The following is a 113,413-nucleotide window of genomic DNA, read 5'->3' as shown; positions in this document are numbered from 1 at the left end:
GACGGCGGTCCGAGCGGCGTGGCCGACCAGTCCATGCTGCGGATCAGTTCGCCCATCTCGCCCCCACCGGCGAGCCAGTTCAGGTCGTCATTGGCGAACGTGGCGATGGGCTGTACGACGGGCATGGGGCTGGACCTTACGGGGGAAAAGGAAGTGCGGCGTGGCGTCGCGTGAAGGCACACGACGATTGCACATGCTGCCCAACGGCGAAGTGCATGGCAAAAGATCCGCTATTAGACCATAACCCGTCGTCCGCTGGTTGCCGAGGTGCTATTTTACAACCCCGATAAACGACTGCGAGTTACCCAATAAAAAACACGGCCAGTCAATATTGGCCGTGTCCGGAAAATCCGGCAAGGCGCTTGCGGCGCCCTGCCCTGTTGACTCAGACCGGCGCCACCTTGGCGCGCCCGCGCCCTGTCGCGAACCGCACGAGGCGCATGATCAGCCGGTACACCAGGCGCACCAGCGTCAGCGCCAGGATGGCTTCGATGAAGGTCATCAGGAACGCCACCAGCGCGTTGCGGTGCCCGGCGCGGCGGCCGTACTTGGCCACCATGCGGTCGCGGGCGATCTCGATGCTGTCATAGAAGGTCGGCACCACCAGCAGCGTCAGGATCGTCGACGTGATCGTGCCGCCAATGATCGCGATTGCCAGCGGCTGGTAGAACTCGCCCGAGTCACCCAGGGCCAGCGCCACCGGCAGCATGCCGGCGATCAGCGCGAAGGTGGTCATCAGGATCGGCCGCAGGCGCTTGCGCCCGGCCGCCATCAGCGCGTCTTCGCGGTCCATGCCTTCGTGCTCGAGCGCCCTGGCGGCGTCGAGCAGCAGGATCGCGTTCTTGGCGACCAGGCCCATCAGCATCAGGATGCCGATCATGCTCATCAGGTTGAGCGTGTTGCCGGTCATGATCAGGGCCAGCACGACGCCGATCAGCGACAGCGGCAACGACAGCATCACGCCGATCGGCGCCGTGAACGAGCCGAACTGCATCACGAGGATCAGGTACATCAGCGCAATGCCCGAGAACAGCGCAATGACCATCTCCTTGAACAGTTCCTGCTGGTCTTCACCCGAGCCGCCCAGCGCCAGGCCGTAACCCGGCGGGAAGTCGAAGGTGCGCGCCAGTTTCATCGCGTCGGTCGTGACCTCACCGGCCGAACGGCCCTGCGCATTGGCCGATACGGTGATCATGCGCTCGCCGTTCTTGTGACGGATCGCCGACGGGCCCTTGCCCATCGTGATCGACGCGATCTGCTCGAGCGGCACCATCATGCCGGTACCGGTGACCGGGATCGGCAGGCGCTCGATGCTGTCGGTATTGACGCGGTCGTCCGGATGCAGGCGCACGGCGACGTCGCGGGTTTCGCTGGTCGGATCGACCCAGTCGCCCACTTCGATGCCGGCAAACGCCACGCGCAGCGACTGCGCCGCATCGCCCACCGAAATGCCCAGGGCATTGGCAAGACCCCGGTCGAGCACGATCTGCAGCTCGTTCTTCGGATCCTGCTCGGACAGCGCGACGTCCACCGCACCGGGCACTTGACGCAGCTTTTCCATGTAGGCGGTGGTCAGCTCCATGAGTTTGCGCGAATCGGGACCGGTAAATTCCACCTGCACCGGCTTGCCGCCGCCGGACAGGTCATCGATGACCGTGTATTCGGCGCCCACCAGGGTGGCGATCTTGGCGCGCAGTTCGATGGCGACTTCGGACGCAGTGCGCTTGCGCTCGCTGCGCTTGCCGATGTCGACGTAGATCGAGCCGCCGCTGGTCTTGACGTTGCTGTTCGTGTCCTTCGTTTCAGGCAGGGTGCGGGCCAGCACGGCTGCTGCTTCCAGCTTGCGGCGCGCATACTCGATCGACGACGAGGCCGGCGTGCGCACCTCGATCTGCAGGTTGCCCGAGTCCTGCTTGGGCAGGAAGCTCGACCCGCCGAAGTAATGGTGCATGACCAGCGCACCGACCAGGCTGGCCACTGCCAGGAATGCCATCGCGCGGCGGTGATGCAGCGCCCAGGCAATCACGCGGCCATAACGATCGGCCTGGTGATCGAACCAGTGATTGAAGCGGTCGAGCACGGCGCCGATGCCGGTCTTCGGGCGGCTGTGGTGATCCGGTGGGTCACCCCAGTAGGCCGACATCATCGGGTCGAGCGTGAACGAGATGAACAGCGACACGATCACCGAGCAGGTCACGGTCAGTGCAAACGGCCGGAACCATTCGCCCGACACGCCCGGCATGAACGCCACCGGCACGAACACGGCCATGATGGAGAACGTGGTTGCAGCCACTGCCATGCCGATCTCGGCGGTGCCTTCGAGCGCCGCCGTGCGACGGTCGGACCCCATTTCCATATGGCGCACGATGTTCTCGCGCACCACGATCGCATCGTCGATCAGCACGCCGATGGCCAGCGACAGGCCCAGCAGCGTCATGAAGTTCAGCGTGAAGCCGCACAGCCAGACCGCGATGAACGCGGCCAGTACCGACGTCGGCAGCGCCAGCGCGGTGATCAGCGTCGAGCGCCATGAATTGAGAAACGCGTAGACGACGAACACGGTCAGCACGGCGCCCAGCACCAGCGCCTCGATCACGTTGTTCAGGCTCGACTGCGCATCCTTGCCGCCGTCAATCACGACCTCGAGTTTGGTACCGGCCGGCAGCAGTTTGCTCTGCGCTGCCACCACTTCGTGGACGCGCTTGGCCAGCGATACGGTGGAGGCATCACGCGAGCGCGAAATCTGCAGACCCACATTCGGCCTGCCGCTGCGCACCGACAGCGTGTTCACGTCGGCGAAGCCATCGCGGATCTCGGCCACCTGGTTCAGGCGCACGATCTGGTCGCCATTGCGCTTGACGACGATCTGCGAAAAATCTTCGGGTCGCTCGATGCGCCCGACCAGGCGAATTCCCTTTTCGTCGAGTTCGCTACGCAGCTTGCCCACCGGCGCATTGGTATTGCCGTTACGCAGCGCGTTGGTGACGTCGGACGCCGAGACATTGAATTCGCTCAGCTTCTCGGCCCGCAGCAGCACCGACAGCTCGCGCCGCAGCGCGCCGTTGACGACCACAGTGGACACGCCATCGATGCCGCGGAATTCGTCGGCCAGCACGTCTTCGGCGTAGCGCGAGATTTCGGCGTGGCTCTGGGTGCTGGACGACAGTGCCAGCGACATGATCGGCTGGGCCGACGGATCGATCCGGCGCAGCACCGGCTCGCGCATCTCGATCGGCAGCTTGTAGCGCACGGCGGCAATCGCGTTGCGCACGTCGTCCGACGCTTCGATCAGGTCGCGGTTGAAGTCGAACTCCATCCAGATCGAGGCACCGCCTTCGTAGGAGTTGGAATTGACATCCTTGACGCCCTGGATCGCCTGCATCTGCTTTTCGAGGCGGTTGGTGATCTCGCGCTCGGCGGTCTCGGGCGATGCGCCCGGATAGGGGATGTCGACGACGATGATCGGAATCTCGACATCCGGGTTCTGGTTGACCTTCAGTTTGGACAGGGCCAGCAGGCCGATGGCCATCATCGCGACGATGATGACGATCGTCGCGACCGGTTTCTTGACACTAAAATTGGACAGGAACATGGTGGGTTTTCCTTTGGTGTTCCTGGGCTTACTTGCCCTGGACCGCGCCTGCGCCCGCACCAGCGCCATTCGCGCTGGCCACACGGGCGTTCGGCATGTCGACCTTCTGGCCGTCCTTCAGGTTCGACGTCGGCGCACGCAGCACGATGTCGCCGGCCGCGAGACCCTGCTTGATCTCGACATTGCCGGTACGGGCGTCGCGCGCGCCGACCACCAGCTTGACCTTCGACAGCGTCTTGTCCTTGATGCGCCAGGTGTGGCTGGCGTCGCCCACGCGCACCAGCGCGCTCTCGGGCAGCATCAGCGCGTCGGTCGCGGCAGCGTCGACACGCCCTTCGGCGTACAGGCCGGCCACGCGCGGCTGCGCATTGTCGACAAAGCCCACCAGCACCTCGACCTGGCGCGTCACCGGATTGGCGGCAGGGTCGATGCGCCTGACCACGCCGGCAAACGTCTGGTCCGCGTAGCCATTCACGCGGAAATTGACCTTCTGGCCAATTTTGACGGTGCTGACCGAGTCGGCCGACACCGCGCCTTCGAAGCGCATGCTGGTCGGATCGATGACCTTGACGAGTTCCTTGCCGATGGTGGCGGTGTCGCCATTGGACACCTTGCGCTCGGAAACGATGCCGTCGAATGGCGCGCGCACGGTGGTGCGGGCCAGTTGCTGGCGGGCGGTGGCCACGCGGCTGCGCGAGCTCGACAGTTCACTCATCGCATTGTTGCGCGCCATCTCGGCGTCGTCGAGCGCCTTGGCCGAGGTCATGCCCGACGCGGTCAGGGTTTTCAGGCGCTCGAGCTGGCGGTTGGCCTGGTCGACGGCCAGCGAGGCGGCGCGCTGCATGTCTTCGGCCGACATCAGGGTGTCGCGGATCGAGGTTTCGTCGAGGCGCACCAGCACGTCGCCGCGCTTGACCGGCTCGCCGTTTTCCTTGAGCACCTGCAGCACGATGGCCGAGACTTCGGCGCGCAGGTCGGCGCGGCGCTCGGGTTCGATCGAGCCGGTGATCACCGGGCCCGACGACACCGACGCGCTCTGGATCGTCAGGACATCCTCTTGCGCCACAGTCAGCTGGGTCGGCTTGTTGTCCTTGCCCTCGGGGGCTTTGGAATCCTTGCCGCAAGCGACTAAGCTTGATGCGATGGCTAGAACGAGGAGTGTTTTGCGCAGCATGGTGGTTCTCCGGAAATGGACTCGGTGTTTTTATAAAAATAAGGTCTGATACATCCAGCGCGCAGTATTCAGGAGGTCTCCAGCAGCGTCAATTGACGAACCTGTGTACTGCCGGATTCGATGGATGAAGTGCGGAATCTGGCGATGAGCTGCATTCCGTCCGGGATGAAATGCAGTGAAAAACGGACAACCAACGGACAACGACGGACGCCCGGACGTCCGCCGGGATGCGCGACGCGCGCATCCCGTACCACCACTAGAACCCGCCCAGCAGCGTGTAGATCAGAAAGCCCATGCCGATGCCGGTCAGGATGCCGCCGGCGATCTCGACGCGCGTGTGGCCCATGCGCTCGCGCAGGATCACATGGTCCGCTTTGCCCTCGTGCAGGCGGTTCAGCGTGACAGCATGGCGACCAACGTGCTGGCGCAGGCTGTTGGCGTCAATCATGACGATGAAGGCGAGCGTGACGGCCACGCCGAACGCCGGATGGCCCATGCCTTCGCGCAGGGCGATCAGCGTGGCCATGCTGGACACGACGGCGCTATGGTTGCTGGGAAAGCCGCCATTGCCGACCAGGTCGAAGGCCCAGCGCCGGTAGCGCACGCTGGAAATAAAAAACTTGATCGGGCCGACCACCATCCAGGTCAGTACCGGTGTGACGAGATAAATGAGTTCCATGGTTTCTTAGAGTGAAAAATGCTGGGCAGAATTATCTCAGAAGCAAGGCTCGGCAGGCGACTTTCGGTACGGTCGATTTTGGCAAGGACACGGTAATATTGTCCCAACGGGTACCTGCACACAAGAGGCGCATATGCGGCATTTCCGGTGGTCCTTCGTCGTAACGGCATTGCTCATGGTGCTCGCTGGCTGGTGGGGCTATGCGCACCGGGGCTGGCCCGGGCTGCTGCAGGCTCTGTGGATCACCGCCATCCTTGGTGTACTGGAAGTGTCGCTTTCTTTCGACAATGCAGTGGTCAATGCATCGGTGCTCAAGCACTGGAACGAATTCTGGCGCAAGTTGTTCCTCACCGTCGGCATCCTGGTGGCCGTATTCGGGATGCGCCTGCTGTTTCCCCTCGTGATCGTGGCGGCTGCGACCGGGCTGGGGTTGCCGGCCGTCTGGCACATGGCGCTCGACAATCCGGCCGAGTATTCGCGCAACCTCACCGCGCACCACGCCGAAGTGGCAGCCTTTGGCGGCGCCTTCCTGATGCTGGTGTTCCTGAACTTTATGTTCGATGAAGAAAAAGAACTGCACTGGTTCGACTGGCTGGAGGCAAAAGTCGGCAAGTACGGCACCGAAGGCCTGGCCGTGCTGCTCACCTTGCTGTGCGTGATTCTCGCCATGCGCCTGATGCCGGAGGCGCGCAAGCTGGCGGTGCTGACCGCAGGCGTCACGGGCGTGCTGATCTATATAGCGGTGAAGTGGCTCAGCAACCTGCTCGAAGCGAAGGAGCACGATCCGGCCGTGGGCGCGATGATCTCGCAAGGCAGCATCGGGGGCTTCCTGTACCTCGAAGTGCTCGATGCGTCGTTCAGCTTCGATGGCGTGATCGGTGCATTCGCCATCACCAACGATGTCGTCATCATCATGCTGGGACTGGCCATCGGCGCCATGTTCGTGCGCTCGATGACCGTGTTTCTGGTCTACAAGGGCACGTTGCAGGAATTCGTGTACCTGGAACACGGCGCGCACTATGCCATTGGCATCCTGGCGCTGATCATGTTCGCCAGCGTCCACTATCACATCCCGGAATGGTTCACCGGGCTGTCGGGGCTGGCGTTCATTCTCGTGTCGCTGTGGTCGTCGATCCGGTATCGCCGGCGGCTGGCGCAAGGGGCGCTGGCCGACCCCGGACATGGCTGACCCGGCCAGTCGCCGGAATCCCGGTTTGCGATTGGGGCAAGGCGTGGCAGAATGGGCGCGCACCGCGTTTGCGCTGCACGTTTGACAACCCCGACCACTTTCCTGATCGACCAGCCCCAACCATGCCGACCACCATGCCAAAACGCACTTCCGCCATTCTGCTCATCCTCATCGCCGTCGTCGCTGTCCTGGCTGCAGGCTATACCTGGTTCACGCTGACCTGGTCGTACTCCGAAGGCGAACGTGCCGGCTACCTGCAGAAATTCTCCAAGCGCGGCTGGCTGTGCAAGACGTGGGAAGGCGAGATCCTGCTGTCGAGCATGCCAGGGGCGATTCCCGAGCGCTTCGTGTTCACGGTGCGTGACGAGACCGTCGTACCAGCCCTGCTGGCCAGCATGGGCAAGCGCGTGCAACTGACGTATGACCAGCACAAGGGTGTGCCAACCACCTGCTTCGGCGAAACCGAGTATTTCGTGTCGAAAGTGGCCGGCGGCCCGGATAACCCGCTGTCACCAAGCCAGGCACCAGCAGTTGCGCAACCGGCCGCCGCACAGTAAGTACACCACCGTCGTTCCAGGCACACCACCGTCGTTCCCGCGCAGGCGGGAACCCAATTTTGTGCGCCGTACCTGTAACGTCAAACACTGCCGGTACGCGACGAGCTTGGGTTCCCGCCTTCGCGGGAACGACGTGTTGATAGCGTTGGGGGCAGATGCTTGCCCTCCCCGATCAGTCCGGATCGCCCTTGCGGTGCCCGTCCAGCTCGCGCTGCGTCGCGATCACTTCGGCCAGCCTGGCTGCCGCCTGCGCGGCCGATGTATCGCCGGCCCGCGCCTGCGATTGCTTGAAGCGGCCCAGTACCTCGCGCGTCAGGTCGGCCGAGACTGAACGCTGGCCCGCTTCGACCTTGCGCTCGCCAATGGCGCGCTGCGTTGCCGCCAGTTCAACCGCGTCGTCATCCTGACGCCGGCTTTCCAGATTCACGAGCTGCTTGCGCGCGTCGGCCATCTGCTGCGTCGCGTGCGCTGCCTTGCGCTGCATTTCGGCGTGCTCTTGCGCGTGTTCGAGCAGCGCCCGCTGTGCTTCGCGTTTTTCCAGCGCCGCCTGCACCGCTGCCAGCTCGGCCAGCTCGCGCTGACGCGCCAGTTCGGCCTGGGCCTGTTCGGCGTCGGCGCGCGACACGGCGGCCTGCGCCGCAGCCTGTTCGGATGCCAGGCGCGCTGCCTGCGCTTCGTTGGCGCGGGTGTCGGCGGCGGCCTGCTCGCGCTGCGCCGCCAGCTTGCGCTCGACCAGCGACAACGCTTCGCGTGCGGCCCGGGTCGCATCGCGTTCGGCGGCAAGGGCCGCCTCGGTCAGCGCCACCTGCTGCTGCTCGACCTCGGCGCGTTCGGTCTGGGCCTGGGCCAGCTCGGCCGCGCGGCGCGCATGCGCCTGCTGGGCGGCAGCTGCCGCCTCGGCCTGCGAGGCTTCTTCGATCGCTGCGTCGGCCTGCGCCTGCTGCGCTTCCCAGGCAGCGCGCTGCGCGTCTTCGGTGCGCCGCTCGGCCTCGACCTTGGCCTGCAGGGCCGCGGTAGCCGCCGCTTCGGCCTCGCTGCGTGCCTGCGCCGCCAGCGTCAGTTCATGCTCGGCCGCGAGTTTTTGTTCCAGTGCGGCCAGCGCCTGCGCCTCGGCCGCGGCGCGTTCCTGCTCGGCCTGCACGAGGCGTTCGGCCTGTTCGCGGCGCTGCGTCGCCAGCTGGGCTGCCTCTTGCTGCAACTGCACCTGCGATGCTTCGAGCGCCAGCGCTGCAGCCTCGGCATCATTCAATGCCGCCTGCGCGGCGGCAGCCGCCTGCGCCAGTCCAGCGCGCTCGTCGGCCAGTGCGGCCTCGCGCTGGTGTTCTTCAGCCTCGCGCTGCGCCGCGGCCGTGGCCGCTTCGTCGGCGGCCGTGCGCGCACGCGCGTCGAGCGCAGCCTGCGCTTCGGCTTCCAGGCGTGCCTGCACCTGCTCGCCCGCTTCTTCTTCGGCGCGGGCGCGGTCTTCGGCCACCAGACGCAGCTTGCGGTCGGCTTCGATGCGCGCTTCGGTCGCGGCCAGGATGCGCGTCTCGGCATCGCGCCGCGCGGCGGCGCTCGAGGCCGCCATCTGTTCTTGCCGCTCGCGGTGCACGGCGGCATCGCGGATGTCTTTTTCGGTCTGCAGGCGCATGCGCAGCGACTGACCGGCCACCCGTTCGGATTCGGCCTGGGCCAGCGCAATGGCTTCGCGCTCCTGCTCGATGTGGGCGTAGGCGCGCGCTTCTTCGAGGGCGCGCGCTTCCGCCGCGGCGCGCGCGAAGGCCGATGTGAGCGCGATCTGGTCGGCGCGCTCGCGCTGCTGGGTCAGTTCGAGGGCTTCGGCTTCGGCGTCGGCCAGTTTCTCGGCGGTCTGGCGCGCGGAGCGTTCGGCCCGCTCGCGCTCGCGCGCCAGGATGGCGATGCGGGCGTCGGCGCTGGCGTTGTGCTGCACTTCTTCACGCGCCGCCTCCACGGCGGCCATGCGTTCGACCGCCTGCAGGCGCGCCTGCTCGGTATGCACGACCAGTTCATCGGCCGCGCGGGCGGCCTTGGCGGCCAGTTCGGCCTCGGCTTCGATCTGGGCCGTCGCGCGGCGGCGCGCTTCTTCTTCGAGGCGCGCACGCGCTTCGGTGGCGACCCGCACTTCGGTATCGCTTTTTACGCGCGCGCGCAGCTCGGCAGTCTCCTGGCGGATCGCCTCCAGGCGTTCGCTCGAGGCCTGGGCGGCAGCGCGCAGCGAGTCGAGGCGTTCGCGGTTGGCGGCGATGGCGTCTTCGGATGCCTGGGAATTGGCTTGCGCCGCGGCGGCCGCGGCGGCGTCGATGGACGCGCGCTCGTCGGCCAGCGAGCGGGCGCGCGCTTCGGCGTGGTGGCGGCTCTCGGCCGCCATGTTCGCCTTGGCTTCGGCTTCGACGCGCGCGATCGCTTCCTGGATCTCGCGCATTTCAAGTGGTTTGCGACCTGGACCGGCAAATTCGGCAGGTTCCACCGCAGCCGGCATCGCCGGCAAAACCGGCAAGACCGGAACGACCGGCTGCGTGAACGCGGCAGCCGGCACCGGCCGCGCGTCGGTCGGCGCCAACGCTTCGGCGGCCGGCGACAGGTCGATCGTGAAGTCGTGGTCGTCTTGTGGGACTGGGTTCGGTTCCATGCGGGTCTCTGTGGCGGCAGTCTGGTGGATTATCCGGCAAAACCGGTTCGCGTGCCATGCCGAACTGGATGGCAATCGTGCATCAGCTTGGGGCTTTGCCTACAGTTGCCACAGCGGCGGCTCGTCCATCAGCGCAACCTGCTCGCGCAGTTCGAGGATACGATCCTGCCAGTACCGCTGCGTATTGAACCAGGGGAAAGCGGCCGGGAATGCCGGATCGGTCCAGCGCATCGCCAGCCACGCCGAGTAATGGATCAGGCGCAGTGTCCGCAGCGCTTCCACCAGATACAGCTGGCGCGGATGGAAATCACAGAAATCCTCGTAGCCGGCCAGTACATCGGCCATCTGGCCCACCATCTCCTGCCGCTCGCCCGACAGCAGCATCCACAGGTCCTGCACCGCCGGCCCCATGCGGCTATCGTCGAAATCGACGAAGTGCGGCCCGTCGGGCGTCCACAGCACGTTGCCGCCGTGGCAATCGCCATGCAGGCGCACGAGCGGCAGCTCACCGGCCCGCTCGTAGCAGCGCGCCACGCCTTCAAGCGCCTGTTCCATCACGCTCGACCAGGCCGGCATCAGCTCGGGGGGCACGAAATCATGGCCGCGCAGCCAGTCGTATGGCTCGCGGCCGAAGGTGACCGGGTCGAGCGCCGGGCGCAGCAGGAATGGCTTGACGGCGCCCTGGGCGTGGATGCGGCCGATGAAGCGGCCAATCCACTCCAGCACGGCCGGGTCACCCAGCTCGGGCGCGCGCCCGCCGCGGCTCTCGAACACCGAAAAGCGGAAGCCGTCGAACGTGTGCAGCGTGCGCCCGTCAATCGCGATGGCGGGGATGACGGGGATCTCTTTCTCGACCAGCTCGGCAACGAAGCCGTGTTCTTCCAGGATGGCCTCATCGCTCCAGCGTTCAGGCCGGTAAAACTTGACCACGACCGGTTCGCCCTCTTCGCGGCCGACACGGTACACGCGGTTCTCATAGCTGTTGAGCGCCAGCAGGCGCCCGTCGCCATGCAGGCCGACGCTGTCGAGCGCGTCGAGCACCGTTGCAGGATCCAGACGCGCGTAGGGATGGTCGGGCGTTTCGTTGTCGAGATTCAAGGTATCCATGCCCCCATTGTACGGCGGCGCACGTGCCAGTGGTGATTGCGAACATTTCACTACTGTTGTGTTCGTTTTCGCACAGAGCGTGACAATGTAACAAGGTGTCATGTCATGTATGTATCCGCGCACCGTGCTGCGGACAAATAACTGAATAGGACTGACCATGAAAAAACTGACGTTGACCGTCATCGCTCTCGCCGCTGGCCTGCTGGCCGGTACTGCCATCGCACAAACCGCTGCCCAGCCGGCAAAAGCCGAGCCGAACATGCAGAAAGTGCTGGACGCGATGGCGGCCCTGAAGCCAAAGCCGATCGAAACCCTGACCCCGGAAGAAGCGCGCAAGCAGCCGACCCCGACCGACGCCGTCAAGAAGGTGTTGACTGACGCCGGCAAGAGCACGGCACCGGAACCAGGCGTGACGATGAAGACGCAATCGATCCAGGGCAAGGGCGGCAGCTTCCCGATCCACATCTTCACGCCTGAGGGCGCGGGTCCGTTCCCGGTCGTCGTGTACTTCCACGGCGGCGGCTTCGTGATTGCCGACACCAAGGTGTATGAAGCGTCGGTGCGCGGCCTGGCCAAGAAGGCCAAGGCGATCGTGATCTCGGCCGACTACCGTCTGGCGCCAGAGCACAAGTTCCCGACCCAGACCGAAGACGCCTTCGCGGCCTACCAGTGGGCGCTGGCCAATGCCAAGAGCATCAATGGCGACCCGATGCGCGTGGCAGTGGCCGGTGAATCGGCCGGCGGCAACCTGGCGACCGTGGTGTCGATGATGGCGATGGAAAAGAAAATCCAGATGCCGGTGCACCAGCTGCTGGTCTACCCTGTCGTCAACGACGACATGAACAACGAGTCGTACAAGAAGAACGCCAACGCCAAGCCGCTGAACAAGGCGATGATGACGTGGTTCTTCAAGCACTACGGCGCCGATCCGAAGAACCCGCACGCACTGCCGATGAAGGCCGCCTCGCTCAAGGGCCTGCCACCGGCGACCGTGATCACCGCGGAAATCGATCCGTTGATGACCGAGGGTAAGGCCTATGCCGACCGCCTCAAGAAGGAAGGCGTGACCGTCAACTATCGCCACTTTACCGGCGTGACCCACGAGTTCTTCGGCATGGACGCCGTGGTGCCAAAGGCCAAGGAAGCCCAGCAGTTCGCTGCGGATGAGCTGACAAAGGCATTCAACGCCAAGCGTTGATCCGTCTGCACTGAAGTAAACGTTGCAAGCAGCGCCTCGCCGGCAGGTTTTTCGTGCCCGGCGACGGCGCAGGCGTTACACTGGCGCCTTTGACGCAACAGGCGCGCCCGCGCCACAGACCACCTACCCCATGCACCTCGAACAGCCCCTCTCCGAAAAAGAATTCGACGAACTCGACCAGTTCCTGCTCTCCGACCGTTGTTCCGACGACGCGATGACGATGGACACCCTGCACGGCTACCTGACCGCCATCGCGATCGGCCCGGAATCGATCATGCCGGCCGAATGGCTGCCGATGGTCTGGGGCGAAGACGAGGCCGCGGCGCCGAAATGGAAGAACAAGCGCGACGAAGAACGCATCGTCAACCTGATCATGCGCTTCATGAACGAAGTGCTGATCACGTTCGAGGTCGCGCCAAAGGATTTCGAGCCGCTGTTCTGCGAGCACGAGGTCGACGGCAAGGTGCTGATCGATCCGGAAGCCTGGTGCTGGGGCTTCTGGGAAGGCGTCGAACTGCGCGCCGGCTCGTGGGATGCGATCTGGGACAGCGACGTCGCTGAACTGATCCGCCCGATCTATCTGCTGGGCGCGGACGAAATCGAAGAAGCCGAACTGGCCGAGGTCGACGATCCGGTCAAGGTGCATGCCCTGGCGCTCCAGATCGAAGCCAACGTGCCGGCCATCTACCGCCACTGGCTGCCACTGCGCAAGCCAGCCGTGGAAACGATCGTGCGCGACGAGCCGAAGGTCGGCCGCAACGACGATTGCACCTGCGGCAGCGGCAAGAAGTTCAAGAAGTGCTGCGGCGCTGAATAAACACCCCGGGGATTGACAGCCTGGCCGTCAATCCTGCCCGACCCGCTCGCCGGCCTGCTGCGCCATCCTGGCCGCAACCCCGGCCAGCACCTCCAGCAATACCTCCACATCGAGCGGCTTGACCAGGTGATGCGCAAAGCCGGCCGCCAGCGCCGCGTCGCGATCCTGCGGCTGTCCATAGCCCGTCACGGCAACCAGCACGGAACCGGCCATCCCGGGATCCTGCTGCAGGCGCCGCGCCAGTTCGTGCCCGTCGATGTCGGGCAACCCGATATCGAGCAGGCACACATCGGGCTGCATGCTGCGGGCCCGTGCCAGCGCGCCCAGGGCCCCGTGCTCGATCGCCACGTCATGCCCCTGCGCCGCCAGCAGCAGCCCGAGCATCTCGGCCGCATCCGTGTTGTCATCCACCACCAGCACTTTCAGGCGCGCGATGGCGGCGGGTGCATCGGCTTCCGGCGCCGCCATGGCGGGCGCTTCATCAAGCAGCAGCGGCAGCGTGATGACGAATGTGCTGCCCTTGCCCAGCCCCGGACTGGAACAGCCCACCGTGCCGCCGTGCAGCTCGACCAGGTGCTTGACCAGCGCCAGCCCGAGCCCCAGGCCGCCCTGGGCCCGGTCCGACGAGCGCTCGGCCTGGGTGAACAGGTCAAACACGCGCCCGGTCAGTTCGAGGTCCATGCCGATGCCTTCGTCGCGCACGCTCAGCACGAGGCGCGTGCCGTGCACGTCAGCGCGCAGATCGATGCCGCGCCCCGCCGGCGTGTACTTGGCCGCATTGGCCAGCACATTGGCCACCACCTGCACCAGGCGCGCCTTGTCGCCGCGCACGGCCACGCCGGCCGACGGCAGGCGCACGGTGAGCGTCTGCGCGCGCGTGTCGATGGTGGGGCGCACCTGCTCGATCGCCTCTTCGATGACGGTGCGCGCCGCCACGCACGCCTGGTCCAGCGTGATCAGGCCGCGCGTGACGCGCGAGACGTCGAGCAGGTCGTCCACCAGCCGCGTCATGTGGCGCACCTGGCGGCTGATGATGGTGCTGCTCTGGTGCACCCGGCGCGCGTCGACGTTGCCGAGCCGGAGCAGTTCGGCCGCCGCACTGATCGGCGCGAGCGGGTTACGCAGCTCGTGCGCGAGCATCGCCAGGAATTCGTCCTTGCGGCGGTCGCCCTCCACCAGCTTTTCTTCGGCCAGCTTGCGGTCGGTGATGTCGCGGAAAAACGTGGCGATGCCGCCGTCCTGCGTCGGGTAGGCGCGGATATCGGTCCAGACACGGCGGCCATCGGGAAACACGTGGCACTGCTCGGCGTTGCCGGCCTTGCGGGTGGTCATCACGCTGCGATACATGCGCCCGGCCTCACAATCGACCATGGCCGGAAACACGGCCCAGTGATTGCGCCCGATGACCTCGTCGCTCGTGACATCGCAGATGCGCAGGCCTTCGGCGTTCATGCGCTGCATCACCCAGTTGCGGTCGAACAGGGCGAAGCCTTCGGAGATATTGGCGAAGATGTCGCGGCCCCGGTCGCGCTCCTCGCGCAGCAGCGCGTGTGCACGCGCCGTGCCCGCCGCCGTCCAGGTGCGCTCGGCCACGTCGCGCGCCAGCCGGATATCGTGGTCGGTCCACGAGCGCGGCGTCGGCGCATCCACGCGCAGGCACGCGGCCAGGCGGCCCGCCGACATCAACGGCACGACCAGCATGGCGCCCACGCGCGGGTGGAACGGTGACTGCAGCGCGCGCGGATCGTTGGCGGCGTCGTGGATGCACACCACGGCGCCCTGCTGCAGCGTCGCCATCAGGGCCGGACCGAGGCGTTCCGGCTGCGCGTTCGGCGCAGCACGATCCTGCGGCCACACACTTGGCGCGGCCAGCGCCCCGCTGAGCGGATCGGCTTCAGCGTACAGCACGCGGGCTGCGCCCAGTTTTGTCCCCAGCAGTGCGCTGGCAGTGGCAATCACGTCACCCGCGTCGTCCAGCGGTGCAAGGGCGTCGGACAGCGTGAGCCGGAACGCCGCGCGGCGCTCGCCCAGCACGCGGGCCGTCGTTTCCATCGCGGTACAGAACAGGCCGCCGACGCTGCCGTCAGCGTCATGCAGCGGCGCATACGAGAAGGTGAACCAGGTGCGCTCGGGGTAGCCGTTACGCAGCAGGCACAGCGGATAATCTTCGAAAAAGACCGGTTTGCCGGCCATGACGTGCTCGACCTGCGGCTGCAGCTCGGGCCAGACCTCGGGCCACAGGGCCGCGAACGATTGCCCGAGCGCGCCGGCATGGCGCTCGCCGAGGATCGGGATGTAGGCGTCGTTGTACAGGATGATGTGCTGTGCCCCCCACGCAACGGACATCGGGAACGCGGAATGCAGCATCATGTCGACCGCCGTCCGGAGGGACGGCGGCCAGGTGTCGGGCGCACCGAGTGGAGAATGCTGCCAGTCGTGGCTGCGCATCTGCGCAGCCATCGCACTGTCACCCGAAAAAGCGGTAGCGGAAAGCGAGGCCATGGCCAGGATTGTCGCATACCTTGTTGGCCGGATTGCAGCTTTTTCCGGTTTTACAGCGACTCTTGCGCAACTTTACATCGCGCGTTTTACCGCTTGCGCTTTACAGCTTGATGAAGTGCTCGCGGTAGTAGCGCAGCTCTTCGATCGACTCGACGATGTCGGCCAGCGCCGTGTGCTTCTGGTGTTTCTTGAAGCCGGATGCCAGCTCGGGCTTCCAGCGGCGGCACAGTTCCTTCAGCGTCGACACATCCAGGTTGCGGTAATGGAAGAACGCTTCGAGCTTCGGCATGCCGCGCGCCATGAAGCGGCGGTCCTGGCAGATCGAATTGCCGCACATCGGCGACTTGTTCTTCGGCACGTACTGCTTGAGAAATTCGATCAGCTCGACTTCGGCCTGGGCCTCGGTCACGGTCGACGCCTTCACGCGGTCGATCAGGCCCGACTTGCCGTGGGTGCCCTTGTTCCAGTTGTCCATCTTGTCCAGCGTTTCATCCGACTGGTGGATCGCGAACACCGGGCCTTCGGCGATGATGTTCAGGTCGGGATCGGTGACGACGACGGCAACTTCGATGATGCGGTCGTTGTCCGGGTCGAGCCCCGTCATTTCCATGTCGAGCCAGACGAGGTTGAATTCATTGGGACGCTGGGCCGTGCCCGGCACTTCGGAAGGTGTCGCTTGTGACATAATTCTCTCTTTGCCTAATCAATCCTGCATTTTCTCACAGGCACAGAATGTCTTCATTCGCGTTTTCGGTTTTGTTCGTCGTTTTTCTGCTGCTCACGCTGTCGTTGCGCACCTGGCTGGCCGCGCGCCATATCCGGCACATCGCGCGCCACCGCGCCAGTGTGCCAGCCGAGTTTGCGCCGAAAGTGCCGCTCGCGGCGCACCAGAAAGCGGCTGATTACACCGTCGCCAAGACCCGGCTCGGCCTGATCGGCACGCTGTGGGGCGCCATCGTCCTGATCGGTTTCACGCTGATGGGCGGCCTGCAACTGCTGTCGCTGGCGGTCCTGCCGTTCACCGGCCCCGGCCTGATGCACCAGCTGGTACTGGTCGTTGCCTTCGCCGTGATCGCCAGCGTGCTCGACCTGCCGCTCGACTGGTACCGCCAGTTTGTCCTCGAGCAGCGTTTCGGCTTCAACAAGATGACACCCGGCCTGTGGTGGGGCGACCTGCTCAAGAGCACGTTCGTGGGCGCGCTGATCGGTCTGCCACTGCTGTGGGTCGTGCTCAAGCTGATGCAAGCCAGCGGTTCGTTGTGGTGGCTGTACACGTGGTTCGTCTGGAGCGGCTTCCAGCTGTTGATGATCGCGTTCTACCCGACCGTGATCGCGCCGCTGTTCAACAAATTCACGCCGCTGGCCGATGTCAGCCTCAAACAGCGCATCGATGGCCTGATGTCGCGGGTGGGCTTTGCCTCGCGCGGCCTGTTCGTCATGGATGGCAGCAAGCGCAGCGCCCATGGCAATGCGTATTTCTCGGGCTTCGGCCGGGCCAAGCGCATCGTGTTCTTCGACACGCTGCTGTCGCGCCTCGAGCCACAGGAAATCGAAGCCGTGCTGGCGCACGAACTGGGCCACTTCAAGCTGCGCCACATCGTCAAGCGCGTCATCACGATGTTCGCGATCTCGCTGGCCTTCCTGGCGCTGCTGGGCTACCTGAAAGGCCAGGCCTGGTTCTACACGGGCCTGGGCGTGCTGCCGTTCATGAACGCGTCGAACGACGGCATGGCGCTGATCCTGTTCATGCTCGTGCTGCCGGTGTTCACGTTCGTGCTAGCGCCGCTGGGCTCGATCACGTCGCGCAAGCATGAATTCGAGGCCGATGCCTTCGCTGCGCAGCACACCGATCACCGCGACCTGGTGTCGGCGCTGGTCAAGATGTACGAAGACAATGCGTCGACGCTGACGCCTGATCCGCTGCACTCGGCCTTCTACGATTCGCACCCGCCGGCATCGGTCCGGGTCAGGCGCCTGACGATGGCGGCCGCATGAACCTGACGCCGCCACTCACGTCGCGCCATTGCACGCGCAAGGCGGCCGCGCTCGACGCGGCGGCCATCGCCACGCTGCTGCACGAGGTGCCTGGCTGGAGCGTGACCGACAACGTCCTGGCGCGCACCTTCACGCTGCCCGACTACCGCGCCACGATCGCGTTCGTCAACGCAGTGGCAACGCTGGCCGAGCACGAAGACCACCACCCCGACATGACGGTCGGCTACAGCACCTGCCGCGTCAGCTGGACCACCCATTCCGCGGGCAGCGCGCTGTCCGACAACGACTTTATCTGCGCCGCGAAAGCCAATGCGCTATACCTCAACCAGGAAAACGCATGAGCGCCTCCCCTACTGAACTGACCGGCACCATCATCGCGGCCCACGGCCGCCACTACCTGGCCGACATCGACGGCGAAAAACTGCAGTGCGTCACGCGCGGCAAGAAGACCAACGTGGCCGTGGGCGATGTCGTCCATGTGGTCCGGACGTCCGAGAACCAGGCCGTGATCGAGCGCATTGGCGAGCGCACCACGCTGCTGTACCGCTCCGACCAGTATAAATCCAAGCTGCTGGCAGCCAACATCTCGCGCCTGTTCGTCGTGATCGCCACCGAGCCCGGCTTTGCCGACGACCTGGTGTCGCGCTCGCTGGTGGCGTGCGAAGCGGCCGGCATCGAGGCGCACCTGATCCTCAACAAGACCGACGTCACCGACCTGCTGCCCCGCGCACGCGAACGCGCTGCGCAGTATTCGCGCCTCGGCTACCCGGTGCACGAGGTCTCGGCCCAGGCGCATCCTGAAGAAACCGTGGCGATCCTCAAGCCGCTGCTGGCCGGCCAGTCGTCGATCTTCATCGGCCAGTCGGGCATGGGCAAGTCGTCGCTGATCAATCTGTTGATCCCGGACGCCGATATCGCCGTGCGCGAAATCTCGGCTGCGCTGGATACCGGCAAGCACACGACCACGTTCACGCGCCTGTACTGGCTGCCCGAAGTCGATGGCAAGGCCGGCGCGATCATCGATTCGCCGGGCTTCCAGGAATTTGGCCTGTACCACCTGAGCGAAGGCATGCTGGAGCGCGCCTTCGTCGAGTTCAAGCCGTACCTGGGTGGCTGCAAGTACTACAACTGCCGCCACCTGGCCGAGCCATTCTGCGCCATTCTCGACGCCGTGGCAGCGGGCAAGATCTGGAAGCACCGCCATGAACTGTACGGGCAATTGCTGCACGAATCGGCGCAGACCCTGTACTAAGGCCCTGACTACTTTCCCTAACGGAAAGAAATTCCCCTTATAATTCAAGGGACAAACATCGCAGCAGACACGAGCAGACTTATGATGACGAGCACCCCACCGATCAAGCACTTCCTGCAGTTTTCCGACTTCACGCGCGACGAGTTCGAATACGTCATCAAGCGCGCGGCGATCATCAAGCGCAAGTTCAAGGCCTACGAGGTGTACCACCCGCTGGTCGACCGCACGCTGGTGATGGTGTTCGAAAAAAGCTCGACGCGCACGCGCCTGTCGTTCGAAGCCGGCATGCACCAGCTGGGCGGCGCCGCCATCTACCTGAACACGCGCGACAGCCAGCTCGGCCGCGGCGAACCGGTGGAAGACGCCGGCCAGGTGATCAGCCGCATGTGCGACATCATCATGATCCGCACCTTTGGCCAGGACATCATCGACCGCTTCGCCGCCAACTCGCGCGTGCCGGTCATCAATGGCCTGACCAATGAACACCACCCGTGCCAGGTGCTGGCGGACGTGTTCACGTTCCACGAGCACCGCGGCTCCATCGCCGGCAAGACCGTTGCATGGATTGGCGACGCCAACAATATGCTGTACTCGTGGCTGCAGGCGGCCGAAGTGTTCGGCTTCCACCTGAACGTCGCCACGCCGACAGGCTACGAGATGGACCCGAGTTTGGTCTCGACCACGCGCTACACGCTGTTCGACAACCCGTCGGACGCCTGCGAAGGCGCGCACCTGGTCAATACCGACGTCTGGACCAGCATGGGCTACGAGAAGGAAAACGCCGAACGCATGAAAGCGTTTGACGGCTTCATCGTCGACGAGGCCAAGATGGCCCGCGCCGCGAGCGACGCGCTGTTCATGCACTGCCTGCCGGCGCACCGCGGCGAAGAAGTGGCCGCCGAGGTCATCGACGGCCCGCAATCGGTCGTCTGGGACGAAGCCGAAAACCGCCTGCACGTGCAAAAAGCCCTGATCGAGTACCTGCTGCTCGGCCGTATTGAAGATTGATTTTTACCCCTGAAGCTTGATCGTTGGCCGTCCATCCCGGCGCTTGCCGGGCTGGATTTGCGAGCCAGCTGACCATTACTCCTCTACCATCCCTCCATCACTGGAACTCCCATGAGCGACATCAAGAAAGTAGTACTGGCCTATTCTGGCGGCCTCGACACCTCCGTCATCCTGAAATGGCTGCAAGACAATTACGGCTGCGAAATCGTCACCTTCACCGCCGACCTCGGCCAGGGTGAAGAACTGGAACCGGCACGCGCCAAGGCCATCAAGTTCGGCATCAAGCCAGAGAACATCTATATCGACGACGTGCGCGAAGAATTCGTGCGCGACTTCGTCTACCCGATGTTCCGCGCGAACACCGTGTATGAAGGCGAATACCTGCTGGGCACGTCGATCGCGCGTCCGCTGATCGCCAAGCGCCTGATCGAGATCGCCAACGAAACCGGCGCCGACGCCGTCTCGCACGGCGCGACCGGCAAGGGCAACGACCAGGTGCGTTTCGAGCTGGGCGCGTACGCGCTCAAGCCGGACGTCAAGATCATCGCCCCATGGCGTGAATGGGACCTGCTGTCGCGCGAAAAACTGCTGAAGTACGCGGAAGACGCGGGCATCGCGGTGGACATGAAGCACAAGAACGGCGGGGCGCCGTACTCGATGGACGCCAACCTGCTGCACATCAGCTTTGAAGGCCGCCACCTGGAAAACCCGAGCGCCGAAGCCGAGGAATCGATGTGGCGCTGGACCGTCTCGCCAGAAGCGGCGCCGGACGAAGCGGAATACCTGGACGTCGAATTCGAGCGCGGCGACATCGTCGGCCTGAACGGCAAGCGCCTGTCGCCAGCCGCCGTCCTGACTGAGCTGAACCGCCTGGGCGGCAAGCACGGCATCGGCCGCCTGGACCTGGTGGAAAACCGCTACGTCGGCATGAAGTCGCGCGGCTGCTACGAAACCCCGGGCGGCACGATCATGCTGCGCGCGCACCGCGCCATTGAATCGATCACGCTCGACCGCGAAGTGGCGCACCTGAAGGACGACCTGATGCCACGCTACGCGTCGCTGATCTATAACGGCTACTGGTGGGCACCGGAACGCGTCGCACTGCAGACGCTGATCGACCACACGCAGGCCACCGTCAACGGCTGGGTTCGTATCAAGCTGTACAAGGGCAATGTGATCGTCGTGTCGCGCGATTCGAAGACCGATTCGCTGTTCGACATGAACATCGCGACGTTCGATGAAGATGGTGGTGCGTACAACCAGGCTGACGCTGGCGGCTTCATCAAGCTCAATGCGCTACGCATGCGGATTGCAGCGAAGGCACGCGCCAAGCGCGGGCAGTAAGCCGGTTCGTGAATGACAAAGCCGCCCTCGGGCGGCTTTTTTTTGCGGTTGCGGTGTGCTTGCGGACTTGGGTTCCCGCCTTCGCGGGAACGACGTGCTGATGTTGCAGGGAGAAAACCGTCGTTCCCGCGCAGGCGGGAACCCAAGCTACATTGCGCCGCCACAAGCGCAAACAGCACCGCAGACGCACAGTAGACGCCATGGACAAACCCTCCTACGTCTACATCCTGGCCAGCCGCCCCTACGGCACCCTCTACGTCGGCGTCACCTCTGACCTGATCAAACGCATCTGGCAACACCGCGAGGCAGCAGTCGCCAGCTTTACAAAAAGGCACAGCGTCAACCGCCTGGTCTGGTACGAAATCCACACCGATATCCGCGAAGCCATTACACGCGAAAAACGCCTCAAATCCTGGAACCGCAACTGGAAAATCAACCTGATCCAGTCCGCCAATCCACTGTGGCGCGACCTGTACCACGACATCGTCTAGAACACGTGGCGCAAACCCAGCGCAATGCTGTTGCCGCCATCAAACCCCGTCTGCTTGTCGCGCATATAGATCGCATACACGTCGGTGCGCTTTGACAGGAAATGGTCATAGCCGAACGAGGCGGTCCGGCGCAGATTGACCGGCACCACCGCGCGCGTGCGCTCCGAGCGCGCAAATTCTGCCAGCACGGCGCCCTGCGCAGTGACCGGCACCTTCAGGCCCAGATCCCAGGTCCGCGTTTCATTGACCGTGCCGTCGGCCGACGAGCGCACCATCGCGCCATGCAGCTTGGCCACCTTGAAGTCGTAGGCGGCGCCAAGCAGATACCCTTTCTGCTGCGTCAGTGGCGCCGTGACCGGCACCCGGAAGCGCTGCGCCGACGCCACGGCCGTGAACGCGCCCTTGACGTAATTGGCATGCAGGCCCACGTTCGCGGTGCCGGTGCTGCCGGCGGTTTCGCCGGCGCCGATGATCACGTTGGCCAGCAGGCCGTTCGTGCGCGGCGTCGTGTACTGGAGCGCATTGTTCCAGACCGTGTCGCCGATCAGCGCGCCGTTATAGCTCGCCACGAACGAATGCAGCACCAGCGGCGAAAACACCACCGAAATGCCGAACGGGCTGACCATCCCCATATTCATGTAGGTGGGATTGGTCTGGCGCCCCACCGTGAACTTGCCGAAACCGCCTTCGATGCCAACATACGCATTGCGCGAGAACAGCGGGTCGTTCACGCTGCGGCCCTGGGCGCCGGTATCGGTCTGGAAGAAGCTCTCCAGCGCGAAGATCACCTTGTAGCCGCCGCCCAGGTTCTCCGAGCCGCGCACGCCGATGTACGAGGTTGTCAAGCCGCCATGGCCCAGCATCGTCACGGCTTTCGGGTCGCCGCTGCGTTCGAGCTTGGCGCCGTAAGCGCCGATCAGTCCGTACATCTGGATCGACGCGGTGTCCTGGGCGAGTGCCGGGAACGAAATGCCGGCCGCAAGAAGGCCTGCGCCGAAGCGCATGCAATATAACTGTTTCATGGTGTTGTATCTCTGTTGAGAATGTGGGGCACGCGTGGCGTGCCGCTACCGGGCGTCCGCGGACGCCTCGGGTGCAGGGTGAAACCGGGTTACTGCTTTTCGATGCCGGCCTTGACGATGACGGCGCCCCATTTGGCGATGTCACTCGTCAGCAGCGTGGTCGTTGCAGCGGGCGTGCTTCCCTGCGCCACGATGCCCAGACCGAGCAGGCGCGTCTTCACGTCGGGGATGGCAACGGCGGCATTGATTTCGCGGTTCAGGCGATCGATGATCGGCTGTGGCGTTTTGGCAGGCGCGGCCAGCCCGTTCCAGCTCGTCGCCTGGTAATTCGGCAAACCGCTTTCGGCCACGGTCGGCACGTTCGGCAAGCCGGCAAAGCGCTTGGTCGAGGTTACGGCGAGCGCCTTGAGCGTGCCGGCCTTGATCAGCGGCATGGCCGGGCTGAGAATTTCGAAGGCCACGTCGAGCTCACCCGTCGTGGTAGCGGTCAGCACTTCCGGCGAGCCTTTGTACGGCACGACCAGGGCGTCCACACCAGCCATGGACACGAACAGTTCGGCCGCCAGATTCTGCGTGCTGCCACGGTTGATGGACCCGACATTGAGCTTGCCCGGATTGGCCTTGGCGTAGGCGATGAGTTCAGCGACCGATTTGACCGGCAGCTTCTGGTTCGCCACCAGCGCCAGGTCGAAGTAACCCAGCGTCGAGATCGGCGCGAAGTCCTTTTGCGTGTCGTAAGGCAGCTTCTTGAACAAATTGGCGCTGACGGCCGTGCCGTTGCTGATCAACAGCAGCGTGTAGCCATCAGGGCGGGCCTTGGCCACGGTGCTGGCAGCGACCACGCCGCCGGCGCCGGGCCGGTTCTCGACAATGATGGGCTGCTTCATCGATACCGCCATTTTCTGCGCGACCATGCGCACTGTCAGGTCGGCGACGCCGCCCGGACCGAACGGCACCACGATGGTGATGGCTTTCTTTGGATAGTCCTGGGCGCTCGCGCCCGGGGCCAGACTCAGCGCGACTGCGGCAAGGCCGCCAGCCAGCCACTGTTTATGTTGCAGGTTCATAGATTGTCTCGGGTAATGGAGCGACGCTTTTTGCTGCGCCTCGTGAATGGAGTAGATCTGTACCGCACCAGCGAGCGTTGGCAGTGAATGCCTGCCAGCGCTGTGACGTACGGTCATTATTGGATCCAGCCCATTACTCAACAACCCTTCCGACCACCTATCAGCTATTGCATTCCGGCATAACTCAGGTCGGCGGGTGCGGGCGCTGCAGGGATTCGCGCGCGATGCGCTCGAGGATATCGAGGGTCGCCTGCTGCGTGCCGGTGGCCGGACGCACCGCGCTGGTGGCAAGCGACAGCAATGGGAACAGGCCCGGCTTGACGATCCGGCGCAAGGCGAAGCGCTCCGGCCCTGCGGCAGTAAGCACGGCCTGGCGCGGCAGGATGGCACTGCCGATGCCTTCGGCAACCAGGTCGAGAATGGTGGACACGCTGTTGACTTCCATGGCGATGCACGGCTGGACGCCGATACCGAGCAGCGCCGTTTCCACATGCATGCGCAAGGCGTTCGGCCGGCCGGGAATGATCAGGGGATGCTGGGCGACGTCGGCCAGCTCGATCGGCGCGGCCGCCTCTGGCACGCTGCGAGAACCCTGTACCAGCAGCAGTTCATCGTGCACCAGCGCGCGCAGCTCGATGCCGGGCGCGGGCAAGGCATTGTAGACCATGGCGATATCGAGTTCGCCCGTCAGCACGGATTCCTGCATGGTCTTCGACAGCCCGTCGACGATGGCCAGCGTGGCGTCGGGCATCAGCTCGTTGAAGGCCCGCGTGAGCGGCACCGCCAGGATCCGCCCCAGCGTCGGCGGCAATCCCACCGCCACGCGCCCTGCCAGCGAGCCGCGCACGCGCGAGAGCTCTTCACGCAGGCGCTCCATCTGGTGCAGCACGCCCCGGCTGTGTTCAAGCAATACCTTGCCCGCTTCGGTCAGCGTGATGCCGCGGCCATTGCGTATCAGCAGGTTCTGCCGGATCTCCACCTCGAGCAGCCGCACCTGACGGCTCAGTGCTGGCTGGGCGATGTCGAGAACGATCGAGGCGCGCGTGAAGCTGCCCATTTCCGCGACCCGGACAAAATACGAAAGCTGCTTGATATCCATTGCCTGTCTCCAATTTTTTTGGTTTAGGCCGATGATATAGCAAGTTGATATAGCTGATAGCGTTCGGGCCTCCTTTATCGCGCTCTCAACCGGAGGCACAATCAATCGCATGCAAACCCCTATCGATACGTTGTTCATGCGCGGCGGCACCTCGCGCGGCCCCTTCTTCCTCGAGACCGACCTGCCCGCCGATGTGGCGACCCGCGACCGTGTGCTGCTGGCCGTGCTCGGCTCGCCCGACGCGCGCCAGATCGACGGCCTGGGCGGCGCCCATCCGCTGACGTCGAAGGCTGGCATCGTGCGCCGGAGCACGACGCCCGGCGTCGATCTCGACTTCCTGTTCGTCCAGGTGCAACCGGCCGGCGACACGGTCGACAGCACTGCCAACTGCGGCAACATGCTTGCCGCCGTCGCGCCGTTCGCGCTGGAAACAGGCCTGGCTGCTGCGCAGGGCGAAACCACCACGCTGCGCGTGCTGACGCTCAATACCGGCATGCAGTGCGACATGACCGTGCAGACACCGGGCGGCAGGGTCGCCTACGAGGGCACGGCGCGGATCGACGGCGTGCCCGGCAGCGCCGCTCCGGTCGAGATCGCCTTTCTCGACACGGCCGGATCGGTCTGCGCCAGCATGCTCCCGACCGGCAACGTGCGCGACACGATCGACGGCATCGAGGTGACCTGCATCGACAACGGCATGCCGCTGGTGATCCTGCGCGCCGACGCCGTCGGGCGCAGCGGCTATGAAAGCGTAGCCGACCTCAATGCCGACGCGGCGCTGCGCGCGCGACTCGAGTCGCTCCGGCTGGCCTGCGGTCACGCGATGGGCCTGGGCGACGTGAGCGCCAGGAATTATCCGAAAATGACCATGATCGCCGCGCCGCGCCAGGGCGGCAGCATCAGCACCCGCAGCTTCATCCCGCACGTATGCCATGACGCGATTGGCGTGCTGGCGGCCGTCACGGTCGCCACCGCCTGCATGCTCGACGGTTCTGTGGCCGATGACGTGGCGGTCGCCCCGCAGGACGGTGACCCCATGTCGGTCGAGCATCCGGGCGGAGAATTTTCGGTCGAACTGGACATCGACCCCGCCAACCCGCAGAACGTTACCCGCGCCGCCCTGCTGCGCACCGCACGCCTCATCATGCGCGGTCAAGTCATGGTGCCCCACTCGATCTGGCATAAAGGACTTACCACATGATTATCGATATCCACGGCCACTACACCACCGCGCCCCCGGCGCTCGAAGCATGGCGCAAGCGCCAGATCGCCGGCCTGGCCGACGGTTCGACGCCATCGGCGGGCGAGCTGCACATCAGCGACGACGAGCTGCGCGAAAGCATCATCACGAACCAGCTCGGCAAGATGCAGGAACGCGGCATCGACCTGACGATCTTCTCGCCGCGCGCCAGCTTCATGGCCCACCACATCGGCAATGCGCAGACCAGCGCCACCTGGGCGGCCATCAACAACGAGCTGTGCCATCGCGTGAGCGAGCTGTTCCCGGACAGCTTCATCGGCGCGGCCATGCTGCCGCAGTCCCCCGGCGTCGATCCTGCCGGCTGCATCCCCGAGCTGGAACGCTGCGTGAAGGAATACGGCTTTGTCGCCATCAACCTGAACCCGGACCCGTCGGGCGGCCACTGGACCAGTCCCCCCCTGACCGACCGCCATTGGTATCCGGTCTACGAAAAGATGGTCGAGTACGACATCCCGGCGATGGTGCATGTGTCGACCTCGTGCAATGCGTGCTTTCATACGACGGGCGCGCACTATATCAATGCCGACACCACCGCCTTCATGCAGCTGCTCAGCGGCGACCTGTTCGCCGACTTTCCGACCCTGAAATTCGTGATCCCGCACGGCGGCGGCGCGGCGCCCTACCACTGGGGCCGCTACCGGGGCCTGGCGCAGGAAATGAAAAAACCGCTGCTGCAGGATCACCTGCTCAACAATGTGTTTTTTGACACCTGCGTCTACCACCAGCCGGGCATCGACCTGCTCACCAAAGTCATTCCGGTCGCGAACGTGCTGTTTGCCTCAGAAATGATCGGCGCCGTGCGCGGCATCGATCCCGAGACCGGCTACTACTACGACGATACCCGGCGCTATATCGACGCGGCCGCCCTGAGCGCACCCCAGCGCCACCAGATTTACGAAGGCAATGCCCGCCGCGTTTACCCGCGCCTGGACGCCATGCTTGCCGCCAAAGGACGCTGATATGAACTCCCCGAATTCTTCTGCGCCGCTGCACACGCAGCTGGGCGTCGTCAAACGCCATATCGTGCGCGCCGACGCGGCCGCAGTCGACCAGCTCGGTCGCCTCGGCAGCGCCACCGTGCACGAGGCAATGGGCCGCATGGGCCTGATGAAGCCGTATATGCGCCCGATCTATCCGGGCCAGGTCGCGGGTACCGCGGTGACGGTGCTGCTGCAACCGGGCGACAACTGGATGATGCACGTCGCCGCCGAACAGATCCAGCCGGGCGACATCGTCGTCGCCGCCGTGACCGCCGAATGCACGGACGGCTATTTCGGCGACCTGCTGGCAACCAGTTTCATGGCCCGCGGCGCACGTGGCCTGGTGATCGACGCCGGGGTGCGCGACGTGCGCGAACTGACCGCCATGGGCTTTCCCGTGTGGAGCCGTGCGATCAGTGCCAAGGGCACGATCAAGGCCACGCTCGGCTCGGTCAATGTGCCGGTGGTGTGCGCCGGCGCCATTGTCTGTCCCGGTGATGCGATTGTCGCCGACGACGATGGCGTGGTCGTCGTGCCGGCCGCCGACGTGGTGCGCGTGGCCGCTGCCGCCGTCAAGCGCGAGGCGCTGGAAGCCGACAAGCGCACGAAGCTGGCCGCCGGCGTGCTGGGCCTGGACATGTACGACATGCGCGGCGCACTGGAACAAGCTGGACTCATCTACATCGACTAGGCCATGACCATGCAGACCACCACCCCGGGCTGGCTCGAGCCGCACCCTGCCCCTGCAACTCCGCGCTTCATCCTGCCGCAGGGCGCCGTCGACGCCCACTGCCACGTATTCGGCCCGGCCGCCGTGTTCCCGTTCGCGCCGGAGCGCAAGTACACGCCGGGCGACGCCGGCAAGGAAGCGCTGTTCGCGCTGCGTGACCAGCTGGGCTTCGCCCGCAACGTGATCGTCCAGGCCACCTGCCATGGCGCCGACAACCGCGCGCTGGTCGATGCCTGCCAGGCGGCCGGCGGCCGGGCGCGCGGCGTGGCCACCGTGCGGCGCGATATCAGCGATGATGACCTCACCCGCCTGCATGACGCCGGCGTGCGCGGCGTACGCTTCAACTTCGTCAAGCGCCTGGTCGACGTGACGCCGGCCGACGAGCTGCTCGAGATTGCCACCCGGGTCGCCCGCTTCGGCTGGCACGTGGTCGTGTATTTCGAAGCGCAGGACCTGCCCGACCTGCGCGACCTGTTCGCGGCGCTGCCGACGATCGTCGTGGTCGATCACATGGGCCGCCCGGACGTCAGCAAACCCGTCGACGGGCCTGAGTTCGGCATGTTCCTGGACTTCATGCGCCGTCACCCGAACGTGTGGTCGAAGGTCAGCTGCCCGGAACGGTTGTCGGTCACGGGGCCACCCGCGCTCGACGGCGAAGCGCATCCGTATCGCGATGTCGTGCCGTTCGCGCGCCGCATCGTGCAGGAGTTTCCCGAGCGCGTACTATGGGGCACCGACTGGCCGCATCCGAACCTGAAGGACCACATGCCCGACGACGGCCTGCTGGTCGATTTTATTCCCCACATCGCGCCGACGCCCGAACTGCAGCGCCAGTTGCTGGTCGACAATCCGATGCGTCTGTACTGGCCCGAACAGCGCTGATTACAGCAGGCCGAGCGACTGCAGCGCAGCCCTGGCCAGCGCCACCCGCTTGTCGGGCGCGCCTTCGGGAATATCGCTGTTCAGCGCGAACGTGTACAGCTTGCCGTCCTTCCTGACCCAGCCGACCCACCAGCCGATATCGGGCTGGCCGGGCCGCTTGCCCCAGCCGGTTTTGGCATACAGCTCGGCTGGCCCGTCCTGGCGCGCAATCGCGCGCACCGCTTCCATGTGCACGTTTTCGAACGGCAGCTGGCCCTGCGCGAGCCTGGCCAGGAACACCGTCTGCTCGATCGCGCTGATCTCCAGCGGACCATCGAGCCAGAAGCGGTCGACGACCTTGCCGGTGTCCATATTCCCGTAATTCATCCGCACCAGCGCGCCACGCATGCGCTCCATCCCGATGCGCCGCGCCAGCGTCTGGTACACGGGCACGTTCGATACCTTGATCGCTTCACGCAAGTCCATGTCCTTTGCCCATTCGGCGCGGTAGACCGGCTTGCCGTCATACGGCACGATCTCATCGACCGACGCGATCGCGCCGGTGCTCAGTGCGATCAGCGAGTTCGGAATCTTGAAGGTCGACGCCGGGATGAACCGTCTGGCGGCGCGCTGGCGGTTGTGGCCCGTGTCGGTGTCCAGCGCCACATCGTGCACGACGAACGTTCCCGTCACGCCCTCTTTCTTGAACAGCTGCGTGATGGCCGGGCTGTCGCGCCATTCGGTGGCCTGGGCGACGGCGCCACACGCCATCAGGAAGAGTGCAGCAAGGCGCTTGATCATTGGTCTGTTTCCTTGCTCAGTTGCGTGGCAAGACGCGCTCTGGCCTTGTCGGCATACGTGCGGCAGGCGGTGGTGTCGATGAAGGCGGCGTTGCCCCGCGCAGCGCGCCTGGCGTAGCGCTGCCACAGGTCGCTGCCTTCCGGATGCGCCGAGACCAGCACATCGCACGGCAGGCCGGCCACTGTCGCAATCGAGCGTTCAAGGTCCGCGCGCGCCGTTGGATAGGCCGGATGGCCGCGGTAGCGGAATGGCCCCGCGGCGAGCGCGTTCAAACTGTCGGCGTACACCATGTGCGCCGTCCGGCCGCCTTCAACAGCGTTCCATGTCCAGCTTGCGCCGCCCTGTGTGTGGCCGGGCGTGGCATGCATGGTGACTGCCAGCGGGCCGAGCTTGACGACGTCGCCGTCGGCCACGGCCCGCACGCGGGCAGTTGGCGCCATCGGCTGAAGGTCGGTGTATTGCGGGTCACCCTTGTCGGCCTGGCCGCTCGCCAGCACCGGTACGGCAGCGCTGCCGGCCAGGACCTCGGCGCCCGACAGGCGCTGCAGCTCGGCGATGCCGCCTGCATGATCAAAGTGTGCGTGCGAGTTCAGGATGAAGCGGATATCTTCGACCCTGAAGCCGAGCTGGCGCATATTGCGCACGATCTGCGGGGCCGATTTCTCGCTGCCGCCGTCGATCAGAATGTGGCCCTGTGGCGATGTGATCAGAACGGCCGACAGGCCATGCGTGCCCACATAGTAGGTGTTGCCATACAGCGCAAACGGTTCCTGCGGCGTGTTCCAGTCGTTGGCTGCGGCGGGCTGCAGACACGTAACGAGGCCAGCCGCAGCAAGTGCCAGGCGTGTGTGTTTCATCATGACGATTCCTTATGTGGACGGTAACAGCGTTGCGAGTCTTCCCGGCAGCGTACGCAGGAAGCGTTCTTTCAGGAGCGGCCCGGCAGCGCGGTCCGGGTCGCGCGGGCCAAATGTCTGGCGTGCGAAGACGACGGTGCGCCCGTCCTTCGTGGCCCAGCCCACGAACCAGCCCAGCGCACGGCCCTTGTCCCCGGCACCATCGCTAGAGGCGGTGCCGGTCTTGCCGTACACCTGCCAGCCATCCGCCAGCAAGGGCAAGCGCAGCAGCTGCGCCGTCATGTCGAATGCGTGCGCGCTGACGGGCAGTTCGCGGTTCGCGACCTTGCGCAGAAATGCGGCCTGTTCACGTGGCGAGACCTGCAGCGATGAGGCGATCCAGGCGATGTCGACGCCGCCGGTCAGGTCCTGGTTGCCGTAGTCGAAGCGCCCCACGTAATCCTGCACGCGGCGTTCGCCCAGCCGGCTGGTGACCTGCTGCGCGTACCAGACCGTCGAATTGCGGATCCAGCTCGTCGGATCGGTGGCGGCGCGCCACGACGGCTGCCAGTCGACGTAGCCTGCCTTGAACGGCAGCGCCGGTGTATGCGCGTCCTGCAGGATGCCGGCGTCGAAACCCATCAGACTCACGGCAACATTGAAGATCGACGCGGGCGTGGTGCGCACGTCGCAGCGCCCCTCTTCGACCAGCACCGCCCCCGTGGCGGCATCGAGCATCAGGGTGCAGTCAAGCGCCTGCGGCGCAGCGTCCCAGGCCAGCGCCGGCTGCAGCGCGAGGTTGGCGCCAAACACCAGCGCCAGCGCGCCGAGGCCGGCGCAGCGGGCACGGGTCGCGTGCCGGTCGGACCCTGGCGTGCGGATCAGCGCGACGCGCGCGGCCAGCGTGTCCGGTGCGACGCCACCAAACGCCAGCGCATTCGCAGGCGCGGCCTGGTACTGGAAGCGCAGCTGCGCGACCAGCGCGGCAGCGTAGGCCTTGCGCTGGATCTGCGGCCGGCCACGCAATACGTCGCGGTCGCAGCCCAGCTCCTGGGCCCAGACCAGACGCGCACGCAGCAGGCGCATCGCGGGATTGAACCAGCACATTGCCTGGAGCAACGCGCAGGCGGCGAGCCACCACAGATCGCCCCGGCGCCAGTGCGTCAGTTCGTGTGCAATGATCAGGTCGCGCTGCAGCGGATCGATCGTGCGCAGGGCCAGCGGCAACAGCAGGCGCGGCCGGAACGGGCCGATCAGCATCGGGGAAATGGGGGCGTCGACTTCGATCATGACAGGCAGTGCTGCGCCCGAGGGCAGGTGCGCACCGGCGCGCAGCAGCCGCGCCAGCGCGCGCTGGCCATGGAACAGGCGCGCAAGCATTCATAGCAGGCCGCCCGTGTAGGCCAGCATCCATGACCATGCGGTCCAGGCCAGCCACGAGCGGGCTTCTGCCAACGTGCCGGTGGGCCCGACAGTCTGGGTAGACATCGCCACCGCGCTGGCGATCGCGGGCGACAGGTCGACCTCGAACACGGGCAGCATGTGAAGCTGCTGCGCCTGTGGCAGCATCAGGACGATGAAGGTGGCCGCAAGCGCGACCTGCCCCAGCATCCACGGGGCGCGCTGCATGGCAAGCGCCGGCAGGTACCGCCGCACCAGGACCAGCACACCCCATACCGCCATGCCTGCCGCCAGACAACCGAGGCTGGCAAACAGGAAGCGGATGGCCAGTGCGTCGGGCGCTGTCATGGCGCCACATCCTTATCGAGCGGCCAGTCGTTGAGCAATTGCTCAAGGCGGACCAGCTCGTCTTCATCGACCAGTTTGCTGCCGGTGAACATATTGACGGGCAGCGGTGTATCGATTTCCATGACGCGCTTGCCGAAATCGTGGGCGAAGGCAGCCAGGGTATCGACCTTGTCGCTGAGCGCCGCATACACCTGCACACCGTGGCGAAGCTGTTGGTGCACCATGCCTTTGTCGAGCATGCGCTCGAGCGTCTTGCGGGTGGACGAGTAGGACCAGCCAAGGTCCGCCTCGACCGCGTCGTGAATTTCACGCGCGCTCAGCGGTTGCTGGCGCCACAGGGCCTTGAGCAGACTCAGTTCAGAGATGGAAGGGACAGCCATAAAAATGCCTCGATGCGACGAATGACGCAATCATGCGACACATGTCGCATTGCTGTCAAGCCGGCATCGCATCCCTCCACCCTGCCAATATTGGCCAGGCTGGCCCGTTCCACAATGGTGATTGCGTTCTATCAGCTAGAGGAATTTTACATACCAGCAAAATTCCTCCTGCCTTCGCGCTGCCATCCGGTTCTGCAAATGGCATGCCGCAGCGCCACGATCGTGTCATCCCCCCTCTGATACAGGCGCAACGCGCCGGATATGCCACGTGGCCATCCGGCGCCACGCCAGTCCGAACTTTCCCGCTGAAATAGTTTCCATGCGTTGCAGACAGGATGCAGGGCGCCAGATCATTAGTTTCTAATCGGAAATATTTCCATATACTATTTTTGGTAGTCCGCAAACATCGTCTCATCGTTATAAGTGAACAGCATGAAAAATCTGAATATTGGTAACAAAATCGCTGTCGTGTTCGGCATCGTCCTGATCGTGGCGACGGCGATCACGATCGTCGGCCTGTGGCAGCTCGACACGGTCATGAAGTCGAACCAGGAACTGATGGCCACGCCGCTGGCCAAGGAACGCCTGGTCAGCGACTGGTACAGGACCATCTACGGTGGCTCACGCCGCACCATTGCGATCGCGAAGAGCTCGGACAGCTCGCTCGTTGCATTCTTCGCCGCGGACTCGGCGCAAGGCACGCGCGAAGTCGAAGAACTGATGGCCAAGGTCCAGCCATTGCTGACCTCACCCGAAGAAAAACAGCTGGTCCAGGAGATTGCGCTTGCCCGCACCGCGAACAACGCCACGCGCGCTGCTGTGGCGGTTGCCCGCGCTGCCAACGACCATGAAACGGCCAACCGCCTGATCGATGAGAAATACCTGCCCGCGACCGCGATCTACCAGGCGAAATTGCGCGACATGGTGCAGATGCAGCGTCTCGCCATCGACGCCCAGGCTGCCAGGATCGCGGCAGCCGGTGCCATGAGCCTGCGTCTGCAGGGTGGCCTGAGCGCCTTCCTGGCGCTGCTGGTCATCGGCGGTGGTTTTTTGCTTCGCAACAACATCGTGCGTCCGTTGCAGGTGGCAATCGGGATCGCGCGCCGCGTCGCCAAGGGCGATCTGACGGCCGAGATCGTCGTCACCAGCCGCGACGAAGCCGGCCAGCTGCTCGAAGCCTTGCGCGACATGAACCATGAACTGCGCCGCCTGGTCACGCAGGTTCTGCATGGCGCGACCCAGATCGCCGGCGCGTCGGACGAAATTGCATCGGGCAATATGGAATTGTCGGCGCGCACCGAAGAGCAAGCCAGTTCGCTGGAACAGACCGCCGCATCGATGGAAGAGCTGACCTCCACGGTCAAGCAGACGGCGGACAATGCCCTGCAGGCCAACGGATTGGCTGGCTCGGCCAGCGACGTGGCAGCCAGGGGCGGCCTGGTCGTGCGCCAGGTGATCGATACGATGGGCCTGATCGATGTCTCGTCGAGAAAAATCGTCGACATCATCAGCGTCATCGACAGCATCGCTTTCCAGACCAATATCCTGGCGTTGAATGCAGCGGTGGAAGCGGCGCGTGCCGGTGAACAGGGCCGCGGGTTTGCCGTCGTGGCCAGCGAGGTGCGCAGCCTGGCGCACCGTTCTGCCGAAGCGGCAAAAGAAATCAAGGCCCTGATCGGCGCGTCTGTCGCCAATGTCGAAGAAGGCAGCGCGCTGGTCGATCAGGCTGGCTCAACGATGGACGAGATCGTTGCCAGCGTGCGCCGCGTGGCGGACATCATGGGCGAGATCAGTGCTGCGACCCGCGAGCAGACGCTCGGCATTGAACAGATCAATATGGCAGTGAGCCAGATGGACCAGACCACCCAGCAAAATGCATCGCTGGTCGAAGAAGCCGCAGCCGCCTCGGAATCCCTGCAGCATCAGGCAGCTGCGCTGAGCAATGCAGTGCGCGTCTTCTCCCTCGACGACGCGCCGCCCGCGGCCGCCCCCGAGCGCACGCTGCGGCAGCCCACGCCGCGCTACCGGGCGCCACTCAAGGCCTTGAGCTGAGCATGACCGCGCGCATCAGTGTGAAGCCAGAACCAGCTGGCGATGCTGTATCGCGTAGTAAGTATCGTCCAGCAGAAACGCCTCCTGTTCGAGGCCGAACAGGACGAAGCCGAACGCATCGTACAGGCGTTCGGCACGCCTGTTCCCATCGGTCAGGCTGAGCGTCAACTGGCGCAGACCCGCTGCCCGGGCCTGATCGATCAGATGGGCGAGAAGCGCCCGGCCGATGCCCTGCCGCTGTCGTTGCGGATCGACGACCAGCGCCTTCAGTTCAGCAGAGTGCGCAATCTTTTTGCCCGCGTGCCTGCGCAGGCAAACGGCGCCCACCAGGTCGCCGCCATCGAAGGCGCCAAAGAATGTGTCGCCCGGCGTGCTCAAGCGCTGCGCAGCCCAGGACAGCGGTTGCAGACATGCCTCGCCGTAGTCGGGCTGGAACGCCAGCGGACAAGCATGGATGCCGGCCAGACGAAGGGCGCGATATGCGCGGGCATCGCGCTGGTCGAGGATACGCAACGTGATACCAGGTGTCGCCGTCATGGTGCCCCTCGGTTGCGGTGGGCCGGTCCTGACCGGTTCAGCCGCGCAAGTCGTCTACTGGCTGGTCGCCAAAGCCAGGTGCGAGCAGATAGTCGGCCAGCTTGCGCGCGCAGTCTTCGGGCGAGGTCAGGCCGCCGCTGTCCTTCAGTTCGACGAAACGTTCGCGCAGCGGGAAGTTGGCGTCGGGCGTCGCGCGGATCGCGGCCTGCATGTCGGTGTCGATGACGCCCGGCGCCAGGCTCACCGCCAGCACGCGCGCGTCGCCGTCGAGCTGGACGGCGCGCGCATGCTGGTCGAGCGCGGCCTTGGTCGCGCAATACACGGCCCAGCCGGGATAGGCATTGCGCCCTGCCCCGCTGGAAATGTGCAGGATGCGGCGCGTCGCCCCGGGCGCAGCCTGCACGAATGCGGCGGCCAGCGCCAGCGGCGCCCCGACATTGAGCATCACCGCCTGCAGCACGGCAGCCGGCTCCTGCGCGGCAAGCGGGCCCACCGGCGTGACGACACCGGCATTGTTGACCAGGTACGCCGCATCGGCGCCGGCGAGAAAATCGCGCAGCGCCGGGCCGGCCAACCAGGCCTGCAAGGCAGCCGGATCGGCCATGTCGACTTCGGCCTGCTCGATGCCGGCCAGCGCAGAGCGCCCGCGCGCCAGGCCCAGCACGGACAGGCCACGCGCCTGCAGTTCGGCCGCGATGGCGGCCCCGAGACCACGGGTATGGCCGGTGACGATGACTTTTTTCATGAGGCGTTCCTTAGATGAAGACGGGTTCGGGTTCAAGCATCACGCCATAGCGCGCCGCGACATCGGCCTGGATCGCTGCGGCAAGCCGGACCACGTCCTGGCCCGTCGCCCCGCCCAGATTGACCAGCACCAGCGCCTGCTTGTGGTACACGCCGGCCGCGCCCAGGTGGCGGCCTTTCCAGCCGCACTGGTCGATCAGCCAGCCGGCCGCCAGCTTGAACGTGCCGTCCGGCTGGGCGTGGTGCACCAGGTTCGGAAACTGCGCCAGCAGGCGCGCGCATTCCGTGCTTGATACCACCGGATTCTTGAAGAAACTGCCGGCATTGCCGATCTCGCGCGGATCGGGCAGCTTGCGGCGCCGGATCGCTTCGACCAGCAAGCCGATGTCGTTCGGCGTGGGCGCCGTCAGACCGGCTTCCTGCACCGCGTTGCCCAGTTCGGCATAGCGCAGGTTCGGCTGCCACGCGCGCGGCAGCGCAAACGTCACGTCCAGCACGACCAGGCTGGCGCCGTCGGGGTGCTTGAAGATGCTGTCGCGGTAACCGAAGCGGCAGGCGGCCGCGTCCAGCGTGCGCGTGGCGCCGCTGGTCATGTCGTAGGCGGTGAGACTGTGGAATACATCCTTGGTTTCGACGCCATACGCCCCCACATTCTGGATAGGCGCGGCGCCCACCGTGCCCGGTATCAGGGACAGGTTTTCCAGCCCGCCGATGCCTTGCTCGAGCGTGAAGCGCACGAAGCCGTGCCAGTGTTCGCCGGCCTGGGCGCGCACGAGGATCTTGCCGTCTTCTTCGCCGAGCACCTCGCGGCCCTGCCCCGTCATGTGCAGCACGAGGCCATCGACGTCGCGCGTGAACAGCAGGTTGCTGCCGCCGCCGAGCACCAGGCGCGGCAGTGCCGCGAGCGCCGGATCGGCGCGCACCGCGGCCAGTTGTTCGGCGCCATCCACGCGCAGGTAGTGGCGCGCGCGCGCGGGGATGCGGAAGGTATTGAACGTGGCTAGCGGCTGGTCGTGAATGAGAGGCATGATGTAACGGCGTAAAAGTGTCGTTTCATTATAGTGGTTCGTGCATTCCCGGCTTTCATCTGGGGGGAAAGCGTCGCGAATCGGGCCGCCGTCCGCTAAAATAGAGGGATTCATCTATATGCAAACTATAAAAAGGACACACCATGCCATCGTTTGATGTCGTCTGCGAAGCAGACATGGTCGAAGTAAAGAACGCGGTTGAACAATCGAACAAAGAGATCACGACCCGTTTTGATTTCAAGGGCAGCTCGGCCAATGTCGAGCAAAAAGACAAGGAACTGACGCTGTTTGCCGATTCCGATTTCCAGCTTACTCAGGTCAAGGACGTCCTGATCAACAAGATGGCCAAGCGCAAGGTCGACGTGCGTTTCCTGGACGAAGGCAAGGTCGAGAAAATCGGCGGCGACAAGGTCAAGCTGGTGATCAAGGTGCGCAACGGTATCGAAACCGACGACGCGAAAAAGATCACCAAGCTGGTCAAGGAAAGCAAAATGAAGGTGCAGGCCAGCATCCAGGGCGAATCGGTGCGCATCACCGGCGCCAAGCGCGATGACCTGCAGACGGCCATGGCCATGCTGCGCAAGGACGTGCAGGATCTGCCGCTGGCCTTCAACAACTTCCGCGACTGATCGATATCAGCGCGTTGCAACGGGCCGGCTTGACCGGCGCTGGCACGGGGCGCTACGTGGACAATGTGTCCGCTGAAGCCTTGTAACGCTTGGAGTAAAATGGCGCCGTGTGCCGACCCCAGGTCGACGATTGCACACCGCAGCCACTCCGGGCAGATTAGGTAGTCTAAGGATAGCAATGAAACGTGTTGATGATTTCCGCCTGCGCATGGGCAACAAGGAATACGTGCCCATCATGATCGGCGGAATGGGTGTGGACATTTCGACGTCCGAGCTGGCGCTGGAAGCAGCCCGCCTGGGTGGTATCGGCCATATTTCTGATGCAATGTCGCAAGACGTGTCCGACCGCAAGTTCGACACCACGTACGTCAAGGAAAAAACCAAGACCTACAAGTTCAACATCAACAACATGAACAAGGCCGTGGTCCAGTTCGATCTGGATCACCTGGCCGAGGCCACGCGCCGTCATGTCAGCTCCACCATGGAAGCGAAGAAAGGCGATGGCCTGATCTACGTGAACTGCATGGAAAAGCTGACCATGAACGCGCCAAAGGAAACGCTGCGCGTGCGCCTGGCGTCGGCCCTGGACGGCGGCATCGACGGCATCACGCTGTCGGCCGGCCTGCACCTGGGTTCGTTCGAGCTGATCAAGGATCACCCGCGTTTCCGCGATGCGCACCTGGGCATCATCGTGTCGTCCGTGCGCGCGCTGCAACTGTTCCTGCGTAAAGTCTCGCGCCTGGACCGCAAGCCCGACTTCGTCATCGTCGAAGGCCCGCTGGCCGGTGGCCACCTGGGCTTCGGCATGGATGACTGGAAGCAATATGACCTGCACACGATCATGGACGAGATCCATGCGTTCGTGAAGGCCGAGCAGCTGGGGATCCCGGTGATCGCAGCCGGTGGCGTGTTCACCGGCTCGGATGCCGTCAGCTTCCTCGAAAAAGGCGCGGGCGCCGTGCAAGTGGCCACGCGCTTTACCGTGACGACCGAATGCGGCCTGCCCGACGACGTCAAGCAGGAATACTTCCGCGCCAGCGAAGAAGACATCGAAGTCAACGGCATCTCGCCGACCGGCTATCCGATGCGCATGCTCAAGAATACGCCGGCGATCGGCTCGGGCATCCGCCCGGGTTGCGAATCGTATGGTTATCTGCTCGATGCGACCGGCAACTGCTCGTACATCAACGCCTACAACCGCGAGGTGCAGGCGCATCCGGAACTGAAAAAAGTCACGGTGATGGACAAGACCTGCCTGTGCACGCACATGCGCAACTTCAATTGCTGGACCTGCGGCCATTACACGTACCGCCTGAAGGACACGTCGCACCTGCTGGCCGATGGCAACTACCAGATCCTCAGCGCCGAGCACGTGTTCAAGGACTACCAGTTCAGTGTCAACAACGAGATCGCCCTGCCCGAAAAGCAGGACATCGTCACGGCGTAAGCCCGTCTTTTGCTGTTGCCGCGCTGTACAGCGGCCATGAAAACGTCATTCCTGTCCACGCTGGAATGACGTTTTTTGCATTGACGCCCGAATGAACCGCCTTGTCCCGTCCCCGCCCGGTGATCGCCGCTGAATGTGCGCAGGCGCACCGAAGCAGTCTTGCATGAACGTTACGGTAATCATTCCATCAGCGGGAGTGAGCAATGAGCGAAGAGAAAAAGCAGGTCCGTATTACCAAGGCGACGATGCCGGCCGGCGGCTGGGGTTCCGTTGGCGACGTCAGCACCATCCTGACCGACCAGAACGTCGTCGTCAAAGACACGGGCTTGCTGCTCAAGCAAAACAAGACCGATGGCTTCGCCTGCGTCAGCTGCGCCTGGGCGAAACCTGCCAATCCGCACCCGTTCGAATTCTGCGCCAGCGGCGCCAAGGCCACCGCGTGGGAAACCACCAGCAAATCCATTGGCGCCGACTTTTTCCAGCGCTACACGCTGACCGAGCTGGAAGGCTGGAGCGACCATGAACTGGAAGACCACGGCCGCCTGACCACGCCGCTGCGCTACGACGCCGCCAGCGACAAATACCTGCCAGTCGAGTGGGATGTAGCGTTCAGCGAAATCGGCGCCGCGCTGCGCGGGTTCGACCGCAAGCAAGTCGTGTTCTACGCATCGGGCCGCGCATCGCTGGAAACGTCGTATATGTACCAGTTGCTGGCGCGCATGTACGGCAACAACAACCTGCCGGACAGCTCGAATATGTGCCACGAAAGCACGTCGGTCGGCCTGCAGAAAACCATCGGCGTTGGCGTCGGCACGGTCAAGCTGAGCGACTTCGACGACACCGACTGCGTCCTGTTCTTTGGCCAGAACGTGGGCGTGAACAGCCCGCGCATGCTGCACCAGCTGCAAGAGGCGCGCAAACGCGACGTTCCGATCATCACCTTCAACCCGCTGCGTGAACGGGGGCTGGTGAGCTTCACCAATCCGCAGTCGCCGCTGGAAATGCTGACCAGGCAAGAAACCGCGATCTCGACCCAGTACCACCAGGTCAAGCCGGGCGGCGACACGGCCGTCATCATGGGCATGTGCAAGGCACTCTTCGCCCTCGACGATGCGGCGCTGGCCGTCGGCGAACAGCGCGTCATTGACATCGCGTTCATCCAGGAGCACACCAATGGCTTCGAGGCCTTCGAGGCGGCCGTGCGTACTTGCCCGTGGGAAGCGATCGAGCGTGAAGCGGGCCTGTCGCAGGCAGCCATCGAAGAGGCGGCAAATGTCTACGCGACATCGAGCGCGGTGCTGGGCGTGTACGGCATGGGCCTAACCCAGCACCGCAACGGCGTGCAGAACGTGACGATGATGGTCAACCTGCTGCTATTGCGCGGCAATATCGGCAAGCCGGGCGCCGGCATCTGCCCGGTGCGCGGCCACTCCAACGTGCAGGGCCAGCGCACGGTCGGCATTACCGAAAAACCCGAACTGGCGCCGCTTGACAAGCTCAAGGAGCAATTCAACTTCGAGCCGCCGCGCGACACGGGCCTGACGACGGTCGATGCCTGCGAAGCCATCATCAAACGCGACCTGCAGGCGTTCATCGGCCTGGGCGGCAACTTCCTGCGCGCCGTGCCGGAAACCGTGCTGATGGAAGCGGCCTGGCGCGAGCTGCCGCTGACGGTGCAGATTGCCACCAAGCTCAACCGCAACCACGTCATCCACGGCAAGGAGGCCTACCTGCTGCCGTGCCTGGGCCGGATTGAAATCGACCGCCAGGGCTCCGGTGACCAGTCGGTGTCAGTCGAGGACAGCACGTCGCACATGCACGGCTCGCGCGGGATGACCGAGCCGGCTGCGCCAGGGCTGCTGTCCGAGCCGGCCATCGTGGCGGGCATCGCCAAGGCCACGCTGGACGCCAATCCGCGCGTCGACTGGGACGCGTGGGTGGCCGACTACCGCACCATCCGCAAGGCGATGGGGATCACCTTCCCCGAGATCTTCAAGGACCTGAACGAACGCATGTGGACGCCGGGCGGCTACCGCAAGCCGCTGGCCGCCGCCGAGCGGGTCTGGAAGACCGACAGCGGCAAGGCCGAATTCACGGTGCCCGAAGAACTGCCGGGCAACCCGAACATGCCGGGCGGCCCCGATATCCTGCGCTTGTTTACGATTCGCAGCGATGGCCAGTTCAACACGACGATCTACAGCAACGACGACCGCTTCCGCGGCGTGCACGGCAGTCGCATGGTGCTGTTCATGAACGCGGCCGACATGGAACGCTACGGCCTCGACAAGGGCGACGTGGTGGCGCTGCGCACGCATGCCGACGACGGCGTCGACCGGCGCGTCGAGGGCTTGCAGATCGTGCCCTACGATGTCCCGACCGGCTGCATCGCCGGCTACTACCCGGAATGCAATCCGTTGATTCCGCTCTGGCACCATGCCAAAGAGAGCAAGGTGCCGGCGGCGAAAGCCATCGACGTCCTGCTCGAACGCAGTAAAGTGGCTGCACCGGGCGTGGCATGAACGCGCGCACGTCGTTCCCAGGCGACGGCGGGCCGGACTTCCCCGTCGCCACCAGCCTGCCGGCAGCCTGCTGGCAGGCTGGTGCGAGTGAAGCTCTGGCCGAAGTCCTGGCCGAGGAAGTCCCGGTTGCGCTCGTCTACAACGGCATCAGCCACGCCGTGATGCTGGCCTCGCCGCAAGACCTGGACGACTTTGCGCTGGGCTTTTCGCTGTCCGAGCGCATCGTGCGCAACGCTGCGGACATCCGCGACATCGCCATCGAGCCGGGCCCGCACGGCATCACGGTCTCGATGGAGATTGCCCCCGGCGCCATGGCGCGCCTGAAGGAAACCCGGCGCGCACGCACCGGCAAGACCGGCTGCGGCCTGTGTGGCGTGGACAGCCTGGCCTGGTTCGAGCGCGAAACGGGCCTGCTCGACGCCCGCGATGGCGGCGCGCACGGCGTGACGGCGCAGTTCGCACCGGCAGCGCTGCACCGCGCGATGGCGGCGATGAACGCGGACCAGCGCCTGCACCAGGCCACCGGCGCCGTGCATGCGGCAGGCTGGGCCGACCACGACGGCGTGCTGCGCACCGTGCGCGAGGACGTCGGTCGTCACAATGCGCTCGACAAACTGATCGGCGCAGTGGCGCGCGATGGCCTGGCGGCCGACAGCGGCTTCGTCGTCGTGACCAGCCGGGCCAGTTTCGAGATGGTGCAAAAGACCGCGCGCGCCGGCATTGCCGTGCTGGCGGCCATATCTGCGCCCACGGCCATGGCCGTGCGCATGGCCGATGCCGCCGGCGTGACGTTGGCCGGCTTCGTGCGGGCCGGCCGCCACGTCGTCTACAGCCATCCGCAGCGCCTCGCGTAACCGCAGCGCACTCCGCACGCGCCCGTTGCGGCGCCATGTTGAACGGGTATATGCTGGACGCCAGCGCAGACCCGACGCAGCGCGATGCGAGAGAGGCGGCCCGTCATGTCAACGTTTGCCCCTGCCGAGCAGGTCAGCTTCCTGGCTGATCAAGCGGGCAGCATCACCAGCTGGAATCCGGCGTGCGCGGCGCTGTTCGGTCGCGCCGCAGCCGATGTCATCGGTCAACCGCTCGTCGGCCTGCTGGCCGGTAACGACTGGCCCACCCTCCAACGTGTTGGCCAGAGCCAGACCGCACTGGCGACGGCCGCCGGTGACGTCTCTGCCAGCCTCAGCCTCGTGTTGCAGCATGCCGCCGACGGCGCCGCGCTCGGCTACAGCATCACCATCACCCCTGCCCTGCCCGGCGCATCCGAAGGCGAACGGCTCGGCGCGACGCCGCTGTCCGCCGTGGTCGATCTGTTGCCGGGCACGTTCTACATCATGAACCGCGAAGGCCGCATCCTGCTGTGGAACCACAATCTCGAGCGGCTGTGCGAGATGATGCCGGACGAGATCGCCGCCGCCAATGGCATTACCATGCTCGACCCGCGTGACCGCCCGGGGGCGCTCGTGCAGGTCGAGGCCATGTTCAACAACAACACCGAGATCGCACTGGAAACCGACTACGTCTCGCGCAGCGGCCGCGAAACGCCGATGCTGCTGCGCGGCGCGCGCATCGACTGCAACGGCGGCCAGTACCTGGTCGGCATGGGCATCGACATTTCCAGGCAACGCGCACGCGAGCGCCAGCTGGCCCTGTACCGGCGTGCGCTCAATGTCGCACGCAATGGCGTGATCATCGCCCGCGATGCCGGCCCCAACCGCGTAGTCGAGTACGTCAACCCCGCGTTCGAGCACATCACCGGCTACAGCGCCGACGAAGTCATCGGCCGCGATGCGCGCTTCATGGCCGCGCCCGGCCTGGACGAAGACGAACGCAGCCGCATGCGCGTCGCCTTGCGCGAGCGGCGCTCGGTCCACGTCGTGCTGCGCAACCTGCGCAAGAATGGCGAAGTGTTCTGGAACGACCTGCAGATCACGCCGGTGCACGACGACAATGGCAAGGTCACGCATTTCATCGGCATCATCAACGACGTTACCGCCAGCAAGCAGCGTGCTGACGAGATCGAGCCCGATGCCAACCACGACAGCCTGACGGGATTAGCCAACCGCACGCTGCTGTGGGACCGGCTCGACCACGCCCTGCACCTGGCGCAGCGTCACCAGTCGCTGGTGGCCACCGTGCTGGTCGACCTGGCCGGCTTCAAGGCCATCAACCATACGTTCGGCCACGACGCCGGTGACGCCGTGCTCAAGGTCGTGGCGAGGCGCCTGCAGGCAGCCGTGCGCGACTGCGACACCGTGGCGCGCATGGCGGGCGATGAATTCGTGATGGTGCTGGTGGACCAGCCGAACCTGCGCTTCACGCTGCGCGTGGTCGAGCGGCTGCGACGCGCACTGGTCATGCCGGTCGCGTACGGCGGCAACGATATCGCCGTGGGCGCGCGCATCGGCGTGGCGGCCTACCCGAACGATGGCGCGACGACAGCCGACCTGATCCGCGCGGCCGGGATGGCGGTGCACCGCGCCAGGCAGCGTGGCGGCGACGTGCATTTCTACTCGCGCGACATGCGCAATGCCAGCGACGCGCGCGTCGCGCTGGCCGGCACGATGCGCAGCGCGCTCGCCAACGATCAGTTGTTCCTGCTGTTCCAGCCACGGATGGAAGCGTGCAGCGGCAAGGTCCGCGGGTTCGAAGCCCTGCTGCGCTGGCGCCATCCCGAGCAGGGCGTGATGCTGCCGGCGTCGTTCCTGGCCGAAGCCGAAGAAACCGGCCAGATCGTCGCCATCGGCGGCTGGGTGCTGGACCAGGCCTGCGCCTTCGCGCGCGACCTGCGCGACGCCGGTTACGCCGGGCTGCCGGTGGCGGTGAACGTGACACACCGCGAGTACAGCCGGCCCGATTTCATCGCCGGGATCGCCCGCCGCTTGCAGGAAGCCGATCTGCCGCCCGGCAGCCTCGAGATCGAAATCCCAGAAGCCGACCTGATCCGCAACCCGGGGTTGGGGCGCGACCTGGCAGTGCAATTGCGCGCCGCCGGCGCGATGCTGTCGATCGACCAGTTCGGGCAAGGCATCTCCGATCTGGCATTCCTGCAGCAATTGTCGGTGCGCCAGGTGAAACTGTCACACAAAGCCGTGCAGGATATCGCCGGGCATGGCCAGGGCGGCACACTCGCCAGGACCCTGATCGACATCGGGCACAACCTCGATATCACGGTGGTCGGCGAAGCGGTGGAAACCGACGCGCAAGTCGACTTCCTGCGCAGCCACGGCTGCGACCAGCTGCAGGGGCAATGGCTCAGCGCGCCATTGTCGGCCGCTGCAGCGCGCGACTTCCTCGTGCAGCGCCAACATGCGCTGTAGGGTGGGCGGGTCCCCCGCCCACGCGTTCGATGAAAGTCATGGCGCCGCAGTATTGAGCGAAGCCCGCCCACCCGTTCAATGAACGTCATGGCGCCCCACATTCGGCGTGATTTGAACGCGTGGACGGCATAGCCGTCCACCCTACGCCAGTGGTTACGGTCATATTGGTCATTGACCATCCCATGCCAACCGCCCCCGTCCATTCCCCGATTCATGCAGGCTGTCGCAGGATACTGGCCCTGACGCGCCCGGCGCGGTAAAGTTGCATCATTCCAACGGCCGCCGTTCAGGCCGATGCAGCCTACTCCGACGATCGACGACGCCATGCAAGCACGCAGCACGACACAGCACCATCTGGCCGGCATCCTGACCTGGCTCTACCGCGCTTTCGATGGCGTGGCGACCTGGGTCACCCAGCTATCGTGGTGGAAGTTTCTTCTCTTTGCCGGCCTGACCCTGACCGCCGCCGGCATCCTGCAGGAAGAACTGTTCAACGGCCCTGCCGAAGAAGAAATTGCCCGCGCCGAACGCGAGTCGGGCCGCCGCAGCGACGCCAGCATCCTGATCGACGAGAGCGGCATCCGCTTCAATCCCCGCACCCGCACGCGCACGGCCGAACCGGCCCCGGCGACCACGCCGGAGACGCCCGAGGTGCCCGCAGTGCCGGACACGCCCGATACGCCGCCGGGCCCGCCGGTCACAGCGACGACGCCTTCCCCGAGCGCCGGCGCCGTCAACATCTCGCCGAATAGCGACTCGGTCCACATCGAACTGCCGCCGCAAATCGGCGAAGAATTGTCGAACGCCATCGAGGCGGCCGTCGAAGACGCCGCCGAACAGAAGGTGTCGCGCTACCACAAGCAAGCGTCCACCTGGTTCATGAACTTCGTCGTTCTCCTGCTGCTGGCGCTGTTTGGCACCAAGGCCCTGGTCGGCGGCAAGAAGCGGGCCGATGCCGAGGCCCAGGTGGCCAATGCGGCCGCCGAGCGCGAGGCGATGCAGCGCCAGCTGATGGAAACGAAAATGCAGATGATGCAGGCCCAGGTTGAGCCGCATTTTCTGTTCAACACGCTGGCATCGGTCGAGCACTTGATCCGGGTCGACCCGCCGCGCGCCTCGGCCATGCAGCGCAGCCTCATCCAGTACCTGCGCGCGGTGCTGCCGCAGATGCGCGACAACGCCGTCGTCACCGGCCTGGGGCGCGAGGTCGACATGGTCAACGCTTACCTGGACCTGCTGAAGATGCGGATGGAAGAACGCCTGACCGTCAACCTGCGCGTGCCGGATGGCCTGCGCAGCGCGGCCTTCCCACCGATGATGCTGCAGTCGATGGTCGAAAACGCCATCAAGCACGGGCTTGAGTGCAAGCCCGAAGGCGGCACCCTGAACATCGTCGCCGAGGTCGTGGACAGCCGCCTGCGCGTGACCGTGGCCGACGATGGCGTGGGCTTTGGCGTGATGCCGAGCGACGGCACCGGCCTGGGGCTGCAAACGATCCGCGAGCGCCTGAAGCTGCTGCATGGCGACGCCGGCTGGCTGCACATCGGCGCCAACAGCCCGACCGGCGTGATCGCGACGATCGAAGTGCCCTACCAGTTGTCCAAGTAATGGATTGGCCAACGGGGCAGCGGCTATCGCCGACTTGCCTGTTGGTCAGTTTCATTGAATAATCATTCAATCACTTTTCATAACAACCTTGTCAAGAGACCACCATGCCGACCGCGATTATTGCCGATGACGAAAGACTGATGCGCGACCAGCTGCGCATGCGCCTGCAGGATGCCTGGCCCGAGCTGCAGATCGTCGGCGAAGCGAAGAATGGTGAAGAAGCGGTGCAACTGGTGGGCGAACTCAAGCCTGACCTGACGTTTCTCGACATCCGCATGCCGGGCAAGACCGGCATGGAAGCGGCGCGCGACATCGGCGACAAGAGCCTGATCGTGTTCGTGACCGCCTACGACCAGTACGCGGTGGAAGCGTTCGAGCGCGGCGCCATCGACTACGTGCTCAAGCCGACCGAGCCGGACCGTTTGCGGGTCACGGTGGACCGCCTGAAAGAGCGCCTGGAGCGTCCGCAGGACAATGTCAACGACAGCGTCAGCGCGATGCTGAGCCAGCTGGCCGAAAAAATCGCCTCGCCCAAGCCGAAGCACCTGCAGTGGATCCAGGCCAGCATCGGCCAGGACCTGCGCATGATTCCCGTCGAAGACATCCTGTTCTTCCGCTCGGACGAAAAATACACGAGCGTGCAGACGAGCGGCTTCGAGGCGCTGATCCGCAAGCCGGTGCGTGACCTGGCCGATGAGCTCGACCCGTCACTGTTCTGGCAAATCCACCGCGCGACGCTGGTCAACGTGAATGCCATCGAAGGCGTGACGCGCGATATCCGCGGCCGCCATCTGGTGATGGTCAAGGGCCGGCCCGAAAAGCTCGAAGTCAGCCGCAGCTTTTTGCACCTGTTCAAGCAGATGTGACCGCGTCGCCGGGCGCGTGTGCCATTGCGCGCCTTGTGACCTCGCAAAGCCCCCGGAGGGTCGTGCGCGTAGTGTAGAAGGTCCGGGCCGCACCCGTGGCCTTCTCGCCCAGCTCCCCGCATGAAACTCCAGCGCACGATGCACCTGCGGCGCAACCGCAGTCTTGACCAGCGCGCCGCACGCGGCTTCGACAGCCGGCGCATTCTGCACAGCGCCAGCGACGCCATCCTGTCGGTCGGCCACGACACCACCATCCTGCTGGCCAACCCCGCTGCGGCGCGCATGTTCGATACGGGCGTGCCCAGCCTGCAGGGCAGCGCGCTGGCGCGCTTCATCGCCGCACCCGGCGCCGATGCCCGCACCCCGCTCGACTATTTTCCCGCCGGCCTCGGTCGCGCCGGCCGGCGCGCCACCGACTACGCCGTCACGGGCATTCGCAGCGATGGCGAACGTTTCCCCATCGAAGGGTCGATTTCGAGCGTCGATCACGATGGCCGGCCGATCTACACGGTGATCCTGCGCGATGTGTCCGAGCGCCACCTGGTGCAGCAGACACTGGCGCGCTCGCACGACCAGTTGCGCCAGTTGTCGTCAGCGCTGCAAAGCATCCGCGAAGAAGAGCGCACCCACATCGCGCGCGAGCTGCACGACGACCTCGGGCAACTGCTGGCATCGCTGCGCATGGACCTCACGCTGCTCGCGCGTGTCGAGCGCCTGCCCGAGGCCAGCACGCCGCTGATCGGCTGCATGCAAAGCAATCTGCTGACGGCCATCGCGTCGCTGCGCCGGATCGCCACCAACCTGCGCCCGCGCGCCCTCGACGAAGGCGGGCTGTACTTCGCACTGCAGGGCTTGCGCGACGAGTTCACCGAACGCCATGGCATCGCCTGCAGCGTCCTCGCCGACGAAGCCGAATTGCGGCTGGACGATGCCGCCAGCACCGCGATCTTCCGCATCGTGCAAGAGGCGCTGACCAATATCGCCCGTCATGCGGGCGCGCAGCATGTGTGTGTAAACCTGTACCGCATCAATGGCGACCTGCTGCTGACGATCCAGGACGACGGCCGGGGCATCCGCGCACAAGACATGGACAAGGCCGAATCGCTGGGCCTGATCGGCATGCGCGAGCGGGTCTGGGCCATGCTGGGCGACATCACGATCGGTGCCGACGAGTCGCCGGGTACACGGATCGATATCGTGCTGCCCATTGCAGGCCACGTGGTCTGACGCCCGCCGAACCGCGCATGACTATCCTCCTATTGCGTAAAAACAACAGTGCCAGGGTGTCATGAACTCGACACATAGTCTCGATAAGATCGCTGTCGATCTGAGTTGATTACAAACTCTACATCTTGTCGAAACCACACTGGAGATCTTCATGAAGTATAAGTTCCTGGCCGCCGCCGTGCTGTCATCCCTGCCACTGTTCGCATCCGCCCAAACCAACGTCCAGATCTATGGCGTGATGGACGCGGCCGTCGCGCTCGAAGACACCGACGTGCCGGGTGAAGACCGTCGCACCACCGTCAGCTCGGGCAACCAGTCGAGCAGCCGTCTGGGCTTCCGCGGTACCGAAGATCTCGGCAATGGCCTGAAAGCCATGTTCAACATCGAAGCCGGCGTCGCGCTGGACACCGGTGCCACCGACACGCAAACCTTCGGCCGCCGCGCCGTGGTCGGCCTGCAAGGCAACTTCGGTACCGTGACCCTGGGCCGTGAGTACTCGCCAATCGCTGCTGTCGCCGCCGCATCCGACATCAACGGTCAGGGCATGTACGGCAGCAACCTGTCGGCCTTCGGCACCAACCGTCTGACCCGTCGCCTGTCGAACTCGATCAACTACAAATCGAACGACCTGGCTGGCTTCGTCGTCAACGCTGCGTATTCGACCGCTGAAAAAACCGTCGATCCGTCGGGCGACCTGCTGGGCATCGCGCTGGAATACAAGATCGGCGGCCTGTACCTGGGCGCCGGCTACCACACCATCGAGCGTCTGGCCTCGGGCGACGACAAGGAAATGGCATTCGGCGCTGGCTACAAATTCGGCGACTTCGAAATCAAGGGTAACTACCTGGAAGCCGAACTGGAAGGCACCACCGCCAGCAATGGCGTCGAGTACAAGAACGCCAACATCGGCGCATCGTACGCCATGGGCGCCAACAAGTTCTTCCTGAACTTCCAGCAGCAAAAGCTGAACAACGGCGCCAAGGGCAACACCGTGGCCGTGTCGTACACCTACACGCTGTCGAAGCGCACGAACTTCTACGGTACGTACGCCCAGCTGAGCAACAACAACCGCGCTGCCTTCGGCATCAACGCGTCGTCGAACAACGTGACCCCGGTCTCGAGCGTTCCGGCCATCAGCGCCCTGAGCGCCGACCCATCGGTCCTGACCGTCGGTATCCGTCACGCGTTCTAACCATGGCGCCGCACACGCTGCCAACGGCGGCGTGTGACGGAAGCTGTCCGTTCCTGCGTCCGCGGGAACGTTTGATGCCGGCGCTGCCGGCATTTTTCATGGTGCATTGCTATCATCACTATCTGACGACGTCGATGACGCCGATCACTTTTTGTCCCTGACATTTTGCGTAGATGAAGTAACTGGAGATGCATGGTGATCAACCATCAGGCCAATGGCTGGGAAGATGTGGCGCTGACGTTCGCTGACGTGCGTTCTGACACCGGTCGCGATGTCATCCGGCGCTGGGCAAGCACCTTGCCGTCGGGCGGCGAGGTCCTGGATGTCGGCTGCGGCTCGGGCTTTCCGGTCTCCTCGACACTCGCCGATGAAGGGTTGACGGTGTTCGGCATCGATGCCTCTCCGACGCTGGTGTCCATGTTTGTCCGGCGATTCGACAGTGCGCATGCAGCGTGCGAAACCGTGCAGGACAGTACCTTTTTCAGTCAAACCTTCGACGGCATCCTGGCAATCGGGCTCATGTTTCTGCTGTCGGAAGAGGATCAGGTAAAGCTGATCGATAAAGCAGGCAATGCACTCAAGCCAGGCGGACGCTTCTTGTTTACGGCACCGCATCAGAAATGCGAGTGGAAGGACGTGTTGACCGGACAGCGTTCAGCGTCCCTTGGTACAACGGACTACGAGCGATTGCTTGCCGGGGCCGGCATGCAGCTTATCGGCACTTGCATGGACGAGGGCGAGAATCACTACTTTGCCGCGGTGCGATCTTCAGAATGCACCGAAGTCCCGGCAACAGTCCTCATCTAGCCAATATTTGTCGCCAATGTGCTTAGAGGTTGTATGATGCAGGTTGATTGAGACCAATAGTAGCAAATGGCCAACGCAACCAGGAGTCAACAACTTACCTATGCCGATGACCACGCCAGCGCCACGGCACGACGCCGACGGCGTGCACGATGCGCTGATTGAGCAAAACGCCATCCTGTGCAGTGCTAATCAGCATCTGCTGCTTGCAACATTCGATGCGGAAGACCTGCGCGCGCAGGCGGAAGCCGCAAACCGGCGCCAGAACGAATTTCTTGCAGTGCTGGCCCATGAGTTACGCAATCCGCTGGCACCGATCAGCATGGCCAGTGCGATGATGGGCAGGATGCCCGCCCCATCGGCCGAGCTGCTGCAGATCAAGACCATCATCGACCGGCAAGTGGGACAACTTTCACGTCTGCTGGACGACCTGCTCGACGCGGCGCGCATCAGCAGCGGCAAGATCGAACTGCACAAGCAGGCGCTGCTGGTCGCCGAGCAGCTCGACAATGCGGTGGACACCGTGCAGGCGCGTGTCAACGATCGCAGGCAGCAGTTGATCATCGACGTGCCCGATCGCGCCATCCGGGTCTTCGGCGATGGTGTCAGGCTGGCGCAGGTGTTCTCGAACCTGCTGGTCAACGCGTCGAAATTCACGCCGGTTGGCGGCCGCATCTGTCTTCGCGCTTGCGTGATCGGTAACGATGTGGTCGTGACGGTCGACGATGACGGCGACGGTATTGCTGCCGAGGTCCTGCCCACCGTCTTCACGCTGTTCGCGCAGGGTCCCAGGACATTGGCCCGCTCCCAGGGTGGCCTGGGGATCGGCTTGAATATCGTCCGCAATGTCGTCGAGATGCATGGCGGCAGCGTCAGCGCAGCCAGTCCCGGCTTAGGCCACGGCACGGTGTTCACAGTCAGGCTGCCGCTGCTCGAGGCGACCGACGCGCTCATCGCCGCGATGCCTGATGCCCCGCCGCCCACATTGCGCCACCATATTCTGCTGGTCGAAGACAACCGGGATGCCAGCGACATGCTGGAGATGGTGTTGTGTTCAGAAAACCATACCGTCATCAAGGCGTTCGATGGCATTGCCGGACTCGCGCTGGCATGCACCGGCGCATTCGATGTCGTGCTGTGTGATATCGGTTTGCCAGGGATGACTGGTTACGAGCTGGTCCGGGCGTTGCGCACCACCCTCGCCGAGACCACGCCCTTCTGCGTGGCCATATCTGGCTACGGCCAGCCAGAAGACCGGACACGCGCACTGGCGTCCGGATTCGACGAGCATCTGGTCAAGCCGATCAATATTGATAATCTGTTACAGTTGGTCGCTTCCGTACCTCTTGATACAGCACATGCACCGCAGCCCTCCGTGTGATCGTCTCGTGCAGTTTCATCCCATGGCCAGCCTGAAGCCCTGCCCCCCAATGCACCGGAGAGTCATTCTCCCTGCGTCAACATCAGGCCGAATTATTTCCAGGAAATGTCCATGACGGCTCCCATCAATCTCCAGCGACACGTGCTGATCGAGCGCGCCGTGCTGGTGCTTGCACAACGTGGTGAATCCAGCGTGACATTGTGGACGAGCATCGCGGCAGCGCTCGGCAAGATTATCGGTGACCAGGGGTTTGCATCGCTGCTGGTCAGATGCATGCATGAACTCGCACCATGCCACCCATGGCTGGCTGACGCGCAACACGCCAACACGGGGGCACTCACCCATCTGTCGACCCTGCTGGCCAGCCGCGACATCGAAGAATCGGAACACGCCAGCGCCGCATTGCTGCATATTTTCGCCGACACCCTGATCCTGCTGGTCGGCGAACTCGTAACCAATCGCATCCTCCTTTCCGCCTGGAAGACGCTCGCTGTAGAAGATGTACCGGAGCCATCAAAATGAACAAAGTTACTATCCGCCTGCTGCCGACCGGCGTGCCCGGACTCGATGATTTGCTGGGCGGCGGCGTGCCCGAATTTTCGTTCAACCTGCTTGCCGGAACGCCGGGCAGCGGCAAGACGACGATGGCACACCAGATGATGTTTTCACTGGCCAGTCCGGCGCGACGTGCAATTTTCTTCACTGTGCTGGGCGAACCCGCGCTCAAGATGCTGCGCTATCAGCAACAATTCCCTTTCTTCGATCCCGAGAAAATCGATGACTCGATCAGGTTCGTCAACCTCTCGGCCGATCTGCTCGAGGGAAATTTCGATGCCGTGCTCGCGCGCATCACCGAAGAAGTCCGCGCCTTTGGCGCGAGCCTGGTGTTTGTCGATTCGTTCCGTTCCGTCATGCAAACTGCGCGCGGCCTTGACGACGGCCCCGCAGGCTTGCAGCATTTTGTCCAGCAGCTGGGCATGCAGATGACGAGCTGGCTGGCGACGACGTTCCTGATTGGCGAATACCTGGTGCCCGAAGAAGAGTCGAGTCCCGTGTTCACCGTTGCCGATGGCATCATCTGGCTGTCCCAGCTGGTACACCGCGATGCCTTGGTGCGCAAGATCCAGGTCGTCAAGCTGCGCGGTCACGCACAACGCCTGGGGATGCACACGTTTCGCATCGACGAGCAGGGCCTGCGCATCTTCCCGCGCGCGATGGTCGCGCAGGGCCTGGGCGCGCCGGTGCGCTTCAAGCCGACGCAGCGCCTGTCGATGGGCGTGCCGGCGATCGACACCATGCTCGGCGGTGGACTGCCGGCCGGTTATTCGATGCTGGTCGTTGGCCCGTCGGGTTCCGGCAAGACGGTATTGGCAACCCAGTTTCTCGAAGAAGGTGCCCGCGTCGGCGAACCGGGGATCATCGCCGCCTTCGAAAAAAGTCCGAATCAACTGATGAGCCAGCGGCTTGATGCGCTGGTCGAGAGCGGCAGCGCCGGCGTGATCAACACGCGCACGCTCGATCTGTCGCTCGACGAAGTCCTGCATGACCTGATCGAGATGATCATCAGGATGAAAGCGAAGCGGGTCGTCATCGATTCACTGTCCGGCTTTGAAATGGCACTGGCCTCGGTATTTCGCGAAGACTTCCGCGAGTCGCTCTACCGGCTGGTGGCCTCGTTGACGCAACTGGGCGTGACGGTACTGATGACCGCCGAGACCGAAGACCGGTACACCGATCTGCGCTTTTCCTCGTATGGCAATGCGTTCTTGGCCGATGCGATCCTGATGCAGCGGTATATCGAACTGCGCGGCCGTCTGCGCCGGGTGCTGTCAGTCGTGAAAGTGCGGGCCAGCGCGCATAGCGATCATCTGCATTTTTACGACATCCGTGACGGCGACATCCATGTCGGCGAGACGATGGAAAACTACGAAGGCATCCTGACGGGGCAGCCACACCTGCATGGGCAAGGCTGACGGGCGGTCTATCGGCACCTGGCAATCGAGCGCATTGTCAACCTTGATGCCGGCGCTGCCGGCATGTTTCATGGTGCGGTCGATATCTAGCAGGTCTGCGCAGGCGCTGCCATACTGGCAATGGGGAACAAGCGATCATAGCCAAGATTGAACAGGAAGCCGTACACCAGATAAAACGTCACGATAGCAATATCCATGAGTAAGGCAGCCCACAGGCCAATCCCCAGATACCAGGCGATGAGCGGGATCAGCATGGCAACCAGGCCTGCTTCGAACAGGAAGGTATGTGTGACTCGGATCGCCATCGTCTTTTCGACACTGCCCCGCAGACGCAGCATGGCGCGGTCAAATCCGAGGTTGAACACAAAATTCCAGAGTGTGGCGATGGTGGCCGAGAAAATACCGATGACGCCCATGTCCTGCACGGGTTGGTCGAACAGAACGGCAGAGCCGGGGATGAAGATGGCCAGCGCCACCGCCTCGAAAAGAAGCGCGTGCCGGACGCGATCGGCGAATGTACGCATGTCAATCCTTATTATTGTTGGTGGGGCTTACGGCAAGCAGCTATAGAGAAAATGCGTTCAAACGCTGAACCGGCAAAGCAAGGCAGGATGATCCCATAGTCTATAAATGCACACATAGCCAAGAAACTGAGGCATCATGGTGCAAATATGAAACACTTGAACTGGGACGACCTGCGCTTGCTGGCGTTTATCGCGCAGGAAGGCACGTTGCGCGGTGCTGCGCGAAGGGCGGGATTGAGCCCTGCCACACTGTCGCGAAGGCTCGACCAGCTCGAGGAAACGGTCGGCCAGAAGCTGGTCGAGCGCCATCAGGGTGGTTGTGTTCCAACGACGTTTGGCGTGGACATGTTCGCACTGGCCGAGCAGATGAGCGATATCGCCCTGGAAGTCGAGCATGCACAGGCTCGACAGAATGCAAGTTCTGCGTCGGGCGTCGTACGCATCAATACCGACGAATGGCTCTCGTACTTCCTGACGACCCGCTTCGCACCGTTCCATGACGCCTATCCGGATGTGGAGGTCGAAATCGTTACCTCCCACCGGCCCTACAACCTGGCACGGCGCGAGGCCGATATCGCAATACGCCCTTACCGGCCCGAACAGCTCGACCTCGTGGCGCGCCAGGTCGGGACGCTATCCTTCGGACTGTATGGCAGTCAGGCGATCGCAACGCGTTATGCCGAGGCCATCGCGAACCAGAACTGGACAGGCGTGCCATTCGTGGGCTTCGACGAGCCACGTGCCGAGTTCCAGTCTGACCAGTGGTTACGGGCGCTGCCCGGTGCGCCTGCCCCCTGGATGCGCTGCAGCTATGGCCTTGGCATCCTTGATGGCGTGACGCATGGTGCTGGCCTGGGGGTGCTGGCCTCGTTTCTGGCAAGCGAAGCACATGGCCTCGTCACGGCAATTCCGCATATTCCCGAATTGGACCAGGCCATCTGGCTTTCGATGCATCGCACGGTGCGAACGACTGCGCGCGTCAGGGCGGTGGTCGATTTCGTGGGGTTGTTGTTCGCGCAGTACCACGAGGGCGGGGGTTGATACGTAAAAAAACCCGCGAGACTTGCGGGTTTTTTCATGCGTCCAAACGATTACTGGGTCTTTGGACGATCCGACACACGTGTTGAGCGGGTCCCGGTGTGCGCGCTCCCCGCGCTGTTATTTTGCCTTGACCTCGCCCTTGCTCTCGGCTTTGGCCGTTGCCTTGGCTTCCTTGTCGGCTTGCGCTACCGCTTTCGCATCGACCTTGTCGACCTTCTTGACCAGCTTGCCGTCGGTTTGCGTGCTGCCCTTGAGTTTCTCGTTAGCGACAAATGCGGCTTTCGGCGTCTTGGTGTCCGTCGTGGCGTGTGCTTCTGACGTTGCTGAAGACGTCGACGCGGCAGGCGTCTGGGCGAAGGCAGCGGTGGCAAACAGACCCGCGATCAGGGTAAGGGTAATTTTTTTCATGGTGCAGCTCCTCGGTTGGTTGTTTAGAAGTGCATGTTTTCCATGCCACTAACCAATCAACGATGAGCTCGCCAAGCTGTTGACCGACTTAACAAATGCTTACATCATTGGCTAGACGGGATTTATTTCCGCTTCGCCAGCGCGCGATCAAGGGCATTGGCAAAATTGCGGCTGTCGGCCTGGCTGAACGCCGCTGGCCCACCGGTATCAACGCCGCTGCCACGCAGTTCTTCCATGAAGGCGCGCATCGTCAGTTGCTGCGCGATCGTGTCCTTCGTGTACCAGTCGCCACGCGGATTAAGCGGCAGGCCACCCTTCTCCAGCACCAGCGCTGCCAGCGGAATGTCGCCGGTGACGACGATGTCGCCCGGATTCACCCGCTCGACGATTTCGGCATCGGCCACATCAGCGCCCGATGGCACCTGCAGCGCGCGGATAAAGCGCGAACCCGGCACGCGCATCAACTGGTTCGCCACCAGCGTGACGGGCAACTGGGTACGCTCCGCGACCCGGAACAGGATGTCCTTGATGACGCCAGGACAGGCATCGGCGTCGACCCAGATGTGCATGCTTACTTCAACCGGCAGGTCAGCACCCAGTAAAACTCCCAGCGCGCCACGCGGATCTCGCGTCCGGCCACGCCCACGCGCTTGCGCAGCGCGCTGTCGGTCGGGTAGTTCTTTACGAGCTCATGCTGCTTGCCGTCGGCGTCGAGCTGGAATTCGTGTGTGTTTCCCAGCAAGTCGGTGCGCACGGTGACGGCGCTCTCGCCTTCGACATAGTTGTCGTCGAACAGCACCAGCAGCACATCCTTGCCCAGGCGCTTTTTCAGTGATTGCAGCAGGTCGTCCTGCTGCTTGCGGGTCAGGTGCGCCCACAGGCCACCCAGGAACACGGCGGTGAATTTGTCGTCGCCCATGCCCAGGTCGTCCGGCAGTGCCAGCGCATCCATCAGGCGGTATTCGACATTGTCCATGTCTTCGCCATGCATTTGCGCAAGCTCCAGCATCGCGGCGCTGGCGTCGGTGGCGACGATCGACTCGGCGGTTTCGGCCAGCACCTCGGTCCAGGCGCCGCTGCCGCACCCCAGTTCCAGGATGCGGTGGCCGGACAGGAGCGTGGAGATTTGCTCGCGCGCTTCGTCCAGGTCTTCCAGCTGCTCGTCGGCCACCTCGGCGGCGGCGTTGTCATAGTGGGCGGCGATGCTGTCGTAATAGGCGATAACCGGATTCTTGTCCATCGGTGCTTCCATTGAAATATCGTTGTGCATCAAAGTTCGTAATTGTCCCCACCGCGCATGGCCGATTCGACCATCTTGCGATTCAGTGTCGGCGTCAGCAGTTCGATGAAGGTGTACACATAGCTGCGCAGGTAGGCGCCCTGCTTGATCGCCACGCGCGACGTGTTCATGCCGAACAGGTGGCCGACCGGGATCGCGCGCAGGCCGCGGTCGCGCTCGGCGTCGAAGGCCATGCCGGCGATGATGCCGATGCCCATGCCCAGTTCGACGTAGGTCTTGATCACGTCGGCGTCGATCGCCTCCAGCAACACGTCGGGTTTCAGGCTGCGCAGGCCGAACGCGTGGTCGATCTTGCTGCGTCCGGCGAAGGCGGCATCATACGTGATGATCGGGTAGCTGGCGATTTCTTCGAGCGAGATCGCCCGCGACTTGAACAGCGGGTGCTCGGGCGGGGCTACCACCACGTGCTCCCACTGGTAGGCCGGCAGCGTGATCAGGCCGTCGATGGTCGTGATGGCCTCGGTGGCGATGGCCAGGTCGGCCTGGTCGCTCTTGACCATGTCGGCGATCTGCTTCGGATTGCCCTGCAGCAGCGACAGGCGCACCTTCGGGTACTTCTGCATGAAGGCCTGCACGACTTTCGGCAGCATGTAGCGCGCCTGCGTGTGGGTGGTGGCGATGGTGAAGCTGCCGCTGTCGTGGGCGGCGTATTCCTTGCCGATGCGCTTGAGGCTTTCGATCTCCTGCATGATCAGCTCGACCGACTGCAGCACCAGCCGCCCCGGCTCGGTCAGGCCCCGGATCCGCTTGCCGTGGCGCGTGAAAATGTCGACGCCCAGCTCTTCTTCCAGCTCAATGATCGCCTTCGAGACCCCGGGCTGCGAGGTAAACAGCGATTTGGCGGCGTCGGTCAGGTTGTAGTTCTGGCGTACGGCCTCGCGCACGAAGCGCAGCTGATGGAGGTTCATTCTGGAAATATTCTTGTTTGCTCTGCGAACAGCATTTTAAGATGCTTATTCGGGTTACGTATATAAGCAAATAAATTATCCGTAGTTTGGAATATAAGTCGACCTCCGTATCATCGGAACATTATTGAATGGGCGTGCACTATCCGCCCTTACCGGAACAAGCCCATGTATCGTTACGACCAGTACGACCACCTCATCGTTCGCGAGCGCATCGCCCAGTACCGCGACCAGGTGGCGCGCCGCCTGAGCGGTGAGTTGCTCGAAGAAGAATTCATCCCGCTGCGCCTGCAGAACGGCCTGTACATGCAGCGCCACGCCTACATGCTGCGCGTGGCCGTGCCGTATGGCCTGCTGTCGAGCGCCCAGGTGCGCATGTTCGGCCATATCGCCCGCACCTACGACCGCGGCTACGGCCATTTCACCACGCGCCAGAACATCCAGTACAACTGGATCGAGCTGGAGCAAACCCCGGATATCCTGACCGACCTGGCGTCAGTCGAGATGCACGCCATCCAGACCTCGGGCAATTGCATCCGCAACATCACCACCGACGAATTCGCCGGTGTGGCGGCCGATGAGATCATCGATCCGCGCCCGTTCGCCGAGATCCTGCGCCAGTGGAGCACGTTCCATCCGGAATTTGCCGCCCTGCCCCGCAAGTTCAAGGTTGCGATCAATGGCGCCGTCGAAGACCGCGCCGCGATCGCCGTGCACGATATCGGTCTGACGGTTGTGCACAACGAAGCAGGCGAAGTCGGCTTCAAGTTCATGGCCGGTGGCGGCATGGGCCGCACGCCGATCCTGGGCAGCGTCATCCGCGAGTTCCTGCCATGGCAGCACCTGCTGACGTACACCGAAGCCGTGATGCGCGTGTACAACCAGAACGGTCGCCGCGACAACAAGTACAAGGCACGCATCAAGATTTTGCTCAAGGCCATGGGCGTCGAGGAATTCACGCGCCAGGTCGAAGCCGAATGGGCCGACCTGAAGGATGGCCCTGAAACGCTGACGCAGGAAGAATTCGACCGCGTTGCCAAGTGGTTCCAGCCGCACGCCTACCGCACGCTCGAGACAATCGACGTGGCTGCGTCGCAGCCGGACAATAAACCGTTCGCCAACTGGCTCGATCGCAACGTCAAGCCACACAAGGTGCCGGGTTACGCCGCCGTACTGCTGTCGCTGAAGAAAACCGGCGTGCCCCCGGGCGACGCCACCGACGGACAGCTCGATTTCGTGGCCGATCTGGCCGACCAGTTCAGTTTTGGCGAAGTGCGCGTCACGCACGAGCAGAACCTGGTGCTGGCCGATGTCGAGCAAAGCCAGTTGTTCGCGCTGTGGCAATTGCTCAAGTCGCAGGGTTTGGCCACGCCAAACATTGGCCTCCTGACCGACATCATTGCGTGCCCGGGTGGCGATTATTGCTCGCTGGCCAATGCCAAGTCGCTGCCGATTGCTGCGGCGATTGCCGAGCGCTTCGACGATCTGGACTTCCAGCACGATATCGGCGACATCGAACTGAACATCTCGGGCTGCATCAATGCCTGCGGGCACCACCACGTCGGCAATATCGGCATTCTGGGCGTGGACAAGGATGGCAGCGAGTGGTACCAGGTCTCGGTCGGCGGCGCGCAGGGCAATACCTCGGCCATCGGCAAGATCATCGGCCCGTCGTTCTCGGCCCCGCAAATGCCGGAAGTCATCGGGCGCCTGCTCGAGACGTATGTCCAGTGTCGGATCGAGGGTGAGCGCTTCGTCGACACCGTGGGCCGCCTCGGCATCGCCCCGTTCAAGGAACATGTGTATGCCACGCCGATTCCGGCCGGCGAACCCGCAAAGGAAGACCAGTATGCTTGACGCTCACCCACAGATCATCAAGGGCCGCGACGTCGTCGCCGACGACTGGAGCGTGCTGCGTCTTGCAGAAACCGATGCAGCCGAAACGATCGAGGTCCCGGCCGGCAAGATCATCGTGCCGCTGACCGTCTGGCTGGCTCAACGTGCTGTGCTGGAAACGCGCGCCGAGCTCGGCGTGTGGCTGGCGCCGGACGAGCGCGCGGAGAGCATCAAGGACGATCTGGGCCGCTTTGCGGTCATCGCGGTCGACTTCCCGAAGTTCACCGATGGCCGCGGCTACTCGACTGCTTTCAATCTGCGCCGCCGCCTGGGCTGGACGGGCGAACTGCGCGCCATCGGCGACGTGCTGCGCGACCAGTTGTTCCAGATGCAGCGCTGCGGCTTCGATGCGTTTGCCACCCGCCAGGACCGCAGTATCCACGATGCGCTCAAGGGCTTGTCGGTATTTTCGGAAACCTATCAGGCGTCGATCGACAATCCGGTGCCGTTGTTCCGCCGCGTGCCGCGGGAAACACCTGCGCCGCCCGCCGACCTTGCCAGCCAGGAGTAAGCCATGAGCGATCTGCATCGCCGCGTGGCCGAGACCAGCGCGATCCTGGAACGTATTGCCCGTGATTTCACGCCGGCCGTGTTCGCGTCGAGCCTGGCCGCCGAAGACATGGTGCTGACCGACCTGATTCTGAAGGCAGAATTGCCGATTGCGATCTTTTCGCTCGAGACGGGCCGCCTGCATGCCGAAACGCTGGCCATGATCGACCGCGTCAAGGACACGTACGACTACGACATCGCCCTGTTCCGTCCCGACCCGCTGGCGGTCGAGCGCTACGTCACGCAGAACGGCCTGAACGCGTTCTACGAGAGCGTGGAGATGCGCAAGGAATGCTGCCGCATCCGCAAGGTCGAGCCGCTTGGCCGCACGCTGGCCGGCAAGCGCGCCTGGATCACGGGCCAGCGCCGCGCGCAGTCGGCCACGCGCGCCGAACTGGCGGTGCAGGAAGACGATCTGGGCCACGCCATGCAGAAGTTCAATCCGTTGACGGACTGGAGCGAAGAGAACGTCTGGGAGTATTTGCGCTCGAACAATGTGCCGTACAACGCGCTGCACGATCGCGGCTTCCCGTCGATCGGCTGCGAACCCTGCACCCGCGCCGTGCAGCCTGGCGAAGACGTGCGCGCCGGCCGCTGGTGGTGGGAAAACCCGGAATCGAAGGAATGCGGGTTGCACGTGGTAGACGGCAAACTTATCCGCATCAAATCCGTGGCTGCCTAAGCCACAACAACAACAGGCACCGCCATGACATCTGTTACCGAGAATATTTTTAACGAAGTAAACGCCGCCCATCTGGATGCGCTGGAATCGGAAGCGATCCACATCCTGCGCGAAGTGGCAGCCGAATGCAGCAACCCCGCCCTGCTGTTCTCGGGCGGCAAGGACTCGGTCGTCCTGCTGCGCCTGGCCGAAAAAGCCTTCCGCCCGGGCAGCTTCCCGTTCCCGCTCGTGCACATCGACACCGGCCACAACTTCGACGAAGTGATCGCCTTCCGCGACGCCCGCGCCGCTGAGCTGGGCGAGCGCCTGATCGTTGGCAGCGTCGAAGAATCGATCCGCCGTGGCACGGTGCGCCTGCGCAATCCGGCCACCGATTCGCGCAACGCGGCTCAGGCTGTCACGCTCTTGGAAACCATCGCCGAACACGGCTTCGACGCCTGCATCGGCGGCGCGCGCCGCGACGAAGAAAAAGCCCGCGCCAAGGAACGCATCTTTTCGTTCCGCGACGAGTTCGGACAGTGGGACCCGAAAGCCCAGCGCCCCGAACTGTGGGACCTGTATAACACCCGCGTCCATCCGGGCGAAAACATGCGCGTGTTCCCGATCTCGAACTGGACCGAGCTCGACGTGTGGCAATACATCGCCCGCGAACAACTGGCGCTGCCGTCGATCTATTTCGCGCACCAGCGCGACGTCATCGAACGCAATGGCCTCTTGGTGCCGCTCACGCCCCTGACCCCGGCGCGCGATGGCGAGACGGTCGAGAACCGCACCGTGCGCTTCCGGACCGTGGGCGACATCTCGTGCACCTGTCCGGTGGCGTCCAGTGCCGATTCGCTGGCCGACATCATTGCCGAAACGGCGATTACCGACATCACCGAACGGGGCGCCACGCGCATGGATGACCAGACTTCCGAAGCCTCGATGGAAAAACGCAAGAAAGCAGGATACTTCTGATGAACGCCATGACTGATCTCAACGCCAACGGCGACACCAAGGCCAACCGCTCACTGCTGCGCTTCATCACGGCCGGCTCGGTCGACGATGGCAAGAGCACGCTGATCGGCCGCCTGCTGTTCGACAGCAAGGGCATCTTTGCCGACCAGCTGGCCGCCGTCTCGCGCGCCAAGCACAAGCGCACCGTGGGCGACACGATCGACCTGTCGCTGCTGACCGACGGCCTCGAGGCCGAGCGCGAACAGGGCATCACGATCGACGTGGCCTACCGCTACTTCGCCACGCCCAAGCGCAAGTTCATCATCGCCGACACGCCGGGCCATGAGCAGTACACGCGTAATATGGTCACGGGCGCATCGACCGCCGACGCCGTCATCATCCTGATCGACGTGTCCAAGGTCACGCTGCGCGAAGACGGCGGCGTCGACCTGCTGACGCAGACCAAACGCCACTCGACCATCGCGAAACTGCTGCAGATCGAGCACGTCGTGGTGGCCGTCAACAAGATGGACCTGATCGGGTATGACCAGGCGATCTATGACCGCATCGTGGCCGAGTACCAGAAGTTTGCGACGTCGCTGGGCCTGAAGGACATCACGGCCATCCCGCTGTCTGCGCTCACCGGCGACAACGTGGTGGAAAAATCGACGAACACGCCGTGGTACAGCGGCCCGACGCTGATCGACCTGCTCGAATCGCTGTCGGTCTACGACGAGTCGCACAGTGCGCCCTTCCGCTTCCCGGTGCAGCTGGTGGCGCGCCACAACGGCCACGCGGCCAAGGACTTCCGTGGCTATATGGGCCGCATCGAATCGGGCGTCGTGAACGTCGGCGACACGCTGGTCGTGCAACCGTCCGGCCAGAGTGCGACGGTCAAAGAGATCGTCACGTTCGACGGGTGGCTGACGTCGGCGACGGCCGGCCAGTCGGTCACGCTGGTGCTGAACGAATACGTGGATGTCTCGCGTGGCGACATGCTGGCTGGCAGTGCGCAGCCGGCGACCTTGCTCAAGCAGGTCACCGCCGACGTCTGCTGGATGGCCGACGAGCCGCTCGACCTGCGCCGCAAGTACTGGCTCAAACACGGCACGCGCCAGACGGCGGCCAAGTTCGCGCGCATCGACACGCTGCTGGACGTGAACACGCAAGAGCGCCATCCGGCCGAAGGCCTCAAGCTCAACGACATCGCACGGGTGCAACTGACCGTCCAGCAGCCGCTGGCGGCCGATGCCTACGACGCGATCCGCGCGACCGGCGCGTTCATCCTGATCGACGAAGTCACCCATCAGACCGTGGCCGCAGGTATGATCCGCATCGACGCATAAACAACGAAGGGGCGGTATGGCGGCACTGGGCAAAGTCTATCTGGTGGGATCAGGCCCCGGCGCGGCCGACCTGATCACGGTGCGCGGCGCGCGCCTGCTGGCAGCCGCCGACGTGGTGCTGTACGACGCGCTGGTCACGCCCGAGATGCTGGCGTTGTGCGAGCGGGCCGATAAAATTTCGGTCGGCAAGCGCTCGGGCCAGCGTTCGATGGCGCAGACGCTGATCAACGGCCAGATCATCGAGTGCGCGCACAAGTATGCGCTGGTCGTGCGTTTGAAAGGCGGCGACCCGATGCTGTTCGGGCGTGCGGATGAAGAACTCCGTGCACTTGAAGCGGAAGGCATCGAGGTCGAGGTCGTGCCGGGGATTACCACTGCCGTCGCCGCCGCGGCAGCCACCAAGCAGCCGCTGACCAAGCGTGGTGTGGCGCGCAGCGTGGCGTTCTTCACGTCGAGCACCGCACCCGATGAACCGGATCACCCTGCTTTACCTGAAACCGACACGCTGGTCCAGTACATGGGCGGGCGTGAAGCGGCCGCTACCGCAGAACGGTTACTGGCCGAAGGCCGGCGTGCCGATCTGCCAGTGGTCGTGGTGGAAAATTGCAGCCGCGTCGATCAGCGCATCCTGCGTTTGACGCTGACGGACCTGGCACGTGGCCTGGAGCCGGGCCATGGGCCCGTGCTGGTCATGATGGGTGAAGCGCTGGCGCGACGCGAGCACCAGCCGGATTGAAGTTACACTGTCAGGCCTTCGGACTGCAACGCGAATCGAAAATTGCCCTGTCCGTTGTCTGTGAAGCACCGCGTGACCCTACCTGTTGCGACTCGATTTGTCAGCACGATCCAGTTGAGGTACCTCCTGCGAGCGCTGGATCGCCTCGATGTTCGCAGGGCGAGTCAAAATATCCGGCGTGATTGCCATGCTCGGATCACCTGGATTTGTCACCTGAAGGCTTCGGGTGCGCATACGATCGAGGGCAGTCGGCGTAAAACCTTCACGAGGCGACGACCCTGACTCCCCTGCGCAATGTTTGCCATCGCGTTTGATGACGAGTGTCGGCGCGGTCGCTATCGCACTCACCCACTGCCCGGAAAACTTGCCACTGCTCGCGTTGGCGTCGCTGAGCTGGTAGGTATTCCGGTGAAGGGATTCCATGCCAAGCTGATCCAGCTCCCGTTCGATAATGGCAATTTCCGCCTTCCATTTCCATGCGCTCAAAATAGAGCCTGCCGGTAGCTGGCCGACGAATGTCAACGGCATGCTGCATCCCGCGTCAAACGTCGGCACTTTCTTCGCCGTCTGATGCGAAACAAATGGAATAACGTCGCCAACCGGTACGCGCTGACTCAGCGTAATGTCTACATCGAGCCATGCACTTCCCTTGCACATGCGAAGCATGTCGAGTCCAGCCCCACGCAAGTGGAAATACACTTTGGCGCAATTGCCAACACGCTCAACATTTTCGATGTAAGAGGCATTCTTGGGACTTCCTGCGCTCAGAAGATTGATGCCCACATTTTCGAGCGTACCGCGCTCATCGGCGCAATATTGACGTTCATGGGTGACACTACCATCTGCCGAACATCCATCGGCTGCCCGCAATTGCTTGACCACCTGCTCGATCACACTCATCCTGCCATAGGGGGTCATGACCACATTGATAGCGACATCGTCGCTGGCGGCGATCTCGGCCTGGCATGGGATGTTGAGCGTGTTGTTCATCACGGCACGCAACGACTTGCCAGCAGCGCGGCGCAATGTCAGAAACGTTGACCCTGTCTTGATCTCGGTATTGGCAGGCAGAACCACGTCGGTGGTGGGGAGCGCAGGACGACTGGTGCCCTCTCGGAGCTTCCACAGCTTGACGTCATTTTGATAGCTGGTCTCGGCCTGACCGCCCACGACAAAGCCGCCATTCACCGTTGATGTCGTGACCAGTGGGGCCGCCACGGCCATCTTTGGATAATACGTGATGTGAAGCGTCGAAAATTCCGGGTCGCCGTCACTCAGACTGCAGGTCATTGGCGTGGCGGACGCTGTCGTCAGTTCAACGCAGCGATTGTAATTGGCCATCAAGTCGGGAACGGGGACGCGTTCCATCAACTTGATGTGCGTGACGTCGGAGACGTCGCTGAAATCTTTCGTGCACAGCTTGCTGCGTGCGTCCTGGCGTTCGCTGGCATCGTCCGACCACAGCGCACCGAGCGGAACGCCGTCGACGATTGCGTTGATCTCGAGCCCCTGGCTCCGCGCTTTCTCTGCAGTCAGTTGCTGCTCGCTGCATAGTTGCGACAGAATCTTTTTTTGGAATGAACGATTTGATTCGAGATAGCGCTCGGTGACCGCACGGGTCAGTACCGGCGAACAGACCTTGGCCGGATCAAGGTTCTGGGCATTCAAACACATGCTTGCCAGTAGCAAGCAGGTAGTCGATACCGTCTTTGCATTGAGCCACATAGCGCCTCCTGATCCTGATGTATTGCCCAGTGTAGGCACAACTCAAGACCCGGCTCCTGCTATCGTCCAACCCTTTGTTACCGATCAACGAAGTGAATCGGCCCCGGAACTAAGTGCATCGACGCAGTAATCCGTCATCGCCCGCTGCACGCCCGGATCTTCACCGATGGCGCCGGCAACATTGAGCGTGAGATCCGGATGCGCCGCGCGCACCTCGTCACACAGTGCCGGCAGATCACGCAGCAAATGACCACCCTTCCCCAGAAACACCGGCACCACCGTGATGTCGTTGATGCCGTGCGCGCGCAGCACGTCGATGGTATCGGGCAGGCTCGGCGTCATCAGCTCGAGAAACGCCAGTTCGACGACCGCCGCCGGCACACGCTCGCGCGTCTGGTCGCGCAAGCGCTCGAAAGGGACCGCCCATGATGCGGCGCGCGCGCCGTGGGCAAACAGGATCAGGCCACGTCTCATTGTCGTCATGCTTAATGTCGCTCCACCCACCACAGCGCAACGAGCGCCATGAGCAGGAATAACAGGCTGGGCGCCAGCGCCGTGAAGAACGCAGGCAGGATGGTCAGCACACCGAGGTGCGAGAACAGGGAATTGATCAGCAGGAAGCTCACGCCGATCATGATCCCGATGAAGATCTTCAGGCTCACGCCACCGCTGCGCGTGTGCAGGTAGGCGAATGGCAGCGCCAGCGCCATCAGGACGAAAATCGAAAACGGATCGATGACTTTCTTCCAGAACGCGACCTTGAAGCGCTCGGTCTCCTGCTTGTTCTCGGCTAGGTGGCGCGTGTAGATGGCCAGTTCGGCCGCCGACATGCGCTCGGGATCCGAGCGCGACACCGACAGGATCTTGGGTGTGATCTCGGACGCCAGCGTGTAGGTGGCCAGCTTGCGCGTCGCGATCGCTGCAGTTTCCTGGCCATACGTGCTCTGGATCGTCTGCCCTGCCGGCACCGCCGAACCGGGCGCCGGCAACTCGCGGCTGTTGGTGAACATCGTCTCGGTGACATCCGTCAGGCGCCACGTGTTGTTGCCCCCATACGTGCCCCGCGCAGCCGTCACGAGCGAGCGCATGCGCATATTGTTGTCGAACTCGTAGAGCCGCACGTCTTCCAGCTGGCCATCGGGCGCAATGCGGCGTACGTTGAAGAAGCGCGAGCCGGTGATGGTGCCGCGCACGCCGTTTTCGTGCACGCTGTCCTTGGTCCACATGCCCGAGCGGAATTCGGCCGAGATCGAGCCGCCCTTGGCCGTCAGGCGCATGCGCTCGGCGATCGGCGCCGTGCGCGGCGTGATCAGTTCGCCGAACACGAAGGTCACCACGACGAAGATCGCGCCGATCTTGAACAGCATCCAGGCCGCGTGCCGGGTCGACATCGACGAAGCGCGCATGATGGTGAACTCGGAGCTCGAGGCAAATTGCGCCATCGTGTAGATGGTGCCGATCAGCGCGGCCACCGGCATGACCTGATACACATTGCCCGGCACCAGCAGCAGCACGTACAGGAACGCGTGCTGCATGCCGAAATCGTCCTTGCCGACCGATGGCAGGATGCTGGTCAGGTCCATGAAGGCGACGAGCGCCAGGAACGCGGCCAGCACGAATGCCACCGCCTGGAAGATATTGATGGCGAAGTAACGCTGCAGGATTTTCATTCGACGGCTGCCTCTTCACGCTTGTGCAACGGCTGCGGCTTGCGCAGGCGGCGCTTGAAGGCGCTCAGCATGACCAGCGGGTGATACGGGTGGTTCACGTTCAGGCGCCAGGCGAACAGCCCCGCCACGCACAGCAGCGCGAACAGGTGCAGCGGCCACCAGCCCATGGCAAAGGCGACCTTGCCCTGCTTCACGCTCGCTTCGGAAAGCCGCACCAGGTTGTTATAGGTGAAGAAGATCAGCAGCGCCAGGATCATGTTGGCCGACGACCCCGCGCGCGGATTGACGAAACCCAGCGGGATGGCCAGCAGCATCAGGATCAGGCAGGTGATCGGCGCAGCGATGCGCGCCAGCAGTTCGGCCTGCGTAAAACGGTTGGGCGCGAGCAGCAGCGCGGGCGTGGACAGTGCCGCCACCGGGATGTCGGCGCCGAGCATCGGCGCCTGCGTGGCCACGCGCATGCTGTAGCGCTCGAACTCCATCGTCTGGAAATTGGCCTGGCCCGGAATGCCTTCGTAGCGGCGCCCGTTGCTCAGCACGAGGAACTGGCCGCCCTTGCCATCCGATTCGATCACGCCCTGCTTGGCCACCACCACCGAATGCGTGTTGCCGTTGACGCTGTTGACGAAGACGTTCTGCACGACAGTGGCGCCTTCGGCGCTGCGCTCGACAAAGAACACGCGGTCGTTCGAGCTCGATTCGCGGAACTGACCCGGCGCCACGCGCTGCAGGTCTTCGCGCTTCTGGAAGCGCTCGACAAATTCGGCACTCTTCATCTTGGCCCACGGCGTGACGACCAGTGACAGCGCGGCCACGACGAACACCATCGGCAGGCCGAGCGTGAGCACGGGCCGGATCCACGCCAGCAGCGACTGCCCGGACGCAAACCAGACCACCATCTCGGAATCGCGATAGCTGCGCGTGACGGCCGCGACAACGGCGATGAAGCACGTGAGGATCAGAATGATCGGCAACAGCTCGGCACTGCGAAATACAATCAGCGCCAGCACGTCGCCGGACGCGACCTTGCCACCGGCTGCCCGGCCAAGAATGGCGATCAGGGTCCAGGTGACAAGAATGGAAAACAGCACCGTGAAGGTCGCGCCAGCGGCGCTTGCCAACTCACGTTGCAGGGAACGTCGGAAGATCATTCAATAGAGTCGTTATAATTGCAGATTAGGCAGTCCGCCGCGAACAATGAATCGGAGAACCAAATGGACTTTAGCATAAAAGCATTCGACACAAAAAACACCCTGGCAGCGGCGAAGACCGGCTGTGTCGCAGTGGCGGTGTTCGAAAATAAAAAATTGTCGGCTGCAGCAAAAGCACTCGACGTGAATGGCGAAATCAGCGCGGCGATCAAGTCCGGGGACATCACCGGAAAGCCAGGTTCGACCCTGCTGCTGCGCGGCGTAGCCGGCGTGACCGCGGCGCGCGTGCTGCTCGTGGGCCTGGGCGCCGACGAGACCATCTCCCAGAAAAACTTCACCACGGGCGCGACTGCCGCCCTGAAAGTGTTCGCCACGCTGGGTGCCACGGACGCCATTATCGCATTCCCGCTCGAGAGCGTGAAAGAACGCGATGCCAACTGGGCGCTGCAGGCACTGGTGCTGGCATCGAGCGACGCCGAATACCGCACCGACGCGCAGAAAAGCAAGAAAGAACCGGCGCTGGCCGGCGTGCGCAAGGTCGTCATCGCGATGCCGAATGCCGGTACCGCCAAGGCCGCGCTGGCACAGGCCGCCGCCATCGCGAATGGCATGAAGCTCACGCGCGACCTGGGCAACCTGTCGCCGAACATCTGCACCCCGACTTACCTGGCACAAACGGCACGCAAGCTGGCCGACGACTTCGGCTTCGGCCTCGAAGTCCTGGAACGCAAGCAGCTCGAAGCGCTCAAGATGGGCAGCTTCCTGGCAGTGGCGCGCGGCAGCGAAGAAGCGCCGAAGTTCATCGTCCTGCGCCACAACGGCGGCAAGCCGAACGATGCGCCAGTGGTCCTGGTCGGCAAGGGCATCACGTTCGATTCGGGTGGTATCTCGATCAAGGCTGGTCCGGGCATGGACGAGATGAAATACGATATGTGCGGCGCCGGTTCGGTGCTGGGCACCTTCCGCGCGATCGGCGAGATGGGCCTGAAGCTCAACGTGATCGGCATCGTGGTCGCCTGCGAAAACATGCCATCGGGTCGCGCAGCGAAGCCGGGCGACATCGTCACCGCGATGAACGGCACCACCATTGAAATCCTCAACACCGACGCCGAAGGCCGCCTGGTGCTGTGCGATGCGCTGTCGTACGCTGAACGCTTCAACCCTGCCGTCGTGGTCGACATCGCCACGCTGACGGGCGCCTGCATCGTGGCCCTGGGTCACCACACGAGCGGCCTGTTCACCCGTGACGACGCCGCGCACGATGCACTGGCCGACGAGCTACTCACGGCCGGCAAGCAGGCTGGCGACGTCGCCTGGCGCTTCCCGCTGGGCGAGATCTACAACGACCAGCTCAAGTCGAACTTCGCCGACCTGGCCAATATCGGCACCCCGGGCGCCGCATCGATCACCGCCGCGTGCTTCCTGGAAAACTTCACCCGCAAGTACACCTGGGCCCACCTCGACATCGCCGGCACCGCCTGGAAATCGGGCGCCGCCAAGGGCGCCACGGGCCGCCCCGTGCCGCTGTTGACCACGTTCCTGATGAATCGCGTGTAAGCATCCCACGCACCGTGAAAAAGCCCCGCATGCGGGGCTTTTTTTCGTCTCGAACCGGTGGCCACAGCCGGGGTCAGGTCTGACATTCGGACACGACCCCAGCCTTAGCCACTCGCAATGGTGTCGTGCACAGCATTCGTATGGGCCAGTGCCAGCTAGTTCCGACTACCGACTGTCGAGACCGTGTCCGAATGTCAGACCTGACCCCGGCTTTTTTCGAAGCAGGTCAGAACATTCGGGTGGCTACCGGCTCGGCACCTGCGGCGGCGGCGGCGGCGGATTTTTCTGATGGTTGCATCAGGACGGTCAGCGTGGCCGGGTAGCCGTAGCCGGCGCCCGAATAACGGTCGACGTAGTGGCCGATGCCGGCGGTGGTGATCAGGTTGCCGACCAGGTTGCCCGTATTGAGCTGTGCTTCGACCCTCTCGGCGGCGATGGCCACGCCCTGCTTCTTGCAGCTGATCGACAACGGTCCCTTGTTGCGCGTGACCGTGACGCGGCCCGGAGCGATCACGTACCAGCGTCCGGCGTCATTGCTCAGGATGCAACCGACCCCACCGATTTCGCGGTAATCGAGTACGGCGCGCACTTCGAGCTGCTGCGTGGGAGAATCGGACATGGTTGCGCAGCCGCCCAGCAGGGCAAGCGCGGACCAGACTAGCGGGCGGAGAAGAGGCGACATGGCAACCATCGAGAAGCGGATGCTTCTTTAACGGCAGCAGCGCACAAATACTGAGGCGGGATTAGTCTATCGGCGCGAAACGCGGTTGCAAGAGGCCATCCGCTGTCACGGTGCCGAAAAAGGCGTCGCGAGGACGGACCCAGACGGCGCCGGCCTCATCCCGGTACACGATGACCGGGGCGTGGTCGGATTCCAGCAGCGCCTCGCACACCACCTCATAGATGCCGCCCTTGTAGTGGCGGTAACGCATGGGGTGCAGGAGCTCAGACCTTTTCGGCCTCGGCCTTCTGTTTTTTCTTCAGGCCCTGGATGACCTTCAGCACGCCTTCCATGCCGGCGGTCTCGTCCAGTTCGCTGAAAGCGTCCAGGACTTCGTTCAGCACGCTGTTGCGCACTGCCGCCTCGTCGGGCGCGATGGCAGGCACAGGGCTGCCGTCTTTGCCGAACTTCGATGGCGATTCGGCTGCGGTCTTGGCGCCATGCGCCAGGGCTGCCTGCCAGATGACCCAACGACGCTGGGTTTCGAAAACGAGGTATTCCTCGGGCTTGTCTTCGCGGCGGCGAACGATGTGGCCTTCACGCTGGGCCCATGCTTCAAATGCACTGCGCATTTCTGTCCTTTTCAAATCTGCGTCAGGATGATGAACTCCTGAACGCAATATTTCACAATAGTACCACTAGCGCACGTCGATGGCCTGAAACAACTGTGTCAGCTGTCGACCATTACTGCATCGCGACCCGCCAATGGTACAATGAAAGTTGCACATACACAATTTTATTATTAACAAAAAGCAACCTGTGATGTTGTCGCGTCATGCGACGACTGCCGGACTCAATTCTTTATAGTCCCGAACCGGCAAACCGGCAATACTTTTTGGAAAGCTCTTAATCAAAAGTGTCATCAGTTGTTGTAATTATACCAACCAACGCTCTGTTTCACTACCGTTATTTCATGCATGCGGCTTAATCAATCCGGTAATTTCGTTAATAATAGCTGGTTGGCAAGCAAATGGGCTGGATTATCTTGAGTCACGAGCAACTCGCCCAACGTTAACTGTAGAGAAATCGATGAAAATTGTCACCTGGAATGTAAATTCTTTGAAAGTCCGCCTTGCACATTTGTTGCAATGGCTGGAAACCAACCCTGTCGATGTGCTCTGCATCCAGGAAACCAAGCTGACCGACGACAAGTTCCCTGTTGCCGAACTCAATGCCGCCGGTTACCAGGTCGCCTTCTCGGGTCAAAAGACGTACAACGGCGTGGCGATCCTGTCCCGCCTGCCTCTCGAGGATGTCGTGCGCAACAATCCGCACTTTGACGATCCGCAGCAACGCCTGCTGGCCGCGACGATCGGCGGCGTGCGCTTCATCTGTGCGTACGTACCCAACGGGCAGGAAGTCGGGTCCGACAAGTACGTCTACAAGATGGCCTGGCTGGCGGCCCTGCAGACGTGGGTGGCCGCCGAAATGGCGGCGCATCCGCAGTTTGCGATCCTCGGCGACTACAATATCGCGCCCGATGCGCGCGACGTGCACGACGTGGCCGAATGGGAAGGCCGGATCCACTTTTCGCTGCCCGAGCGCGATGCGCTGCAGGCGCTCATCGCCCTGGGCCTGTCAGATGCATTCCGCCTGTTCGAACAGCCCGAAAAGCAGTACAGCTGGTGGGACTATCGCCAGATGGCATTTCGCCGCAACCGCGGGCTGCGTATCGACCACATCCTGCTGTCCAGGGCACTGGCCGAGCGCTGCACTGCCTGCCACATCGACCGCGAGACGCGCAAGTGGGAGCAGCCGTCCGACCACGCCCCGGTGGTCGCCACGCTGACGGATTAACCGGCCAGCAACCTGCCGATCTGCGCGGCCGGCAACGGCCGCGCGAACAGATACCCCTGCGCGAACTGGCAGCCGAACGATCGTAGCAGCGCGTACTGCCCTTCCGTCTCCACGCCTTCGGCCACCACCGACAATTGCAGGCTGTTGGCCAGCGCCATCACGGCGGCCACGATCGCGCGGTCCTCGGCGCTGGCTTCCAGCTCACGCACGAAGGCGCGATCGATCTTGATCTTGTGGACCGGGAAACGCTTCAGGTACGCCAGGCTCGAATAGCCCGTTCCGAAGTCGTCGATCGACAGGCGCATTCCCATCGCATTCATCCGGCGCAGTGTCTCGAGCGTCTGGCCGCCGTGCTGCATCAGGGCGGTCTCGGTGATCTCGAATTCGACCAGGCGCGCATCGATGCCGGTTTCCTGCACGATGGCCGCGATCGCGTCGACCAGGCCGTGGTGCGTGAACTGGCGTGCCGACAGGTTGATCGCAAGCGGCACCACGTCCAGCCCTTCGCTGCGCCACAACTGGTTCTGCACGCACGCGGTGCGGATCACCCACTCACCCACCGCCATGATCATGCCGCTCTCTTCGAGGATCGGGATGAATTCGTCCGGGCCGACCAGTTCAGTGCCGCCCCGCCGCCAGCGCAGCAGCACCTCGAGCCCATGCACGCGGCGCGTGGCGGTGCACATGATCGGCTGGTAGTGCAGCTCGAATTCGTCGCGGGCCAGCGCGCCGCGCAGGCTCGATTCGAGGTCGAAGTGACGCGCCGCGGCCTGGTTCATGCGCTGGGTGAAGAACTGGTAATTGTTGCGCCCCGCCGCCTTGGCCTGGTACATCGCCGCGTCGGCGTGACGCATCAGCGTATCGACGTCGCCCCCGTCCTGCGGATACAGGCAGATGCCAATCGAAGGCGAGATGTGCAGGCTGCGGCCTTCGATCGCGCAGGGCGACGCCAGCGCCTCGATGATCGCGTCGCCGACCGCAGCGGCGGCAGCGCCCTCCTCGACCCCGGGCAGCAGCACGACGAATTCATCGCCACCCAGGCGCGCCACCAGGTCGCCCGGGCGCACCGAGCGTACCAGCCGGCGCGCGACTTCGCGCAGCAGCTGGTCGCCCACCAGGTGACCGAGCGAATCGTTGATCGTCTTGAAGCGATCGAGGTCAAGGAACATCAGCGCCAGCCCCGTGCCCCTGTGCGCCTCGTCGCCACTGGCCACGCTGCGCATCGCTGCATCGAGCCGGTCGGACAGCATGGCGCGGTTGGGCAACCCCGTCAGGCTGTCGTGGTAGGCCATGTGGTGCACGCGCGCCTCGGCCTGGCGCCGCTCGTTGATTTCTTCCTGCAGCAGCGCGTTGGCGCCGGCCAGTTCGGCCGTGCGTTCGGCCACGCGCACTTCGAGCTCGTCGCGCGCGCGCCGCACCGCATCGGCTGCTTCGCGCTGGGCCGTCACGTCGTCGACCAGCCAGACGCTGCGCCCGCGCGTGAGCGTCGCGTCGAACAGGCGTCCTGACAGGCGCGCCCAGAACCGCGTGCCGTCGCGCCGCACCAGTTCATGCTCGGCCATGTGGGCCTGGCCAGCCGAGAACTGGGCCTCGGACAGCGCGCGCGCTGCCATCCAGCTGGTCTGGTCGGGATACAGCGCGCGCACCGGATTGCCGTCCATGCCACCCGGCGGCGCGCCGAACAACTCTTCCATCTTGCGGTTGCAGTGCAGCGTGCGGCCATTCTCGACCACCGCGATACCCAGCACCGCGTTGTCGAGGATGGCGCGGTTTTCCATCAGCGCCTCGCGCAGCGACTGCTCGTCGCCCTTCTCGCGGGTGCGGTCTTCGAGCATCCAGATCGTGCCCTTGTCCGGGTCGAGCGGATTGACCTGGTAGCCGATCATCAGGACCCAGGCCCGCGCCCCGTCCTTGCGCACCAGCGTGCGCTCGGTGCGAAACGGCCGGCCTTCCGCCAGCTGGGGATACGCATCGGCACCCAGCGCGCGGTAGGCGTCTTCGTCCGGGTACAGCACGCGCGTGGACACGCCGATCGGTTCGCCCTCGGTGTAGCCGAACATCGCGCAGAAGGCGGGATTGGCGCGCCGGATCACGCGGTTGCGGGTGAACATGACGCCGATCGAGGCATTGGTCATGATCGCCTGCATTTCGCTGGCCGCCTGGCGCGCCTCGGTCACGTCCTCGACGATCCAGATCGTGCCGGCGTTGCGGTTGCCCGGTTCGACGGCGCAGCCGCGCAGGCGCGCCCAGAAGGTCGACCCATCGCGGCGGCGGAACTGCTGCTCGGCCTTTTCGAACATGTCGCCCCGCGCCAGCACGGCGTACGCCTCGGCAATCAGGGTCTGGTAGGCCTCGGGCGACAGGCACACGTCGTACGGCGAGATGGCGTCGACTTCATGCTGCGCATAGCCGAACATCTCGCCCAGGCGAGGGTTGAACGAACGGATCTGGTCAGGCTGCGTGACGGCGATGCCGACCGGCGCATGCTCAAAGATGGCGCGCTGTTCGCGCACCGTGCGGCGCAGGCCGCCCAGCTCCATGGCGCGCGGGCCGGTGGCCGGCATCGGGGGAACTTGCGGTGTCGAGAATCCGTCCATCGTCGAGGCAGGCAGGCTGTGGGTAGTGATTATCCGGAGTTGTCATTTAGCAACCTAATCAGGCAATCATAACCCGGAACCGGCAGGTACTCCAGTCGGCAGCGACCAGAATGCGACACTAGCCCGGCACCCGCACCCACCCTTCCATCAGGACGCGTGCGCTGCGGCTCATGCTGGCCTTCGCCACGCGCCACTGGCCATCGTCCAGCACCGCTTCCGCGCCCACACGCAATGTGCCGGACGGATGGCCGAAACGCACCGCCGAGCGCTCGCCGCCGCCGGCCGCCAGGTTCACGAGCGTGCCTGGAATGGCCGCCGCCGTGCCGATCGCCACCGCCGCCGTGCCCATCATCGCGTGGTGGAGTTTGCCCATCGACAGCGCCCGTACGAGCAGGTCGATCTCGCCCGCTGCCACCTGCCGTCCGCTTGACGACAGATACCCGGCCGCCCTGGCCACGAACGCGACCTTCGGCGTGTGCTGGCGTTTGCCTGCTTCGTCGATGCTCGCGATGAGGCCCATGCGCAGCGCGCCGTGGGCGCGGATCGTCTCGAACACGGCCAGCGCGCGCGGGTCGCCATTGATCGCGTCCTGCAGCTCGGTGCCGTCGTAGCCCAGCGCGCCGGCCTCGATGAAGATGGTCGGAATGCCGGCATTGATCAGCGTTGCGCGCAGCACGCCCACATCCGGCACGTCGAGTTCATCGATCAGATTCCCGGTCGGGAACATGGCGCCGCCACCGCCCTCTTCTTCGGCGGCCGGGTCCATGAACTCGAGCTGCACCTCGGCCGCCGGGAAGGTCACGCCATCGAGCTCGAAGCCGCCCGTTTCCTGCACCTGGCCAGCGGCCATCGGCACATGCGCGAGGATCGTCTTGCCAATATTGGCTTGCCAGATGCGCACCACGGCCACGCCGTCGTGCGGCACGCGCGCCGGATCAACCAGGCCGGCGGCGATCGCGAACGGACCGACCGCCGCAGACAGGTTGCCGCAGTTGCCGCTCCAGTCGACGAACGGCTTGTCGATCGCCACCTGGCCGAACAGGTAGTCCACATCATGGTCGGCCTGTGTGGACGCCGCGACGATGACGGCCTTGCTGGTGCTGGACGTGGCGCCGCCCATGCCGTCGATCTGCTTGGCGTACGGGTCGGGGCTGCCGATCACGCGCAGCAGCAGTGCGTCGCGCGCAGGGCCAGCCACGCGTGCGTCTTCCGGCAAATCGTCCAGCTTGAAGAACACGCCCTTGCTGGTGCCGCCGCGCAGATAGGTGGCGGCGATCCGGCGCTGGGGAAGATAGGTCACTGGTTCCATCATGCCGCCTTCACGGTCGATTCAAGAAAATCCTGCGCGAAGCGTTGCAGCACGCCCCCGGCCTCGTAGATGGCCACTTCTTCGGCCGTATCGAGCCGGCACGTCACGGCCACCTCAACCCGCTCGCCGCTCGCGCGGTGGATGACCAGCGTGAGTTCGGCGCGTGGCGTGCGCGCGCCGATCACGTCGAACGTTTCCGTGCCGTCAATGGCCAAGGTCAGGCGGTTCTCGCCCGGCTTGAATTCCAGCGGCAGCACGCCCATGCCCACCAGGTTGGTGCGGTGGATGCGCTCGAAGCCTTCCGCGGCAATCGCCTCGACGCCTGCCAGGCGCACGCCCTTGGCCGCCCAGTCGCGCGACGAGCCCTGGCCGTAGTCGGCGCCGGCGATGATGATCAACGGCTGCTTGCGCGCCATGTAATGCTCGATCGCTTCCCACATGCGGGTGACTTCACCGGCCGGCTCGATGCGCGCAAGCGACCCGGCCATCACCTCGCCGTGGCTGTCCTTCACCATCTCGTTCTTGAGCGTCGGATTGGCGAACGTCGCGCGCTGCGCCGTCAGGTGGTCGCCCCGGTGCGTGGCGTAGGAATTGAAATCTTCTTCGGGCAGGCCCATCTTCGCCAGGTATTCGCCAGCAGCCGAGTCGAGCAGGATCGCGTTCGATGGCGACAGGTGGTCGGTGGTGATGTTGTCACCCAGGACCGCCAGTGGCCGCATCCCCGCCAGCGGGCGGCTGCCCGCCAGCGCGCCTTCCCAGTACGGGGGGCGGCGGATATAGGTGCTCTGCGCACGCCAGTCGTACAGCGGGCTCACTGCAGCGCCGTCATCGGCCACACGGGCGAACATCGGCGTGTAGACCTTGCGGAACTGTTCCGGCTTGACGCTCGTGGCGACCACGGCGTCGATTTCTTCCTCCGATGGCCACAGGTCAGCCAGGCGGATTTCGCGCCCGGCGCTGTCCAGACCCAGCACGTCCTTCTCGATGTCGAAGCGGATCGTGCCGGCAATCGCATACGCCACCACCAGCGGCGGCGACGCCAGGAAAGCCTGCTTCGCGTACGGGTGGATGCGCCCGTCGAAATTGCGGTTGCCCGACAGGACCGCCGTTGCATACAGGTCGCGCTTGATGATCTCGTCCTGGATCGCCGGATCGAGCGCGCCGCTCATGCCATTGCAGGTGGTGCAGGCAAAGGCGACGACGCCGAAGCCCAGCTGCTCCAGCTCATGGCTCAGGCCTGCTTCGTCGAGGTACAGCGCGACTGCCTTCGAGCCGGGCGCCAGTGAACTCTTCACCCATGGTTTGCGTGTCAGGCCAGCGCGGTTGGCGTTACGCGCCAGGAGGCCCGCTGTGACCATATTGCGCGGGTTGCTGGTGTTGGTGCAGCTGGTGATCGCGGCGATGATAACGGCGCCATCGGGCATCTGGCCCGGTGTGTTTTCCACGACGCCCGAGATGCCGCGCGCGGCCAGTTCGGACGTCGGCACACGCTTGTGCGGATTGGACGGCCCGGCGATATTGCGCACGACGTTTGACAAATCGAACGACAGCGTGCGCTCGTACTCGGCGCTCTGCAGGCTGTCGGCCCACAGGCCGGCGTGCTTTGCATACGTCTCGACCAGGTGCACGGTGGCGTCGTCGCGGCCGGTCAGGCGCAGGTACTTGATGGTTTGCTCGTCGATGTAGAACATCGCGGCGGTGGCGCCGAATTCGGGCGCCATGTTGGCGATCGTCGCACGGTCGCCCAACGTCAGCGCGGCAGCGCCAGCGCCGAAAAATTCCAGGTAGGTCGAGACGACTTTGGCATTGCGCAGGAACTCGGTCAGCGCCAGCACGACGTCTGTCGCGGTGATGCCCGGCTGCGGCTTGCCGGTGAGTTCGACGCCGACGATGTCGGGCAGGCGCATCCACGAGGCGCGGCCCAGCATCACGCTTTCAGCTTCCAGGCCGCCAACGCCGATCGCAAGCACGCCAAGCGCGTCGACCATTGGCGTGTGCGAGTCGGTGCCGACCAGCGTGTCCGGATAGGCCACGCCGCCCTCTGCCTGGATTACCGGCGACATGCGCTCGAGATTGATCTGGTGCAGGATGCCGTTCCCGGGCGGGATCACGTCGACGTTCTTGAAGGCCTTCTTGGTCCAGTCGATGAAGTGGAAGCGGTCTTCGTTGCGGCGGTCTTCGATGGCGCGGTTCTTGGTGAACGCATCCGGGTCGAACCCGCCGCATTCGACGGCCAGCGAATGGTCGACCACGAGCTGCGTCGGCACCACCGGGTTGACCAGCGCCGGGTCCCCCCCTTGCAGCGCGATGGCGTCGCGCAGGCCGGCCAGGTCGACCAATGCGGTCTGGCCCAGGATGTCGTGGCAGACGACGCGCGCCGGGAACCACGGGAAATCGAGGTCGCGCTTGCGTTCGATGAGCTGCCTGAGCGAATCGCGCAGGCTCGCGGGCGCGCAGCGGCGCACGAGGTTTTCGGCCAGCACGCGCGATGTGTAGGGCAACGTGGCGTAGGCGCCCGGTGCGATGGCGTCGACGGCGGCGCGGGTGTCGAAGTAATCGAGGTCCGTGCCCGGCAGGGAGGTGCGGTAATCAGTATTCATGGCGGTGTTCGATCATTTTAGCTAACCCCGAAAACGTCGTTCCCGCGCAGGCGGGAACCCAAGTGCTGCATGCATGGCCTGCGAACAGACTTGGGTTCCCGCCTTGGCGGGAACGACGTGCCGGAGCTGGTGGTCAAATGGCTGCGCTTGCTTGCACTTACTTGCGCTCTGCCAGCGGCACGAACTGCAGATCTTCCGGCCCCACGTAGTTGGCGCTCGGGCGGATGATCTTGTTGTCGATGCGCTGCTCGATGACGTGCGCCGCCCAACCGGACGTGCGCGCGATGACGAACAGCGGCGTGAACATCGCCGTTGGCACGCCCATCATGTGGTACGACACGGCCGAGAACCAGTCCAGGTTCGGGAACATCTTTTTCACGTCCCACATCACGGTCTCGAGGCGCTCGGCGATGTCGTACATCTTCATCGAGCCGCCCTCTTCCGACAAGGTGCGCGCCACTTCCTTGATCACCTTGTTGCGCGGGTCCGAGATCGTGTAGACCGGATGGCCGAAGCCGATCACGACTTCCTTGTTGGCCACGCGGTTGCGGATATCCGCTTCGGCTTCGTCGGGATTCTCGTAACGCTTCTGGATGTCGTGCGCGACTTCATTGGCGCCGCCGTGTTTTGGTCCGCGCAGCGCGCCGATCGCGCCGGTGATGGCCGAGTGCATGTCCGAGCCGGTACCGGCAATCACGCGGGCGGTGAAGGTCGACGCATTGAATTCGTGTTCGGCGTACAGGATCAGCGACGTGTGCATTGCGCGCACCCACGATTCCTTTGGTGCGAAGCCGTGCAGCAGGTGCAGGAAGTGGCCGCCGATCGAATCGTCGTCGGTGTCCACCTCGATGCGTTTGCCGCTGTGGCTGAAGTGGTACCAGTACAGCAGCATCGAGCCGAACGACGCCATCAGGCGGTCGGCGATGTCGCGCGCGCCGCTGATGTGGTGCTCGTCCTTCTCGGGCAGCGTGCAGCCCAGGACCGACACGCCGGTGCGCATCACGTCCATCGGATGGGCATTGGCCGGCAAGGCTTCGAGCGCGCTTTTCAGCGCCTGCGGCAGGCCGCGCAGTGAACGCAGCTTGGCCTTGTAGCCGCGCAGTTCACCGTCGTTCGGCAGCTTGCCGTGTACCAGCAGGTAGGCGATTTCTTCGAATTCGCTGGTGGTGGCGATGTCGAGGATGTCGTAGCCGCGGTAATGCAGGTCGTTGCCCGACTTGCCGACCGAGCACAGTGCGGTATTGCCGGCGGCGACGCCGGACAGGGCGACGGATTTCTTCGGCTTGAAGGTCGGGGTTTCCTGGTTCTGCGTGTCCATGGGTGGTCTCCTTACTTGACTTTGTTCTGGGCAAACAGCGCGTCGAGCTTCTGCTCGTAGCTGTGGTAATCGATACGATCATACAGTTCGGCGCGGGTCTGCATCGTGTCGAGCACGTGCTGCTGCGTGCCGTCGCGGCGGATCGCGGTGTAGACGTTTTCGGCGGCCTTGTTCATCGCGCGAAACGCCGACAGCGGATACAGCACCAGGCCCACGCCGGCGCCGGCCAGCTCATCGACGGTAAACAGCGGCGTGGCGCCGAACTCGGTGATATTGGCCAGCACCGGCACCTTGACCGCCTCGGCGAAGCGCTTGTACATGTCGAGCGTCGTCATCGCTTCCGGGAAGATCATGTCGGCGCCCGCTTCGACACAGGCCACGGCGCGTTCGATCGCGGCGTCCAGGCCTTCGACGGCCAGCGCATCGGTGCGCGCCATGATCACGAAATCGTCATCCAGGCGGGCATCGGCGGCGGCGCGGATGCGGTCGACCATTTCTTCCTTGCTGACGATTTCCTTGCCCGGCCGGTGGCCGCAGCGCTTGGCGCCGACCTGGTCTTCGATGTGGCAGGCGGCGGCGCCGGCCTTGGACAGCGAACGCACGGTGCGCGCGACATTGAAGGCCGACGCGCCAAAGCCGGTGTCGACATCGACCAGCAGCGGCAGGTCGCACACGTCGGTGATGCGGCGAACATCGACCAGCACGTCGTCGAGATTCGAGATGCCCAGATCGGGCAGGCCAAGCGAGCCGGCGGCAACGCCGCCGCCGGACAGGTAGATGGCCTTGAAGCCGGCGCGCTTGGCCAGCAAGGCGTGGTTGGCGTTGATCGCGCCCACGACTTGCAGCGGGGATTCGTCCAGGATTGCCTGGCGGAAGGCGGCGCCTGCGGAAAGTGTGCTCATGCTGGTCCTTTGTGATTGCGGTAAGAGATCAGGGGATGAATTGCAAGCACCGTGCCAGCGTGACTCAACCTGTCTCTTACCGCAATTTCAAGGACTTAGATGCGATCAGCGTCCTTTCCAGTCGCTGCAGCACACACCCTGTGTTTCACTATGCAACACGGAATGAAACATGAAACAACTGGATTTATCTTACACCAGCCATAAGCCAGCGCCAGTCACCTGCGCATCCAGCACGGCTTGCTGCCCGATCCAGCTGCCGATCAGTTCAGCGCGCGAGGCGGTGGCCAGCTGCGCCACCCACGCCGCACTGCCGCCGGCTGCGGCCGCATCCAGATCCGAGTTGGCATACAGCGCCGCGACGAACTGGGCGTCCGACAAGGCACCATAGCGCGCCGCGAATTCGCCCGAGCCGACGAAGCCTGCCACCAGGCCCGCCGTGTCCAGGCCACTGGCAGCCCAGTCGTTGAAGCCATCCAGATCGCCGCTGCGATCGAGCACAGCCTGGTACAGCAGCCCGACCGACCTGAGGGTGCCGGCGTCGGCCTGGGTGAAGCGCAGATCGACCGTGCCATTGCTGAATGCGCCCTGCTCGATACCGCGCAACGTGTCGATGTCGCCGGTGACCGCATCCACCGCCTGCACCGCTGTCGCGCCAAGCACGAAGCGCATGCCAGCCAGCGCGCCGGCGTAGACAACGGTATCGGTGCCGTCGCCGCCGACCAGCACGTCGTTGCCCGCGCCGCCGTCCAGCCGATCATCGCCGCTGGCGGCGAGCCAGCTGTTTTCAGTGCTGACGCTGGAGGCAGCGATGACGAGGTCAGGGCCCTGCAGCGCCCGGTGCTCGGTGCTGGCAGCAAAGCCGAGCAGCACGTCGGCGCGCGTGTAGGTCCCTTGCGCCAGCTGGCCGCTCCAGAATGCCAGGCCCTGCGCGTCGGACGCCCGGCCCAGCACCTGGCTGTAGAGGGTCGACACGAACGCCTCATCGGACAGCGCATTCGTGCCACGCGCGGTCCACTCGGCGGAGGCAACGATGCCATGCGCCACCGACGCGGCGTCGTTGCCATGACTCAGGTAGAAATTCAGGCCGCCGAGGTCGGGGGCGCGCCCGAACGCCGCCTGGTACAGCAGCGCCATGTCCGTCAGGCTGTCGCGCGGCGCCGCGAGAAACGCCAGGTCGGCGTCGCTGCCATCCAACTGCGCGAGGGTGAGATTGGCCGGCCTGCCCCCGGCGAACACCGTCGCGGAATGGACGGCGCCCAGCGTGCCGTCGGCCCCCATCGTGAATTGCCAGTCGCCGCGCGCGCTGCCGCCGCCCTGCAGCACATCGTTGCCGCTGCCGCCGCGCAGGCTGTCGTTGCCGATGCCACCCACCACCAGGTCATTGCCGCTGCCGCCATCGAGCAGGTCGTTGCCGCCGGCGCTGCCGATGATGTCGTTGCCACCACCGCCGAACAACTGGTCGTCGCCGGCGCCGAGATAGATCGTCTGGACGGCATCATCGCCGATCACGATGTTCTCGCCCGCACCACCGCGCACGATGGCCGCACCGACGATCGCGGCGAACTGGACGTCGTTGAGCTCGATGGTCGCATTGGTGGGCAGACTGGTCGTGTCAATGACCAGGCCGATCGCGGCGCCGCCCGAGGCATCGCCCGTGATGGCGATCGTCGGCGCGGCGCTGCCAGGGGCAATCACGGGTGTCAGTGTGGCCGTGTGCAGCAAGGTACTCTGTGCCAGGGCCTGCAGGAACGCAATGCCTTCCCCGCTCATGTCATCCTGCGCGTCGGAGCCGGCCACCGTCTTTTGCCCGATGCGCAGGATCAGGTCGCGCAGCGCCTGGTCGTGATCGAGCAGCGTGGCCGGGCCAGCGGCCTGCAGCCCGGTACCAACCGGCAAGCCGACCGTCAGTACCGACGTCACGCCGGCACCCGATGCAGCCAGCGGAATGTCGGCCAGACTGGCGTTCGGCGTGTTCGGGTCGTCCGGGCGGGTGGCCGTCACGAACGGCACCGTGACCACCGTATTGACCAGGCCTGTCGCGGGATCGGTCGTGGTGCTGGTGATGACAGGCACGCCATCGACCGTTGTGGTGGGTGGGTCCGGCGTTGGCTCGGGCGTGTTGTCCGGACCCACCGTGAAGGTATGGGCCGCAGCATTGGCCACCACGGCGTTGCCGGCGAGATCGCGCAGCGTGCCGGTGATGCCGATCGTGTAGGTGCCGGCGTCGAGCGGATCCCATTCACCGCCCGGCGCCTGCACCGTGTAGGTGACGACGTTGCCATTGACGACATGGCTGCTGACGTTCAGGACACCACCCGGCCCGGTCACGCTGACATTGTCGCTGCCGGCCGTGGCGGCATCGATGCCGGCGCCGCTGTCGGCATACGTCACGGTGAAGGTGAAGCTGGTCCCGACCGGATCGACCAGGTTGGCGCGCACCGGCGTGCCGGCGGTCGGCGCCGCCCCGTCGACCAGATAAGCCTGTGTCAACGCCGCGCCATGGTTGCCCGCCGTGTCGGCCACACGCACCTGCAGCGTGCCGCTGGCCGGCAGCAGTATACCTTCCAGCGTCCAGTCACTGCCGGTGCCCCCGGCCGTGAGCCAGCTGATGCCTCCATCGAGCGACACTTCGACGAACTCGTCGCCCGTGCGTGCGGTGCTCAGGGTGCCGCTGAGGTCCTGCGCTGCGACGTTGGTGATGAAGTCGTCCGCACTGGCACCCGAGTCGATCGCCAGCGCCGCCGTGGCCGGCGTGCTCGTGGGCGCGTCGGCATCGATCGTGTAAGCCTGGCTGGCCTCGATGCCGGCCATGTCGTCGGCGTCAATTGCGCGGATGATGATCGTGCCCGACGCCGGCAAGACGACATCGGCCCACGTCACGCTCGCGCCGACGACGCCGGCACTGATGTCGGTCCAGCTGGCGCCATTGTCGAGCGAGCCGAACACGCTCTCGCCCGCCAGCAGCGCGCGCGACAGCGTTGCCTCGATCGTTTGCAGCGCCACGTTGGTGAGGAAGTCGGTATCGCTGACGCCATTGTCGGCCGACAGGCGCAGGCTGCTTACCGTGGGCGCATTGCTGAAGGTGACGTCGATGACGCCGGCACTGGCCACGCCAGCCACGCCGTTGCCAGCCAGGTCGCGCACCGAACCGGCCGCGATCCCGACGGTGTAGCGCCCGGCATCCTGGGCGTCCCAGGTGCCGCCCGGCGCGGCGACGGTGTAGGTGACGACGTTGCCATTGACGCTGTACGACTGGACGGCAAGAAGGTCGGTCGCGGGCGTGGTGACGCTGATGTTATCGGTGCCGAAACTGCCGACGTCGAGGCCTGCGCCGCCCGTGTCGCCCCAGGTCACCACGACCTCGAAGGTGGCGCCGGCCGGCAACTGCAGCACCGTGCTGGGCGGCACCGCAGCGGTGGGACCCGCCTCGTCGACGAGGTAGTTGCTGCTGTAGACCGGCCCGGCATTGCCCGCCAGGTCGAGCACCCGCACCTGCAGGGCGCCGCTCGCATCGAGCACGAGGCCGGCGAGCGACCAGGCCGGCGAGCCGGTCGAGGCGATGGCATCGACCCAGTCGGTGCCATTGACCGACACCTGGACCTGCTCGCCGGCCTGCAGCGGCGCGTCCAGCGTCCCTGAGACACTCTGGTTCGCGCTGGCCACGATGAAGTCGCCGTCGCTGTCGCCACTCAGTTCCGCCAGCGTGATCCCGGTCGTGGGCGCGGTGGTGTCAAGGGAGTACGCGCGCGTGGCCGGCGTACCGGCATTGCCATGCTCGTCTTCCAGGCGCAGCACGATCGCCCCGCCCTCGACCAGCGTGGCGCTGGTCCAGACGAGCGAGGTGCCGCTGACCTGGTCCGTGATGTCGATCCAGGTGGCGCCATTGTCCACCGAACCGAACAACGTCTCACCGGCATCGATCGGCTGGCTCAGGGTCGCGCTGATCGTCTGGCTGGCAACGTTCGTGGTGAAGTCGGTGTCGCTGGCGCCGCTGTCGTTCGCGATGGCGATCGCGCTGAAGCTGGTTGTCGGCGCCGTGTGGTCGATCGTCACGGCGAGCGCGTTGCCAGGCGCGCTCGAGAGGTTGCCGGTGGCGGACGTCACGAAGGCGCGCACGGCGTAGGTGCCGTCCAGGCCGCTCGTGGACAGGTCGCTGACGCTCCAGGTGCCGTTGGCAACCGTCGCCGTGGCAGACTGCTCGCCGACGTCGAGCATGCCGTCGTCATCGGCGTCGATGAATACCGTGACCGTGCTGGCCGAATCGCCCGATGCACTGGTGCCGGACAGTGTCAGGCTGGCCGCAGCGGTGACGTCGTCGTCCTGCACCAGGCCCGTATCGGTGCCTGCCGCCAGGTCGGGCGTGCCCGGCGCCTGTGGTATGACGCTGAAGTTGATGGTCCGGGTTGCCGTGGCAGCGCCATCGCTGACCTGGATCGTGACGCTGTCGTTGCCCGCATAGCCGCTGGTGGGTGTGTACAGCAGGGTGCCGCCCGGGGTGATGTCGGCGCTGCCCCCGCTGGCCGTGGCGCCCGTCAGTTGCGCGACGCCGTGGCTGGCCTGGCTGAGGACCGACCAGGTCAGCGTTTCGGCCGCATCCGGATCGTTCACGTGCAGCAGGCTGGCAAGGTCGAGCGCGCCGCCGTTCTGGTCCACGTCCACGCTGGCGGCAAGTGGATCGACGAACACCGGATCGGTGGACAGGGACTCGATGTTGGACAGGACGATATTGTCGAACTGGAGCAGGATGACGTCGCCGGTGACGGCATTGGAAAGCTCGGCCCATGCGATGCCTTGCAGGTCCGGCTCGCTGGCCAGCAGGACGCGCACCGCATCGCTGGGCAACTGCGTGCCGCCGTCAAATTGCGCGGGAGGGATGTCGAAGGTCACCGGCGTCGATGTTTTATTCGTGCGGATATTGACCGTCAACCCGAACGCGCTCAGGTCCAGCACCGACAGCTCCGTCAGATCGAATGTCCGGCCACCATCGAGTGCCAGCGTGATTACGGCAGGCGCAAGCACGTCGGGATTTTCCAGGTCGACCGAGACGGTCAGGCCATCCAGGCCAACCACGTCGTAGCCCGAAAAGGATGTCTCATCGGTATGCACGAGAGAACCGGCATCGGCCATGAGCGTCAGCACCGCGTCGCCCACCTGCTGACTGGCAATGGGTGATCCGGGGCTCCCGATGACGTTTTGCGCGGTGACCCCGTTCGTGAAATCGAACATCACCGGCCCGGGCTGGACCAGGTTACTGTTGGCAATGGACGCGCGGGTGCTGCTGGCATGCGAGGAAGTGATCATGATGGTCCTGGGATGGCGATGGCGTGAAGGGAAGAGTCAACCGGGCTGCGCGGGGCAGCCCGGGAGCACTCATGGACGTGACGGGTAAATGCCCTGCATGGCGATGATGAAATTCAGGGTCGTGTAGGGCGGCACGGTGCCGAGCGCGCCACTCAGCGCGACCTGCACCGGCAACGGCTGCCCCGCGCCGGTCGTGCTCACCGCGATCGTGCCGGCCGCTGCCGGCAGCGCCACGTCGAACGGCCGCAGCGTGGATGTGGCCGCGTCAGTCGCATAGAGTTTGGGCGGCGTGATGCCGCCCGTGACGCACCCGAGGACCTTGCCGGCCCCCGGCACGCTGTCCGTGGCCGGACCGACCGCGTCGACGGGAACCGCGACGCTGACGCTGGCCGCCGCCGCGCCCGTGAACGCTGCCCCGTGACTGTGCGCGGGCAGGTTGTTCACGCCGATCGTGACGCTGCCGGCGCCACTGGCACCGCTCATGTTTGCCGATGCGGCGCCGCCCTTCTGGGCGATCCCGGTCATCGCCTGGGCGCCCATCGGAAACCTGTTGCGCAGGTCGGGCAGCGCAAAGGTCTGCTGGCCGTCACCACCGAAGTAGTTGCCCAGCAATGTGTAGAGCGCCTGATGTTGATTGATTGCGAGCAGTGAGCCGTCGCACAGGGCCCAGCCGATTGGTACCCACGGTATGGGCCACAAGATGATCTGTCCCAGGATTGGATCCATGTCTCTCCCCCAATGTGAATGAAGTTCGAGTGGAATTACCTTTGGGATAGTCGCACGACAGGAATTGAACCACGGTCGACAAATGTCAAACCATCCGAGGTTCGTCAGGAGGATTGGCGGAGATACGACGGTTCGATGCAGTTCCAATAGCGCACAGATCAAAAAAAACCGGGTGGGTCCTTGCGGACCACACCCGGCTTGCGCTGCCTGACCAGACGGGGATCAGTGACCCGACGCGCCCGCCGCACCGATACCGGTCTCGGCGCGCACCTGCTGCGCCTCGAAGCCTGCACGGTCGATACGGGCACGCGGCCCCTTGTCGGTGATCGAGAACAGCCAGATACCGATGAAGCCCACTGCCATCGAGAAGATTGCTGGCGAGGCGTACGGGAAGATCGCTGCCGGATGGTGCAGCACATCGACCCACACCGATTTCGACACGATCGTCAGGCCCACTGCCGTGGCCAGGCCCAGGAAGCCGCCAATCGTGGCGCCGCGGGTGGTGCAATCCTTCCACAGCACCGACATGAACAGCACCGGGAAGTTGGCCGATGCGGCAATCGCGAAGGCCAGCGACACCATGAAGGCGACGTTCTGCTTTTCGAAGGCGATACCCAGCACGACGGCAACGATACCGAGAGCGATGGTCGTGATCTTCGACACGCGCAGCTCGTTTTCGCTGGTGGCATTGCCCTTCTTGAACACGGTCGCATACAGATCGTGCGACACGGCCGAGGCGCCCGACAGCGTCAGGCCCGCCACCACGGCCAGGATGGTCGCGAACGCCACTGCCGAGATGAAGCCCAGGAACACGTCGCCGCCCACGGCCTTGGCCAGGTGAACCGCCGCCATATTGTTACCACCCAGCAGGGCACCGGCTGCATCCTTGAATGCCGGGTTGGTACCCACCAGCACGATCGCGCCGAAGCCGATGATGAAGGTCAGGATGTAGAAGTAGCCGATCCAGGTGGTTGCCCACAGCACCGACTTGCGTGCTTCCTTCGCGCTCGGGACGGTGAAGAAGCGCATCAGGATGTGCGGCAAGCCAGCGGTACCGAACATCAGCGCCATGCCGAACGAAATGGCCGAGATCGGATCCTTGATGAAACTGCCCGGGCCCATGATGGACGTGCCCTTGGCGTGCACTTCGGTTGCAGTCTGGAACAGCTTGGCAGGGCTGAAGTTGTATTGTGCCAGCACCGAGAACGCCATGAACGACGCGCCCGACAGCAGCAGCACGGCCTTGATGATCTGGACCCAGGTGGTGGCCGTCATGCCGCCGAACAGCACGTAGACCATCATCAGGATACCGACCAGCACGACGGCGATCCAGTATTCCAGACCGAACAGCAGCTTGATCAGCTGACCCGCGCCGACCATCTGCGCGATCAGGTAGAACGCGACGACGACCAGCGTGCCGGACGCCGCGAACACGCGGATCGGCTTTTGCGCAAAGCGGTACGAGGCCACGTCGGCAAACGTGAAGCGGCCAAGGTTACGCAGGCGCTCGGCCATCAGGAACGTGATGACAGGCCAGCCGACCAGGAAGCCGATCGCGTAGATCAGGCCATCGTAGCCGTCGAGGAACACGGCGGCCGAAATACCCAGGAACGATGCGGCCGACATGAAGTCGCCGGCAATCGCCAGGCCGTTCTGGAAACCGGTGATGCCACCGCCAGCGGTGTAGAAGTCGGACGCCGACTTGGTCTTGGCAGCGGCCCACTTGGTGATGAACAGCGTGCCGACGACGAACAGCGCGAACATGCTGATCGCGGTCCAGTTGGTCGGCTGACGAACGGCCTGGCCCATGTCGGGCGCGGCGTGGGCGATGCCGGTGGCGGCCAGCAGGACGAACGCCAGCAGTGAGGAGGTGCGGGCGCCGGCCATCATGCGCCCACCTTTGCACGGATGGCGTCGCTCAACTCGTCGTATTCGCGGTTGGCGCGGCGCACATAGATGCCGGTAATCAAAACGGTAAACAGGATGACGAACAGGCCGAGGGGAATGCCCCAGGTGATGACACTGTCGCCGATCGGGGTGCCCATGAATTCCTTGTTGAACGCGACCAGCAGCGTGAAGCCGTAGTACACGATCATCATGGCCCAGGTCAGCGTCCAGCCGAAGCGGGAACGGATGCGTTTGAGTTTCTGGTAATTGGGGTCGTTCTTGACCCGGTCTACGATATCTTGTTCCACTTTGTCTCCTGATTCTTTTGGTAATGCCGTGGTTCGGCTGCCTTTATGGCTGCGACCCATCCTACGGGCATGCCCTTACCGGATTCTTACGCGGCAAGCTTAATTACGACCGGTCGTTCGCAGATTGTTCGTTTCATGCTGAAACAGCCGTCGCCATTTGCACTACACTTGAAACATGGATTCCCCACGCACTGCTTCCGCTGGCGACAAGCCCATCATCTGGACGGTGTCGGTCTCGCGCCTGTCCGCGTTGTTTCGCGACATCACCGTCGAATACGATCACCTGGCGTCGATCGAGCCCCTGCACATCGGTTTCGACGAGGCCGCGACGCACATCCGCGAGCGGCTGGCAACGGAGCACTGCGACGTCGTGATCGCGGCCGGTTCGAACGCGGCCTGGCTCAAGAGCCGTGTCTCGGTACCGGTGGTGGCGGCCCGGGCCAGTGGCTTCGACGTGCTGCAGGCGCTCACGCGCGCGCGCAAGCTCGCCGGCAACGCGCCCGGCGCCATCGGCGTCGTCAGCTACGGCGCCCTGCTCCCCGAGCTGGCCGAGTTCGCGACCGGCTTCGGTCTGGACCTGGTCCAGCGCAGCTATGTCACGCAGGAAGACGCGCGCGCTGCCGTGGACGAACTCAAGGCGCTGGGCGTGGCCGTCATCGTCGGCGCCGGTTCGGTGACCGACCTGGCCGAAGAAGCGGGCCTGCGCGCCGTGTTCCTGTATTCGGCGGCATCGATCCGCCAGGCGTTCGACGATGCACTCGAACTGGCCCGCCTGACTCGCCTCGAGGTCGACCGCAGCCGTGGCCGAACCAGAAGTGCGCCGCCCGACAAGCACCGCCTGCGGCGCGGCCTGAACGACCTGCGCGGCGACTCGCCCGCGATGCAGCAGCTGCGCCAGACCGTGGTGCTGTACGCGCGCTCGCCCAGCACCGTGCTGATCGAGGGCGAGACCGGCAGCGGCAAGGAACTCGTCGCGCAGGCGATTCATCGCGAAAGCCCGCGCCAGGATGCCAACCGCCCGTTTGTCGCGGTCAACTGCGGCGCGATTGCCGAGTCGCTGCTCGAATCGGAGCTGTTCGGCCATGAGGACGGCGCGTTCACCGGCGCGCGCCGTGGCGGGCACGCGGGCCTGTTCGAAGCGGCCAATGGCGGCACGCTGTTTCTCGACGAGATCGGCGAAATGCCGCTCGGTCTGCAGACGCGCCTGCTGCGCGTGCTCGAAGAGCGCGAGGTGATGCGCGTGGGCGGCACGCGGCCGGTGCCGATCGACGTGCGCGTGATCAGCGCCACCCACTGCGACCTCGAAGCGCGCGTGCGCGACGGACGCTTCCGGGCCGACCTGTTCTATCGCCTGGCCGTGCTGCGGCTTGCCCTGCCGCCGCTGCGGGCACGGGTGCAGGACATCGCACCGCTGCTCGAATGGTCGCTCAAGAGCGCGCTGGCCGCGCTCGACGCGCGCCCGCAGCCGAACCTGCTGGCCGAACTGAAGGCCTGCACGCCGCTGCTCACCGCCTACGCCTGGCCCGGGAACGTGCGCGAGCTGCGCAACCTGACCGAGCGCCTGGCGCTGTTCCTGGCGGCCGAACCGCTGCAGGCACTGACGCCCGGCTTCATGCTGTCGGTGGCGCCGGAACTGGCGCGTGGGGCCGCGGTCGCCGGGACGCCAGACGCACCGGCGCGCGGGTCGACGCGCGAATCCGCGGCCGCGGTGCTGGCGCGCTTTGGCGGCCAGCGCGACCTGGCAGCCGATCATCTGGGGATCAGCCGTACGACACTGTGGCGACGACTGAAGGCGGAAAGCTGACCTCTGACCTTAAGACGCTCCAAAGCAACGTCCACCGAAACCTCGTATCATGATTCTTTGATATGGCCTGGCGACAATCCGCGCCAGGTGGTCATAGCATGCCGGCCGCGGCGCCCTGATCCGCGGCGCCCCTTTCGGACCCCACGGAGGCAAATATGCAACATGCGTCGCAAGCGGCCCTGTTTTCCCTGATTGGCGATACCCCGATGGTGGAAGTGACCCGCATCGACACCGGGCCCTGCCAGCTGTTCCTGAAGCTCGAATCACAGAACCCCGGCGGCTCCATCAAGGACCGTATCGGCAAGACCATGATCGAGCAGGCCGAGCATGACGGCCTGCTCAATCCCGGCGGCACCGTTGTCGAAGCCACCGCCGGCAACACGGGCCTGGGTCTGGCACTGGTGGCGCGCATCAAGGGCTACCGCGTCGTGCTCGTCGTGCCCGACAAGATGGCACCCGAGAAAATCCTGCACCTCAAGGCGCTCGGCGCTGAAATCCACCTGACCCGCTCCGACGTCGGCAAGGGCCATCCCGAGTACTACCAGGATCTCGCCGCGCGGCTGGCCAAGCAGATTCCCGGCGCCTGGTTCGCCGACCAGTTCAATAATCCGGCCAATCCACGCGCGCACGAAACCACGACCGGCCCCGAGATCTGGGACCAGGCCAAGCACAAGCTGGACGCGATCGTCCTTGGGGTCGGCTCGTCCGGCACCCTTACCGGCCTGTCGCGCTACTTCAAGAAAGCGGCGCCCCTGCTCGAATTCATCCTGGCCGATCCGAAAGGCTCGATCCTGGCCGAGTACGTCCAGACCGGCCACGTGTCGCAGCATGCCGGCTCGTGGGCCGTGGAAGGCATCGGCGAAGACTTCATTCCCGGCATCGCCGACCTTACCCGCGTCAAGCACGCCTACACGATCACCGACGAAGAAAGCTTCTCGACGGCGCGCCTGCTGCTGCAGCAGGAAGGCATCCTGGGCGGCTCGTCGACCGGCACGCTGCTGGCCGCGGCGCTCAAGTACTGCCGCGCGCAGACGCGCCCCAAGCGCGTCGTCACATTCGTCTGCGATACCGGCACGCGCTATCTCAGCAAGGTGTACAGCGATGGCTGGATGGTCGACCAGGGCCTGATCACGCGCCCGAAAACGGGCGACCTGCGCGACCTGATCGGCCGCCGTCACGACGCCGGCGAAGTCATCACCCTGGCGCCATCGGACACGCTGCTCACTGCGTTTAACCGCATGCGCTCGAGCGACCTCCAGCAACTGCCCGTGATGGACGCCGAAGGGCGTCTGGCGGGCCTGATCGATGAATCCGACCTGCTGCTCAAGGTCACGCAATCGAACGACCATTTCAGCGCGCCGGTCGCGTCCACGATGACGGCCGACCTCAAGACCCTTCCCCCCGGTGCGAGCATGGCGCAACTGCGCGACATCCTCGACCGGGGCCTTACTGCCGTGATCGCCGACGGGCCGCAGTTCTTCGGCCTGATCACGCGCTTCGACCTGCTCAATCACCTGCGAAGGACACTCTCGTGACCCATCCGGACACCCAACACACGATCGAATTCAAACGCCACCTGGCCACCCGCGTCATCCACGGCGGCCAGTCCCCCGAACCCGCGACCGGCGCCGTGATGCCGCCGATCTTCGCCACTTCCACCTATCGCCAGGAAAGCCCGGGCGTGCACCAGGGCTTCGACTACGGCCGCTCGCACAACCCGACCCGCTTCGCGCTCGAACGCTCGCTGGCCGATATCGAGGGCGGCCGCGCCGCCTTCGCGTTCGCATCGGGCCTGGCAGCCATCGCTGCCGTGCTGGAACTGCTTCCCAGCGGTTCGCACATCGTGGCCGGCGACGACATGTACGGCGGCACCTACCGCCTGTTCGAACGCGTGCGCCGCGACAGCGCCGGGCACACGTTCAGCTATGTCGATTTGTCCGACGCGGACGCGCTGGCCGCCGCCATCACGCCTGCCACGCGCATGGTGTGGGTCGAGACGCCGACCAACCCGATGCTCAAGCTGGCCGACCTGACCGCCATTGCCAGCCTGTGCCACGCACGCGGCATCCTGAGCGTCTGCGACAACACGTTCGCCAGCCCGATCATCCAGCGCCCGCTCGAACACGGGTTCGACATCGTCGTCCACTCGACCACCAAGTACATCAACGGCCACTCGGACGTGATCGGCGGCGTGGCCATCGTCGGCGCCAGCGACCACCAGACTGGCCTGGCCGAAAAGCTCGGCTTCATCCAGAACTCGGTCGGCGCGATCCAGGGGCCGTTCGACAGCTTCCTCGTGCTGCGCGGAATCAAGACGCTGGCCCTGCGCGTGGAGCGCAGCAGCGGCAACGCGCTGCTGCTGGCCAGCTGGCTCGAACAGCAGCCGCAGGTCCGCAAGGTGCACTATCCGGGGCTGGAGTCGCATCCGCAGCATGCGCTGGCGCGCAACCAGATGCATGGCGGGTATGGCGGCATTGTTTCCATTGAGCTGGACACCGACCTTGATGGTGCGCGGCGCTTCCTGGAAGCGTGCGAAGTGTTTACGCTGGCCGAAAGCCTGGGCGGGGTGGAGAGCCTGATCGAGCATCCGGCGCTGATGACGCATGCGAGCATTCCGCCGGAGCGGCGTGCTGAATTGGGGATTGGCGACGGGCTGATCCGGTTGTCGGTCGGGATCGAGCATATCGACGATCAGCGGGAGGATTTGCGACGGGCGCTGGCGGCGATTTGATTGACTGAATTGCTGTCATCATTCCGGATGACCTTGCTGCCAACCATCACCGCGTGCGCGGCATAGCCGCCTCGCCGGCCGCGCCCACCCTACGCCAGCAACAGGGGTTCTCGACGTAATTTGAACGTTGCCACCAGTGCCGACAAGTCCGCGGCCTGCTGGCGCATCGAGGCGGCGGCGGCTGCCGCTTCTTCCACCATCGCGGCATTCTGCTGGGTCGAGAGGTCCATCTCGGCAATCGCGCGGCTTACCTGCGTGACGCCGTTGGCCTGGCCGGCGCTGGCGGTGTGGATCTGGCCCAGGATGCCGGCCACCTCGTGCACGTGCTGCAGCATGGCGCGCATCGTCGAGCCGGCCGCTTCGGCCATGCCCGTGCCCACCTCGATCTCGTGCGACGATTCGCCGATCAGCTTCTTGATTTCTTTGGCGGCATTGGCCGAATGCTGCGCCAGGTTGCGCACTTCGGACGCCACCACCGCAAACCCCCTCCCCTCGCTGCCGGCGCGCGCCGCTTCCACGGCCGCATTCAGCGCCAGGATATTCGTCTGGAAGGCGATGCTGTCGATCATCCCGGTGATGTCCACGATGCGCGCCGCCGACGCCTTGATCGCGCCCATGCGCGTGACCAGCTGACCCACGGCCTGTGCGCCCTCGGCCGCCACGCCGGACGCCGTCTGGGCCAGCGCATTGGCCTGCTGCGCGTTGGCATTGTTGCTGGCGATGGCGTCCGACAGTTCGTCCATCGCCGTCACCGTTTCGCGCAGCGATTCGGCCTGGCGCTCGGTGCGGATCGAGAGGTCCTGGTTGCCTTCGGCGATTTCACCCGACGCCGCGTCGATCGCCTGCGCCCCTTGCAGCACTTGCGCCACGGTCCCCGACACGCCGTGCGTCATGCCGTTGAGTGCATCGAACAGGCGGCCGATTTCATCCGAGCGGGTATGACTGATGGTCGGGCGCAGGTCGCCATGGGCCACCTGCTCGGCCAGCGTGGCGGCTTGTTTGAGCGGCACGACCAGGTTGCGGGTCAGGAGCCAGGCCAGACCACCGGCGACGGCCAGCGCGGCGCCGCCGAGGGCCAGCAGCAGCGCCTTGCTGAAGCGCGATGCGGCTGCCGATTCGTCGGCCAGGCGGTGCGCTTCGGTACTCTCGTCGGCAAGCAGGCGCTCGAGCGCGGCGATCTCGGCCCCGTAGGCCGGCTCCCATCGTTTGGTGAGGATTTCTTCGACCAGGCCGGTCTGGCCCAGGTCCTTGGCCTTGAACAGGTCGGCCTGGATGGTGGCCAGCGCCGTCTTGCGCGCGCTTGCTGCGGCGATCAACGTACGTTCATTGTCCGTGGCTGGCAACTTGACCAGTTGCGCCTCGAGTCCGCTGGCAATCTTGCGCCCCTCGGCCAGTTGTGCGCCGAAGTAATCCCCCAGTTCCAGGCTGTCGCTGCGCGCGATCGAGACGGCGCGCGAGCCATTCAGGCGCGCAATGCCAAGCAACTCCGACGTCAGCTGCTGCTTGGCCAGCTTGTCGTCGACCAGGTTCGACGTGATCACATCGGCCGCGTGCAGGCGCCAGATGGCGACGGTCGCGATGATGACGATGACGAGGGACAGGATGCCGAAGGCACTGATGAGCTTGGAAAAAGTAGTGCGCGGTGCGAGTCGCATTGGGATTTCCATGAGAGTGGGACGACGTGTGCGCACAGTGTAGGAATGTTCGATGACAGGCATGTGAAATAGCGCCGCAGGAACTGTGGTTGCCGTGACGAACTGCGCAATCAGCGTTACGTGTGGATTCCTCTCAGCATGAAAAAAGCCCGCGGCACTTGCGTGCGCGGGCTTTTGGGGGAGCGAACCTGCTTATTCGATTTCGACCGTCTCGGCCGGGGCCGGTGGCGGGCTGACATCGCCCTCGGGGAACTCGAGGACCACATCGTCCTTCTCGTTCAGGTCGACCGTCACGCGGCCACCGTTGGTCAGGCGACCGAACAGCAGTTCGTCGGCCAGCGCCTTGCGGATCAGGTCCTGGATCAGACGCGACATCGGACGTGCACCCATCGACGGGTCGAACCCTTTCTGGCCGAGGAACTTGCGCAGCTTCTCGGTGAAGATGGCTTCGACTTTTTTCTCGTGCAGCTGCTCTTCGAGCTGCATCAGGAACTTGTCGACGACGCGCAGGATAATGTCTTCGTCCAGCGCGCGGAAGCTGATGATCGCATCCAGGCGGTTACGGAACTCCGGCGTGAACATGCGCTTGATGTCGCCCATCTCGTCGCCCGCTTCACGCGAGTTGACGAAGCCCACCGAACGCTTGGTCAGGCTTTCCGCGCCCGCATTCGTGGTCATGATGATGATCACGTTGCGGAAGTCGGCCTTGCGACCATTGTTGTCGGTCAGCGTGCCATGGTCCATCACCTGCAGCAGGATGTTGAAAATGTCCGGGTGGGCTTTTTCAATCTCGTCCAGCAGCAGCACGGTGTGCGGCTTCTTGGTGATCGCTTCGGTCAGCAGGCCGCCCTGGTCGAAACCAACGTAGCCCGGCGGCGCGCCGATCAGGCGCGAGACAGCGTGCCGCTCCATGTACTCGGACATGTCGAAGCGCACCAGTTCGATGCCCATGATGAAGGCGAGCTGCTTGGCGACCTCGGTCTTGCCGACACCGGTCGGACCCGAGAACAGGAACGAGCCAATCGGCTTGTCCGTCTTGCCGAGGCCGGCGCGCGCCATCTTGATCGCCGCCGACAGCGCTTCGATCGCCGGGTCTTGGCCGAACACGACATTGCGCAGGTCGCGGTCGATCGTCTGCAGCTTGCTGCGATCGTCCTGGTTCACCGATTGCGGCGGGATGCGCGCGATCTTGGCGATGATGTCCTCGATCTCGGCCTTGCCGATGGTCTTTTTCTGCTTCGACTTCGGCAGGACGCGCTGGGCAGCACCGGCTTCGTCGATCACGTCGATTGCCTTGTCAGGCAGGTGACGGTCATTGATGAAGCGCGCAGCCAGCTCGGCAGCGGTGGTCAGCGCCGACGCCGAGTACTTCACGCCATGGTGCTCTTCGAAGCGCGATTTCAGGCCACGCAGGATCGCGATGGTCTGTTCGACCGTCGGCTCGTTGACGTCGACCTTCTGGAACCGGCGCGACAGCGCGTGGTCTTTTTCGAACACGCCGCGGTACTCGGTGAACGTGGTCGCACCGATGCACTTGAGCTGGCCATTGGCCAACGCTGGCTTGAGCAGGTTCGATGCGTCGAGCGTACCGCCCGATGCCGAACCGGCGCCGATGATAGTGTGGATCTCGTCGATGAACAGGATGCCGTTCGGCGTGTCCTTGATCTGCTTGAGCACGGCCTTGAGGCGCTGCTCGAAATCACCACGGTACTTGGTGCCGGCCAGCAGTGCGCCCATGTCCAGCGAGAACACGACGGCGTTCTGCAGGATTTCAGGCACGTCTTCCTGGACGATGCGCCATGCCAGGCCCTCGGCGATCGCGGTCTTGCCCACGCCCGCCTCGCCCACCAGCAGCGGATTGTTCTTGCGGCGACGGCACAGGATCTGGATCACGCGGTCGACTTCTTCTTCGCGGCCGATCAGCGGGTCAATCTTGCCATCGGCAGCTGCCTTGTTCAGGTTCTGCGTGAACTGGTCCAGCGGGCTCTCTTTGGCCTGACCTTCGACCTGCGCTTCCTCAACGCCTTCGGGCGCCTTGGAGGTGTCGACCTGCTGGTCCTTGCGCACGCCGTGCGAAATGAAATTGACCACGTCGAGACGCGTCACGCCCTGCTGGTGCAGGTAATACACCGCGTGCGAGTCCTTTTCGCCGAAGATCGCCACCAGCACGTTGGCGCCGGTGACTTCCTTCTTGCCGTTGGACGCCGACTGCACGTGCATGATCGCGCGCTGAATCACGCGCTGGAAACCCAGCGTTGGCTGGGTGTCGACCTCGCCCGTGCCGGGGACGGTCGGGGTGTTATCGCCGATGAAATTCGTCAGGGTCTTGCGCAGGTCTTCAATATTGACCGCGCATGCACGCAGGACTTCGGCGGCCGAAGGATTATCGAGCAACGCCAATAGCAGGTGCTCCACGGTGATGAACTCGTGGCGTGCCTGGCGAGCCTCGACAAAGGCCATGTGTAGGGATACTTCAAGTTCCTGCGCAATCATACTTCCTCCATCACGCACTGCAGGGGATGCCCTGCCTTGCGTGCATGCGTTAAGACAAACTCCACTTTGGTACACGCTATATCTTTGGAAAACACGCCGCACACCCCTTTGCCGTTCTGGTGTACCGACAGCATGATCTGGGTAGCGGTCTCGCGATCCTTGTTGAAGTACTCCTGGATCACGGCCACGACAAACTCCATCGGCGTGTAATCATCGTTCAGTAGCGCCACCTGGTACAGCGGAGGCGGTTTGACGGTCTGCCGCTCTAGCAGTTGTTCAGTATCGTGCTTCGTTGCCATGGGGTATTCTAATACTTCCGAGGTTATTGCCAAGCGTTAACATCAGCTTGTTTCTGGTGTTTCCATATTACGCGTTTTCGGATAACTGCGCAGATGGCGTTTCGATTGCCAAAATCAAGTCTGCTGTGCAGGAATAGCATGAAAAATTTGACAACCTGCGCCCCAAACCCCTTGACTTGCGTGATTATTCCACCAACAATGCAGTCATCGACTTTGTACTTATGTACGCGTTGATAAGCAGTTAGCAGGCTGAGGAGGGCAAGAAGATTCTTGCTTTTATGGCTCGTGTGATTTGTTAAATTTGAAAGTTCTTTTATGGCAACTGGTACTGTTAAGTGGTTCAATGATTCCAAAGGCTTTGGCTTCATCACGCCTGATGACGGCGGCGAGGATCTGTTCGCACACTTCTCCGCAATCAACATGAACGGTTTTAAGACCCTCAAAGAAGGTCAAAAAGTCCAATTCGAAGTCACGCAAGGCCCTAAAGGCAAGCAAGCTTCCAACATCCAGGGTAACTGATCTCTGCCCTACCGGAAGTGAAAAGCCCCACTCTCGCAGTGGGGTTTTTTTTCGCCTGCCGCAACGGCAGGCGGCGCGTCACAGCTGTTCGATCAGCACTTCGCCAAAGCCGGAGCACGATACCTGCGTCGCCCCTTCCATCAGGCGCGCGAAATCGTACGTCACTTTTTTCGACACGATTGCCTTGCCCATGGCCGCGATGATCAGGTCGGCCGCTTCGCTCCAGCCCATGTGGCGCAGCATCATCTCCGCCGACAGGATCAGCGAACCGGGATTCACGTAATCCTTGCCGGCGTACTTAGGCGCCGTGCCGTGGGTTGCTTCGAACATCGCCACCGAATCGGACATGTTCGCGCCCGGCGCGATGCCGATGCCGCCGACCTGGGCTGCCAGCGCGTCGGAAATATAATCGCCGTTCAGGTTCAGCGTGGCAATCACGCTGTATTCGGCCGGGCGCAACAGGATCTGCTGCAGGAAGGCATCCGCGATCGAGTCCTTGATCATGATGTCGCGCCCGGTCTTCGGATTTTTCAGCTTGCACCATGGGCCGCCATCGAACAGCTCGGCGCCGAATTCCTTCTGCGCCAGCGCGTAACCCCAATCGCGGAAGCCACCTTCGGTGTACTTCATGATATTGCCCTTGTGGACCAGGGTCACCGATGGCTTGTCGTGGTCGATCGCGTACTGGATCGCCTTGCGCACCAGGCGTTCGGTGCCTTCGATCGAGACAGGCTTCAGGCCAAGCGCCGACGTGGCCGGGAAGCGGATCTTCGACACGCCCAGTTCGGCTTTCAGGAACGCGATCAGCTTTTGCGCGCCTTCGGAACCGGCCTCCCATTCGATGCCGGCGTAGATGTCCTCGGAATTCTCGCGGAAGATGACCATGTCGGTCTTTTCCGGCTGCTTGAGCGGCGACGGCACGCCGGTAAAGTAGCGCACCGGGCGCAGGCAGACGTACAGATCAAGTTCCTGGCGCAGGGCCACATTGAGCGAGCGGATGCCGCCGCCGACCGGCGTGGTCAGCGGGCCCTTGATCGAAACCACATACTCCTTGAGCACGTCGAGCACTTCGGCCGGCAGCCAGACGTCGGCGCCATACAGCCTGGTCGCCTTTTCACCGGCGAAGATCTCCATCCAGGCAATGCTGCGCTCCCCGCCGTAGGCCTTGCGCACCGCCGCATCGACCACCTTCTTCATCACCGGCGTGATGTCCGCACCCGTGCCGTCACCCTCGATATACGGAATGATCGGCGTGGCCGGCACGTTCAGGCTGAAATCGGCGTTGACGGTGATCTTCTGGCCCGCAGGCGGGACGGTGATATGCTGGTACATCAAGTTCTCCAGGTGGGTGGCGAAAGGCGGTGCGAACGACGTGACGAACTGCGTTACCAACTCGCTTACAATGTCGCCGTTGCCAGCGGCAGCCGATGGCTGCTCTTCATTATGCCCCAGTATTTTGCCATATCGCCACGCTACCGGTTGGCCACCCTCTCATTCGCTTTACTGCATCGTCATGTCCCTGATTCTCTTCAATAAACCGTTCCAGGTCCTGTGCCAGTTCTCGCCCCAGGATGGCCGCGAGTCCCTTGCCGACTACCTCAAGATCCCCGGCATTTACCCCGCCGGCCGGCTCGACGCCGACAGCGAAGGCCTGATGCTGCTGACCGACGACGGCCAGCTGCAGCACAAGATCGCCCATCCGGATCACAAGGAAGCCAAGACCTACCTGGTGCAGGTCGATGGCGTGCCCGATGCCGCCGCCATGGCGCGCCTGCAGGCGCCGCTCGACCTGGGCGACTTCGTCACCAAGCCGTGCCGCGCCGCGCGGATCGCCGAGCCCGAATGGCTGTGGCCGCGCAATCCGCCGATCCGCGCGCGCCAGGACAAGCCCACCAGCTGGCTGGCGATCACGCTCGAAGAAGGCAAGAACCGCCAGGTGCGCCGGATGACGGCGGCCGTGGGCTTGCCGACGCTGCGCCTGGTGCGCAGCAGTATCGGCCCGTTTTCGCTGAGCACGCATCCGTTGCTGCCGGGCGAATTCATCGACGTGCCGGCCTACTCGCGCCACGCGGGCAAATAAAAACCCGCCGACCTTGCGGTCGGCGGGCTTCAGTTACAGCAGTCGTTCAGTTCAGGCGAACGAATCGATTGCCGCATTGAAGGTGGCGCTCGGACGCATCGCGGCCGTCACCTTGGCTTCATCCAGCTTGTAGTAGCCACCGATATCGACCGGCTTGCCCTGCACGGCCAGCAGCTCTGCGACGATGGTCGCTTCGTCGGCGGCCAGTTTCTTGGCCAGTGGCGCGAACGTGGCGGCCAGTGCGGCATCGTCGGTCTGCGCGGCCAGCTCTTGTGCCCAGAACAGCGACAGGTAGAACTGGCTGCCGCGGTTGTCGAGCTCGCCGGTCTTTGGCGATGGCGACTTGCGGTTGTCCAGCAGCTTGCCGGTGGCCGCGTCGAGCGTCTTGGCCAGGACCTTGGCTTTCTCGTTGCCGGTCTTGAGGCCCAGGTCTTCCAGCGACACGGCCAGCGCCAGGAACTCGCCCAGCGAATCCCAGCGCAGGTGGTTTTCTTCAACCAGCTGCTGCACGTGTTTCGGGGCCGAACCGCCGGCGCCCGTTTCGTACATGCCGCCACCGGCCATCAGCGGCACGATCGACAGCATCTTGGCGGACGTGCCCAGTTCCATGATCGGGAACAGGTCGGTCAGGTAGTCGCGCAGGATGTTGCCGGTCACCGAGATGGTGTCCAGGCCGCGCCAGACGCGCTCGAGCGTGAAGCGCATTGCGCGCACTTGCGACATGATCTGGATATCCAGGCCGCTCGTGTCGTGGTCCTTCAGGTAGACCTTGACCTTCTTGATCAGTTCATTTTCGTGCGGACGGTACGGGTCGAGCCAGAACACGGTCGGCATGCCCGAGTTGCGCGCACGCGTCACGGCCAGCTTGACCCAGTCGCGGATCGGCGCATCCTTGACCTGGCACATGCGCCAGATATCGCCCTTCTCGACATTCTGGCTCATCAGGACTTCGCCGGTGGCGAGGTCGGTGATGTTGGCCACGCCGTCTTCAGCGATCTCGAAGGTCTTGTCGTGCGAGCCGTACTCTTCGGCTTGCTGGGCCATCAGGCCGACGTTCGGGACGGTACCCATCGTCTTCGGATCGAAAGCGCCGTGCCATTTGCAGAAGTTGATGATCTCCTGGTAGATGCGCGCGAAGGTGCTCTCCGGGATGACGGCCTTGACTTCTTTCAGGCGGCCATCGGCGCCGTACATCTTGCCGCCGGCGCGGATCATGGCTGGCATCGACGCGTCGACGATGACGTCGTTTGGCGAATGGAAGTTGGTGATGCCTTTGGCCGAATCGACCATGGCCAGTTCCGGACGGTGTTCCTGGCAGGCGTGCAGGTCGCGGATGATTTCTTCGCGCTGCGACGACGGCAGGTCGGCGATCTTGTTGTACAGATCGGCCATGCCATTGTTGACGTTGATGCCGAGGCTCTCGAACAACGCGCCGTGCTTCTCGAACGCTTCCTTGTAGAACATGCGTACGCAGTGACCGAACACGATCGGGTGCGACACCTTCATCATCGTTGCCTTGACGTGCAGCGAGAACAACATGCCGGTGGCATGTGCGTCTTCGATCTGGGCTTCGTAGAAGGCCAGCAGCGCCTTGCGGCTCATGAACATCGAATCAATGATTTCACCGGCCAGCAGCGAGACCTTTGGCTTCAGAACAATGGTCTGGCCGCTCTTGGTGACCAGTTCCATCTTGACGTCACGTGCAGCCTCGACCGTCATCGACTTTTCGCCGTGGTAGAAGTCGCCTTCGGTCATGTGCGCCACGTGGGTGCGCGACGCTTGCGACCATGGGGCCATCGAGTGCGGGTTCTTGCGTGCGTATTCCTTGACGGCGCGCGGCGCGCGGCGGTCGGAGTTGCCTTCGCGCAGGACCGGGTTCACTGCCGAACCGATGCACTTGCCGTACTTGGCCTTGATGGTTTTTTCTTCGTCGGTCTTCGGGTCCGACGGGTAGTCAGGGATGTTGTAACCCTTGTCCTGCAGTTCCTTGATCGCGGTGGTCAGCTGGCTGACCGAAGCGCTGATGTTCGGCAGCTTGATGATGTTGGCGCTCGCCTCGAGCGTCTTCTTGCCCAGCTCGACCAGCGAATCCGGCACGCGCTGCTCCGGGGTGAGGTTTTCCGGGAAAGCCGCCAGGATACGGGCCGCGACCGAGATGTCGCTGGCAGTGACGGTGATGCCGGCCGGCTTCGTGAAGGTGCTGACCACAGGAAGGAAGGCGTGGGTCGCCAGCAGCGGCGCCTCGTCGGTCAGGGTGTAGATGATGGTCTGATCACTGCTCATGCACATTTTCCTCGGTAATCGCGACGATGTCGCGCGTAGTAAAAACTGACAATTGGCCACGGCCCATCAATAGATGCGCCGCGGGCACTGGGCGCCGATGCCGGACATTCTACCCCCGTCTGTGACGGGAGGGCCAGCGCGCACCGGCGTCCATGTTCACCCGTTGATGCGGCCGCTTCGTGCAAGGCCGCACAATCCGTGGTTGACACTAGTCTTCTATAAGACATAAGACGCGCCATATTATGCCCCACCTTTGCGGCGGACACCAGTTTTTACGTTATCGACAACCCCGTCATGCATTCCGGATGGAAAAATCGAAGCGCCAAGCAAAAAAACCCGCCAGGACCGAAGTCGGGCGGGTCTTTCCACTGCACAGAACTTGCCTGCGCGGCCCGAAGGCCGCACGCACGCGGGCTTTACGCCGACAGTGCTTTCAGGGCTGCAGCCAGGCGGCTCTTGTGGCGCGCTGCTTTGTTCTTGTGGATGATTTTCTTGTCAGCGATGCTGTCGATTTTCGACACGGACTGCTGGAAGATCAGGGTCGCGGCTTCTTTGTCGCCAGCCTGGATGGCTTTGCGAGCTGCCTTGATTGCGGTGCGCAGGGTCGAACGCTGCGACGAATTGTGCGCGTTTTGCTTAACTGCTTGACGAGCGCGCTTGCGCGCTTGTGCGGTATTTGCCATGGAATTTCCTAAATCGGGGTCAAGTTGCGTTTGCAAACATTAGCGACTGTTAAACCGGCGCAGGAGCCTGCCCAACGATTAGTGTCTGCTAACAGAATTCAGTACAGCCCATGATTATAGCGAAGCTTTCAAGTATGGGCAATTCAAAATTCAAAGATTGTCGGCCGGATGTCTGTACCGGTTGAGTTGCACCAGTATAATCTCGCGCCATGAACCTGCTCAGAACCCTCGCCGCCATTTCCAGCATGACGATGCTTTCGCGCGTCACCGGCCTCTTGCGCGAAAGCCTGTTTGCGCGCGCTTTCGGCGCCTCGGCGTACACCGATGCCTTCATCATCGCGTTCCGCCTGCCCAATCTGCTGCGGCGCCTGTTTGCCGAAGGCGCGTTCTCGCAAGCGTTCGTGCCGATCCTGTCCGAATACAAGACGCAGCATGGCGACGTCGCCACCAAGACCCTCGTCGACCATGTCGCTACCTCGCTGCTGTGGGCCACGGTACTCACCAGTATTGTCGGCATCATCGGCGCTCCGCTCCTGATCATGGTCCTGGCCGGCGACCTGCGCGAGACGCCTGGGGCCTACAATGCGTCGGTCATCATGACGCAGATGATGTTCCCGTACATCGCCTGCATGTCGTTTGTCGCGCTGGCCGGCGGCATCCTGAATACCTGGCGCCAGTTCAAGATCCCCGCGTTCACGCCAGTGCTGCTGAATCTGTCGTTCATCTTCGCTTCGCTCGTGCTCGTCAATTACCTCGAACAGCCGATCTACGCGATGGCCATTGCGGTCTGCGTCGGCGGCCTGCTGCAGGTGGCGATCCAGATTCCGTCGCTCGTGAAAATCGGCATGCTGCCGCGCATCTCGTTCAATCCGATGACGGGCCTGCGCGACGCGGGCGTGCGCCGCATGCTCAAGAAGATGGGCCCGGCCGTGTTCGCCGTCTCCGCAGCGCAGATCAGCCTGTTGATCAATACCGGTATCGCCGCCAGCCTCGCCGCCGGCGCCGTCTCGGCCCTGCAATATGCCGATCGCCTGATGGAGTTCCCGACCGCCATGCTGGGCGTGGCCCTGGGCACGATCCTGCTGCCGTCGCTGTCGAAAGCCAATAGCGAAGGCGACACCGCCGAATACGCGGCGCTGCTCAACTGGGGCCTGCGCCTGACCTTCCTGCTCGCGCTGCCAGCCGCCGTGGGCATGGCAACGCTGGCAGTGCCGATGATCGCCACCCTCTTCCACTACGGTAAATTCGACGATGCGGCACTGGTCAATTCATCGATGCCGCTGATGGCCTACAGCGCCGGCCTGCTCGGCATCATCCTCGTCAAGATCCTGGCGCCGGCCTTCTACGCCCGCCAGGACGTCAAGACGCCGGTACGCATCGCCATTGCCGTGCTGGTGGCCACACAGCTGATGAACCTGATCTTCGTGCCGCTGATGGGCGTGGCAGGCCTGGCCCTGTCGATTGGCCTGGGCGCCTGCATTAATGCGATCTGCCTGTACATCGGCCTGCGCAAACGCGGCATCTACACGCCGCAACCGGGCTGGGGCAAGTTCTTCCTGAAGCTCGCGATCGGGGTGGCGGTCATGGGCGCCGTGGCGTGGTTCGGCCAGGCGCAGTTCGACTGGGCCGCGATGAAGGTCACGCCCGGCCTGCGCATCGGCGCCCTGCTCGCGATCATCGTGGCCAGTGCCGTGGCCTACTTCGCGATGCTTGCGCTGCTGGGGTTCCGGCCGCGCGACTTCCGGCGCCGCGCGGCGTAACGGCTCAGGGCCGCGCAGCTGCCGTCCGCGTCAAGGTGTCCGCGCCAATGTGCTTGTGCAGGAACCGTTCGACACGCTGCCAGAAGTCGATCCGGTTTCTGGCCAGCGACCAGCCATGTCCCTCGCCGTCGTACACCACCCATTCGATCTGCCGATTGGTCTTGCGCGCGGCAATCACCAGTGCGCTCATCTTTGGCCTCCCACTTGCATTTTTATTCTGCAAGTTGCGTGTAACGCGATGGTGGCAGTTCGCAGTGACAGGCGCCATCTGCGCCATACCTGTATGGATTGAGCTTGCCGAGCCATTCACATCCGTCCGTTGGGCGCGATTCGCTCTGTATGATTCATTGAACTGTCTTGGGTCGGGCCTTGCCGGTGGGCTTGCTTACTGGTGGACAAAGACTGTCGAGACAACGTGTGCCCATTCCAGCCCGAGTAGCCGGGGTCAAGTAGCCGGAGTAGCCGGGGTCAGGTCTGACATTCGGACTCGGACTCTTCCTTAATACCGTCATTAGCGCATCCATAAATAGACTTTTTGCTGAGCTCGTGTCCAAATGTCAGACCTGACCCTGCTCGTGACCCCTAGCGGTCTCTTCCCTTATCGGAGCAGGGTTACTGTTGACTCGCCGTGCCCCCAGTCCAGCCTTCACACTGCTCAGTGTTACTGTTGGCGGTTTGGTATCGGCACTCATATTGTCACGTATCTATTTCGACTTCACCACGTAGGATTGTCTGCAATCCTTGTGCAGCGTTCGATGACTGCTTTGGCTCGGCTGCTGCCCTTCGTGACAGTCCGCGATTTTCCGCCCTGGCCGACCTGCTATGCTGAGGTGAGCGGCCACCTTGGCCACAAACATTCATTCCAAACATACATCTCGAAGAACTAGAACGCGCTCTGATGTCCAACGAAACATTAATTGCGAGGATCGAAAGTGGCCTCAACGGCATGCGAGCGCGGGAAATCAGCGCTGCCGCGTTTGCGAAAATAGTGCGGAACAATGGGCGCGCGCTCGAAGCGATGCCGTACGATCTCATTCGGAAAATAGAAGATCTTGCTCAAGATTTAGAAATTGCGGAATGGTATGAGAAGGATGGTTTCCTACCAGATCTTGAGTCTGTTCTGTTACGGACACAAGCGTGGTTAGCTTCTTTACCTCGCGACGTTTGACCTTCAATCTCAATCGATTCAAGGTCTGCTCCGGCCGCTAAAGGCCTGTCGTGACAGTCAGGGCTTTTTCAAACCAGGCAACCTGCTAAGCCGACGTGAACGGCTGGGTTCGGGCCGAATCCGGACTGTCGTGCACCTGTATGCCTGCCGACTGTGTCCAACTTGATGTTTCGTCCAAGCCTACCGGTCCTCGGTCGGTGTTTCCGTCGGAGGCTCCGCTTGCGGTTCAGCTGCGGTTTCCTGTGCATTCACCGGTTCGGGTTCCGGTACAGCAGTCGGTGCTGGCTCCAATTCTTCAGTCCTCTCCGCCGCCGGCACATCTGCCGGCGCTGCCGCAGGCAAGCCTGGCGGCACCGGTTGCGCCGTCGGCGCCGCTGGTGCACCAGACTGCGGCTGCGGCTGCGGCTGCCCAGGTGCCTGCCCCAGCGCCGGATCACGCGCCTTGAACCGCCAAGCCGAAATCGTGTCCGCATTGTCCAGGCCCGCAAACCGGCTGTCAAAGTTGGCGATCTTCAGCGGCCTGGCCGTCGACAAACTATGCACTGCAACCACGCCCGTCGTGCCGTCCCCCAGATACACCACACCCCACTCGGCCTTGCCTGTCAGCGGGTCGACGAAGATCTTGCGCAGGTGCCGGCGCACGCCCGGCACGCGCGGGTCCTTCAGCAATTCCTTGAGCGATGGCGGATACGGCGAAGCGCCTTGCGGCGTCGCGGCCGCGTAGCTGTCGAGCGCTGCGCTGAAGGCGGCGCCGATGTCGAGCAGTTCTTCTTCGGCCGCCGCCCGTTGCAGCAGCGCGCCGATCTTGAGCGTGGCCGCGCCCACCAGGCCGATGATGGTGACGAAGATGATCAGGCCCAGATAAGTGAAACCGGCCTGGCGCCTGGAGCGCACTACCATTCCACGTAGGGCCGGCCATGCCGGTCGTTGCCCGGCGCGCCGCTACGCAGATTGGCAAAGCCGCCCTGCTCCCCTTCGTGCGGCGCTTCGAGGATCCACGTATCGCGCGCTTCGGTGACCGGGTCGAGCGGGATCTCGCGCAGGTAGCGCACTTCCACCAGCTGCTCGAGCGATGCTGGATAGCGGCCCGTATCGGAGCGGTACTGATCAACCACCTGGCGCGTGTTGCGCAGGTTATCGGCCAGGATGGTCTCCTTGGCGCTGTCGATGCTGGGGAAAAAGCGCGGCAGCGCCACCGTGAGCAGCAGCGCGATAATCCCCAGCACCACCAGCAGTTCGATCAGCGTGAAGCCACGGTTTTTTCCAACTGCATGCATGCGCATTGTGCTCACCTCGTGCTCACCATTTGTTGTAGGGGATGCCGTTCAGCCCCACCCGCGCGGAGCGCGAATACACATCATAGACATCGTCGCCTTCCTGCGGTTGATCCGGCTCGCTGGCGTAACTGCGCTTGCCCCAGGTGGCGGCGTCATCGAGATCGCGCTCCGGCGTGAACGGGTCGCGCGGAAGGCGCCGCATGAAATAGATCTTCGCCTGCTTCGGGCTGCGCAGGTCGGGCACGCCCTGCACCAGCAATTCCAGCCGCGCCGGATAACCGCTGGCGTCGGCGGCCCTGGCCACGCGGCCCTCGTCGGCGGCCTTCTTGTACGCATCCAGCCCGGCGCGGATCTCGCGCAGGCCGCGCCGCAGTTCCTGCTCGTCGCGGCGCTGCACCGTCACTTCGGCCACCGGCAGCACCAGGGTGCCGAGCAGGCCCAGGATCGCGAGCGTGACGAGCAGCTCGATCAGCGTGAAGCCGTGCCGCGCGCGCATGCCCCGGGTCGTCATCGCGGCTGCGCTGGCGGGGTCGCAGTCGGCTGCACGTCGCCCGGTGATGGTTCAGGCGCGACAGGCTGACCCGGCGGCGCCGATGGCGGCGAGCCCAGTTGCGGCGTGGCCGGCAAAGCCGACGGCGGCACCGAGAATGACGTCGCAGGTTCCCGCGACGGCGGCGGTGCGACCGGCGTCGTGACTGTCGTCGTCGTCACCGTCGCTGGCGGCGCCAGGGCCGGTGTCGCAGGCCGCGCGCCTGTCGTCGGCATCAGCACCTGCGGGCGCACAGCATTATCGGGGCGGCGGCGGAAGCTCGCTTCGGTGCCGGCGCCGAATTCGGACGCCGACGCGGGCGGGCGCTGCACCGCGCGCACGATGCGCGGCGTGATCGACAGCAGGATCTCGGTGCGTCCGCTGCTGTCGGTCTGGCTGCCGAACAGACGGCCGACGATCGGCAGGTCGCCCACGCCCGGCACCTTGGTGCCGCTGCTGCGGTCTTCGTTGCTGATCAGGCCAGCGAGCACCTGGTTCTCGCCATCCTTCAGTTGCAGCATGGTGGTCGCCGAGCGGCTGCCGATGCGGTAAGCCACGGTGCCGTTGCGGGTCTCGACACGCTCGCCCAGCGTGCTGACTTCGAGGTTGATGCGGATCGCCACTTCGTTGTTCAGGTAGATGGTCGGCTCGACATTCAGCGTCAGGCCCACGTCCAGGTAGGTGATGTTATCGGACGCAAAACCGCCGATCCCCGACGACACCGTCGCCGAGATATTCGGGATCTTGTCGCCGATGACGATCTTGGCCTTTTCCTTGTTGCGCACGCGGATGCGCGGGTTGGCAAGCGTCGTCGTGTCGCCGTCGGTCTTGCTGGCGTTGAGCGTGGCGCTGATCGGGCCCGTCGCGATCGTGCTGCTGTTCAGGCCACGCAGCTGGTCGATGGTCAGCACATTGCCGTCGAACGACGTCAGTGGCGAGAACCCGAGCGACGACGGCCAGTTGATCCCCAGGTCCATCACGCTGCTGCGGTTGATCTCCAGCACCTCGACGTCGAGCATCACTTCAGGCTCCGGCACGTCCTGCAGCGCCACCAGCTGCGTGGCGATGCGGATCGCTTCCGGATTGTCGCGCAGGATCACCAGGTTCAGTTTTTCATCGACCACCACGTCGCGGCTCTTGAGGATCGTCTTGAACGTGTTGGCGATGGACTTGGCGTCGGCGTTCGCCAGGAAGAACGTCTTGACCGTCATTTCCTGGTACTCACGCAGCTTCGCCGCGACGTTCGGGTAGATCAGGATCGTGTTGCCATCCATGACCTGGCGCTCGAGCTGGTTCGTCATCAAGAGGTAGTACACCGCCGCTTCGACGGTGCTGTTCTTCAGGAAGATCGAGGTGCGGGTATCGGCCTTGACGTCCTTGTCGAAGATGAAGTTCAGGCCCGAGTGGCGGGCGATGATCTCGAATACCTGCTTGAGCGGGGCATCGCGAAATTCGAGGCTGATCGGTTTGCGGTAGCTGGCCGCCAGCGCTGCCGGGCCGGATGGCGCAGCGGCCGCCTTCTCGTCGATCTCCAGCAGCAGCAGGCGCGCCGCTTCGTGCGCCGGGCGCTCGGTCAGCACGGCCGCGAGCTTGTTGCGCGCGGTGTCGACATCGTCCTTTTCGAACGCGGCGCGCGCCTCGATCAGTGCGGCCGCATGGCGCCGGTCCGCCTCGACCTGGCGCAGGCCCGCGCGGGCGCGGTCGTTGCCCGGGTCGATGGTCTGCACGCGCCGGTATTCGCTGCTGGCCACGTCGATCTGCCCGGACGCCAGTGCGCGGTCGGCCGCCTCCACCATGCGCACGACGGCGCCGTCGCGCGCGCGCAGGAACGCCGCCTTGTATTCGGGATTGCCGGGATCGGCGGCCAGCGCCTCCTGGTACTTAGCCAGGCCGGCGCCGACCTTGTCCTGGGCCACCAGTGCGTTGCCCTCCTGGTAAGCGCGCTGCGCCGCGCACCCCGCGAGAAGAAACGGCAACAGCAACAGGGTCAATCCCTGCATCGGCGAACGGGCCATCAATCGAATACTCCAATATTGAGCTGCTGGACCTGGTCCAGCGGCAGGTAAGTCAGGGTCAGCGTGGGCGGACGGATCGCGTCGACGCGATAGGCGCCATCGATCGTCGCGCCGTCGCGCACGAGATAGGTACGGTCGTTGCGGGCCAGGTAGATTTCCCACACGCCGTCCTGCAGCGATTTGCCGATGTACTTGAACGGCAGCGGTGGCGCCACGGGCGGCGGCGGTGGCGGCGGCGGTGCGTTCGATGGCGGCGGCGGTGGCGGTGTCCAGTCGTGGCGCGCAAACAAGGCCTGCTCACCCTCGCCGAAGCGCTCGCCGTCGGCGCCGATCAACTCGTCGCGCGGGACCAGCCGGACGATCGCGGTGTCCGCGACCGGCCTGGCCACCGCGACCGCCGTGCTGCGCGCGGGTGCAGTGGCGGCAGTTCTGGCCCCACGTTCGGCCGGTTCGGCCAGCGTATCTTCAGGCGTGTTGTCGCCAAAGACCACCAGCCCGGCGGCCAGCGCCAGCGCGCCACCCATGGCGATGTGACGGGGCTTCATCGCGCCTCTCCCGGTGTTGTGCTGCGCTCGGCCAGATAGAACGTCAGGCGCAGCCGCGCATCGACGCCCGCCTCGCCGATGGCGTCGCGGCGAAACGCCACGTCGTCGAGCGAGGCATGCGGGACCGCGCGCAGCACGTCCATCGCGAACTGCCAGATGGCGCTGTAACTGCCCTTGACGGGCAGGTTGACCTGGTAGGCAACCAGCCGCGCATTGCGGTCAACGGTGGTGCGGTACTCGCCCTGCTCCAGCGTCAAGCCATGACGCGCGGCCAGTGCGAACACCGCTTTCAACTGACGTTCGACGCTGCCCGCATCGCCCAGCGTCGCGTAGAACTGCGCCAGGTTCTGGTCGCTGCTCGGTGGCGGCGCGCTTGGTGCCGGGCGTGGTGGCAACGGCGTGCGTGCGAGGCGGCGGGCCGCCTCGTAGTCTGCGTCGAGCCGGGCGCGCGCCGGCACCAGCGCGACCTGCACCGCTGCGCCGGCCACGATCAGCGCCAGGACCAGCGCCGTCAACGGATTGACGCGCGCGAGCAGCAGGCGCGCGCGGAGTGGCAGGGTCGCGAGCGTCATGGCGTCCCCCATTGCACGCTGACCTGGAAGCGCAGTGGCCGGTTCGGGTCTTCCTGCATCACTTCATGGCGCATCAGCACCACACTCGTGAACCATTCCTCGGCCTGCAGGCGCGTGATGTAGGCCAGCATGTCGTCGCTGTTCCTGGCTTCGGCGCTGATGCGCAGCGTGCGCCGCTTGGCGTCCGGCTCCAGCGCCAGCAGTGCGATCGACGCTGGCGTGGCGTCGCCCAGCGCTGCCGCCAGGTCGCGCCATGGCAGGTTCAGTTGCTGCACGGCGGCGTTGACGGCGGTGACCTGCGCCGGCGCCAGGGTCACCCTCGGTGCGGCGGCCACCACGACGGGCGGCGGCGCACTGCGCACGGCCAGCGCCGCCTGTAAGTCGGTCAGTTCCTGCTGCTGCTCGATGTAGCGCTGGGTCATGAACCCTGCGGGCACGCAGATCAACAGCACGACAGGCAGCATGAAGATCACACGTGGCGGCGTGCGAAACAGCGTGCGGCGCAGGCCCGGCTGGGAAAAATCGATGCGGGTGCGCTTCACGCGGGCACTCCCGTACGCGCCAGCCGCGCCAGATCGGACCAACCGTCGCCAGCGTTCTGCTCCAGCAGGCTGCACGCGAATTTCAGGCGCCCCGGGCTGCTGCCCCAGGCGGCCGGCGCGGCGCCGCACAGTTGCAGGCGTTCGGGCCGTCCCACGCCCACGCGCAGCGCTTCGCGCGCCACGTGCGATTCCAGCCAGTCGCGATCGGCGCCGGCCGGGACCGGGCTGCTGCGCACGGCCATCAGGAGCGCGCCGTCATAGGCCGCGAGCGACAGCACGCCGCCATGGACCTGGCCGAACCACGCCCCTGCCCTGCGCGCCTGGCGCCACTGATTGAGCGCGGCCACGAATTGCGGCCGGATGTCGACCAGGTGAAAGCGGTGGGTCTCGGCGGCCAGCTGCAGGCCATCGAGCAGGTTGCGCGGCGCGGCGCTGGCCAGGAACGGCTTGGCCGCATCCCAGTCGGCGCGGATGACCCACTCGGCAGGCGGCGCGCCGAACAGGTGCTGGAAGCGCAGCGCGGCCGCCCCTTCGAGGTCGCCCATGCGCGTGGCGCCTGGTGGCGGCGTGACCTGCCACAGCCGTATCAACTCATCGGCCAGCACAACACTCACCGTCCAGCCGCCAGGGGCATGGTCGGCGAACAGCGCGGAGAGGCCGGTGGCCAGCGCATCGGGCGCGAACAGGTCGAGACGCTGCTCGGCCAGCAGCACGGGCGCGCCGCCGAACAGGCGGTTGACCCTGATCAGGGCCAGGCCCTCACTGGCAATGCCGATGCGCAGGGTGTGTCCAAAAAGCAGGTTGGTCCGCCTAAGCATGCAGGGTCACCCGCTTGATTTCATCGATGGTGGTGGCGCCGCGCCGCACCAGGTCGAGCGCGGCCAGGCGCAGGCTGCGTGTGCCGTTGGCGTGGGCC

Annotated in this window: 100 protein-coding genes (2 of these 100 only partly in view); 44 read left to right on the top strand and 56 right to left on the bottom strand. The window is 64.2% G+C overall.

The window, feature by feature from the left end; translation table 11 throughout:
- The 4 genes from AC56LN_RS17455 to AC56LN_RS17440 form a co-directional block, all read right to left on the bottom strand.
- Window positions 1-125, bottom strand: the beginning of a protein-coding gene (locus tag AC56LN_RS17455) for an ATP-binding protein (protein ID WP_499573622.1). It extends 4,114 nt beyond the left edge of the window; 125 of the gene's 4,239 nt are visible here — the first part of the coding sequence; its start codon is at window positions 123-125; its stop codon lies beyond the left edge, outside the window.
- Between the two features lie 260 nt (window positions 126-385).
- Complete coding sequence (locus AC56LN_RS17450) at window positions 386-3,592, bottom strand: efflux RND transporter permease subunit (RefSeq protein ID WP_499573620.1); 3,207 nt, start codon at window positions 3,590-3,592, stop codon at window positions 386-388.
- 28 nt (window positions 3,593-3,620) lie between these two features.
- The gene (locus AC56LN_RS17445) at window positions 3,621-4,766 is read right to left on the bottom strand and encodes an efflux RND transporter periplasmic adaptor subunit (protein ID WP_499573618.1); all 1,146 of its coding nucleotides are present in this window, start codon (window positions 4,764-4,766) and stop codon (window positions 3,621-3,623) included.
- Between the two features lie 256 nt (window positions 4,767-5,022).
- On the bottom strand, window positions 5,023-5,445 hold the full coding sequence (locus AC56LN_RS17440; protein WP_499573616.1) for a divergent PAP2 family protein: 423 nt from the start codon (window positions 5,443-5,445) through the stop codon (window positions 5,023-5,025).
- 133 nt (window positions 5,446-5,578) lie between these two features.
- Here AC56LN_RS17440 and AC56LN_RS17435 point away from each other — a divergent pair, with 133 nt between their 5' ends.
- Together AC56LN_RS17435 and AC56LN_RS17430 are read left to right on the top strand one after the other, a co-directional pair.
- Complete coding sequence (locus AC56LN_RS17435) at window positions 5,579-6,634, top strand: DUF475 domain-containing protein (protein WP_499573614.1); 1,056 nt, start codon at window positions 5,579-5,581, stop codon at window positions 6,632-6,634.
- Window positions 6,635-6,768: 134 nt separating this feature from the next.
- On the top strand, window positions 6,769-7,191 hold the full coding sequence (locus AC56LN_RS17430; RefSeq protein WP_482898018.1) for a DUF8785 domain-containing protein: 423 nt from the start codon (window positions 6,769-6,771) through the stop codon (window positions 7,189-7,191).
- 172 nt (window positions 7,192-7,363) lie between these two features.
- Here the strand turns inward: AC56LN_RS17430 and AC56LN_RS17425 are convergent, their stop codons facing one another.
- Window positions 7,364-9,820, bottom strand: coding sequence for a coiled-coil domain-containing protein (locus AC56LN_RS17425; protein ID WP_499573612.1), 2,457 nt, complete (start codon window positions 9,818-9,820; stop codon window positions 7,364-7,366).
- A gap of 99 nt (window positions 9,821-9,919) precedes the next feature.
- Window positions 9,920-10,927, bottom strand: a complete 1,008-nt coding sequence (locus AC56LN_RS17420; protein ID WP_499573610.1) for a serine/threonine protein kinase — start codon at window positions 10,925-10,927, stop codon at window positions 9,920-9,922.
- Window positions 10,928-11,084: 157 nt separating this feature from the next.
- On the opposite strand from AC56LN_RS17420, the gene AC56LN_RS17415 reads away from it, so the two are divergent.
- Both AC56LN_RS17415 and AC56LN_RS17410 read left to right on the top strand, forming a co-directional pair.
- Window positions 11,085-12,125 carry an alpha/beta hydrolase gene (locus tag AC56LN_RS17415; RefSeq protein WP_499573608.1) on the top strand — a complete coding sequence of 347 codons (1,041 nt, stop codon included), beginning with the start codon at window positions 11,085-11,087 and terminating at the stop codon, window positions 12,123-12,125.
- A 130-nt stretch (window positions 12,126-12,255) separates the two neighbouring features.
- Window positions 12,256-12,942 (top strand): UPF0149 family protein, encoded by a 687-nt coding sequence (locus AC56LN_RS17410; RefSeq protein WP_183550443.1) that lies wholly within the window; start codon window positions 12,256-12,258, stop codon window positions 12,940-12,942.
- 27 nt (window positions 12,943-12,969) lie between these two features.
- Here the strand turns inward: AC56LN_RS17410 and AC56LN_RS17405 are convergent, their stop codons facing one another.
- Together AC56LN_RS17405 and orn are read right to left on the bottom strand one after the other, a co-directional pair.
- Complete coding sequence (locus AC56LN_RS17405) at window positions 12,970-15,444, bottom strand: ATP-binding protein (RefSeq protein ID WP_499573606.1); 2,475 nt, start codon at window positions 15,442-15,444, stop codon at window positions 12,970-12,972.
- Window positions 15,445-15,544: 100 nt separating this feature from the next.
- The gene (orn, locus tag AC56LN_RS17400; RefSeq protein ID WP_482898013.1) at window positions 15,545-16,129 is read right to left on the bottom strand and encodes an oligoribonuclease; all 585 of its coding nucleotides are present in this window, start codon (window positions 16,127-16,129) and stop codon (window positions 15,545-15,547) included.
- Between the two features lie 47 nt (window positions 16,130-16,176).
- Here orn and AC56LN_RS17395 point away from each other — a divergent pair, with 47 nt between their 5' ends.
- From AC56LN_RS17395 to AC56LN_RS17370, 6 genes are all read left to right on the top strand, one after another.
- Entirely contained in the window at window positions 16,177-17,439 is a 1,263-nt protein-coding gene (locus tag AC56LN_RS17395; RefSeq protein WP_499573603.1) for a M48 family metallopeptidase, read from the top strand.
- Window positions 17,436-17,780, top strand: a complete 345-nt coding sequence (locus tag AC56LN_RS17390) for a 4a-hydroxytetrahydrobiopterin dehydratase (RefSeq protein WP_499573601.1) — start codon at window positions 17,436-17,438, stop codon at window positions 17,778-17,780. Before AC56LN_RS17395 ends, AC56LN_RS17390 begins: the two co-directional genes overlap by 4 nt.
- The gene (gene rsgA, locus AC56LN_RS17385; RefSeq protein WP_499573599.1) at window positions 17,777-18,691 is read left to right on the top strand and encodes a ribosome small subunit-dependent GTPase A; all 915 of its coding nucleotides are present in this window, start codon (window positions 17,777-17,779) and stop codon (window positions 18,689-18,691) included. The genes AC56LN_RS17390 and rsgA overlap by 4 nt, the downstream gene beginning before the upstream one ends.
- Window positions 18,692-18,775: 84 nt before the next feature.
- The gene (gene argF / locus AC56LN_RS17380; protein ID WP_482900194.1) at window positions 18,776-19,699 is read left to right on the top strand and encodes an ornithine carbamoyltransferase; all 924 of its coding nucleotides are present in this window, start codon (window positions 18,776-18,778) and stop codon (window positions 19,697-19,699) included.
- A gap of 111 nt (window positions 19,700-19,810) precedes the next feature.
- The gene (locus AC56LN_RS17375; RefSeq protein WP_258836058.1) at window positions 19,811-21,043 is read left to right on the top strand and encodes an argininosuccinate synthase; all 1,233 of its coding nucleotides are present in this window, start codon (window positions 19,811-19,813) and stop codon (window positions 21,041-21,043) included.
- A 200-nt stretch (window positions 21,044-21,243) separates the two neighbouring features.
- Window positions 21,244-21,534, top strand: a complete 291-nt coding sequence (locus AC56LN_RS17370; protein ID WP_499573597.1) for a GIY-YIG nuclease family protein — start codon at window positions 21,244-21,246, stop codon at window positions 21,532-21,534.
- Here the strand turns inward: AC56LN_RS17370 and AC56LN_RS17365 are convergent.
- From AC56LN_RS17365 to AC56LN_RS17355, 3 genes are all read right to left on the bottom strand, one after another.
- The gene (locus AC56LN_RS17365) at window positions 21,531-22,556 is read right to left on the bottom strand and encodes a porin (protein ID WP_499573595.1); all 1,026 of its coding nucleotides are present in this window, start codon (window positions 22,554-22,556) and stop codon (window positions 21,531-21,533) included. The genes AC56LN_RS17370 and AC56LN_RS17365 overlap by 4 nt on opposite strands.
- Before the next feature lie 89 nt (window positions 22,557-22,645).
- Window positions 22,646-23,623, bottom strand: a complete 978-nt coding sequence (locus AC56LN_RS17360) for a Bug family tripartite tricarboxylate transporter substrate binding protein (RefSeq protein ID WP_499573593.1) — start codon at window positions 23,621-23,623, stop codon at window positions 22,646-22,648.
- A 184-nt stretch (window positions 23,624-23,807) separates the two neighbouring features.
- Window positions 23,808-24,722 (bottom strand): LysR substrate-binding domain-containing protein, encoded by a 915-nt coding sequence (locus AC56LN_RS17355; RefSeq protein WP_499573592.1) that lies wholly within the window; start codon window positions 24,720-24,722, stop codon window positions 23,808-23,810.
- Between the two features lie 109 nt (window positions 24,723-24,831).
- On the opposite strand from AC56LN_RS17355, the gene AC56LN_RS17350 reads away from it, so the two are divergent.
- From AC56LN_RS17350 to AC56LN_RS17335, 4 genes are read left to right on the top strand one after another with little or no spacing between them, the layout of a single operon-like run.
- Window positions 24,832-25,923, top strand: coding sequence for a 4-oxalomesaconate tautomerase (locus tag AC56LN_RS17350; protein WP_499573590.1), 1,092 nt, complete (start codon window positions 24,832-24,834; stop codon window positions 25,921-25,923).
- Window positions 25,920-26,942, top strand: a complete 1,023-nt coding sequence (locus AC56LN_RS17345; RefSeq protein WP_499573588.1) for an amidohydrolase family protein — start codon at window positions 25,920-25,922, stop codon at window positions 26,940-26,942. The genes AC56LN_RS17350 and AC56LN_RS17345 overlap by 4 nt, the downstream gene beginning before the upstream one ends.
- 1 nt (window position 26,943) lies before the next feature.
- Window positions 26,944-27,654 (top strand): 4-carboxy-4-hydroxy-2-oxoadipate aldolase/oxaloacetate decarboxylase, encoded by a 711-nt coding sequence (gene ligK, locus AC56LN_RS17340; protein WP_499573585.1) that lies wholly within the window; start codon window positions 26,944-26,946, stop codon window positions 27,652-27,654.
- A gap of 3 nt (window positions 27,655-27,657) precedes the next feature.
- Window positions 27,658-28,575, top strand: coding sequence for an amidohydrolase family protein (locus AC56LN_RS17335; RefSeq protein ID WP_499573583.1), 918 nt, complete (start codon window positions 27,658-27,660; stop codon window positions 28,573-28,575).
- Here AC56LN_RS17335 and blaOXA read toward each other — a convergent pair whose 3' ends face one another.
- The 5 genes from blaOXA to AC56LN_RS17310 are packed head-to-tail and all read right to left on the bottom strand — an operon-like array spanning window position 28,576 to window position 32,320.
- On the bottom strand, window positions 28,576-29,352 hold the full coding sequence (gene blaOXA / locus AC56LN_RS17330) for a class D beta-lactamase (RefSeq protein ID WP_499573962.1): 777 nt from the start codon (window positions 29,350-29,352) through the stop codon (window positions 28,576-28,578).
- A complete protein-coding gene (gene bla, locus AC56LN_RS17325) occupies window positions 29,352-30,215 on the bottom strand; it encodes a subclass B3 metallo-beta-lactamase (RefSeq protein WP_499573581.1) in 864 nt (287 codons plus the stop codon). Before bla ends, blaOXA begins: the two co-directional genes overlap by 1 nt.
- A 9-nt stretch (window positions 30,216-30,224) precedes the next feature.
- The gene (locus AC56LN_RS17320; protein ID WP_499573580.1) at window positions 30,225-31,571 is read right to left on the bottom strand and encodes a penicillin-binding transpeptidase domain-containing protein; all 1,347 of its coding nucleotides are present in this window, start codon (window positions 31,569-31,571) and stop codon (window positions 30,225-30,227) included.
- On the bottom strand, window positions 31,572-31,940 hold the full coding sequence (locus AC56LN_RS17315; protein WP_499573578.1) for a hypothetical protein: 369 nt from the start codon (window positions 31,938-31,940) through the stop codon (window positions 31,572-31,574). It lies immediately after the preceding gene.
- Window positions 31,937-32,320, bottom strand: a complete 384-nt coding sequence (locus tag AC56LN_RS17310; protein ID WP_499573576.1) for a BlaI/MecI/CopY family transcriptional regulator — start codon at window positions 32,318-32,320, stop codon at window positions 31,937-31,939. Before AC56LN_RS17310 ends, AC56LN_RS17315 begins: the two co-directional genes overlap by 4 nt.
- Before the next feature lie 432 nt (window positions 32,321-32,752).
- Between AC56LN_RS17310 and AC56LN_RS17305 the strand changes: the two genes are divergently transcribed.
- On the top strand, window positions 32,753-34,372 hold the full coding sequence (locus AC56LN_RS17305) for a methyl-accepting chemotaxis protein (protein WP_499573575.1): 1,620 nt from the start codon (window positions 32,753-32,755) through the stop codon (window positions 34,370-34,372).
- 15 nt (window positions 34,373-34,387) lie between these two features.
- Here the strand turns inward: AC56LN_RS17305 and AC56LN_RS17300 are convergent, their stop codons facing one another.
- Genes AC56LN_RS17300 through murB form a run of 3 tightly spaced genes read right to left on the bottom strand, consistent with a single transcriptional unit; the run spans window position 34,388 to window position 36,681 of the window.
- The gene (locus AC56LN_RS17300) at window positions 34,388-34,909 is read right to left on the bottom strand and encodes a GNAT family N-acetyltransferase (RefSeq protein WP_499573573.1); all 522 of its coding nucleotides are present in this window, start codon (window positions 34,907-34,909) and stop codon (window positions 34,388-34,390) included.
- A 37-nt stretch (window positions 34,910-34,946) separates the two neighbouring features.
- On the bottom strand, window positions 34,947-35,654 hold the full coding sequence (locus AC56LN_RS17295; protein ID WP_499573571.1) for an SDR family oxidoreductase: 708 nt from the start codon (window positions 35,652-35,654) through the stop codon (window positions 34,947-34,949).
- Between the two features lie 10 nt (window positions 35,655-35,664).
- Entirely contained in the window at window positions 35,665-36,681 is a 1,017-nt protein-coding gene (gene murB, locus AC56LN_RS17290; RefSeq protein ID WP_499573569.1) for a UDP-N-acetylmuramate dehydrogenase, read from the bottom strand.
- A 143-nt stretch (window positions 36,682-36,824) separates the two neighbouring features.
- Between murB and AC56LN_RS17285 the strand changes: the two genes are divergently transcribed.
- The 13 genes from AC56LN_RS17285 to AC56LN_RS17225 all read left to right on the top strand — a co-directional run bounded on the left by AC56LN_RS17285 (window position 36,825) and on the right by AC56LN_RS17225 (window position 53,650).
- A complete protein-coding gene (locus AC56LN_RS17285; protein WP_183550398.1) occupies window positions 36,825-37,310 on the top strand; it encodes a YajQ family cyclic di-GMP-binding protein in 486 nt (161 codons plus the stop codon).
- A 178-nt stretch (window positions 37,311-37,488) separates the two neighbouring features.
- Window positions 37,489-38,757, top strand: coding sequence for a nitronate monooxygenase (locus AC56LN_RS17280; RefSeq protein WP_482897995.1), 1,269 nt, complete (start codon window positions 37,489-37,491; stop codon window positions 38,755-38,757).
- 203 nt (window positions 38,758-38,960) lie between these two features.
- Window positions 38,961-41,276 carry an FdhF/YdeP family oxidoreductase gene (locus tag AC56LN_RS17275; protein ID WP_499573567.1) on the top strand — a complete coding sequence of 772 codons (2,316 nt, stop codon included), beginning with the start codon at window positions 38,961-38,963 and terminating at the stop codon, window positions 41,274-41,276.
- Window positions 41,273-42,130 (top strand): formate dehydrogenase accessory sulfurtransferase FdhD, encoded by an 858-nt coding sequence (fdhD, locus tag AC56LN_RS17270; protein ID WP_499573565.1) that lies wholly within the window; start codon window positions 41,273-41,275, stop codon window positions 42,128-42,130. Before AC56LN_RS17275 ends, fdhD begins: the two co-directional genes overlap by 4 nt.
- A gap of 105 nt (window positions 42,131-42,235) precedes the next feature.
- Window positions 42,236-44,599, top strand: a complete 2,364-nt coding sequence (locus AC56LN_RS17265; RefSeq protein ID WP_499573564.1) for a putative bifunctional diguanylate cyclase/phosphodiesterase — start codon at window positions 42,236-42,238, stop codon at window positions 44,597-44,599.
- A gap of 324 nt (window positions 44,600-44,923) precedes the next feature.
- Window positions 44,924-46,207: a sensor histidine kinase gene (locus tag AC56LN_RS17260; protein ID WP_499573562.1), complete on the top strand. Its 1,284-nt coding sequence runs from the start codon at window positions 44,924-44,926 to the stop codon at window positions 46,205-46,207.
- Between the two features lie 104 nt (window positions 46,208-46,311).
- Window positions 46,312-47,073, top strand: coding sequence for a LytR/AlgR family response regulator transcription factor (locus AC56LN_RS17255; protein ID WP_482897990.1), 762 nt, complete (start codon window positions 46,312-46,314; stop codon window positions 47,071-47,073).
- 120 nt (window positions 47,074-47,193) lie between these two features.
- Window positions 47,194-48,300, top strand: coding sequence for a sensor histidine kinase (locus tag AC56LN_RS17250; RefSeq protein WP_499573561.1), 1,107 nt, complete (start codon window positions 47,194-47,196; stop codon window positions 48,298-48,300).
- Between the two features lie 151 nt (window positions 48,301-48,451).
- The gene (locus AC56LN_RS17245) at window positions 48,452-49,492 is read left to right on the top strand and encodes a porin (protein WP_499573559.1); all 1,041 of its coding nucleotides are present in this window, start codon (window positions 48,452-48,454) and stop codon (window positions 49,490-49,492) included.
- A gap of 192 nt (window positions 49,493-49,684) precedes the next feature.
- Window positions 49,685-50,299 (top strand): class I SAM-dependent methyltransferase, encoded by a 615-nt coding sequence (locus tag AC56LN_RS17240; RefSeq protein ID WP_499573558.1) that lies wholly within the window; start codon window positions 49,685-49,687, stop codon window positions 50,297-50,299.
- 100 nt (window positions 50,300-50,399) lie between these two features.
- Entirely contained in the window at window positions 50,400-51,677 is a 1,278-nt protein-coding gene (locus AC56LN_RS17235) for a hybrid sensor histidine kinase/response regulator (RefSeq protein ID WP_499573557.1), read from the top strand.
- 111 nt (window positions 51,678-51,788) lie between these two features.
- On the top strand, window positions 51,789-52,199 hold the full coding sequence (locus AC56LN_RS17230; RefSeq protein ID WP_499573556.1) for a hypothetical protein: 411 nt from the start codon (window positions 51,789-51,791) through the stop codon (window positions 52,197-52,199).
- Complete coding sequence (locus AC56LN_RS17225; protein WP_499573554.1) at window positions 52,196-53,650, top strand: ATPase domain-containing protein; 1,455 nt, start codon at window positions 52,196-52,198, stop codon at window positions 53,648-53,650. The genes AC56LN_RS17230 and AC56LN_RS17225 overlap by 4 nt, the downstream gene beginning before the upstream one ends.
- 86 nt (window positions 53,651-53,736) lie before the next feature.
- On the opposite strand, the gene AC56LN_RS17220 is transcribed toward AC56LN_RS17225, so the two are convergent.
- Window positions 53,737-54,174 carry a PACE efflux transporter gene (locus AC56LN_RS17220; protein WP_499573552.1) on the bottom strand — a complete coding sequence of 146 codons (438 nt, stop codon included), beginning with the start codon at window positions 54,172-54,174 and terminating at the stop codon, window positions 53,737-53,739.
- A 147-nt stretch (window positions 54,175-54,321) separates the two neighbouring features.
- Here AC56LN_RS17220 and AC56LN_RS17215 point away from each other — a divergent pair, with 147 nt between their 5' ends.
- The gene (locus AC56LN_RS17215; RefSeq protein WP_499573550.1) at window positions 54,322-55,215 is read left to right on the top strand and encodes a LysR family transcriptional regulator; all 894 of its coding nucleotides are present in this window, start codon (window positions 54,322-54,324) and stop codon (window positions 55,213-55,215) included.
- A gap of 117 nt (window positions 55,216-55,332) precedes the next feature.
- On the opposite strand, the gene AC56LN_RS17210 is transcribed toward AC56LN_RS17215, so the two are convergent.
- From AC56LN_RS17210 to AC56LN_RS17195, 4 genes are all read right to left on the bottom strand, one after another.
- Complete coding sequence (locus AC56LN_RS17210; RefSeq protein WP_499573548.1) at window positions 55,333-55,623, bottom strand: hypothetical protein; 291 nt, start codon at window positions 55,621-55,623, stop codon at window positions 55,333-55,335.
- Between the two features lie 122 nt (window positions 55,624-55,745).
- Window positions 55,746-56,192, bottom strand: a complete 447-nt coding sequence (locus AC56LN_RS17205; protein WP_499573547.1) for a YaiI/YqxD family protein — start codon at window positions 56,190-56,192, stop codon at window positions 55,746-55,748.
- A 2-nt stretch (window positions 56,193-56,194) separates the two neighbouring features.
- Window positions 56,195-56,863 (bottom strand): class I SAM-dependent methyltransferase, encoded by a 669-nt coding sequence (locus AC56LN_RS17200; protein ID WP_499573545.1) that lies wholly within the window; start codon window positions 56,861-56,863, stop codon window positions 56,195-56,197.
- Between the two features lie 29 nt (window positions 56,864-56,892).
- Window positions 56,893-57,831, bottom strand: a complete 939-nt coding sequence (locus AC56LN_RS17195; protein ID WP_183550353.1) for a CysB family HTH-type transcriptional regulator — start codon at window positions 57,829-57,831, stop codon at window positions 56,893-56,895.
- 165 nt (window positions 57,832-57,996) lie between these two features.
- Between AC56LN_RS17195 and AC56LN_RS17190 the strand changes: the two genes are divergently transcribed.
- The 6 genes from AC56LN_RS17190 to cobA are packed head-to-tail and all read left to right on the top strand — an operon-like array spanning window position 57,997 to window position 63,973.
- Window positions 57,997-59,685 (top strand): nitrite/sulfite reductase, encoded by a 1,689-nt coding sequence (locus tag AC56LN_RS17190; protein ID WP_499573543.1) that lies wholly within the window; start codon window positions 57,997-57,999, stop codon window positions 59,683-59,685.
- Window positions 59,678-60,235, top strand: coding sequence for a DUF934 domain-containing protein (locus tag AC56LN_RS17185; protein WP_499573541.1), 558 nt, complete (start codon window positions 59,678-59,680; stop codon window positions 60,233-60,235). Before AC56LN_RS17190 ends, AC56LN_RS17185 begins: the two co-directional genes overlap by 8 nt.
- A gap of 3 nt (window positions 60,236-60,238) precedes the next feature.
- The gene (locus AC56LN_RS17180; protein ID WP_499573540.1) at window positions 60,239-60,955 is read left to right on the top strand and encodes a phosphoadenylyl-sulfate reductase; all 717 of its coding nucleotides are present in this window, start codon (window positions 60,239-60,241) and stop codon (window positions 60,953-60,955) included.
- Between the two features lie 24 nt (window positions 60,956-60,979).
- On the top strand, window positions 60,980-61,912 hold the full coding sequence (gene cysD / locus AC56LN_RS17175; RefSeq protein ID WP_482897978.1) for a sulfate adenylyltransferase subunit CysD: 933 nt from the start codon (window positions 60,980-60,982) through the stop codon (window positions 61,910-61,912).
- Complete coding sequence (locus AC56LN_RS17170; protein WP_499573538.1) at window positions 61,912-63,237, top strand: sulfate adenylyltransferase subunit 1; 1,326 nt, start codon at window positions 61,912-61,914, stop codon at window positions 63,235-63,237. Before cysD ends, AC56LN_RS17170 begins: the two co-directional genes overlap by 1 nt.
- A gap of 16 nt (window positions 63,238-63,253) precedes the next feature.
- Window positions 63,254-63,973, top strand: coding sequence for a uroporphyrinogen-III C-methyltransferase (cobA, locus tag AC56LN_RS17165; protein WP_499573537.1), 720 nt, complete (start codon window positions 63,254-63,256; stop codon window positions 63,971-63,973).
- A gap of 78 nt (window positions 63,974-64,051) precedes the next feature.
- Here the strand turns inward: cobA and AC56LN_RS17160 are convergent, their stop codons facing one another.
- From AC56LN_RS17160 to lptF, 4 genes are all read right to left on the bottom strand, one after another.
- Window positions 64,052-65,698 (bottom strand): hypothetical protein, encoded by a 1,647-nt coding sequence (locus tag AC56LN_RS17160; protein WP_499573536.1) that lies wholly within the window; start codon window positions 65,696-65,698, stop codon window positions 64,052-64,054.
- Between the two features lie 84 nt (window positions 65,699-65,782).
- Complete coding sequence (locus AC56LN_RS17155) at window positions 65,783-66,181, bottom strand: sirohydrochlorin chelatase (RefSeq protein WP_499573534.1); 399 nt, start codon at window positions 66,179-66,181, stop codon at window positions 65,783-65,785.
- Between the two features lie 2 nt (window positions 66,182-66,183).
- Window positions 66,184-67,368 carry an LPS export ABC transporter permease LptG gene (gene lptG / locus AC56LN_RS17150; RefSeq protein ID WP_499573532.1) on the bottom strand — a complete coding sequence of 395 codons (1,185 nt, stop codon included), beginning with the start codon at window positions 67,366-67,368 and terminating at the stop codon, window positions 66,184-66,186.
- Window positions 67,365-68,519, bottom strand: a complete 1,155-nt coding sequence (gene lptF, locus AC56LN_RS17145) for an LPS export ABC transporter permease LptF (RefSeq protein ID WP_499573530.1) — start codon at window positions 68,517-68,519, stop codon at window positions 67,365-67,367. Before lptF ends, lptG begins: the two co-directional genes overlap by 4 nt.
- 63 nt (window positions 68,520-68,582) lie before the next feature.
- On the opposite strand from lptF, the gene AC56LN_RS17140 reads away from it, so the two are divergent.
- Window positions 68,583-70,076, top strand: coding sequence for a leucyl aminopeptidase (locus AC56LN_RS17140; protein ID WP_499573529.1), 1,494 nt, complete (start codon window positions 68,583-68,585; stop codon window positions 70,074-70,076).
- Window positions 70,077-70,302: 226 nt separating this feature from the next.
- Here AC56LN_RS17140 and AC56LN_RS17135 read toward each other — a convergent pair whose 3' ends face one another.
- The 3 genes from AC56LN_RS17135 to AC56LN_RS17125 all read right to left on the bottom strand — a co-directional run bounded on the left by AC56LN_RS17135 (window position 70,303) and on the right by AC56LN_RS17125 (window position 71,369).
- The gene (locus AC56LN_RS17135) at window positions 70,303-70,695 is read right to left on the bottom strand and encodes a hypothetical protein (RefSeq protein WP_499573527.1); all 393 of its coding nucleotides are present in this window, start codon (window positions 70,693-70,695) and stop codon (window positions 70,303-70,305) included.
- Window positions 70,696-70,819: 124 nt separating this feature from the next.
- Window positions 70,820-71,008, bottom strand: a complete 189-nt coding sequence (locus tag AC56LN_RS17130; RefSeq protein ID WP_499573525.1) for a DUF1653 domain-containing protein — start codon at window positions 71,006-71,008, stop codon at window positions 70,820-70,822.
- Between the two features lie 13 nt (window positions 71,009-71,021).
- On the bottom strand, window positions 71,022-71,369 hold the full coding sequence (locus AC56LN_RS17125) for a phiTE_015 family protein (protein ID WP_499573523.1): 348 nt from the start codon (window positions 71,367-71,369) through the stop codon (window positions 71,022-71,024).
- Between the two features lie 457 nt (window positions 71,370-71,826).
- Here AC56LN_RS17125 and xth point away from each other — a divergent pair, with 457 nt between their 5' ends.
- A complete protein-coding gene (gene xth / locus AC56LN_RS17120) occupies window positions 71,827-72,594 on the top strand; it encodes an exodeoxyribonuclease III (protein WP_499573521.1) in 768 nt (255 codons plus the stop codon).
- Here the strand turns inward: xth and AC56LN_RS17115 are convergent.
- The 9 genes from AC56LN_RS17115 to AC56LN_RS17075 form a co-directional block, all read right to left on the bottom strand.
- Window positions 72,591-75,191, bottom strand: coding sequence for a bifunctional diguanylate cyclase/phosphodiesterase (locus AC56LN_RS17115; protein WP_499573519.1), 2,601 nt, complete (start codon window positions 75,189-75,191; stop codon window positions 72,591-72,593). The genes xth and AC56LN_RS17115 overlap by 4 nt on opposite strands.
- Before the next feature lie 118 nt (window positions 75,192-75,309).
- Window positions 75,310-76,500 (bottom strand): 2-methylaconitate cis-trans isomerase PrpF, encoded by a 1,191-nt coding sequence (prpF, locus tag AC56LN_RS17110; protein ID WP_499573960.1) that lies wholly within the window; start codon window positions 76,498-76,500, stop codon window positions 75,310-75,312.
- Complete coding sequence (acnD, locus tag AC56LN_RS17105; protein WP_499573517.1) at window positions 76,500-79,100, bottom strand: Fe/S-dependent 2-methylisocitrate dehydratase AcnD; 2,601 nt, start codon at window positions 79,098-79,100, stop codon at window positions 76,500-76,502. Before acnD ends, prpF begins: the two co-directional genes overlap by 1 nt.
- 157 nt (window positions 79,101-79,257) lie before the next feature.
- On the bottom strand, window positions 79,258-80,418 hold the full coding sequence (gene prpC, locus AC56LN_RS17100; protein WP_499573515.1) for a bifunctional 2-methylcitrate synthase/citrate synthase: 1,161 nt from the start codon (window positions 80,416-80,418) through the stop codon (window positions 79,258-79,260).
- A gap of 11 nt (window positions 80,419-80,429) precedes the next feature.
- Window positions 80,430-81,320 (bottom strand): methylisocitrate lyase, encoded by an 891-nt coding sequence (gene prpB, locus AC56LN_RS17095; RefSeq protein ID WP_499573513.1) that lies wholly within the window; start codon window positions 81,318-81,320, stop codon window positions 80,430-80,432.
- A 189-nt stretch (window positions 81,321-81,509) separates the two neighbouring features.
- Window positions 81,510-86,621 (bottom strand): DUF4214 domain-containing protein, encoded by a 5,112-nt coding sequence (locus AC56LN_RS17090; RefSeq protein ID WP_499573511.1) that lies wholly within the window; start codon window positions 86,619-86,621, stop codon window positions 81,510-81,512.
- 69 nt (window positions 86,622-86,690) lie between these two features.
- Entirely contained in the window at window positions 86,691-87,347 is a 657-nt protein-coding gene (locus AC56LN_RS17085; protein WP_499573509.1) for a phage tail protein, read from the bottom strand.
- A gap of 222 nt (window positions 87,348-87,569) precedes the next feature.
- On the bottom strand, window positions 87,570-89,237 hold the full coding sequence (locus tag AC56LN_RS17080) for a cation acetate symporter (RefSeq protein ID WP_499573508.1): 1,668 nt from the start codon (window positions 89,235-89,237) through the stop codon (window positions 87,570-87,572).
- The gene (locus AC56LN_RS17075) at window positions 89,234-89,542 is read right to left on the bottom strand and encodes a DUF485 domain-containing protein (RefSeq protein ID WP_499573506.1); all 309 of its coding nucleotides are present in this window, start codon (window positions 89,540-89,542) and stop codon (window positions 89,234-89,236) included. Before AC56LN_RS17075 ends, AC56LN_RS17080 begins: the two co-directional genes overlap by 4 nt.
- Window positions 89,543-89,717: 175 nt before the next feature.
- Here AC56LN_RS17075 and prpR point away from each other — a divergent pair, with 175 nt between their 5' ends.
- From prpR to AC56LN_RS17060, 3 genes are all read left to right on the top strand, one after another.
- Complete coding sequence (prpR, locus tag AC56LN_RS17070; RefSeq protein WP_499573504.1) at window positions 89,718-91,346, top strand: propionate catabolism operon regulatory protein PrpR; 1,629 nt, start codon at window positions 89,718-89,720, stop codon at window positions 91,344-91,346.
- Between the two features lie 155 nt (window positions 91,347-91,501).
- On the top strand, window positions 91,502-92,881 hold the full coding sequence (locus AC56LN_RS17065; RefSeq protein ID WP_499573503.1) for a pyridoxal-phosphate dependent enzyme: 1,380 nt from the start codon (window positions 91,502-91,504) through the stop codon (window positions 92,879-92,881).
- Complete coding sequence (locus AC56LN_RS17060; protein ID WP_499573499.1) at window positions 92,878-94,077, top strand: trans-sulfuration enzyme family protein; 1,200 nt, start codon at window positions 92,878-92,880, stop codon at window positions 94,075-94,077. The genes AC56LN_RS17065 and AC56LN_RS17060 overlap by 4 nt, the downstream gene beginning before the upstream one ends.
- An 89-nt stretch (window positions 94,078-94,166) precedes the next feature.
- Here AC56LN_RS17060 and AC56LN_RS17055 read toward each other — a convergent pair whose 3' ends face one another.
- From AC56LN_RS17055 to clpS, 3 genes are all read right to left on the bottom strand, one after another.
- Window positions 94,167-95,732: a methyl-accepting chemotaxis protein gene (locus tag AC56LN_RS17055; protein ID WP_499573497.1), complete on the bottom strand. Its 1,566-nt coding sequence runs from the start codon at window positions 95,730-95,732 to the stop codon at window positions 94,167-94,169.
- 192 nt (window positions 95,733-95,924) lie between these two features.
- On the bottom strand, window positions 95,925-98,225 hold the full coding sequence (gene clpA / locus AC56LN_RS17050; protein WP_499573495.1) for an ATP-dependent Clp protease ATP-binding subunit ClpA: 2,301 nt from the start codon (window positions 98,223-98,225) through the stop codon (window positions 95,925-95,927).
- On the bottom strand, window positions 98,222-98,524 hold the full coding sequence (gene clpS, locus AC56LN_RS17045; RefSeq protein WP_137175749.1) for an ATP-dependent Clp protease adapter ClpS: 303 nt from the start codon (window positions 98,522-98,524) through the stop codon (window positions 98,222-98,224). Before clpS ends, clpA begins: the two co-directional genes overlap by 4 nt.
- 315 nt (window positions 98,525-98,839) lie before the next feature.
- Between clpS and AC56LN_RS17040 the strand changes: the two genes are divergently transcribed.
- Window positions 98,840-99,043 (top strand): cold-shock protein, encoded by a 204-nt coding sequence (locus AC56LN_RS17040; protein WP_171084635.1) that lies wholly within the window; start codon window positions 98,840-98,842, stop codon window positions 99,041-99,043.
- Between the two features lie 78 nt (window positions 99,044-99,121).
- On the opposite strand, the gene icd is transcribed toward AC56LN_RS17040, so the two are convergent.
- The gene (icd, locus tag AC56LN_RS17035; protein ID WP_482897956.1) at window positions 99,122-100,375 is read right to left on the bottom strand and encodes an NADP-dependent isocitrate dehydrogenase; all 1,254 of its coding nucleotides are present in this window, start codon (window positions 100,373-100,375) and stop codon (window positions 99,122-99,124) included.
- Window positions 100,376-100,556: 181 nt separating this feature from the next.
- On the opposite strand from icd, the gene AC56LN_RS17030 reads away from it, so the two are divergent.
- Window positions 100,557-101,123, top strand: a complete 567-nt coding sequence (locus AC56LN_RS17030) for a pseudouridine synthase (RefSeq protein ID WP_482897955.1) — start codon at window positions 100,557-100,559, stop codon at window positions 101,121-101,123.
- 51 nt (window positions 101,124-101,174) lie between these two features.
- Here AC56LN_RS17030 and AC56LN_RS17025 read toward each other — a convergent pair whose 3' ends face one another.
- Window positions 101,175-103,406: an NADP-dependent isocitrate dehydrogenase gene (locus AC56LN_RS17025; RefSeq protein WP_499573492.1), complete on the bottom strand. Its 2,232-nt coding sequence runs from the start codon at window positions 103,404-103,406 to the stop codon at window positions 101,175-101,177.
- Window positions 103,407-103,822: 416 nt separating this feature from the next.
- On the bottom strand, window positions 103,823-104,089 hold the full coding sequence (rpsT, locus tag AC56LN_RS17020; protein ID WP_183550274.1) for a 30S ribosomal protein S20: 267 nt from the start codon (window positions 104,087-104,089) through the stop codon (window positions 103,823-103,825).
- Window positions 104,090-104,298: 209 nt separating this feature from the next.
- Between rpsT and murJ the strand changes: the two genes are divergently transcribed.
- Window positions 104,299-105,849 carry a murein biosynthesis integral membrane protein MurJ gene (murJ, locus tag AC56LN_RS17015; protein WP_499573490.1) on the top strand — a complete coding sequence of 517 codons (1,551 nt, stop codon included), beginning with the start codon at window positions 104,299-104,301 and terminating at the stop codon, window positions 105,847-105,849.
- Between the two features lie 4 nt (window positions 105,850-105,853).
- Here murJ and AC56LN_RS17010 read toward each other — a convergent pair whose 3' ends face one another.
- A complete protein-coding gene (locus AC56LN_RS17010; protein WP_499573489.1) occupies window positions 105,854-106,039 on the bottom strand; it encodes a hypothetical protein in 186 nt (61 codons plus the stop codon).
- A 708-nt stretch (window positions 106,040-106,747) separates the two neighbouring features.
- On the opposite strand from AC56LN_RS17010, the gene AC56LN_RS17005 reads away from it, so the two are divergent.
- Window positions 106,748-107,017 (top strand): hypothetical protein, encoded by a 270-nt coding sequence (locus AC56LN_RS17005; RefSeq protein ID WP_499573487.1) that lies wholly within the window; start codon window positions 106,748-106,750, stop codon window positions 107,015-107,017.
- A gap of 180 nt (window positions 107,018-107,197) precedes the next feature.
- On the opposite strand, the gene AC56LN_RS17000 is transcribed toward AC56LN_RS17005, so the two are convergent.
- The 9 genes in view from AC56LN_RS17000 to AC56LN_RS16960 are tightly spaced (at most 22 nt apart) and all read right to left on the bottom strand, a layout consistent with a single transcriptional unit that may run on beyond the window.
- Window positions 107,198-107,917 carry a type II secretion system protein gene (locus AC56LN_RS17000; RefSeq protein ID WP_499573485.1) on the bottom strand — a complete coding sequence of 240 codons (720 nt, stop codon included), beginning with the start codon at window positions 107,915-107,917 and terminating at the stop codon, window positions 107,198-107,200.
- Window positions 107,911-108,294, bottom strand: a complete 384-nt coding sequence (locus tag AC56LN_RS16995; RefSeq protein ID WP_499573483.1) for a type II secretion system protein — start codon at window positions 108,292-108,294, stop codon at window positions 107,911-107,913. Before AC56LN_RS16995 ends, AC56LN_RS17000 begins: the two co-directional genes overlap by 7 nt.
- A 22-nt stretch (window positions 108,295-108,316) precedes the next feature.
- Window positions 108,317-108,805 carry a type II secretion system protein gene (locus tag AC56LN_RS16990; protein WP_499573481.1) on the bottom strand — a complete coding sequence of 163 codons (489 nt, stop codon included), beginning with the start codon at window positions 108,803-108,805 and terminating at the stop codon, window positions 108,317-108,319.
- Window positions 108,802-110,838, bottom strand: coding sequence for a secretin GspD/PilQ domain-containing protein (locus AC56LN_RS16985; protein WP_499573477.1), 2,037 nt, complete (start codon window positions 110,836-110,838; stop codon window positions 108,802-108,804). The genes AC56LN_RS16990 and AC56LN_RS16985 overlap by 4 nt, the downstream gene beginning before the upstream one ends.
- On the bottom strand, window positions 110,838-111,383 hold the full coding sequence (locus AC56LN_RS16980; RefSeq protein ID WP_499573475.1) for a hypothetical protein: 546 nt from the start codon (window positions 111,381-111,383) through the stop codon (window positions 110,838-110,840). The genes AC56LN_RS16985 and AC56LN_RS16980 overlap by 1 nt, the downstream gene beginning before the upstream one ends.
- Window positions 111,380-111,955, bottom strand: coding sequence for a hypothetical protein (locus AC56LN_RS16975; protein ID WP_499573473.1), 576 nt, complete (start codon window positions 111,953-111,955; stop codon window positions 111,380-111,382). Before AC56LN_RS16975 ends, AC56LN_RS16980 begins: the two co-directional genes overlap by 4 nt.
- Complete coding sequence (locus tag AC56LN_RS16970; RefSeq protein WP_499573471.1) at window positions 111,952-112,497, bottom strand: PilN domain-containing protein; 546 nt, start codon at window positions 112,495-112,497, stop codon at window positions 111,952-111,954. The genes AC56LN_RS16975 and AC56LN_RS16970 overlap by 4 nt, the downstream gene beginning before the upstream one ends.
- Window positions 112,494-113,315 carry a hypothetical protein gene (locus tag AC56LN_RS16965; RefSeq protein WP_499573469.1) on the bottom strand — a complete coding sequence of 274 codons (822 nt, stop codon included), beginning with the start codon at window positions 113,313-113,315 and terminating at the stop codon, window positions 112,494-112,496. The genes AC56LN_RS16970 and AC56LN_RS16965 overlap by 4 nt, the downstream gene beginning before the upstream one ends.
- Window positions 113,308-113,413: the 3' portion of a GspE/PulE family protein gene (locus tag AC56LN_RS16960; RefSeq protein WP_499573467.1), read on the bottom strand. The gene runs 1,580 nt beyond the window's last position; only the last 106 of its 1,686 coding nucleotides appear in the window; the start codon falls outside the window, past its right edge; its stop codon occupies window positions 113,308-113,310. Before AC56LN_RS16960 ends, AC56LN_RS16965 begins: the two co-directional genes overlap by 8 nt.

This window comes from Telluria sp. ZT3P26, assembly GCF_059686035.1.
Note: the sequence above shows the minus strand (reverse complement) of the source record. Positions and strands in the feature narration are given on the sequence as shown.

What these genes read in the sequence shown, in the direction of transcription:
- AC56LN_RS17450 (WP_499573620.1), bottom strand. Translation starts at nt 3,592, where the DNA reads ATGTTCCTGTCCAATTTTAGTGTCAAGAAACCGGTCGCGACGATCGTC.
- AC56LN_RS17445 (WP_499573618.1), bottom strand. Translation starts at nt 4,766, where the DNA reads ATGCTGCGCAAAACACTCCTCGTTCTAGCCATCGCATCAAGCTTAGTC.
- AC56LN_RS17440 (WP_499573616.1), bottom strand. Translation starts at nt 5,445, where the DNA reads ATGGAACTCATTTATCTCGTCACACCGGTACTGACCTGGATGGTGGTC.
- AC56LN_RS17435 (WP_499573614.1), top strand. Translation starts at nt 5,579, where the DNA reads ATGCGGCATTTCCGGTGGTCCTTCGTCGTAACGGCATTGCTCATGGTG.
- AC56LN_RS17430 (WP_482898018.1), top strand. Translation starts at nt 6,769, where the DNA reads ATGCCAAAACGCACTTCCGCCATTCTGCTCATCCTCATCGCCGTCGTC.
- AC56LN_RS17425 (WP_499573612.1), bottom strand. Translation starts at nt 9,820, where the DNA reads ATGGAACCGAACCCAGTCCCACAAGACGACCACGACTTCACGATCGAC.
- AC56LN_RS17420 (WP_499573610.1), bottom strand. Translation starts at nt 10,927, where the DNA reads ATGGATACCTTGAATCTCGACAACGAAACGCCCGACCATCCCTACGCG.
- AC56LN_RS17415 (WP_499573608.1), top strand. Translation starts at nt 11,085, where the DNA reads ATGAAAAAACTGACGTTGACCGTCATCGCTCTCGCCGCTGGCCTGCTG.
- AC56LN_RS17410 (WP_183550443.1), top strand. Translation starts at nt 12,256, where the DNA reads ATGCACCTCGAACAGCCCCTCTCCGAAAAAGAATTCGACGAACTCGAC.
- AC56LN_RS17405 (WP_499573606.1), bottom strand. Translation starts at nt 15,444, where the DNA reads ATGGCCTCGCTTTCCGCTACCGCTTTTTCGGGTGACAGTGCGATGGCT.
- orn (WP_482898013.1), bottom strand. Translation starts at nt 16,129, where the DNA reads ATGTCACAAGCGACACCTTCCGAAGTGCCGGGCACGGCCCAGCGTCCC.
- AC56LN_RS17395 (WP_499573603.1), top strand. Translation starts at nt 16,177, where the DNA reads ATGTCTTCATTCGCGTTTTCGGTTTTGTTCGTCGTTTTTCTGCTGCTC.
- AC56LN_RS17390 (WP_499573601.1), top strand. Translation starts at nt 17,436, where the DNA reads ATGAACCTGACGCCGCCACTCACGTCGCGCCATTGCACGCGCAAGGCG.
- rsgA (WP_499573599.1), top strand. Translation starts at nt 17,777, where the DNA reads ATGAGCGCCTCCCCTACTGAACTGACCGGCACCATCATCGCGGCCCAC.
- argF (WP_482900194.1), top strand. Translation starts at nt 18,776, where the DNA reads ATGACGAGCACCCCACCGATCAAGCACTTCCTGCAGTTTTCCGACTTC.
- AC56LN_RS17375 (WP_258836058.1), top strand. Translation starts at nt 19,811, where the DNA reads ATGAGCGACATCAAGAAAGTAGTACTGGCCTATTCTGGCGGCCTCGAC.
- AC56LN_RS17370 (WP_499573597.1), top strand. Translation starts at nt 21,244, where the DNA reads ATGGACAAACCCTCCTACGTCTACATCCTGGCCAGCCGCCCCTACGGC.
- AC56LN_RS17365 (WP_499573595.1), bottom strand. Translation starts at nt 22,556, where the DNA reads ATGAAACAGTTATATTGCATGCGCTTCGGCGCAGGCCTTCTTGCGGCC.
- AC56LN_RS17360 (WP_499573593.1), bottom strand. Translation starts at nt 23,623, where the DNA reads ATGAACCTGCAACATAAACAGTGGCTGGCTGGCGGCCTTGCCGCAGTC.
- AC56LN_RS17355 (WP_499573592.1), bottom strand. Translation starts at nt 24,722, where the DNA reads ATGGATATCAAGCAGCTTTCGTATTTTGTCCGGGTCGCGGAAATGGGC.
- AC56LN_RS17350 (WP_499573590.1), top strand. Translation starts at nt 24,832, where the DNA reads ATGCAAACCCCTATCGATACGTTGTTCATGCGCGGCGGCACCTCGCGC.
- AC56LN_RS17345 (WP_499573588.1), top strand. Translation starts at nt 25,920, where the DNA reads ATGATTATCGATATCCACGGCCACTACACCACCGCGCCCCCGGCGCTC.
- ligK (WP_499573585.1), top strand. Translation starts at nt 26,944, where the DNA reads ATGAACTCCCCGAATTCTTCTGCGCCGCTGCACACGCAGCTGGGCGTC.
- AC56LN_RS17335 (WP_499573583.1), top strand. Translation starts at nt 27,658, where the DNA reads ATGACCATGCAGACCACCACCCCGGGCTGGCTCGAGCCGCACCCTGCC.
- bla (WP_499573581.1), bottom strand. Translation starts at nt 30,215, where the DNA reads ATGATGAAACACACACGCCTGGCACTTGCTGCGGCTGGCCTCGTTACG.
- AC56LN_RS17320 (WP_499573580.1), bottom strand. Translation starts at nt 31,571, where the DNA reads ATGCTTGCGCGCCTGTTCCATGGCCAGCGCGCGCTGGCGCGGCTGCTG.
- AC56LN_RS17315 (WP_499573578.1), bottom strand. Translation starts at nt 31,940, where the DNA reads ATGACAGCGCCCGACGCACTGGCCATCCGCTTCCTGTTTGCCAGCCTC.
- AC56LN_RS17310 (WP_499573576.1), bottom strand. Translation starts at nt 32,320, where the DNA reads ATGGCTGTCCCTTCCATCTCTGAACTGAGTCTGCTCAAGGCCCTGTGG.
- AC56LN_RS17305 (WP_499573575.1), top strand. Translation starts at nt 32,753, where the DNA reads ATGAAAAATCTGAATATTGGTAACAAAATCGCTGTCGTGTTCGGCATC.
- AC56LN_RS17300 (WP_499573573.1), bottom strand. Translation starts at nt 34,909, where the DNA reads ATGACGGCGACACCTGGTATCACGTTGCGTATCCTCGACCAGCGCGAT.
- AC56LN_RS17295 (WP_499573571.1), bottom strand. Translation starts at nt 35,654, where the DNA reads ATGAAAAAAGTCATCGTCACCGGCCATACCCGTGGTCTCGGGGCCGCC.
- murB (WP_499573569.1), bottom strand. Translation starts at nt 36,681, where the DNA reads ATGCCTCTCATTCACGACCAGCCGCTAGCCACGTTCAATACCTTCCGC.
- AC56LN_RS17285 (WP_183550398.1), top strand. Translation starts at nt 36,825, where the DNA reads ATGCCATCGTTTGATGTCGTCTGCGAAGCAGACATGGTCGAAGTAAAG.
- AC56LN_RS17280 (WP_482897995.1), top strand. Translation starts at nt 37,489, where the DNA reads ATGAAACGTGTTGATGATTTCCGCCTGCGCATGGGCAACAAGGAATAC.
- AC56LN_RS17275 (WP_499573567.1), top strand. Translation starts at nt 38,961, where the DNA reads ATGAGCGAAGAGAAAAAGCAGGTCCGTATTACCAAGGCGACGATGCCG.
- fdhD (WP_499573565.1), top strand. Translation starts at nt 41,273, where the DNA reads ATGAACGCGCGCACGTCGTTCCCAGGCGACGGCGGGCCGGACTTCCCC.
- AC56LN_RS17265 (WP_499573564.1), top strand. Translation starts at nt 42,236, where the DNA reads ATGTCAACGTTTGCCCCTGCCGAGCAGGTCAGCTTCCTGGCTGATCAA.
- AC56LN_RS17260 (WP_499573562.1), top strand. Translation starts at nt 44,924, where the DNA reads ATGCAAGCACGCAGCACGACACAGCACCATCTGGCCGGCATCCTGACC.
- AC56LN_RS17255 (WP_482897990.1), top strand. Translation starts at nt 46,312, where the DNA reads ATGCCGACCGCGATTATTGCCGATGACGAAAGACTGATGCGCGACCAG.
- AC56LN_RS17250 (WP_499573561.1), top strand. Translation starts at nt 47,194, where the DNA reads ATGAAACTCCAGCGCACGATGCACCTGCGGCGCAACCGCAGTCTTGAC.
- AC56LN_RS17245 (WP_499573559.1), top strand. Translation starts at nt 48,452, where the DNA reads ATGAAGTATAAGTTCCTGGCCGCCGCCGTGCTGTCATCCCTGCCACTG.
- AC56LN_RS17240 (WP_499573558.1), top strand. Translation starts at nt 49,685, where the DNA reads ATGGTGATCAACCATCAGGCCAATGGCTGGGAAGATGTGGCGCTGACG.
- AC56LN_RS17235 (WP_499573557.1), top strand. Translation starts at nt 50,400, where the DNA reads ATGCCGATGACCACGCCAGCGCCACGGCACGACGCCGACGGCGTGCAC.
- AC56LN_RS17230 (WP_499573556.1), top strand. Translation starts at nt 51,789, where the DNA reads ATGACGGCTCCCATCAATCTCCAGCGACACGTGCTGATCGAGCGCGCC.
- AC56LN_RS17225 (WP_499573554.1), top strand. Translation starts at nt 52,196, where the DNA reads ATGAACAAAGTTACTATCCGCCTGCTGCCGACCGGCGTGCCCGGACTC.
- AC56LN_RS17220 (WP_499573552.1), bottom strand. Translation starts at nt 54,174, where the DNA reads ATGCGTACATTCGCCGATCGCGTCCGGCACGCGCTTCTTTTCGAGGCG.
- AC56LN_RS17215 (WP_499573550.1), top strand. Translation starts at nt 54,322, where the DNA reads ATGAAACACTTGAACTGGGACGACCTGCGCTTGCTGGCGTTTATCGCG.
- AC56LN_RS17210 (WP_499573548.1), bottom strand. Translation starts at nt 55,623, where the DNA reads ATGAAAAAAATTACCCTTACCCTGATCGCGGGTCTGTTTGCCACCGCT.
- AC56LN_RS17205 (WP_499573547.1), bottom strand. Translation starts at nt 56,192, where the DNA reads ATGCACATCTGGGTCGACGCCGATGCCTGTCCTGGCGTCATCAAGGAC.
- AC56LN_RS17200 (WP_499573545.1), bottom strand. Translation starts at nt 56,863, where the DNA reads ATGGACAAGAATCCGGTTATCGCCTATTACGACAGCATCGCCGCCCAC.
- AC56LN_RS17195 (WP_183550353.1), bottom strand. Translation starts at nt 57,831, where the DNA reads ATGAACCTCCATCAGCTGCGCTTCGTGCGCGAGGCCGTACGCCAGAAC.
- AC56LN_RS17190 (WP_499573543.1), top strand. Translation starts at nt 57,997, where the DNA reads ATGTATCGTTACGACCAGTACGACCACCTCATCGTTCGCGAGCGCATC.
- AC56LN_RS17185 (WP_499573541.1), top strand. Translation starts at nt 59,678, where the DNA reads ATGCTTGACGCTCACCCACAGATCATCAAGGGCCGCGACGTCGTCGCC.
- AC56LN_RS17180 (WP_499573540.1), top strand. Translation starts at nt 60,239, where the DNA reads ATGAGCGATCTGCATCGCCGCGTGGCCGAGACCAGCGCGATCCTGGAA.
- cysD (WP_482897978.1), top strand. Translation starts at nt 60,980, where the DNA reads ATGACATCTGTTACCGAGAATATTTTTAACGAAGTAAACGCCGCCCAT.
- AC56LN_RS17170 (WP_499573538.1), top strand. Translation starts at nt 61,912, where the DNA reads ATGAACGCCATGACTGATCTCAACGCCAACGGCGACACCAAGGCCAAC.
- cobA (WP_499573537.1), top strand. Translation starts at nt 63,254, where the DNA reads ATGGCGGCACTGGGCAAAGTCTATCTGGTGGGATCAGGCCCCGGCGCG.
- AC56LN_RS17160 (WP_499573536.1), bottom strand. Translation starts at nt 65,698, where the DNA reads ATGTGGCTCAATGCAAAGACGGTATCGACTACCTGCTTGCTACTGGCA.
- AC56LN_RS17155 (WP_499573534.1), bottom strand. Translation starts at nt 66,181, where the DNA reads ATGACGACAATGAGACGTGGCCTGATCCTGTTTGCCCACGGCGCGCGC.
- lptG (WP_499573532.1), bottom strand. Translation starts at nt 67,368, where the DNA reads ATGAAAATCCTGCAGCGTTACTTCGCCATCAATATCTTCCAGGCGGTG.
- lptF (WP_499573530.1), bottom strand. Translation starts at nt 68,519, where the DNA reads ATGATCTTCCGACGTTCCCTGCAACGTGAGTTGGCAAGCGCCGCTGGC.
- AC56LN_RS17140 (WP_499573529.1), top strand. Translation starts at nt 68,583, where the DNA reads ATGGACTTTAGCATAAAAGCATTCGACACAAAAAACACCCTGGCAGCG.
- AC56LN_RS17135 (WP_499573527.1), bottom strand. Translation starts at nt 70,695, where the DNA reads ATGTCCGATTCTCCCACGCAGCAGCTCGAAGTGCGCGCCGTACTCGAT.
- AC56LN_RS17130 (WP_499573525.1), bottom strand. Translation starts at nt 71,008, where the DNA reads ATGCGTTACCGCCACTACAAGGGCGGCATCTATGAGGTGGTGTGCGAG.
- AC56LN_RS17125 (WP_499573523.1), bottom strand. Translation starts at nt 71,369, where the DNA reads ATGCGCAGTGCATTTGAAGCATGGGCCCAGCGTGAAGGCCACATCGTT.
- xth (WP_499573521.1), top strand. Translation starts at nt 71,827, where the DNA reads ATGAAAATTGTCACCTGGAATGTAAATTCTTTGAAAGTCCGCCTTGCA.
- AC56LN_RS17115 (WP_499573519.1), bottom strand. Translation starts at nt 75,191, where the DNA reads ATGGACGGATTCTCGACACCGCAAGTTCCCCCGATGCCGGCCACCGGC.
- prpF (WP_499573960.1), bottom strand. Translation starts at nt 76,500, where the DNA reads ATGGAACCAGTGACCTATCTTCCCCAGCGCCGGATCGCCGCCACCTAT.
- acnD (WP_499573517.1), bottom strand. Translation starts at nt 79,100, where the DNA reads ATGAATACTGATTACCGCACCTCCCTGCCGGGCACGGACCTCGATTAC.
- prpC (WP_499573515.1), bottom strand. Translation starts at nt 80,418, where the DNA reads ATGGACACGCAGAACCAGGAAACCCCGACCTTCAAGCCGAAGAAATCC.
- prpB (WP_499573513.1), bottom strand. Translation starts at nt 81,320, where the DNA reads ATGAGCACACTTTCCGCAGGCGCCGCCTTCCGCCAGGCAATCCTGGAC.
- AC56LN_RS17090 (WP_499573511.1), bottom strand. Translation starts at nt 86,621, where the DNA reads ATGATCACTTCCTCGCATGCCAGCAGCACCCGCGCGTCCATTGCCAAC.
- AC56LN_RS17085 (WP_499573509.1), bottom strand. Translation starts at nt 87,347, where the DNA reads ATGGATCCAATCCTGGGACAGATCATCTTGTGGCCCATACCGTGGGTA.
- AC56LN_RS17080 (WP_499573508.1), bottom strand. Translation starts at nt 89,237, where the DNA reads ATGATGGCCGGCGCCCGCACCTCCTCACTGCTGGCGTTCGTCCTGCTG.
- prpR (WP_499573504.1), top strand. Translation starts at nt 89,718, where the DNA reads ATGGATTCCCCACGCACTGCTTCCGCTGGCGACAAGCCCATCATCTGG.
- AC56LN_RS17065 (WP_499573503.1), top strand. Translation starts at nt 91,502, where the DNA reads ATGCAACATGCGTCGCAAGCGGCCCTGTTTTCCCTGATTGGCGATACC.
- AC56LN_RS17055 (WP_499573497.1), bottom strand. Translation starts at nt 95,732, where the DNA reads ATGCGACTCGCACCGCGCACTACTTTTTCCAAGCTCATCAGTGCCTTC.
- clpA (WP_499573495.1), bottom strand. Translation starts at nt 98,225, where the DNA reads ATGATTGCGCAGGAACTTGAAGTATCCCTACACATGGCCTTTGTCGAG.
- clpS (WP_137175749.1), bottom strand. Translation starts at nt 98,524, where the DNA reads ATGGCAACGAAGCACGATACTGAACAACTGCTAGAGCGGCAGACCGTC.
- AC56LN_RS17040 (WP_171084635.1), top strand. Translation starts at nt 98,840, where the DNA reads ATGGCAACTGGTACTGTTAAGTGGTTCAATGATTCCAAAGGCTTTGGC.
- icd (WP_482897956.1), bottom strand. Translation starts at nt 100,375, where the DNA reads ATGTACCAGCATATCACCGTCCCGCCTGCGGGCCAGAAGATCACCGTC.
- AC56LN_RS17030 (WP_482897955.1), top strand. Translation starts at nt 100,557, where the DNA reads ATGTCCCTGATTCTCTTCAATAAACCGTTCCAGGTCCTGTGCCAGTTC.
- AC56LN_RS17025 (WP_499573492.1), bottom strand. Translation starts at nt 103,406, where the DNA reads ATGAGCAGTGATCAGACCATCATCTACACCCTGACCGACGAGGCGCCG.
- rpsT (WP_183550274.1), bottom strand. Translation starts at nt 104,089, where the DNA reads ATGGCAAATACCGCACAAGCGCGCAAGCGCGCTCGTCAAGCAGTTAAG.
- murJ (WP_499573490.1), top strand. Translation starts at nt 104,299, where the DNA reads ATGAACCTGCTCAGAACCCTCGCCGCCATTTCCAGCATGACGATGCTT.
- AC56LN_RS17010 (WP_499573489.1), bottom strand. Translation starts at nt 106,039, where the DNA reads ATGAGCGCACTGGTGATTGCCGCGCGCAAGACCAATCGGCAGATCGAA.
- AC56LN_RS17005 (WP_499573487.1), top strand. Translation starts at nt 106,748, where the DNA reads ATGTCCAACGAAACATTAATTGCGAGGATCGAAAGTGGCCTCAACGGC.
- AC56LN_RS17000 (WP_499573485.1), bottom strand. Translation starts at nt 107,917, where the DNA reads ATGGTAGTGCGCTCCAGGCGCCAGGCCGGTTTCACTTATCTGGGCCTG.
- AC56LN_RS16995 (WP_499573483.1), bottom strand. Translation starts at nt 108,294, where the DNA reads ATGCATGCAGTTGGAAAAAACCGTGGCTTCACGCTGATCGAACTGCTG.
- AC56LN_RS16990 (WP_499573481.1), bottom strand. Translation starts at nt 108,805, where the DNA reads ATGACGACCCGGGGCATGCGCGCGCGGCACGGCTTCACGCTGATCGAG.
- AC56LN_RS16985 (WP_499573477.1), bottom strand. Translation starts at nt 110,838, where the DNA reads ATGGCCCGTTCGCCGATGCAGGGATTGACCCTGTTGCTGTTGCCGTTT.
- AC56LN_RS16980 (WP_499573475.1), bottom strand. Translation starts at nt 111,383, where the DNA reads ATGAAGCCCCGTCACATCGCCATGGGTGGCGCGCTGGCGCTGGCCGCC.
- AC56LN_RS16975 (WP_499573473.1), bottom strand. Translation starts at nt 111,955, where the DNA reads ATGACGCTCGCGACCCTGCCACTCCGCGCGCGCCTGCTGCTCGCGCGC.
- AC56LN_RS16965 (WP_499573469.1), bottom strand. Translation starts at nt 113,315, where the DNA reads ATGCTTAGGCGGACCAACCTGCTTTTTGGACACACCCTGCGCATCGGC.